The organism is Streptosporangium becharense (assembly GCF_014204985.1).
GTDB lineage: Bacteria > Actinomycetota > Actinomycetes > Streptosporangiales > Streptosporangiaceae > Streptosporangium > Streptosporangium becharense.
In genome coordinates this window covers 4,409,306-4,524,648 of the sequence record NZ_JACHMP010000001.1, presented here as the reverse complement: position 1 = coordinate 4,524,648, position 115,343 = coordinate 4,409,306, and the positions used below count along the sequence as shown (strand labels likewise).

The following is a 115,343-nucleotide window of genomic DNA, read 5'->3' as shown; positions in this document are numbered from 1 at the left end:
TCGCCTGAGTCGGATTGATCACCGTACGGAGGTCGACGACGGTGACGGCCTTGGGCGGCTTCCACTTGATCTCGTGCAATGGGTTGGTCGCGAACACCTTCTGTTCCACCGCCAGCTCCAGGAGGTGATGAAGGATCGCCCGCTTCCGCCGTACGGTGTTGGCTGCGGCCTCCTTGCCATCGAAGGTGACCGAGATGGCGTCGAGTGCGATCCGGGCGACGCGTGCCTCCTGGAGATCCGCCAGCGGAAGGGACGCCTTCTCCAGCCAACGCAGCGCCACGGTCTGCGTGCGGGTCAGCGTCCCCCGCCGGTCCTCCGGGAGCAGCACGTGGTTGCGTAGCACCTGCCGCAGCTCGTCGTCCTCCGGTCGGTCCGGAATGTCGGCAACTGAACCGCCCCGACTTCGATGGAGACCTCAGGGGTTGATTCCAATGGTCTCGCTGGGCTGGTGCTGAGCGTAGTAGAGGGCTTCGTATTCCTCCGGTGGGACGTTGCCGATGGCCGAGTGCAGGCGGGTGGTGTTGAACCACTCGACCCATTCGGCGGTGGCCAGTTCCACCTCCGCCAGGGTGCGCCAGGGGCCGCGGGGTTTGATCAGCTCGGTCTTGTACAAGCCGATCTGCGACTCCATCAGCGCGTTGTCCAGCGCGTCCCCGACCGTCCCGATGGACGCGTCGATACCTGCGCCCATCAGATGGGCGGTGAAGCGGAAACCGGTGTACTGACTTCCCGCGTCCGAATGATGGATCAGGCGCGGCCCGACGGGACGCCCGGTACGGCCGCGCCGCCACAACGCCATGTCCAGGGCGTCCAGCACCAGCCCGGCACGCTTGGAGGTGGCTGCCGACCAGCCGACGATCGCGCGGGAGTAGACGTCGATGACGAAGGCGACGTAGACGATCCCGCACCAGGCATGAACGTAGGTGAAGTCGGCGACCCAGACCATGTTCGGGCGGGGCGCGGAAAAGTCCCGCTTGAGCAGGTCTGATGCCCGTTGGTGGCCGGGATCGGCTGTGGTGGTGCGGATCTTCTTTCCGCGGCGGGCCCCTGCCAGGCCCAGGGCACGCATCCGCCGCTCCACCGTGCACCGGGCCACCTGGTGGCCCTCACGCAGCAGGTGCCGCCACACCTTCCGGGCACCGTAGACGCCGTAGTTGGCGGCGTGAACCCGCCTGATGTGCCCGTCCAGCTCGGCATCGCGAACGGTGCGGGCCGAGGGCCGCCGGCTCTTGGCGGCGTAGTAGGTGCTGGGAGAGATCAACAGGCCATGCTCGGTCAGGACGCGGCAGATCGGCTCGACACCGAACACCTTGCGGTGTTCGTCGATGAAGGTCACGAGTGCGTGTGTGGCCGGTCGAGCTCGGCCGCGAAGAAAGCCGAAGCGGCTTTGAGGATCTCGTTGGCCCGGCGCAGCTCGGCGTTCTCCCGCCGCAGCCGCTTGAGCTCGGCCGATTCATCGCTGGTGGTACCCGGTCGCTGTCCTTCGTCGATCTGGGCCTGACGGATCCACTTGCGCAGCGTTTCGGCGGTGCCGATGCCGAGTTTGGCTGCGACTGCGTTGATCGCGGCCCACTCGGTCGGGTAGTCCGGGCGGACCTGCGCGACCATCCGCACCGCGCGCTTACGCAGCTCCGCCGGATAGGGGGACTTGGCTGCCATGACTCGATCCTCTCAAGAGAACAAGTCTCCATCGAAGCCGGAGCGGTTCATAGTGATCCCTCCGAAGGCTGCCGCGCCGCTTCCGTTCCTCGGGCCTTAGCGGCCCTGCGGTACGGGTCGGCTTGCCACCGAATGTCCTCTTGATCCCGCCGTAAGTTCCCCTCGAGGCCCGAGTTCCTACAACAGGAGAGCTGTCTAGGAGGTAGTAGGTGGATCACAACACTGCAAACACCCCCAATGGGCGAAGATTTCCTATAGGGTTCCCAGTCGGATCGGCGATTCATTCAAAGATCCAGTAGAGCAAAATAGCAATTAAGGTGAATTACCAAAATGCCTGAGCCTTCATGGAGAACAGAGCGTCTTGGCATAATTGCCGCAGAGCAATCCATCATTAAAGCAGGATGCATGTGGCGAGAGACATTAATGCACGACGTGGGCATCGATGGGCAAATAGAACACTGTACACCAGAAGGACTCCCGACGGGAAGAGTCGTTGCCGTTCAGGCCAAGAGTGGCTCTTCGTATTTCAAGCAATCAGATGAAAGGGGCGTTATATTTCACCCCAAGGAACGTCATCGCAAATACTGGGAATCATTTCCGCTTCCGGTAATTCTATTTCTATATGACCCTGGAGAAGATAGGGGGATATGGACTGACGCCCGTCAGCAACTACGCTCCAATCCAGGATCTCCAATAATCGTCCCATTTTCATCGAGCTTCGATCCCGCAGCGGTGCTGCGTGCACTCGAATCAGAAGGCCCCCTTCCGATAGGCGAGTTCAACCCCGATCAGATAGTTGGGCAGCTCATAGGCTTTTCAACTAAGTCAAAGTTGTTCGACATAACATACTTCGACCTCTTGGTGCATGGGCTCACCGACATTGGGAGGTCAATCCACTTCTCCGCGGACCTTGCATACGCAATCGCCGCACATAATGACTTGATCAGAGATGAACCAATAGGAACAATCACATACACGCCCCATGAACGGGAATTCATCGACGGGTATGCAACCTTCTTGATAGCAAATGATATCGCTCGATTGGATTACGATGCGTGGCGCAGATTAAAAAGTGACGGAATTTTCGGAACCTTCATTAGTCCACTGACATCAAGAGGGTGCAAGGTGATAGAACGCATACATTTCCTAGACAAGCAGCTGGCCGCCGGGCCACCCTCTGGATATCATCAGGTTGCGATGGATCGTACTAGGCTATTTGACTACAGAGGAGCGCTTGAGCGGGCAGAGCGTGTAACAATGTTTAAAGATGAGTATTCTCATTTGCAGCACAAATAGATGTATCCCTGAGAGCAAATAAATAGATCCATCGATAGCTCAAGCGAGAACAGTTCTCACTGTCAGTGGATGGTTCTGGACGGACGTGATCCAGCTCGCAATGAAGTGCTCAGTAGCGGCCAGACCATCGCCGACTTCCGATGAAATTGCTTGCGAGGCCTGCAGAAGGTTCAACGAGCTACGCGTGGCAGCTTCACCAGCGATAACAGCAGCCGGTTCGCCTCACACGCCATGTGCGGTTTGGTCGACAGGCCGCCGCGGGAGCGTCCCAGTGCGTGACCGGCGGGCTCATGGCGGGCACCGCCGAGTCGTCCGGCTTGCTGATCACCGTGGTGGCAGGCTCCGGCTGCGTGCTGGTGGGCGCGACAGATGATGGAATCGCCCCCGACGTCCCAGCCGATCCGGCCGCTCGCATCAGCCAAGGCGTGCAAAGCGGGCAGGATCTGCTGCCAGATATCTGCGCGTTGCCAGCGCCGAAACAGGGCGTAGGCGGTTTGCCAGGAGCCGTAGCACTCGGGCACGTCCCGCCAGGGCGCCCCGACCCGGAACCGCCGGCGGATCCCGTCGATCAGTTGACGCCTGCTCCCTCGAGGCGGGCGACCTGGCCGTACGGCAGCCGGGAGCAGCGGCGCCAATCGCGCCCACTGCTCATCACTCAGGTCAAAGCGCCGCGTCACCGCGAAGGTCGCCACGAGGTGTCCGGTTTTGGTTCTTCATCGTTGAACCCAATACCGGAGACCTCAGTTGCGACCAGCGACACGCTGATAACCGACCTCGAGACAGGTCCTAGGCCATTGACTGAGGCTGTAAGGGACGCCGAGATTGCGGCAGGCAACGCGTTCATCCCTGTTCCCGTCCTCCAAGACCTGGGCAGGAGGGGGCTGCCGCTGGGAGCCAAGGAGCACTGCGATGATGAGCTCCTGTCGTTATCCCCCACCCGTCGACGAGGCGGGGTGATCTACGCTAAGTTCAGAGTATGGGCGACATGGCAAGGCGCATCTCAGCGATAGATCTCTTCTGCGGAGTGGGCGGGCTGTCGCATGGACTGATGCAGGCTGGGCTGAACGTAGTCGCCGGTTTTGATATAGATCCTCGATGCAAATACCCATTCGAGAAAAATATTGAAGCTCCGTTCATTGAGCAAGATGTCCGGACGGTCTCTAAAGAGCAGCTTGAGCTTCTATGGGAGCCAGACTCAATACGCCTCTTGGCGGGATGCGCGCCGTGCCAGCCCTTCTCGCCCTACAGGCGAGGCGTAGATACGTCTTCAGAGCCGCAGTGGTCGCTCCTTGGTGAATTTTCACGACTCGTCAAAGATTCTCGCCCTGAGCTTGTGACCATGGAAAATGTCCCTCGAATCGTGGGCTCCAAGATCTTCAGGGAGTTTTCCAGCTCTCTCGAAGAAATTGGTTACGAAGTTTCTTTTAAAAGCTGCTACGGCCCGGAATATGGCCTTCCGCAAGAGCGTCGTCGACTTGTTCTCATTGCGTCGCGAATCGGACACATCGAGGTCCCTGGAGGTAAACGCAAGCCCGAAGAGTTCACGACGGTGAGAGATGCGATTTCCGGCCTCCCGGCAGTTCATCAAGGGAGAACGCATGACCTTGATAGCATGCATAAGGCAAGATCTTTAAGCCCTCTGAACCTGAAGCGAATCAAAGCGTCCAGGCCAGGGGGGACATGGCATGATTGGCCAACAGAGCTGCTATCTCCTTGCCACACTAGGCCTTCTGGCGCCACGTTCAAGAACGTCTATGCCCGCATGGAATGGGACAAGCCGTCTCCAACTATCACGACTATGTCGTACAATTTCGGTACCGGAAGGTTCGGCCATCCGGAGCAAGATCGTGCGATTACCCTGCGGGAAGCGGCGATACTCCAAGGATTTCCAGAGAATTACCAGTTTGTCAGGCCAGGAGAACCTGTGGAGTTCAACTCTATAGGTCGAATGATCGGAAATGCTGTTCCTCCTGCGATCGCACAAGCGGTGGGGAGCGCCCTCCTCGCGGCAGTCAATCAGCAGGCCTGCTAGGGGATTGGCGGATACCGGTCGCGAGCGGTGGCTCTTCCAGGTTTGAGTGATCGTCGACGTGGCGGTCATCGAGCCGCTTGAAATCAACCTCTACAGCAATTCTGCTGCCGACCTGTCTAGGCTGATGAAAATTGCCTGGGATGCTGACACAAACAAGTTCTCGATCGAACGGCTGCAGCTCACCAGCAGCATTATTGCTGACGGCTCATAGTCGGAGCAGCCCGTTGTTAGCCCAGCACGCGAGGCCGATAGAGCTGCCTCTAAGGTAACTGCGAGACCAACATCGAGCGAGACGTCATGCTTCTGGGCCGCCCTGGGCGATGCCGAGGGTGAGCCATCGCAGCCAGCGCAAGATCGACGACTCGCGGGGGAACGGAGCCCTCCTTAAACTTCGGCCTCTGCTTGGCTCGCAAGGGGCACCGCTCATCCATGTGTGGTCCCCTATCGGTCCTTGCCTCTTAGAACTGGCGGAACGAGCGGTCACCGCACTCGATCAAGGATGAGTGTGTACGTAGACCGGTATCTGAATGTAACCTGACGTGCTGATCGCGGCGGTTCCACGCCTCACCTGCTGGCATCACGGGCATCCTGAATAAGCTCATCAACGACCATCGAATGCGCGCTGTTGCTACCCAGAGGTCGTCAAAGCTCAGGTCGCACACGTCTTAAGCGCGATCGCAGTCAACATTGAGTGTCTCATCACCAATCATGATCAATGATTCTCGCGGCCTCTAACACAGTCACACAGCGTGAACCAGGCGAATTCAGCGCTCGGCCAGGGAATTTGACCTACCGACAGCGGCCCCGACAGCTAGAATTTCACAACGCTCTCGGCTCGGTCGACAAAGGACAGCAGCATGCCGCTAGAGGTCAACAAACACGTTCAACGGATACGTCGTTACCAGCCGTTCGACGCCGACACCTCCGAGATGATCTACGAGCTGCAGGAAGACTGGACGCAGTCGCTGTTCCCTGTCGTGACGCTGGACTACCTGCTGAGCGCCATTGAGCGACCGACCATGAAAACCATCGTCCTGACCGGGGACGCCGGGCATGGCAAGACAAGCTTGTGCGCCAGCCTTCTGGCCGAGCTGCAGGCCGACACCGAGACGGTCACACCAGAGATCCGGAAGACGGTTTTCCGCGAGTTGTCCAAGGCCGGCGATGCCAGCCGCCCTATTGGTCGGACCCGTAGCGGACGCCCGCTGTACATCCTTAAGGATCTCAGCGAGCTCAGCGTGCAGGCGGGCGCTCACAAGCTCGTGGAGTTGCTCGACCCTGCGGATGGGGGTGTCGCGATCATCTGTGCAAACGAGGGCCAGCTACGCAAGTGCGCCGCCGAAGACGATAGTCTCCGCAAAGGCGGCACGGGGCGCGCCAAGATCCTGGTGACGACCCTCACGGAAGGCATCCTCCGCGGGCAGGTCAGCGACCCCGATGGCACAGTCACCGTCATCAACCTCAACTACCAGTCCGTAGCGGCCGACAGCCCCAACGGCGGGCTCATCCAGTGGGTCCTGAAGCAGTGGACGACGACGCAATGGTCGCGATGGAAGCCCTGCGAGACCTGCGATGCACGGAAAGTCTGCCCAATCCTGGCCAACCGCAACGAGCTCAGCGATCCGACCCACGGGCCCCAGCGCCGGGCCGCGATCCGGGACGTGTTCGCCGCGGCCGAGCGCACCGGGGCCGTACTCACGACCCGTCAGGCCCTGGCCGTGACCAGCTACATGCTAACCGGTGGCCTTTCCTGCGAGAACGTCCACGCCAAGTACCAGCGGTCGCACTCGAATAGGTTATGGCAGGCCCCCCACTTGTACCACCAGGCCCTCTTCGGTGACCGGCTGACCCAGCAACAGCGTCATCTGGTACCTGCCTTCTTCGCACTACGAAAACTGGACCCGGGCAAGGTCTCCCGCCGCCAGGTCGACGACCGGCTGGACCCGGAAACGGCCAGCGACTTCCCTCCCGCGGATGCCAGTAGCTACCTGCAGAAGGTCCGTACGAGTCGGGACGTCCAAAAGCAGGCCGAACAGTTGCGAAGCGTGTACACGTTCCTGCGACGAGCCGACTTCTTCAACAGCGACGACAACAAGGACCGGTTCGCCCGCATGGGGCTGCAGGCCGGCGACGACTTCGTCAGTGTCCAGGACAAGAACCGGGACCCGGCAGACACCAGGGTACGAGACCGCTTTCTCAAGGGCCTGGAGGCCGTCCAGGGCATCCACCGGGCAGGGAGCAACCCCGACTTCCTGATACTCGACCCGGCCTTTTTCACCCACCGCGGCCGCGCGGCCGTGATCTCTCGGCGAGTGCCCAGCAAGGGTGTCGAGGTTGTCGACCAGATCACCCAGTGGCAAGAGAGAGGCCGGACGGGCGTCGCCCCTGAGATGCAGAACGCCGTCGAGTGGCTCAACCGGGCCATCTACATCCGCATCCCGGCCGTCACCCCTGACCAAGACGCGGTCTCGGTGGAAGCGGACTTGTTGCGCTTTGAGTTGCTGACACGGTGGGCCGCGGGCCTGCGCAGCGAGGTCCAGCATGAGGCAGAGATCCGCGGTCTGAGTGGATCCCTGGCAGAGCTGGCCGACTCGTCGAACAAGGACGACGAGATTCAGGTATTGGCGGGCAACGCCATGAGAAAACTTATGATCGACGTCGGCGATAAGATCAGGTCGGTGCGCGCCTGATGGCCGATCGTTCCAAGGCTGAGGTTGTCCTTCGTCTCTTCGGGGTGAATCTCGAACGGCAGGGCCGCGGCTTCTACGTCCCGCTCGAGATGCTCGCGATCGCCCGTGGCGTCTACCTGGCGCATCAGGAAGACCCGGAGAAGTTCGCAGGGCTCCTGGACGGCGGAGCCGATACAGCTTATAGAAGGACCTCGCACGACCTGGTCCGGCGGATCGCGACCAGGTCCCCCATCGTCGAGGGCAACGAGGAACTAAGCAAGGCCGTCGAGCTGGACTCCCCTGAGACGATGGCAACGCTCCACGCCCTGTTCTCCTCCCTGTTGGTCGAAATCCCCGGGCGTCGTAGCCAACCCGGTTGGTTCGGCGTGCACATTTATCCGTTCGTTGGTGAGCTCATCCACTACGACGCAGTCGAACGACGAATCAAGCAAACCGATGCCTCCTCCAAGAGCAGCGACAAGAAGCGCAAGCAGGCCGGCAAGGTCGCTGCTGGCATCAATGCTCCGAGTATCGAGCGTTACCTCTTCCGCGATGGCGGGGGATGGGCCTACAAAGTCTTACGCAGCGACCCTGATGCCGACCGCAAGGAAGCGACTCGAAAGGGCCTGACCGACCTCGTACAGGACAGCGGCACTCCGCTGGGCAACCTTGCCAAGGCCCTCAGCGCGCACGACTTCGACTACGACGAAGCGCCCGTGGCGGGCCCAGACGCAGGAATCGAGCTGCGCGAGGATCTCAGCCCGTGGCCTGATCTGCTGAGGGAAGGGACCCGCAACATTGTCACTCGGATTGCGACGGTCCCCAGAGCAAAGCGCACCGAGAGCCTCATGCACTGGGTCCCCTACTGCCTGGCACGCCACCAGCTGCACCTCGCACGGACGAAGCTCGGTGTTACCGATCACGAGTCGATCCTGCTGGACTTCGGCAACGAGGCAACCCCGCTGCGCAGAGAGTCGCAGAAGAACCTCACCGGCTTCCGCAATGACATCGTGAACGCGATCAATGTCCAGGCTCAGGAAATGATCGACGAAATCGAAGCCGAAGGTGACGAGGACAGGAAGCGCCGCTACGAAAGGTTCACCAAAGAGGCCGGCAGCGCGGTCGCCTCTCCCCGAGCGTTCTTCAGTGAGACCCTCGCTGCTGTGGGAGCCCTGAATGCGACGGTCGGGCGCCGACACTTCACCATGAAGCCCCCGATGCTTGAGGGTCTGGTATCTGCCACCGTCCCGCAGGGCACGGAGATGGAGTTTGACCAGTTCTGTGCATTGCTGTACGAGAAGTACGGGCTCGTGGTGGAGAACAAGGTCGCGGCTGCGAGCCCGTTGGCTTACGAGGTCGACCCGTCGATCCTTGACCACAACGGCAAGGCGTTCCGGGAAAAGCTGGCCGCTATCGGTCTGCTCACTCAATATTCAGATGCAACCAGCATGGTTCGAGGGGAACCCCGGTGACCGACAGCAGTATCCGAGCGCTCGGTCGGTTCGTCGCCGACGAAGCGCTGCGCAAGGTCACTGATATCAGCGGAGCCCGTGCCGTCCTGCGAGTCAGTGGATTCGATCGGCCGACCGTGGCCGAGGCTCTCCGTCGCACGGCCCAGAGGCTGTTGGAATCGCCGGACCGTCAGGTTGTCGTCAAGGTCGGCACCTCGGAGCCGATCGAAGGCGTACCGGTTGATTACCTGCTGGATCCGCAGGACCAGCTGACCAAGTGGCGAAATTCGGGACAGGGTACGGCGGTGTTGCTCTTCGAATGGGGGGAGTCGCCGGACGCACAGGGGCTGGCGGCCATGAACGCCCTTGACGACGCCACGATCCTGGGGGATCACCACGACACCTCCGGCGAGCGCGGGTTCGAAAGGTTCATGGCAGAAGCGTGGCGGGAGGCCGGTGGCATCGGCACCGTTCCGGCCCTCATGGCCACCCGTTTGCCGGAGATCTGGCGTGCCGTCACCGATGAGGCGCCCCGGTCCTTGCGCCGCTGGGCGACCTTCCTGGTCGAAACCGCGCAGAAAGTCGCAGCAACTCAGGTCCATACCCCTGACGTGGTCTACTCCGAGATCTCTGCAGCCCTGCCCGCTCTTGATCTCTTTCCGGACCGAGGGCTCTTCATCAAGCCCGCTGCGCTGCCCGCCCGAATCAAGAAGAACGTCTGGGTCAGTGCCTTCAAACAGCCCACCGGCAAGGAGATCACCGAGGACGACCTGATAGATCGCATCGCCACGACTGAGTTCAGCGAGGAGTCCTTGGAGCACATCGGCATGGACGCCGATACTGCCAGAACGCGCATGCGCAGCCTGGTACTCAAGCTCAATGGTTCTACCCCGCAGGATGCTCGTCAGCTTCGCCGTGAGCAGGACCTGACCCTATGGCTTGAAGTGTTCGAGCAGAAGTCCAAGAAGATCGGCCTGGGCCAGCAGATCCGTCAGGAGATCGAGCGGAGCGCCGCAGAGCGGGTCGACGAGTACGACGCCATGATGATCGAAGACGCGCTCGACCGCGGAGACCAGGAATCCGCACAGCGCTTCCTTGACGAGGCTCCCGTCGGAGGAACCGAACCGCTAGCCGACCTGCTGTCCAAGCGATGTCGCCGCAAAGTCGAAAAACTCGCCTTCCCGGACTCTCAATTCGTCCATGACCCACTGCGTGCCCTGCTGCGCGAGCTGACCTACTTTTCCGACGAAGAGGAAGGCTCCGTCGTCGTCGGGCTTGAAGGCAACCAGGAAGCCGGACAGTGGAGCCGCTGGCTGTTCGCCTTCCTGTACGCACGCACCCTGCGAGATGTCCAGGACTCCACCGGACTTCGCCTGACTCTCGAGGTCAAGGAGTGCCTGCTGGACCTGACCAAGCCGCGCCTGCCGCAGGAAGACGAGCCGTTTGACCCGAACATCGAGTGGGCCCCGCTGCGCATCCTGGTCGAGATGGACGGTGCCGCCCAGCGACGCTTCCGCTGGGACCCCCTGGGCATCCCTGGCCAGATCGCTCTGGCGGCCCTCATCCACGGCTGGAGACCTCCCTCCGGCCATGTCAGCAATCTGACCTTTGACACCTTCCTTCAGAAGTTCAACGAGCCCAGGCACTGGCAGGTCGACGAGCCCGTGCCCGAACCCACATCACATTTCGCCAGCCAGATGGAGCGCCTCAAACAGAAGCACTTCAAGCGGATCTCCGACGGGCTCGAGGCCGAGAACATCAACGAATACGTACGCGAATGGGAAGGCATACTCCGCGCAGCTCGCACCGCCCTGGTTCCCAACAACGCCCCGAACGTAGACCTTGAGGCCGTCGTCCTGACCGATGTCGTCGGGCTGGCCGACCACCGCATGATGATGCTGGCCACCCACCCGCTGAAGCTGCGCTGGCTGGCAAAGAACTACGCGGAGGCCGCCGGCAGCATCAAGACGGCCCTGAACAAGGAGGGAGGGCTGAGTCTCAACCAGGAGAACGAGGACCTCTTCTTCGACGCCATCGATCGTATCTCCCCCCATGGGACACCTGCGATCCTCGTCGGGCCCGGCGGCACGATTGCCATTCCGATGCGGGAATCGGCCGGACATGAGGAGTACGCGCCTGTCCGCCATGGCGGCAACGAGTCCAAGGACTGGCTCTCCAGTGTCGATGAGACCGCGATCGATGAGATGGTCCGCGTCATCACCGACTACCTGACGACCTACCCTCACAAGCTCGACGGCCTACGCGTACTACTTCTGGACCGCAACGGCGACCCTGTCCTGCCCATGCGCGTGGCAAAGCAGATGCGGGCCAAGAGCCCTCGTCTGAAGGTCGATCTGGTCGTGCTGGCTCCCCAAGCAACCCATCACGAGATCATTCAGGGTTTTGACCTGCAGTTTTCCGGCGCAGAGATGTCCGAGGACAGTTTCCTGCCCGACGTCCAACTCATCCTGCAAGCATGGGAGCCCGACCAGGAAGCAGACCTGTCAGGGCTGGAAGACACCATCGACCTCGCCCTGGCTCCCGCGCTGTTCGGCACCCAGACTAGTATCAAGGAGAGCACCAAGAAGGAATCCTTGTCGGGTTCCTTCAACTCCTGGAAGCACCCGGCCTCGCACAACCTGGCTCAAACCAGCGAGAACGTCGTAAGAGCGCTGTTGCCCGAGACCGCCGACGAGACTCTTGAGTCCTGGTCGACCTTGTGCGTGCGCTACGACCGCCGTTCCCCGGTCTCTCGGGAGAGCGTCGACGGCATCGACTACTTCGAGATGCAGGTGCGGTTCGACCAGCACCAGGACTTGTTCACCACCCTGCACCGCGTGGCCCACTGGGTCGTCACTCTCGACAGCTTCATTGGACGTGAGCAGATCGATGCCCTGCGTAACCGCCCTGACGTCATCCTGGTCAAGCCCAGAGTCGGCAAGAACGAGTCCTACACCCTTATTGTCAGCTCACAGACCGGCCAGCAGTTCGTCGTCCGGCGACTGCGGCGCCGGTTGGAGCAGATCGGGGTCGTTACTCCGCAGGACTCCGAAGGCACCGCTAAGCGGATCTACGAGGTAGGCCGTAATGTGGCCCCTGGTGCCGTGCTGCGCTCCCTCGGTATCGGCACCACGGTCAACGAAGTCGTCGGCCTGGTCGCCACCCGGTTCGTCATTGACCAGCAGTTCCCCGTCCCTCGGCAGGGCACGAGCCTGGTCACCTGGATCAGCTTCGACGAGCACCACCGCTGGTTCGGCCGGGGACACAAGACTCGTGCTGATCTGGGCCGCTTCGTGCTGACCGTCCAGGATGACGGCATGGTTCGCCTGGATATCCTGGTCGCCGAGTCCAAGTTCCGCCAGACCTTTGACGTCGGCTCGGCCGAGGAACAACTCAACCGCACCACCGACCTGTGCGAGGATGCCTTTCGCTCGGACGGCGAGGTTCGCCACGACCGTCCCTTCTGGCTGGACGAGCTTGCCGCCGCGATCGCTCAGAGCAGTGGAAACGTTTTAAAGGCTGCAGACCTTCCAGCTCGCACCGTGATCGGCGACGACGGCCACCGTCAGGTCGAGGCGAAGGTCCTTGACGCCCTGCGCTCCGAGGATGTCCAGCTCGGTCAAGTTACTGGCGTTGCTGTGGCTATCTCAGCCGAGGACGATCAGCCGGCTCCCGTGGTCGGAAGCCTCGGCAAGCACACCTTGGTGAGGTTGAACAAGCACGAGCTGCTGAACCTCATCGGCGCTCTGCGCGCAAATCAGGACCCCGCCGATGCAGACCCCCTTGTTGCCTCTAGGGACCTCGGCGGGACCGTGAAGGTCTCTGGCAGCGCCGTTCAGACCACCTTGACAGACATTTCCGCCAAACTGCCTACTCCGGAAGAACCGACGGCACCTGCCGAGGTGGTCGGAACGACTGCTCCAACAAACGTGCCGAGAGTGGTAATTGCGCGCCACTCTGCCGCAGAGGCGGATCCTGTCCCTCCGAAGGCTCACCGCGGTGGGCTCCCCGAGGAGGAGCTGCGGCTTCGATACAACAAGGTCGTTGACGTCTTCGTCCGCCACAAGGTCGCGGTCAGCTCCCCGGAGTTCGGCAAGTGGCAGGAGGGGCCCGGCTTCTACATCTTCCGATTCATCCCCAATCCTGGGGTCACCGTGGACAAACTGACCAACCGGCGTGACGAGATCTTCCTGGCTCTGGCGCTGCCCTCCGGGTTCAGCATTCGCACCCGCAGCGACCGCGGCTCCGTACTCTTCGAAATCCCCAAGATCGACGACGAAAAGTACGGGGTCGACGCCAAGGCACTGTGGCAGCAGTGCCCGGTCGATCCCGAGAGCCTCATCGCCCCGCTGGGCGCCGACATCGAAGGTAACCCGGTCACCATCGACCTCTCCTCCGCGGACTCACCGCACTTGCTGGTGGCTGGCACTACTGGATCAGGAAAGTCCGTTGCCCTGGACACGATCCTCAAGGGCTTGATCCGGTATGACAAGAGTGCCCTGCGACTCCGCCTCGTTGATCCCAAGGGCACCGAGCTTGTCGACTTCGAGGACGACCCTCACCTTGATGGCATGATCGGTATGGACGCCGCCGACGCGATCGAGATTCTTGAGGAAACCGTCAAAGAGATGGACGAGCGCTACAAGGACATGAAGGCGATCCGCGCACGCAAGCTCGTCGAGTACAACGCTAAGGTCGACAAAGCAGACCGAAAGCCATGGATCGTCGTCGTCCTGGACGAGTACGCCGACCTCACCAGCGACCCTGAAGAGAAGAAGCAAATCGAAGCACTGCTCAAGCGCCTAACGCAGAAGGCCCGCGCTGCGGGCATCCACGTTATCGCAGCCACGCAGCGCCCGAGCGCGGACGTTATCTCGACGACCATCCGCTCCAACTTCCCCGCCCAACTCGCTCTGCGGGTCAAGACCGCGACCGACAGTCGCATCATTCTGGACGAGACCGGAGCTGAAGCTCTGGCCGGACATGGTGACGCCTTTCTGCACACGGCGAAGGGCACCATACGACTGCAGGTGGCCTACGACGGGAGCTAAACAGGTGATGTACCCCGGTTTTCGTGGAGTCGCTTTGATTGACTACATGCCTCCGCCCCCTTCGAGAGGTCGACATGTCGAAGAGTGCAGGCAACCGCGTCTGGAACGCGGGGCATCAGTGGCGCCTAGGACCGTGGATGAGCTATACCGTTATGGCGTGGCTACCATGCCTCTTCCCAGCTCGGCCGACGTGTCGGCACGGATGAGCAGGCAACGTCGGAGGGACACTGCCCCTGAGCTCGCCGTGCGGAAGCTGCTGCACGCCCACGGGCTGCGGTATCGAGTGGCCTGGCCAATACCTGGCATGAAACGGCGGACCATCGACATCGCCTTCACACGGACGAAGGTCGCGGTGTTCATAGACGGGTGTTTCTGGCACTCCTGTCCTGAGCACGCCACCCGTCCTGCCTCGAACGACACGTGGTGGTCAGAGAAGCTGGCCAAGAACGTCGCTCGCGACATAGCCACCAACGAGCACCTGCATCAAGCAGGGTGGCGTGTCATTCGTGTATGGGAGCACGAAGATCCATCGGAAGCGGCCACTCGCATCGTCGATGAAGTCATGCGGCACGGACAATCAGGCCGAACATGACCACGCGCATGAACCACACGTCGCTTCGCGGTGCTACAGCAGCGAGTATGACCATCCGAATGCTTATTACACAGTCGCATCGCGCAGGGACATGCGCGGGATGATCTTGTCCGCCCGACGAGCCGGACAGCTTATTCCTGCAGGTCGAACGAGGCAGACCAGCCTTACAATCCACGCTCTCCTACAGCGGGCATCGCAACTGAGGGCCGTGACGATCACGGACTTCGCATCCATCGTGTGGCGCGATCGATGAAAGCCAGGACTGTAAGAACAATGGCTCTAGACAGGCCCGTCACCTGCAGGCGTCGGGAAAGGGGAGGCTGGTGACGCCAGCATCCATCTCAGCTGAAAAACCCGAGTTTGGGTTCCGTCAGCGAGCCGACGACGAGTCCACGGTCAAGGAATCTGTTGAACTCCTCGCAAGCAGTCTCTGGCAGGAGAGCGCACGCGTGGCATGCAGCGAGGTTGCAGGAATCCGGCCCCTGACCGCCTTCGCCGGCTTCCATGCAGATTGGATCGGTCGAGCACCATTCGGCGTTCGCCAGAGCCGCCGCCCACGCGCGCTCCAAATACCCCGGCTTGCCCATCCGGACCAATCCGCCCATGGTGCCTTCGGCGTCTCCGGCAGCCGTATAGACCAGCATTCCCGCCATCGGCGCGTCGCGCTCGTCGGAGACATATAGCCGTTCCCGGAGTGAGGCGGTGCTGTAACCACACTCGAAGATCAGTTGGTTGATGAGCAGATGGGCGATGGTGTGGATCAGGAGGAAGCGCGGGGTAATCTCCTTAGGAGTGAGCAGACGATCGGCGGGAAGGCCGCGGTATCGCTCCGCGATGCGGTTTGCCCTGTCCTGGACCTCATCACGCCTCTCCCATGCACGCAGGCGCTCTTCGTCGAGTTCAAGGTAGATGCCCTCCCCGGAGACGGTGTAGGCCGGGAGCCAGTCTCGTTCGGGGGAGGGCTGGTTCTTCCAGAGCCTGCTCTTGCCTTCCTTGAGTTTGAGACCGGAAGAGACCAATCGGGTGAAGCCCCATAGGGCGCGAGTCTCGCGCAGCGATTCCACCAGCCGTACACGGGAAAAGTTATTTCTTATGGCATGCTCGTAGGGCACGGCCGCGGAGTTCACTACAAGGTTTGGATGGTCGATCTCGTTGCGGAGCATGGCGTACTCGGGACGCCGCCATTGTGTTGGGGTGAGCTCATCGAGGTCGTAAACCTCCTCCGCCATTTCGCCGCCGTATGCCTCATCAAGGGCTTGCTGGATCTGGGCGTCTGTATACGGCTTGAGTACATTGTATTCGTCGATCATGCGAACGGTCGCCACGGTCACGTCCCCGGTCTTCCGCGCGAGATTCATCGCAGTCACGAAGTTCGGGCGATTGAGGATCTCCAAGAGCGTAGGCGGTACAGTGCTCGAACTCTGCGGAAGGTAGATAGAGCTCTCTACCAGGGGAAAGTAGACATTAGATGCGCCCCGCAGGCTGCCCCGCAAGGGATGACCGCATGGCTGGGACGCTCCGCCAAGCCACGGCCGCCATCCGTCGCAGGCGTAGTCGGCGCCCTTTTCCAGTTGGCTGCTAAGGATGGTCGACGCCTCACCATCCACCTTGGTAGCCGTAGTGACTCCTTCCAGCGTGCGAACCTTGCCGCACCCTTCGCACACGACGAGTTGTCCGGATAGGGAACCGGTGCCCACGGCCTTTAGGCGGAGAACTCCACGGCAGGACGGCTGGATGCTGCGATGAACCCACTCCCGCCAGGGAAAGTTGCCGACATGTCCCTTCTCGCAGATCACCACGAAGGGAACCTGAGACATCGCGGGCCCCTTGGTAGCGGGCTTGCCGCCCGCCTGGTGCTGCTTATCCGGGCAGCGGGCTTTTCCGTGGTAAGCGAGTGGCTGCTCCTCCAATCGCTTGCAGTACGGGCAGAAGCTCCAGCTCGGGAACCGGAGGAAGGGAATCGTGAGCAGGAGGTTGGGACTATTGGGCATTCCCGGGACCCGGGGCCGGTAGTCCGGTGGCAGCCGGAAGTGGCTGACGCGCAGCCGCTTCTGCAGTCGCCATTCGTCGATCCTGAACTCGCTTACGTCAACGTCCTCGCCTTCGAACCAGTGGTCGAGCCCAGTGGTGATGACGGAAGTGCCGTCCACCATCACAGTCATCGCGCCCACTCCGAACGGGGAGATGAGCTGAGCTCGGCGAATGTTGCCGCTGGTCATGAGACCTCCCCAGAGGTGTTGAAGGCATCGGTGATCGCGGCACGGCATTCTGCGTCCACGTTGCGCATCGACGTGGGCACCGGCCAGGAAGGCTTGCCGCTGCTCTCGGCCGTGCCGGCGTACCGCATCAAACCGTTGAGGGGGTCACCCGTTACCGGGTTCGCCTCCCATTTCGCGCGGTCCCAGTCGTCCCACTCCTGGAGCGCTTGAGTGACCTCGCGTTCGACGGCGTCGAGCTCCTCGGGATCAACCAGCTCGGCCCTGGCGAGTAGGACGCCAGCTGCAACATCAGCCTCGTCATGAGGAAGAGGCCACGATGGCAGATCCACGGATCCGGTCGTCCGGACGTGCGCGACCAGTGCTCCACGGAGTGCTCGCCTCAGGACCGGACGGGCGAAGGGCGTGACGCTGGTTGGCTCCACTTGGGCGTAGAGGCGTTCATGGTAGCTGCGGAAACGTTCGTAGTGGGAGCGGTCACGCGGCTTGGCGGCACCATACAGCGTGACCACCAGACCAGGACGTTCCTGCCATCGGCGGCCGACGCGGCCGGTGACCTGGATGTACTGAGAGGTGGTCTTGGGCTGGCCGACGACGGCCATGAGAGAGAGCCGGTCGATGTCGACGCCGACTTCGATGATGTTGGATGCTAAGCAGATGTCGATGGCTTTACCGGTGGCGAAGTCGGTGGCCAGTTCGTCGATCGCACGCGGGATTTCGTCGTTCCGGCGGCGGCTCGTGAGCTCCATGGTGGTCCGGGGGAAGCGTGCCTGTTCGATTCCTTCGCGTCGCCGGATGCCGACAAGATAATCCGGGATGTCCGCTTGGATCAGAGACAAGGTGTTGCCCAGTTCCCGGAGGCTGTTGAAGAACCATAGGGAAGTCCACCAAGGATCCTTCTGCTCGTCGGGCAGGTATCCTCCGGACTGGAGGAGTGCCGCGGCTGTCCGGACCTGAACACTCTGGATCGAGCCCAGGCCTGGTGCGTGAACTCCAACATAGAGCCGACCTGGGAGCAGTTGCTTGGTCCGCTCGTCCCGCGCCCATACGGCGAAAAAGGAGTCCTCGGCGGTCAGTCCGGATGGCGGGAAGAGAGCGACCCGATCCCGGCCGTACACTGCCTTCGCCTGCTGCGCATATCGCCGAATGGTGGCGGTGGAAGCGATGATCTTTGGCTTGACTGGAACTGCCTTGCGGCGATCGGTGCAGAGGTCTTCGACTACCGCCTCGTACATACCCACCATAGAGCCGAGTGGGCCAGAAATCAGGTGAAACTCATCCTGGATGATCAGGCCAGGAGGAGAGGCGACCTGCCGCCCCGACCCGTCTCGCCCGAAGAGCGCCCGGGCCAGGGGCCGCCACGGAATCATGGCGAACTTGTCCACTGTGCCGATCACCATCGAGGGCGGCTTCTCGTAGATGTCCTCATCTACGACCAGTAGGGGCAGTCCTCGGTGGAAGGGGCATCGATTATCGGGGCATTCCAGGGCAATTCGATCAGGATTCCGGTGATAACGGTATCCGGGAATAACTGAATGCCGAATCCGTCTGCCGCGGGCCTTCATCTGCTCGGCGGTCGGCCCAAGCTTTGCCGCGCACCATGGGCAGCGCAGCAGTAAAAATTTGTTGGCTGCCTGGGCAGGCTCCTTGGCCATGTCCTTCCACGCCTCCACCGCCTTGTCGCGCCTGTTTGGTGTCGTTGCGCCACCCAACCAGATGCCGATGGTGTACGGCTCGCTGCCCAGGTCGCTACGGCCAGCGCGGAGTTGTTCCATGGCGCAGATCAAAGCTGCTGCACGGAGGAACTGCTGCGCGGTCAGAAGCCGGAGTGTGTACCTCATGATGACCTCAGTCCCGACGTCACCGGGATCTCGCAGTCTCCGCAGGAACATCGCGAAGGCAGCCACGGCCAGATAAGCCTCGGTCTTGCCTCCCCCTGTGGGGAAGAAGATCAGCTCAACGTTGTCCCGGTCATCGCTCTGGGGGAAAGCGATTGACTCGACAACGGCCAGGAAGAAGGCGATCTGGAAGGGACGCCAGTCTCCGCGTCCGGGAGGCAGTTCACCCGTAGGGGGGTCTCCCTCAACGCTGATAAACCCTTGCCCATCGAGCAAGGTCTCCCTGGGGGAGACGCTTGACCTTGCCTGCTGGTCAACCATGGCTTGGTTGGCGAGACGAAAGGCGGTGGCGATCTGCCCATCCGTGCAGATGAGCTCCCAGCCGCGGCGCATGCGAGCGAGAGCCGCCTCGCATTGGCGAAGGTGAGCCTCTGCAGCGGGCCGGTGCTGGTCAGGAACCTCCCCCCAGCGGTCTGTGATCCACTGCTCATAGCGCCGGATGATCTCTTCTACTTGGGATGCTGCCTCGTCTCGCCGCTCTGGGGCGGCGAGTACCTTCATGCCGACAGCGAGCTCAGTGCCGTTCTCGCGGCGGATCACCGGCGTGATACTCGGCGTTTCGAAAGTCGGCAGGCAAACCGCATCGACCCGAGTCGTCGATTCGCCCGGCTCGCGAGCCCAGTTCGCCGCGCAGCCATGGCCGAGCGCGAAGGTCTGGTGATGCCGGTAGAGCAGCGCGATCGATTGCTCTTCGGCGTCCAGGTCGCGGCGGCCACGCTCCTCCGGGTAGGGAAGGAACACGCCTCCGCCTTCCACTAGGGCGGAGAACTCTGCCTGAAAGAGCGATGTTTGATCGCCCCGGCCGGAAGAGCGGTTGGTGACCGTGAGCGTGATCAGGTGATTGCCGTCGATACGTCGGCTGTAGGCGCGCACTGCGATTTCCAGGCCATCGGCACCCTCCACGGCTACCTCGTCGGGATACACCATGCGGCGAACTCCCGTGGGCGCCAGGCTCTTCGCGCTGAAAACCGCCCTCACCGAGACCGGGCTTCGAACCCACCAGGGGTCCACGGCCTTACCCGCGATGTCCACTTGGAAGGGCTTGTATCGGCCGAATGATGCGGTCACGACAATTTTCGCGGCGTCGGGGAGCTGGCAGTGGACCGAGATGCCCATCGTGCTCTGCTTCCGGGTATTCGCCAGGGAGAGATCCAGATCATCGTCCAGCTCCTGCTTGATCTTGGAGATGTCCGACTGGCGCTTCTCGACGAGCTGGTCGCTGATCAGCGGTTCGAGGACCTCGTCAGAAACAGTGCCAAATTCTGGCAGTGAATCCTCCAGAGTCTCTTCCTCACCTGCCGGAGCGAGTACGGCTGTGCCGTACCGGCGAAGTGGCCTGAAATCGTGAAGGATTTCCTCGCCTGTGGCGGCATCCCGCCAGGGACCGCGAGCCTCTTCTTTCGATGCAAATGTGATGGTCTTCGAGAGATTCAGTGCCTTCCCGAGCGGCTTGGGGCCGACCAGCTCAGCCTTCAGGTCGTTGAGGACCTGCGCTCGCGAGCCGAGGAAATCCGCCATCACGCGTACCCCCTGCCGAGATTGCGCGCCATCTGGCGCATCGCCTGATCCTTGGCGAGCACGATGAGCCGATCGGAACCCCTGCTTAAGGCCACATACAGCAGAGCCTCTGCTCCGGGCCCCTCAGCCGACTCCACGTCAGTCACAATGACGGCCGGCGCGTCGAGCCCCTTGAACGCATGAATGGTCGAGTATCCGGTCTGGCCAGCTTTGGCCGAGGAGTAAGGGCTCAGCCGCTGGCGTAGAGCGGGTGAGGTGCTGATATGGGCGGCGCCTTGAGTGCGGGCGGAGAGCACGACAATCTGCTCGGGTGGGTAATGGTCCTTGTACAGGGCATCAAGTGCCCGGGCGAGCTTAGTCTCCTGCTCGGACGGCGAGCCGTACTTGTAGTACTCGACATCAATGCCGTCATCGGGACGCCGGAACTTCCGGTAGACGTTCCCCAGGCCGGTGAGCTGCGCCGCCGCCTGGCCAATGCGCGGGGTGTTGCGGCAATTGTGGTGCAGGACCGGCTGAAAGAACGATGGGCCGCGCGCAGTCAGCTCTATACGGCCGTCACCTTGGCCATAGATCGCCTGCCGCTGGAAGTCACCGAACATGAGCCATCTCCCCGCGGCCAGACCGCCCTTGACCATGAGGTCGAGCACATCCAAGTACCCTGGGACGCAGAGGTCCTGAGCCTCGTCGACGATCAGGACATCGACGGGATCGGTTCGCTCGAACAACACCTCAAGCGCAAGATCGGGCAGTTCCTCCTGCCACCAGTCAGCACCCGGATTATCTCCGGGTACCTTCACCTGGGCCAGGTCGAGCATTGCACGGTGGAGGGTCCCGGCACGCACGCCCGGGAAATTCCCAAGCTGGTCGGCCAGCCATCTGCCCAGCAGCTGGTTGAAACAGAGCACTCGCGCCGACTGCCCCTGGAGGCTGGCTCGCCGGGCAGCTTCGAGCGCCAGGAAGGTCTTACCTGTGCCGGCTGCGCCGGCGAACAGCACCCGGGGCTCGGACTCGATGAGGTCAAGGGCATCGTACTGTTCTTGCAAAAACGTCAGGCGATCGTCATCTCGCAGGCGCCGTACGTCGGCCGGTGATATTGCCAGTTCGAAGCGCGGGCGGAGTTTCGTGGCCAGTTCCTCGCACTGAGCTTCCGTAGGCTCGTTTCGCGCGGCGTCAAAGCTGGGCCGGGTGGCCGACAGATGACGACGTGCCTGGACCAGGACGGAAGTCAGCGACCTGGAGACGGGATGGCGGATCAAATCACCGCGATCAAGGAGTTGCCAATGGTGCCATTCGGGCGAGGACGGTACGGCTGTCGCATTCGCGTCTGTGAACCAGACCGCTGACCAGAACGGAATGTGCGTGAGATCGCGCCTGCTCCTCCCGAGGAAGGCCCTCAGGCTATGCATGGCCTCGGCAGCTTGCGTGAAAGGGCTACGACTAGTCGGTTGCTGAGCTCCTAGATGCCACGTGCCCGAGCTGTCGCGGCTGACGGTGCGATGAGACTTGACCTCCATGCACAGAACTCCCAGGCGGGGAACGATGATGACGAAATCCGCCTCGCCTTCCACCTGTCTGCGGTGCTGGGCGATGTGCAGCGAATGCAGCACGATCCAGCCGTCTGTCCCAGGATCGCTCCGGAGCCGCTCGAAAAGGCGCCGCTCACCGGGCGGCGCGCCTCGATCAATCACCGGGGGGATCATTCGAGCCATTCCACTCCTCGTATCGCGAAAGGTCTGCGGCAATCGCGGAGGGCGACCGCAGTCGGTTCCTCTCGAAGTGCCAGGACCTGGTAAGCGGTCATTGGGGCGGCACCGGGAACGTCATCCAAATGGAGTTCGATCACGCCACCAGCTTCTAGCTGATGCAGATCGCAGCTGTTGGCCTTGCTTTCCAATGCTTCCATGAGGCGGTGTCCGGCCGTGACAACGGCTCGGCGCAGCACCTGACCTGCCTCGATGTAGGTGGTTACATCCCCGATCCCGAGCATGCGCAACAGGACCTTGAAGTCCTCGACCTTTCGCGGTTGGATGAGCTCCTCATGGGCCCAGTGCGAGATGTTGTGAACCTCGACACCGAGTGCGGCGAGCCGCCGAGTGATCGCCGTCGGCCCTTGATCGTCAAGTAGCCGCCGAAGCCGGCACTTCCAATCCTCTTGCAGGTGCCTGACCTCAGCGCCCTTGGTATTTCCGAGCAGCCCATAGGCCACTTCCCGAGTAGTCGCGGCTTCACTGACCCCCGCACGGAGGATGAGAATCGTGCCTTGAGTTACAGAGGACATGGGCAGGGAAGTCACGCGCTCACCCGGGGGCGCGGCGGGGTCCAGGCCACGGATGCGTTCCCCCTCAACTGGGAGCCAGATCGCATGCTTCCCGCCGAGTACGGCAAGGCGGGCAAGCACCTTCTCGGTATCCTTGGCCAGAGTCCGGGGGGCGGAAGCCAGAACGCTTTCCCAGTCGGGAGCGATCTGGAGCTCGGCGGCTGGAGTGCCGCTCCACGGTTGCCAGCTCACCGCTGGGCGCATGGGCTCCTGGATCCGTGTTGTTAGCGTTATCGTGGCGAATTGGCCGAAAAGCCCTGGGATCTTCTCCTCGTCGCGAACCCAGTGATGGTGTACAAGCTGGACCGCCATGGCTCGGGGTGTCGTGAGTAGCTGAAGAGGGAAGACGAAACTCGGCCCACAGACGACGGCGAGATGGAGTGGTTCGTGGCGGGCATATTCGGCAGGCACGAAGACGGAAGGTGCTTGACCGTGCCGAGATCGCAGCCAGTCCGCGAGCGCGAGGGCAGTGCGACGATTCCTTGCAATCAAACAGGCGCTGGTAGGATCCACCTCCTCCAACGTGCTCATCACTGCGGATCCGAATGGTTCATTGCCTCCGGACTCGTACGCTTCCGCTGTCATCCGCAAGGAGTCGAGTAATGGCAGAAGGTGGACGGGAGCACCAATGCGAAGGGCTTCAGCTGAGCATACGAGTTCTCTGAGCAGCGGAGCGGTGGTGGACGCCGCGCTGGAGAAGGGCACAGGGTCGTAGAGCCCTCGCCATCGAGCGGCGTTGGCGAGACGTGATAAGGATTCCCAGGCTGGCGAGTCGGGTTCGTCCTGGAGTGCCTTGAGCAGGGATCGGACTTCCCGGGAAAACCGGTGCGCCGCAGCGTCATCCACATGAACGCGCTGCGGGGCTGCCTCGGCGCTGCGGTAATAGCTGTCGGCGAGGGCGATGCCATTCACAGTGCCCTCCTGAATGCCAGAACCTCGCAGCCCGCTGGTGCGTTCCAACCAAGTTCATGGTCGCGGACAGGTGTTGCGTAGGCACGCTCCTGCATCAAGGTGGCCACCGCCGCGTCCACGCCCGGCTCGGTTCGCTCCAGGATGGCGATGACTACAGGGGCCGGGCATTCGGGGAGCCACCGGCTCGTGGCATAGGCCCCGTCGAGGATCACTAAGTGCGGTGAAGTGGGGAACGCCTCCCAGGCGGGTGTCTCCGCCCGGGAGGACATGACCGAACTGCGCCAACCCACAGGGGCCGTGAGTTCGATCGGCCGGACGATCGAACTCATAGGGCCGAACCGAAGACCGTTCGGCGTCGAAATTTGCTCGGCCAGGTCGCCGTAGATGCGCTCAGGCGACCCCACAAGCAAGAGACCCCAATCCCACGACGAGAGGAACTCCTCTGGGTCTGCGCTGGGCAGCAGAGACTTCACGAAGGTGGTCTCCGTGTCGGAATAGGTTGTTGCGCCGACTGTTAACACCCCAGGTGGAGGCGTCCTAACCTCCTTCACCAACCGGGTCTGGAACGCTCCCGTCTTGGGGGTATTCAAATAGAGGCGGTCCGGTAGGCCGGTGAGGTAGTCCCCAACGATGACTCGTTTCGGAGTCCTCACCCAGATCCGCGTTCCAGGCGTGACATCACTGAGGGAGATTGACCAGTCGGCTGTCAGAGGCTTGCGGTTACGCTGGGTGTAGCGCTGGCAGACGTACCCGAGGGCGATGGCTGCTGCGCTCTGGAGCCGCGTTGTGACTGAGACGGCTACAACAGTTTGCCGCTGAGCAGATTCGAGCGACCCCTTGGCTGTCGTGATCCCCAGGCGGAGCCACGCCGTGAACCAATCGGGGATTGCGCGGGATTGGCCGGCGACCGAGTGCATGAACACTGACCGCTTGCTCTCCTGAGGGGTTGTTTGAGTCGCCACCACATCCCCCTTCGCACCGTGACAGAGGGTTGTGCATCCAGCAACTTCTTTACCTTGCCTGAGCATACTTAACAGCAGGGATGGCCACCGATGCCAGAGGAGAGCATATTGTTATGAAACCGTTTTCGACTATCTGTACGTTCCATTCGGGCAACTGAGACAAAAGTAGTCCCAATCTAGGGATGCTTAGGAGGGCCGACCCGATCGGTCTAGCGTGGCTTGCTTGCTGATATGGACAGCAGAGTGATTGCTGAGCGCGCAGCAGAGCGGAGTCGGTGCCGGTTGAGCTTGCTAACATAGTGCTAACACAACACCCGACAACCACGGACGGCTGTGGAACCCCGACGTCGGACATCGCTTCTGAACAGGCGTTCGTGTCACCCTTGGACAGCGCCGACCGTGCTACGGATCAGGGGTTGGGGCATCGACATCAAGCTCGGGCAGTGCAGTAGCTACTGCGGAATCAGCTTGACCGTGCCGCCTGCCGCCTGCGCGGTGAACCACCAGCGGGCTCCGTTGGCGACAAGTAGCAGCTGGATCGGGTGGTGGGTGGTCAGCCGGACCAGTTCGCGCTACTTGGGGGTACGGCCCTTATGTGAGGGCAGGTGGGTTGGGTCGACGGCGAGCAATTGCAGCGAACGCAGCAGGGCGGTTAGCCCGTCACTGGGCCCTGCCCCCGAGGTGTGGACACCTTGAATACCGGATGATGGAAATCCGGAGACAAGGAGTTCCACGTGGCGATGAAGTCGTACCCGCCGGAGTTCAAGGCGGACGCCGTCGCGTTGTACCTGTCTGATCCGGCGCGGACGTACGCGTCGGTGGCCCGGGACTTGGGGATCAACCGCGAGACGCTGCGCCTGTGGGTCAAGGAGGCCCGCGCGAACGGCACGGCCGGGGCGAAGAAGGCGGGCCCGGTCAAGCGGCTAGCGCGGGGCCCGCTATCGTCCGACGACGTGCTGGAAGAGGAGAACAAGCAGCTCAAGGCCCGGATCCGGGAGCTGGAGCTGGAGCTGGAGCGCGACATCCTGCGCCGGGCGGCGAAATATTTCGCCGGAGAGACGAACTGGTGAGCCGCTTCGAGTTCGTTGACGACCATCGGGACGCCTTCGGCGTGAAGCGGCTGTGCCGGATCTTGAAGGTGTCCCGCTCGGGGTTCTACCGGTGGCGCAAGGCCGCTCCAGCCCGGGCGGAGCGGGCCGCGGCCGATGCCGCGCTGGCGGAGGAGATCAAGCAGATCCACGATGCGTTCGACGGCACCTACGGCAGTCCACGCGTCACCGCTGAGCTGCGGGCCCGGGGGCGCAGGGTCAACCACAAGCGGGTCGCACGAGTGATGCGCCGTTCCGGCATCGTCGGGCTGCACCTGCGCAAGAAGGTGCGCACCACGGTGCCCGAGCCATCGCATCACAAGGTGCCCGACTTGATCCAGCGGGACTTCACCGCACCGGCCCCGAACCGGCGCTACGTCGGCGACATCACGTACCTGCCCGTCGGCGATGGCCGGTTCCTCTATCTGGCGACCGTGCTGGATCTGGGCTCACGCCGATTGGCGGGCTGGTCGATCGCCGACCACATGCGCACCAAGCTGGTGACCGACGCGCTGCGGGCCGCCGCCGCGATCCGGGGCAGCCTGGACGGCGCGATCTTCCACTCCGATCATGGAGCCCAGTACACCTCGGCCGAGTTCGCCAAGGTCTGTGCCGAACTCGGCGTACACCAATCCATGGGAGCCGTCGGCACCAGCGCCGACAACGCCGCCGCGGAGGCGTTCAACGCCAGCCTCAAACGCGAGACGCTGCAGGGCGCCAAGCGCTGGCCCTCGGCACGTGAGGCCCGCCTGGCCGTCTTCAAGTGGATCACCCGCTACAACACCCGAAGAAGACATTCCGCCCTCGGCTACCTCAGCCCGAATGACTACGAGCAGCAGACCGTCGATAGGGTGCTGCTCGCCGCATAACGATCGGTGTCCACACTTCGGGGTGAGCCCCCAAGGCCGGGTAGTTAGAGCCTGGAGCTGCGGCGCAAGAGCGTCTCACAGAGTGAACGGGGCGTGAACGAAGGAGCGGAGCTCCGGTAGAAGGGCTTTCGGCCAAGATCGCTCTTCGTGAGGAGACTCCGCTGTCCGCACAGTCTGCCATCACCCGTCGTGTCACGGTAGCCGAGGGCGTGTTCGCGCCCGGGCACCTCGGGGAGCTGACCGCGCTGATGCCGTTCGAGCTGGTCGACGCGGTGTTGGACGAGACCCGAACCGTGCAGCGCCGCCTGCGGGACCTGCCCTCACGGGTCGGCGTCTACTTCCTGCTGGCGATGTGCCTGTTCCCGGAGATCGGCTACCGGCTGGTCTGGCAGAAGCTGACGACGGGCCTGGCCGGGCTGGTGGTGGTGACACCGACCGCCAAAGCTCTGCGTGACCTGCGTCGGCGGGTCGGCAGCGTGTCGATGCGCCGATTGTTCGAGGTCGTGTCCGGGCCGTTGGCCGGGCGTCGAACACCAGGTGCGAGGTTCGGCGCCTATCGCCCGGTCTCCTTCGATGGCTGCAGCTCGCTGAAGGCCCCCGACACCGCCCGTAACCAGGCATGGCTAGGCTCGGTCGGGCACGGCGGTTACCCCCTGCTGGAGCTGATGACGCTGGTGGAGACCGGCACCCGCGCCGTGATCGGCGCGGTCTTCGGCCCGACCAGCGAGGGCGAGACGAGCTATGCCCGGCGGCTGTTGCACCTACTGACCCCGGACATGCTGGTGTTGTGGGACAAGGGCTTCGACAGCAACGACTTCCTGGCCGAGGTGAGGGCCACCGGCGCGCAGGTCCTGGGCCGGCTGCGCGGTAACCGGCGCACTCCCATCCTGCGCCGGCTTGGCGACGGCTCCTATCTGTCGGTGATCGGCGCTGTCCAGATGCGCATCATCGAGGCGCGCATCACCGTGACCTGCGCGGACGGAACCGTCTTTGTCGGCTCCTACCGGCTGGCCAGCAGCCTGGTCGACGCCGACCGCTACCCGGCCGCGGCCCTGGTCGACCTCTACCACCAGCGGTGGGAACACGAATCGGCCTACTACGCTCTCCGTCACACGATCATGAACGGCCGCGTCCTGCGCTCCGGCGACCGCCCTGGCCTGGAACAGGAGATGTGGGCCCTGCTCACGCTCTACCAACTGCTGCGCACGGTGATGGTGGACGCGGCCGAGTCCCGCCCCGGCACCGACCCCGACCGCTGCTCCTTCACCATCGCCTTCCAGACCGCCCGCGACCAAGTCCTCCAGGCCACCGGTGTGATCACCGACGGGACGGACCTGGTCGGCGCCATCGGCCACGCCACCTTGACCGCCCTGCTCCCACCGCGCCGCCCGCGCGTGAGCACCCGCAAGGTCAAGTCACCCATGTCCCGCTACAAAGAACGCCGCCCCGACGGCAGACCCGATCGCAGCCGCGCCGTCACCAGCCTCGATATCACCCTCCTCGATCCCCCGCCCACACTCCCCACCGCCTCCCGCGACGACCGGCACACCACCCCGAACAAGCGCCGCCACCACCGCGTCCTGACACTGATCCACGAACATCCCGACCGGCTCTGGCACCCCCGCGACATCGCCCTCCACCTCGGCGACATCACCCTGAACACGATGTACCGGCAGCTGTCTCGCTGGGCCGAACGCGGCCTCATCCGCAAGATCGGCCACGGCATCTACACCGCGACCACGGCTTCCCCCGGCCCCTTGCCAGCAGGCCAGAAACCCTAACTACCCGGCCTTGGGTGAGCCCCCAACACCCTTCGAGCCAGGTGTTGCGACGAGATCTAGAACCTAAGCCGCGGGTGGGGCCAGCTCAGACCGTCCTAACCAGCGCCACCGGCGCTCAGGTGCTCGGCCGGCTGCGCAACAACCGGCGCACCCCCATACTGGCCATGCTCACCGACGGCTCCTACCTGTCGGTGATCGGCGCCTTGCAGATCCGCGTCATCGAGGCCCAGGTGACCGTGATCTGCGTCGACGGCACCACCTTCACCGGTACCTACCGCCTGGCCACCACCTTGACCGACGCCCGCCGCTACCCGGCCGCCGCCCTGGTCAGGCTCTACCACCAGCGATGGGAACACGAGTCGGCCTACTACGCACTGCGCCACACGATCATGCAAGGACGGATCCTGCGCTCAGGCGACCCCGCCGGCCTGGAGCAGGAGATGTCGTCGGTGCTCACGCTCTATCAACTGCTGCGCACCGTGATGGTCGATGCCGCCGAGTCCCGGCCCGGCACCGACCCCGACCGCTGCAGCTTCTCCCTCGCCCTGCACGCCGCCCGCGACCTGGTGATTCAGCCGAGGGATGCCCCCGGCACCATCACCGGCCTGGTCGCAACCATCGGACACCGCATCCTGGCCGCGCTGCTACCACCCCGCCGTCCACGGGTCAGCACCCGCAAGGTCAAATCACCCATCTCGCGTTACAACGAACGACTGGACGACGGCAGACCCGACCGCAGCCGCATCATCACCGACCTCGACATCACCCTCCTGCCGCCACCACCCACACTGCCTGCCGCGTCCCGAGACGAGCGACCCATGACCGCGGCCGACCGCCGCAGACAACATCAAGTCCTGGCCCTCCTCCACCAAAACCCCCACCGCCCGTGGAAGGCCCGCGACATCGCCCACCACCTCGGTGATGTCACCCTGAACACGATGTATCGGCAGCTATCGCGCTGGGCCGTCAGCCAACTCATCCGCAAGATCAGACCAGGTGTCTACACCGCCGAGCCGATCTCCGCGGCGCTCTTGCCATCAGCTCAAAGAGCTTAACTACCTGGCCTTGGGGCAACTCCAGTCGCAGGGGCCTTTCGTGACACAGTGTCACAAACATGCGAAGGCCGCGTCAAGCTGATCGCGACACTCTGTCATTTAACCGCTTCGCCGCTGCCCCCGCCAGGGCGAGCAGCCCTCCGAACACCGGCAGCCAGCCCAGGCGCTCCGGCAGCCAGGAGAGGTGGGCAGGCGGGGTGAGCAGTCCCGGGACGGCGCCGAAGCGGAGTGCGGCCAGGGCGGTCACGGCAACCACTGTCAGGTGCCAGAGGAAGATCGTCATAGTGAACAGGTTGAGCAGCGCCACCGCGGCCCAGAGCCGGGGCCGACGCATCAGCCGCCCCAGCGGCCCGTGCGCCAGCAGCGCCAGCCCCACCTGGGCGAGCCCGAAGGCGACGGCGGCGAGCGTAGGCGGGCTGAGGTTCGAGACCCCCGCCCCCGGCACGCCCACCATGCTCGCGGGATAGCCGAACCCGGCCACCAGGACCGCCGCCCCGGCCGCCCCTCCGGCCAGCAGCGCCACCGCCGTCCGCCGGGAGGCGAGCCCGCCGACCGCCCAGCCCACCCCCAGCATGTACGGCACCAGCCACCCGGCCGCGAGGTTCACCCACCCCAGCCAGGCCGGCCCGCCCAGGCCGAACCTGACCGCGTCCACCGCGAGCACCACCGCGGCCGCCGAGGCGGCGGTGACGCCCGGCCGCAGTTTCAGCAGCAGGGGAGTGGCGGCGGTGAGCGCCGCGAAGACCGCCAGGAACCAGATCGGCCCGAGCGCCGGGAGCGCCAGCGCCCTGACCGTCGCGTACGGCGCGCCGTGCAGCGCCAGCCCCGCCGCGATCCCCGCCCAGACCAGCAGGAGCGGGCCCACCGGCCGCAGTAGCCGCCCCATCCTGGCCCGCACCCACGCCGGACCCGCCGCCGCCCGCGCCGGACCGTCCGTTCTCGCCCGCGCCGGACCCGCCGTCTCCGCCCGCGCCCGATCATCCGCAGTCCGCAGGCTCCGTGCCGCGGCGTACCCGCCCACGAAGAAGAACACCGCCAGCGTCTGCAGCACCCACGACAGCGGCGCGAGCTCCGGCATGAACGCGAGCGGGCTGGAGACGGCGACCGTCCCCCGGGGCCCGAGCACCCACGCCGTGACGAGCCAGTGCCCCAGCACCACCCCGGCGATCGCCAGCGCCCGCAGCGCGTCCACCCCCCGGTCCCGCCCCGGCGGCGTCATCGCCTCGACTCGCGCCGCCGTACGGCGCTCGGTCGGGTCACGCATGGGACACCTCGGCGGTCCGCCCGAGGGCGATCAGGGTGAGGTTGCGCAGGGACTCGCCGCCGGGGGCGAGGTAGTCGCTGTGCCCGGCGGCGCCGGCCGCGAACACCCGGGAACCGTAGCCGGGCTCGGCGGGATCGCGGCCGAAGCCCAGCGGGCCGATCTTGATCTTGGGGATGCCGCGAGCCCAGTCCTCCGTGCCGCTGCCCGCCCAGAGCGGGACCCCGCCCAGCTCGGCCGCCGAGGAGACGCCGAGCCCGGGGCTGCCGAACACGGCTAGGTTGTCCGCCCGGATCCCCGGCGCGGCCTTGGCGCACACCACCGACCCGTAGCTGTGGCACAGCAGGCTGACCCGCTTGCCGCGGAGCGTCTCGTTCACGTAGCGCCGCAGCGCCGGGGCGCCCTTCTCCGCAGCCCAGCCGGTGGCGGACCCCAGGCTGACGGTCGCCGGGCTGTCGTACCCGAGCCATGCGACCACGGCCAGCCGGGCTGCCGGATCCAGTTCCCGCGCCTGGGCGAGCACCGCCCGTGCCCCGCCTCCGGGGGTGCTGTACGGCTTGGCCCGCCCGCCGTCGAAGGTGGCGGACGTGGTGTCGGCGCCGGGGACGATGACGGCCACGTGCTCCGTCGTACTGAGATCGCCGTAGACCCGGATGATCCGGTCACCCTGCGGTGAGGGGACGACCAGGTAGGTGAGCGCCGCGGCGGTGGCGACGGCGAGCAAGGAGCGGAGCACGGGGGCCTCCTGTCCGGTTCGGGGGAACGAGACAGGACGCTACGAATCAAGATCGGTAACTCGCGTCACACCGCGGTGCTCACCTTCACGTCACCCCCCGGAGGGAGGGAGGCGGCGCCATCCCGGGGAGCGGGGCGTGGGACGGTCCCCTGGGGACCTCACTCGCCGGGGCGGACCAGCCCGGACTCGTAGGCGTACACGATCGCCTGGGCCCGGTCGCGCAGGTTCAGCTTGGCCAGGATCCGGCCGATGTGGGTCTTGACCGTCTGCTCCGAGAGTACGAGCTCCTCGGCGATCTCCTGGTTGGAGCGGCCCTTGGCGATGAGGACGAGCACCTCGGTCTCGCGTTCGGTGATGCCGTCCAGGCGAACGCGCGGGCGCTGCGGCCCGACGCGGGCGAACTCCGCGATGAGCCGCCTGGTCACCGAGGGCGCCAGCAGCGCCTCCCCGGCGGCGACCACCCGTACGGCCTCGGCCAGCTGCTGCGCGGAGGCGTCCTTGAGCAGGAACCCGCTGGCCCCGGCCCGCAGCGCCTCGTAGACGTAGTCGTCGAGATCGAACGTGGTCAGGATCAGGATCTTCGGCGGGCGCCCGTCGTCCTCGCCGGAACCGGTCCGCTCCCCGCGTTCTCCGGACTCCTCGCGCGGGCCGGGGGAGAGGATCTCCCGGGTCGCGGCCAGCCCGTCCATGACCGGCATGCGCACGTCCATCAGGACCACGTCCGGCCGCAGCTCGGCGATGCGCTCGATCGCCTCCCGCCCGTTCACCGCCTCACCCACGACCTCGATGTCGGGCTGGGCGTCCAGGAACACGGTGAAGCCGGTTCTGACCATGCCCTGGTCGTCGGCGATGAGCACCCTGATCGTCATGCGTCCTCCGTGATCGCCTGGATCGTCATGCTTCCTCAGCGATCGGAAGTATCGCGGTGACCGCGAAGCCCTTTCCCGCCGGCCCCGCCCACACGCTCCCGCCGAGCATGGCGGCCCGTTCCCGCATCCCGATCAGGCCGTGTCCCGTGTGCTTCTCGCGCCCCGCCTTCGCCGCCTCCGCGGCGGCGCGGTCCCCGCCGTCGTCCGCCACGTGGATGTTCAGCTCGTCGCCGGATCGGGAGATCTTCACCGTGACGGCCGAGCCGGGCGCGTGTCGCATGGCGTTGCTGAGCGACTCCTGCACGATCCGGTAGGCGGACAGACTCACCGCGGTGGGCAGTTCGAGCAGGTCGCCGCCCAGCTTGAGCTCCACGGCGAGCCCGGCGGAGCGCGCGGTGGCGGCGAGTTCGTCCAGGCGGCCCAGGCTCGGCTGCGGCGCGGTGTCCGTACGCCCGTCCCCGTCGCGCAGCACGCCCAGCACGCGGCGCATCTCGGTCATGGCGGCCAGCGAGAGCGCGCGGATCTCGCCGAGCCCCTCTTCCAGCAGCCGCGCGTCCCCCCGCGCCTTCAGCGGTACGGCCTCCGCCTGGATGGCGATCACCGACATGTGGTGCGCCACCACGTCGTGCAGCTCCCGGGCGATCCTGGCCCGCTCCTCCAGCACGGCCTGCCCGGCCAGCGCCTGCTCGCTGCGCCGTTCCTCCTCGGCCAGCCGCCCGGCGGCCGTCCTCCTGGCCTGGACGTTGTAGCCGAACAGGACGGTGACGGTCACCATGGCGATGCCGATGAACGTCACGCCGGGCAGGTTGGGGCCGGATTGGATGCCGAGGATCCACAGAGCGGCAGCCGAGATCATCCACACGCCGATGATGACGTGCCGCTCGCAGCGGACCGCGACCGCGTAGACCACCAGCAGGTACATGATCACGGCGTCGGCGGAGAAGGCCGCCTCCAGGTCCTGGCCGCGGGTGACGATCCCCCAGGGAATCAGCACCACCGCGAGCCGCCAGGCCGTCAGCGGCCAGCGGTCGCGCAGCGCCAGCGGCAGCGAGGAGGTCACGGCGATGAACGCGATCTCTCCCTCGTCCAGAGGCGTCGCCATATACAGCGACTCGTCCCTCATGAGCGCCTGCACGACACGGAACAGGATGAAAGCCAGCACGAGATCGGCGACGACGACCAGGTCGATCGTGCGGAACGGCAGCAGACTCAGAAACCCCGGCACGCGGGGGGCCAGCCGCCGGGGGCGGGGGTGCGGCGGACCGGCCCTGCCGGTCCACACGGCCGCGGTGAGCGCGCGGCCCAGCCGGGCGACGGGCCGCTGAGCGGGGGGAGAAGCCATCCGGCCAGCCTAGGGAGACCGCCGATCATCCGGATCACACCGTGGAGGGATCTCCCGCCTCACCCCGGTGAGCCGGATCACGCTAGTTGGAACCGGCGGACCTTCCGCACCCGTTCGGAGGCCGAGCGGGCGGTGTTCGCCTCCATCGAGGGGTTCTACAACCCCCGGCGCCGGCATTCGGCCAACGGTCAACTCAGCCCAGCCGAATACGAGCGCCGACAGGCCCTCAAGAACGTCCATCAAGACAGCTATGCTGCTGCGTAGTCGCAAGCCCTGATGTGTCTACCGAACCGGGGCAACTCCAACTCCCACCAGAGAGAACATTGGGGTTAGCATCCACCATGTCAGCTGATCTTCGATCTGTACTTGCTGAACAGGTCATGCCGCTGATGATCCTCCTGTCCGAGGAACGCCTTGAATTCGCCGAGCTGGTACGCAACGTCACCATTGGACCGCTGAACCGATATCAGCTCGAAGTCATGGCGGAGGTGGTTCAGGTGCCGCTCCACCTCTGGCTGCTCCAGTGGCTCGTTCGTAGCAGCTAGGCGTTCGACGATCTGCTCAACCGTCAGCGGCCGACTACTGCCAAGCAGAACCCTGTAGACGGGGTCCAGCACAACGTCGGTCTCCTCTACCAGAACCCGCCGCTCGCCTTCCTTCCGCAGAGCTCTTCTAATCGCTACCCCGAGCTCCTTCGCAACCGGCGGTGGGAAGGCATTGCCGATTTGCCGGTACTGAGAGGTCTTCTTGCCGAGGAACTCCCACTTAGCGAAGTCCTCGCCGTACCAGCCCTGGATGCGCGCGACCATGTCCACGGTGAGCATCGGATGCGGGGCTCCCTTCACCCGCGGGTTCTTCAGTCCAGGCGGTTCGTCTGCTACCCCCTTGGCGTCAACCCCCATCGCCTCCCAGGCGGCCTTGGCCCGCGAAGGGCCGAGGTCAGCGCCGCCGTGCTTCTTGGAGCCACCAACAATGGTCGGGGCTATCTTGTTCGCCTGCTGAACCCACTCCTCCAGCTTGTCTTCAGACCAATCACCCTTGGCCATTAGGTCCCTGAGCAGTTCCCCAACCGGGAGCGGCCGTTCCGGGTGCTTCTTAGGCCACTCGAAGTATTCCGCGTACTCAGGCATAAGCGCGACCAGCACAAACCGGGGCCGGAGCTGAGAAACCCCGTAGTCATCCGCGTGCAGCAGCCTCCACTCGGCTATGTAGCCGTACTCGCTCAGCCGGTCAAGTACGCGCTGCCGATACGCCGTGAACCGGCTGCCGCTCAGGCCCTTGACGTTCTCAAGCAGGAGCGCCTTCGGCTTGATCCGGCCACACAGCTCCACGGCCCAGGCGAACAAGTCCCTCTCGTCGGTGGCCCCCAGTTGCTTGCCCGCGATGCTGAAAGGGGGACAGGGCACGCCTCCAGCAAGCAGATCGACGCCGCGGTATTCGTCTGGATCCCAAACCTTAGAGTCAGCAACGTCACCGATCTTGACGGTGTCGGCGGCCTCCTTCTCGTCGTATCCGAGCACTTCGACGAGGTTGTGGCGGAGCGTCTCGGCAGCTTGCCTGTCGAGCTCGACGGCAAGCACATGCCGGAAGCCTGCGCGTTCCAACCCGAGTGACTGGCCTCCAGCCCCGGCACAGATCTCGACGACCTCAAGCACATCCTCGCGCTCTGCAGCCAACGTTTCTGATCCAGCGGACCTAGCGGCGAGCTCGTGCTCCGTTCCTGCTTCCTCCGGTTCGAGGGGCTGCTCGCCGACCTCAGCCTGGATCTCAATGACGTGAAGCTGGTTTTCAGTCACTAGGACCCCTTTCGTAGTCCGGATGAGGCCATGGGCCAGTAGGCAGCTGTATCTTCGCGGAGACGACTGTCAGCTGTACGCCCAATAGGACGAGTGTGGGAGAGAGTAAGAGAGTCCAAGCCAGGAAGCAGGCCCACGAGCGGGGGATTTATCCGGCGCCGCTCAACGAGGGCCGATCGCGCAACATGCAGGCCAACAGGCGCTCTGGCACCAAGCCCGAGGTGGTCCTGCGTAGTGCGCTGCACCGCATGGGCTTCCGCTACCGGAAGGATCTTCGGCTGGACCTGGGCGAGGTGAAGGTCCGTCCGGACATCGTCTTCACCGCCAAAAAGGTCGCTGTCTTCGTCGACGGCTGCTTCTGGCACGTCTGTCCCGAGCACGGTCGGCAACCCACCACGAACGAGTGGTACTGGACGCCGAAGCTCCGCCGGAACATGGAACGCGATCAGCGCGTCAACAGTGCTCTTGAAGCTGCTGGCTGGCAGGTGATCCGGCTCTGGGAGCATGAAGCGCTGGCCACGGCCATTGAGGCAGTAGTTGCGGCAGTGCGCCCAAGTCCCGAACATGCGAGCGAGACTAGCGTGACTGGCTGACACTTCTGCAACCGAGAGAGCGTTCAGCGGCGGGCCATAGGTAAAGAAATACTAGATCACTGCGCTCGCCGCCGTTTCTGGCCGCGAGCACATCCGATGGTCAGGCATGCCTACACAGGCTCAGCTGGGGCGTGCCGGTGAGACCGTAGCTCGCGACGGCTGCTATGCGCTCTTGCCTCCCAAACTGGGAGTTACCCCAGGCTGGGGACGCCAGCCGGACGACCTAACGTCCCTGTTGGGGGTGTCGGGGGACCGGTCTACTCATCTTCCAGAGCAGACTTCTTTGTCTCTGGGAGAGTAGGCGCAGCCTCTATTGGATCATCGGAGTCCGCGACTACCCATTCCTTCCCATCGAGGGAGATATAAGGGCGAGCGCCGTGGTGAGGGCCGCGCTGCGCTAGCCGTACGCTGATCGACTCTCCAGCACCAGGAACGGGTACGGCGAGCTGGCGGGCTAGGACTCGATGACTGTCGTACTGACCGAAGATCACAATGCCTTCGGGCCGAAGACTGGAGCGAGCACCACCGTTGCCACGTACTCGCTTCATGTAATCCTCTTGCTGGGCGACGGTGGCGACGGCTGTTCGGCTTATCAGCCGGCCCTGCGCTCTCCGGAAGAGCTCGTCCACCCGCTTGCTCCCATGCCGAGTGCACTTGTGGCCGGGAAGACCGCAGTCGAAGATTGCGGCGACATCTTCTGGCGGCAGCCGGAGCAGGACATTCTCGGGCAGCGGAAAGTCTCGAAAGAGCCACCGAACGGTGCGCTTGCCTTCCTTGCTCAGACGTCGCTTGAGATCGCGGTTTCCCTTAGGGGATGTCAGCAAGTCTGGGACGGCCCGGACCAGACCAGCAGACCATAAGCCCTTTTTGTCGTTCGCCCACAGGCCCAAGAGCACGTGTCTCACCGCTTCTGGGGGGATCATCCAGTCTCCAAGATCCTGTGAGTACTTGCAGTCCACCTCGATGCCCTCAATTGAGTAATCGAGCACTGCGCCGTCTGAGAAGCCGAACTCACGCTGGAGGTTGATCTCGACCAGAGTCCCGCAATGGGTCTTCTCGGTCTTGAGGAGCTGTTCCCATCGGAAACGGCCAGTGTGCTGGCCATCGAGGAGCATGTCGAACGTTCGCCGGATAGCCTTTGCTGTCCGGGAGCCCGTAGGGTCGAGCCCCATTAGATTAGCGAAGACTCTTTCCATCTCGGAGTCGTGTGCAGCGATTTCGATAAGCATGGGCTGAACATAGCCATCGGGACCGACAATCACTTCGGGCTCTCTCCATCCGGTTCCAATGCAAGCCCCAATCGCTGGCGGAGCTCGGCTCGGTGTACTGCGGGCAGTTGCCGATAGCGAGCCCAGACCTGCTCGGTCTCGGAGGGGGACCTGCGTTCAGCCGCCATCCAGTTCAGAAGCTTCTGCTTCTCCTTCTTCGGCAGTTCCTTAATCCGGTCCCAGACCTGCTCTGGTGAAAGCTGGACTCCCGTAAGGTGCTGTGCAGTTTCGTTACATCGAGCACACTCGGTCACCAGGTCCTCCAAAGTGGCCGTAGAACCATGCTTATGCGGGTTCACGTGGCCCATGGTGAGCCGCGCCGTACTGGTGGGGTCGTCTGGGTATGGCTCGCCCGCGCTGATACCGCATCGAAGACAGCAGTGAAGGTCGCGCTCCATGACTTGACGCCGGACCTTCCCGCTAATGGAGCGCAGGCCGACCGAACGCTGACCAGGTTCCCAGATGGGAGTGCCGATCTTCTCTAGGTACAGCTCATCTGGGCTCAAGCTCGCCATGTCTCTGTATGTCTTGATCACCCATCCAGCCGGGCGCAGGTCTCTCATCCGGCGGTCGACTTGCTCAACGTCGGGGATCGCCTTGCGGAGCTGCTGCTTGTTGAAGCGCTGACCTTCACCGATCTCCCCATGCAGCCACAGCGCGACACGAATCCGCGCGCCGAGCTTGGGGTTGCGCCAATCCGCCCACATCGTGTCCATCGAGACCTCCCCAGGGTTCCGCCAAGAGGAGGTTAGAGGTCGCGGCAGGATTCGGCAACTATCGGCAGATTCCGGCAAAGATCACACTAATCTAGAAATGTCGGTAGCACCCCGTATCTTCCCGAGCAGAACGGTCCGGTTACCGCAAGCTTGCGCACAGTTCGGATGGCTAGGATGACTCTCCGTACGACTGCTCACGACGTCCTCGACCTGTTCAACGTAACTCCGCAGACCAGACAGGCTCTTGCTGATTGGCGGGCGACTCCAGCAAAGATGTACACGGTCGTGCCCTTCGTCGAGGCGCACGAGACTTCGTTTGTCTACCAGCTCGGGCCTGGGGACGTGGAGCATGTGTGCCGCACAACGGATCACGCGCTTGGTGAGGTGAAGCGCGCGAACGCCGAGAGAGTTCGAGCCATCGTCGACTGGCATCCAGACTTTGCGTTCATGCACGTCCTCCACTACACCGTGGAAGCGACGCGCGAGCTGCCGACCTGGCAGCGCTTCAACGAGTTCGCCCACGATGACCCACAGGCCAACAGCATGCTGTGGAGGCCTGCCCAAGAAGAGGTGCAGCGGGTCACCTCTTCGTTCGGCATCAGTAGGACCATCGTCAGGGACGCGATGCGATGGCGCGTTGGTAACGCCTACTACTCCTTCCTCCGCGAGGTATACGTGGTAACGCATCTCCGGGCGGCTGGGCTGGACGTCCGCGTGCACCCCCTCGCTGATGCGCTATTCCGCGTGGACTTCTGGTGTGGGCGTACGGCGTGCAGCCTCCTTGTCCAGAACAGCAAGTTCCATAAGGACGACCAAGGGAGAAAGCGCCAGACCTCCGAACTGCTCTCAGGTGCTACGCCACCGTTTCAGTTTCACAAGATCCAGCTGGAGAAGGCATCGAAGTTCGGCGTAGTCCATCTGCCGAGCGCGGAGCAGGTCAAAATCGCCGCGCAGCAGCTCCGTGCTACGGCCTTATAGCGGACAGAGGAGCTGGCGGCACAGGTACCGCGGAGACAGCGGTGGCCGTTCCCACACCAGGTCAACTCCAACCACGATCCCCGACCAGGACGCTGCGCCGGTTGCGGACCTGCTCGAGCGCGACTTCACACCCGGTGAGATCGACCAGCAGTGGTGTGGGGATATCACTTATCTGCCGGTCAATGACTCGTGGCTGTATCTCGCGACCGTGATCCATACCGGGTCACGGCGCCTGATCAGCTGGTCGATCGCCGATCACCTGCGGACCGAGCTGGTCAGCGACGCGCTGACGGCCGCGATCAGGAGCCGGCGGCCGGAGTAATCGTCAAGACCTGTGGATCAAGATTTTCTAGGCTGCTGTAGATGAGAGCTGCTCGTCAGGCCGTTCGGTACCTGTCAAACCTGTTGAGACATCAAGCCACGTTCGGTGTCTGTGCTGAGGCCTCGGCTTCGTCGTCTTCGAGGTCTGTCGACGGCTTGTTGATCCATACCCGGGCGGGCAGCGGCGGCGGGCTCGGCCGCCGACCGCGGAACCGCTCGGGATAGGCCAGGAACGCCGCGTTCAGCGTGGCGGCCCGCCGGGCCTGGATCTCGACCGCCGAGCCGTCACGCACCGAGGCGGGGGTGTGCATCCCGATCCCGGAATGGCGGTGCTCAGTGTTGTAGTACCGGAAGAACTGGCCGCAGAAGACGTTCGCGTCCTCGATGGACCCGAACTCGCCCGGAAACGCCGGACAGTACTTGAGCGTCTTGAACTGCGCTTCGGAATACGGGTTGTCGTTGGACACGCGCGGCCGGGAATGGGACTGGTCGATCCCCAGCAGCGCCGGCAGCCCGGAGACGGTGGTCGACGTCATCACCGTGCCGCGGTCGGCGTGGATCGCCTCCGGCGCGATCCCGTCGTTGGCGGCGATGGCGTGCTCGATGAACTCCTTGGCCAAGATCCCGGTCTCGGTCGGCCGGATCTCCCACCGGACGACTTTCCGGGAGAAGATGTCCAGGATGACGTACAGCAGATAGTGCACCCCGCGCGGGGCCTTTCAGTTTCGTGATGTCCCATGACCACACCTGGTGGGGGCCGTCGGCGGTCAGCTCGGGTTTCTTACGCGCGGGGTGGACGGCCTGGGCGCGGCGCTCGCCGGCCGTGCCACGCTCCCGCGGCAGCCGGTACATGGTGGCCTGCGAGCACAGGTAGACGCCCTCGTCCAGCAGCGTCGCCCACACCTGGCCCGGCGACTTGTCGGCGAAGCGGGGCGAGTCCAGCGCCGCCAGCACCTGGGCCCGCTCGTGCTCGGTCAGCTCGGTCGGGTGATGGAACGGGCGGCGCGGCCCCAGCCAGGGCGGGGCGGGGTTGCGGTGCCGGTGCAGCGTGGCCCGGGATTTCCCGAGAATCGCACACGCGCGCACTGTGCCGACGGCTTCTTCCATCTCGGGGAAGTGCTCGTCGAGGAGCCGGGTCACTTCTTCTCGGAGTCCGCGCTGCTTGAGATGTCCTGCAGCAGCGCGAACGCTTTTCCCGCGATGTCCAGGGCGGTCCGGGTCTTGCCGAGCTCGCCGACGAGTTTGTCGTTGGCGGCCTTGAGTTTCTTGTTCTCGGCGCGCAGCCGGGCCAGTTCCTCGGCCTCGGCGCTTTTCACCGGCTTTCCCGTCGAGGCGGCCAGGGTGCCGGTCTCGGCCTGCTTGCGCCAGTGCTCGATGTGGGAGTGGTACAGCCGTTCCCTGCGCAGCAGGGCGCCGCGCTCGGCGCTGCCTTCGGGCAGGGCGTCGAAGGCCGCCGGGATCCGCGCCTTGCAGGCCTTGGTGAAGGTGCGCCGCTTGGGCTGCTCCGGCTGCTGGGAGGTCACACGACCATCCTGCCCGGTCATCGCGGTCTGGTCGGCGAGGGTCATCGTCACTGTCTTGATCGTCCTGTCTCGCCCTGCTTCACATCAGAAGGACTCCTGCGTCCCATGTCTCACGGCAGTCTGACAGAGAGGGGTCTGACCCCGCTGCGAACAGCAGCGGGGTCAGACTGTTGTTATGCAAGGCAAGTGGCTGGAGAGCCGGTCGGATCGAGTGCGCAGGCCACCTGCCGACAGCCGTCCCCTCCCCGGAGGTGGCACGTCCGTATGCCCGGTCGAGCAGTGCCAGACGCTTATCCCGGTCGCGACATCCGCCACCGTGGCGTCTTCGTCTGACGGGCTGCCTGGCACGCCGCCGCAGATTCCAGCCGCGGCGGTGCTGCCGTAACCCCTGTATGAGGCCCCCGATGTCGAGGCCGTCCAGCGCTGTGACGTGATCTGCGGCGGAAGGCCGCCTGCGGGCCGGACTCATCACAACGCGTTCGATCCGTCACTGCTGACCTATTCCAGCGCTTTCCAGCGCCGCCCGCCTGCCCGATGCGACCGAGGGGATTTTCGAGGCGGTACGCGAGGGCGGTGCACGAGGGCATCGCCGCCACCGGGTGGCGGTCGGCCGCCGGCCCAGCCGGGGTCTGCCCCACCTGCCGTCGTACGTTACCCGGACACGTTCAAGGCACCGAGGGGGCCGACGTGCAGGAAGCCGACGACTCGGTCGAGGACGAGGCGCTCGTCGGCCTCGGTCAACGGGTCGTGGCCCGCCCCGGGGACCTCCAGATAGATCAGGTCGGTGCCGTCGCGGTGGCCGCTCTCGCGGAGCCGGTCGCGTAGCCGCCGGGAGTGGGTGACCGGGATGGTCGGGTCCTGGTCGCCGTGGATGATGAGGATCGGCAGCCGCATTCGGCCGGCCAGCCGCAGCAGGTCGCGGGGGCCGAGCTCGTCGTGGATCTCCTCGTGCCCGCCGAGCCGGTCGAGCAGGTTGCGTACCGTGGGCGGCCCGTCCTCGTACAGGAGCCGCCCGGACAGGAATGGTGCGACGACCGCGGCGCGGGACCACAGGCCGGTCTGTGCGGCGGCGGCCAGCAGCGCCAGGTGAGCGCCGTAGCTGGGGCCGTACAGCACCGGGCGTTCGCGGCCGGGCCCGCGTGCGGTGAGCAGGGCACGTCCCAGATGGAGGACGTCGGCCAGGTCGGGGCCACCCCAGGCGCCGCGGATGGCGTCGCGGTGCGCGGCGCCGTAGCCGATGCTGCCGCGCTGGTTGGGTGCGACCACGGCGGTTCCGGCTGCGGCCAGCCGCCGGAACAGCGGATTGAAGCCGAGCTGCCAAGCGGCCTCGGGGCCGCCGTGCAGCGCGAGCACGACCCGGTCACTGGTGGCGGGGTCGCCGTACACGATCGCCTCGACGGCTCCCGCCGGCCCGTCGTAGTTCTGAACGCGGACCGGCTCCCGACGGCGCCCGCGAGGTGGCGGGGACGGCAGGAGGGGCGGTGAGGACAGCGGGGACGGCGAGGCATGTGGCGCGAGCGATGGGACGTGCGGCGGGGACGGCGAGGCATGCGACGCGGACGATGAGACGTGCGGCGGGGACAGGGAGGCATGCGACGCGGACGGCGGGGGCACGGTGATCAGGGTGGGCGGCCGGTCGGGTGTGCTGTGGATCAGGTGCAGGCCGGTGGCACTCCAGTAGGCCCGCTGGTACAGGATCCCGGGCGGCAGGTCGATCTCCTGGCCGGTGTCCTCCACCAGGTCGTGCAGGAGCAGGTGGGAGCGGGCACCGCGGGTGACCGCCAGCGCCAGGTGCCGTCCGGTGGGGTCCAGGGCCAGCGGGGTGACGTTGCCCTCGATCGCGTTCAGCCGGTTGGGGAAGACGGTAGGTCGCTCGTCGTCGCGGTGGCGTACGCCGAGCCGGTGGACGCCGTCGCGGTTCGCGGCGGTGAGCAGCACCCCGGTGCGGGGCGCCGCCAGCAGCAGACGTTCGTCGCCGGCCAGCCCGCCGAGGGGGGTCAGGGTGCCGCGTGAGAGGTCCAGGACCACGGTGCCCGTCTCGGCTCGGCCGCCGCCCCGGGTGGAAGCCTGATCGGCGGTCCGGGCAAAGGGCCGGTTGGAGGAGGGATTAGACCGGTCATAGGGGTTAAACCGGTTGGAGCGGTTGAAGCGGTGGAACTTCAGAGCGAGGTGGTCGCCGGTGGCGTCCAGCCAGATCCCGCCGCTGAACTGGCCGAACAGCTCAGTGACCGGTTCGAGGGGTTCGTCGCGTCCGGACAGCCGCCAGACCGTGGTGATCCGGCTGGGCCCGGTTTCGAAAGCCAGGGCGGCTGTTCCGGCTGTCGGAGCGGCGATGAGCCTGAAGCCCGAGCTGCGGATGACGGCCAGCGGGTATTCCTCGGCCACATCGCCGCGGTCCGGAGAAGAACCATCGCCGCCCGGGGGGACACCATCGCCCTGCGAGAAAACACCGCCCGGGGAGAAACCGACACCCGGCGAGAAAGCGCCGCCTGGGGAGAAAACGCCGCCTGGGGAGAAAACGGCGTCCCCGTACGGGGAGAAACCGTCGCCGTCGTTGCGGGAAGCGCCGTCGTTGCGGGAAGCGCCGTCGTTGCGGGAAGCGCCGTCGTTTCGAGAGACGCCGTCGTTTCGAGAGACGCCGTCGTTTCGAGAGACGCCGTCGTTTCGAGAGACGCCGTCGTTGCGGGAAGCGCCGTCGTTTTGAGAGGGGACGACCAGGATGAGGTGGAGTGCACCGTCGCCGGTCGGGCGGCACAGCAGTATGTGGCCGTCGTCGGTGGCGACCGGCACGGTCTCCGGAGTCACACCCTCGTAGCCGTGCAGCGTCCGGGGCAGCGGGGTCTCGCCGGTGAGGTCCCACACCTCCGGGACCAGTCGGCGGTTCCCGTGGTCCGCCAGGCAGGCGGCATACCGCCCGCGGCCGGAGAAGCAGAAGTTGACCCGCCGGACGTCCGTGAAGGGCTCCCTCCCGGAGGCATTGATGATCGAGCCGGTGACGCCCTCCGGCAGATGACGATCCCTGTCCGGACGTCCGTCCTCGTTCGTGTCCCACACGGCCAAGCCCTTCAAACCCCCACCGCCTTCGCCTGACATCCCGCAGCTGACTGAGATGAACGCAGGTCAGCCGCCTTCGGCGCTTCTCCCTCTTCACGGAGACCGTCGACGTCGGAATCGGCTGCCGGCCACTCGACCGGAAGCCGTGAGCGCACCGGAACGAGGCCGGCTGCCACGTCGTCCCCGGATCGACCTGGTCCGATCACTCGGGCCGGTCGCCGGCTCCGTATGCCGTGAATGACTCTTCCCGGTTCCGGGTGACATCCCAGAGAGCGTTTTCCATAGGAAAGAAAGCAGGGAGAAAGTGTTCCCAGCCTCCGTTGCCCCACATTTCCGATGGGATCGCCTTCCGGACCGATCGATACCTCTTCACAGGAAGAACCCGCCCGGACTCTCGATTCACCGAGAGACATCTGAACGGCTTCGACCTGTGTACAGGGTCACCGATACTGCTTGGGAGTGGCTAGGACCCGCCTCTTGGGAATGGCTTGGAGATGAGTATGGATCCTTGGAGGCGAGGCCGGGTTTCAGCGGCATTCCATAGGTCGATTCACAGTGAGAACATAGTTGCGGGATAGTCGTGGAACCGTTCCACGGCTGGGAGGCGTCGTCCCATGGCCGGGGCGAAATCCTCCCACGATCGAGGTGAAGTCGTCCCACGGCCAGGGCGAAGTCCTTCTACGACCGGGGTGAAGTCGTTCCACGACCGGGATGGAGTCGTTCTACGGCCGGGTGTGGGCATGCGGGTTCGCCGGGGGCTCCACCACCCGGAGTCGCCTGCCGTTCGAGATCGTCTGCGGTCCGAGGTCACCCGCTGTTCGAGATGCCCGCTGCCCACCGCCCCGACCGGTCCTTCGGTAAGCCACCGGCCGCTCGGGAAGCGATCAACCCGCCGGGAAGCGATCAACCCTCCGAGAAACGATCAGCCCTCAAGAAACGGCCTACGTTCAAGAAACGGCCGACGCCCAGGAAACCGGCCGACGCTCAGGAAACGATCGGCCCCCGGGAAACGGCCGGCACCTCGGTGAGAACCAGCCCCTCGGGAAACGATCCTCCCTCGGAAGACCGCCCCTCGAAACACGCCCCCCTCAGAACACGACCCCCGGGAAGACGCCCTCTCAGAACACTCCCCCTCAGAAGACACCCCTCACAACACGACCCCGTCCCCGCCCCTCAGGAGAAAGACAGCCGCCCGCTCAGGGGAGCGCCGGGGCGGCGACCGAGGAGCGGACGATGAGGCGTGAGTGCAGCGTGTGCATCTCGCGGCGGGGTTCGGCGCCGTCCAGGATGTCGAGCAGCACCTCAGCGGCCTTCGCGCCGAGCTGGTGCACGGGTTGTTCGATCATGGTCAGCGGCGGTTCCATGACCGCGGCCCAGGCGCTGTCGTCGAAGCCGATCAGTGCGACGTCGCGCGGGTAGGAGAGCCCGGCGGCGCGCAGGGCCCGCAGGGCGCCCGTCACCGCCTCGGTCTCGGTGCAGAACACCGCGGTGATCCGGTCGGGGAGGGCGAGCATGCGGGCGACCTCCTGGGTCGCCCGTCCCTCGGTCTTGCGTCCGACCATCACCAGCTGGGGGTCGAAGGGGATGCGCGCGTCGTCGAGCGCGTCGAGGTAGCCGCGCAGTCGTTCCCCGTCGGTCCACAGGTTGCGGGACGCCTCGGCGAGGAGTTCGCGCCGGGTCGCGGGTGCCTCGGCTGCGGGCGGCCCCCATATGAATCCGATGCGGCGGTGACCGGCGGAGATGAGCATCTCGACGGCTGCCCGCGCCGCGTCGCGGTTGTCGATGACGACCGAGTCGAGGTCGAGCGAGGCGACCGCGCGGTCGACGAGGACGACGGGGATGCCGCGGTCCATCGCGGCCCTGATGTGCGCGACCTCGCTGCGGCGGACCGCGGCGGAGGCGATGATGACGCCGTCGACGCGCTTGTCGATGAGCACGTTCGTCGCGGCGATCTCCTGGCTGAGGTCCTCGTACGTGCTCAGCACGATCGTGTCGAAGCCCCGTGCCCGGGAGGTGTCGGAGATCCCGCGCATCACCCCGGCGAAGAAGGGGTTGCCGATGTCGGCGACGATCACGCCGAGGGTGTGGCTCACGCCCGTGGACATGCTGCGCGCGAGCGCGTTGGCGCGGTAGCCGAGTTTCTCGGCCGCCGCGAGCACCCGTTCCCGGAGCTCGGGGCTGACGTACCCATACCCGCCGAGCGTGCGGGCCGCGGTCGCGCGGCCGACGCCGGCCTCGGCGGCCACCTCGGAGATCGTCGGCGGTCCCGTCGCCTGACCCCGGTCAGCAGCTGGCATGGGACGTGTTCCTCATTTCTGGCTTTCGGCGGCTGGCGACATGCTAGCCATCACCGCTTGCCCGGTGGGCTTGCCGTAGCCGAATGCGCCTTCGACGAAGCACTGCTCGTAGGCGGCGTCCGCGCCGTCGCGCAGCGCACGTTCGATCATGTCATGCCCCGGTGCGGCGGTGGTCGACCAGCCGGCGCGCAGCAGGGAGACCTCGAATCCGGCAAGGAAGGCGTCGCCGCAGCCCATCGTGTCGACGATCTGTCCCGGGTCGGCCACGCGGCGCGCCGGCGCGCTGACGGTGACGCGGCCGTCGTGGGCGATGGCCCCGTCCATGCCGCGGGTGCCGAGTGCGAGGCGGGCGCCGCGTCGTACGACGTCGGCCAGGAGATCGCGGGTGCCGGCCTCGTCGAGGTGGGAGCAGGACAGCAGCACCAGGTCGACGTGCGGGCAGACGCGGTCGAGGTAGTCGGGGGTGCGGTAGTCGTCCTCGCTCGACAGGTCGAAGCTGACCAGCGTGCCGCGTCCGGCGAGCTTCGGCAGTTCGCTCTCGCTGCCGGAGTACACGCTTGAGTGCACGAGGTCGAAGGAGGTCACGTAGTCGAGCAGGTCGTCGTCGAGCACCAGCGGTTCCCGCACCGTGACGCCGCCGCCGTTCCAGCCGAGGAAGATCCGGTCGCCGTCGTCGACGCGCAGGGTGGAGATTCCGCTCTCGCCGGCCCGTACGACACAGCGGTCGACGGCGAGCCCCTGGGCCGCGATCGCCTCGGCCAGGAAGCGTCCGAGGTCGTCGTCGCCGAAGACTCCCAGGTAGCCGGCTTCGAGGCCGAGCCGGTGGGCGTACACGGCGACGTTCACGCTGTTGCCGCCCGGGTAGTCGACGCCGCGGTCGACGAACCGGTCGACGATGTTGTCGCCGAAGCCGAGGACTCTCATAAGGGTTCTCCTGTGCGCGGGCCGCGGTGTGCGGCCCGGGAGGGAACGCGTACGCCGGCGGCGACCGGGGTACGCGGGCGGTGGGTTGTGGCGGGTGCGAGGGGGTGCCGGGGAGGGCCGCCGGGGGCCGCACGCGGGGTGCCCCCGCCCGGGTGGTCGTCCGGGCGGGGGCGGGTGCTCAGTAGTCCATGACGCGGTAGTAGCGGCGCAGGTCGAGTGAGTGGTCGCGGACCCGCTCCAGGTGCTTGCTGACGCGGCCCATGACGGTGTCGAGGACGAGCGGCGCGAGCAGGCCGCGGAACTCCGGGCTGATCCCGTCGAGCGGGTAGTCGCGGGTGTCGAAGACGGTGACGTCCTTGGAGATGCGCTTGGCGAAGGACTCGACGCGGTCGGTGAGAGCGCGGGTCTCGTCCTCACCCTGGAAGATGATGACGCTCGTGTTCTCCTCGAGCAGTTCCAGGGAGCCGTGGAAGAACTCGGCGCTGTGCACCCGGGTGGTGCGCAGCCACTGCATCTCCTCGAGGATGCACATGGAGTACAGGTAGGTGAAGCCCCACAGGTTCCCGCCGCCGACGAGGAAGTGGTAGTCGGTGTCCTTGTGCGCCTCGGCGAAGTCGGAGGCGGCGGAGTCGGCCTGCTTGGCCACCTCCAGGAGGACCTGCGGGATGTTCGCGAGCTCGTCGGCGAGCTTCTCGTAGCCGTCGAACTCGCCGCGGCGCGAGAGCAGCCGGCCGATGAAGAGCAGCATCTGCTGGTCGAAGGGCCAGGCCTTCGGCTCGGAGATGAGGGCGATGTCGACGTTCTGCGCGATGGGCGACTCGGGGTAGCCGGTGAAGCCGATCGTGTAGACGCCCTTGGCCTTGCAGTACTCGATGGCGCGGAGGCTGTCGTCGGTGGTGCCCGAGACCGAGGTGAAGATCGCGACCGAGCGCTCACCGAGGGAGGCGTCACCCGAGACGATGAGTTCGGCGGCGATGACGGAGCGTACGCTGAGGGTGGAGCTACGCCGGGCGAGGTGCTCGTACGGCCACATCTGGGCGTAGGTTCCGCCGGCGCCGACAAGGAAGAGGTTGTCGAACCCCTCGTCCACCAGACGGTCGACCAGTTCCTCGATCTGGGGGCGAAGCGCCACCGTGCTCGCGAGCTGCGAGAGGAATTCGGGCTCGTTGAAGCCGAGCATCATCGTGTCCTTTCGGGAGTGCGTGGGGTCGGCGTCGCTCCGTGGCTTATGGCGACTGATACCGGTATCACGCTGGAGTCACGCTGGCACAGTAGGCGGTCAGCGTCAACCGCGCAAGCACCCTCGATGATGAACTACTGTCTGACCAGGCATTACATGTCACGTAACAGCATCAAACATCATCGCAAAAAAAGATCTTGTTTCTAGACCTGGTACCGGTATCAGAACGTCTGTACAGTCAGCCCACACCAAACGGTTCGTGACGGAGACACCACACGGCGGATCCGAGGTGCCACGGCACCGGCGGTCCCCTCTCCCCCCGAGAGAAAGGAAGGCCATGCGCCCTCGCGCACTGACGACGTTCGCGGCACTCGTCGGGACCTCTGTCCTCACCCTCAGCGCCTGCGGTGGAGGGGGAGGCGGAGGCGGGACGGCCGGCGCCCCCGCGGCCGACGTCGCCGCCGCCCCGGAGTTCTCCGGCACCCTGAGCATCCTCACCAAGTTCGCCGGTGACCCCCTGGAGCCCTACTTCAAGGACCTCGCCGCGGCGTACCAGAAGCAGCATCCCGAGGTGAAGATCGAGCTCATCCAGGAGACCGACCAGAGCATCAAGGACAAGACCAAGACGCTCACCGCCTCGGACGCCCTGCCCGACATCTTCTTCACCTGGACCGGCAACTGGGCCGAGAACTTCGTGCGCGGTGGCCGTGCGGCCGACCTCAGCAAGGTGATCGGCCCCGACACCGAGTGGGGCAAGACCTTCAGCAAGGCGTCGCTGTCCGCCTTCGCCTTCGGCGGCAAGTACTACGGCATCCCGCTGTACAACAACGGCAAGTTCATGGGCTACAACACGACCGCCTTCGAGAAGGCCGGTGTCAAGGTGCCCACCAGCTTCGAGGAGCTCATCAGCAGTTGCACGCCGCTGCGCAAGGCCGGCTACGAGCCCATCGCCTTCGGCAACAAGGACGGCTGGCCCGCCCTGCACTACATGCAGCAGCTCTTCGCCTACTCCGTGCCGAGCGACGTCTTCCGCGCCGACTTCAACCCCGAGACGGCCAAGCTCGACCACCCCGGCTACGTCAACGCGCTCAAGCAGTTCAAGACCCTCGTCACCGAGTGCACCGACACCCGCGACGGCACCAACGGCGTGCTCTACACCTCGGCGCAGGAGGCGTTCTCCAACGGCAAGGCCGCGATGTACTACCAGGAGGTCCTGGAGTTCGACTCGGTGACCGGTGAGAAGAAGCTCCCGGTCGAGGAGTTCGGCATCTTCCCGCTGCCGGTGCCCCAGGGCGCCGCGGGCAACCCGAAGACGATCGAGGGCGCCCCCGAGGGCTACTTCGTCAACGCCAAGTCGCCGCGCGCGGCGCTCGCCGTCGACTTCATGAAGTTCGTCACGAACGCCGAGAACGCCAAGACGCTCTCCTCTCCCCCGTACGGCCAGCCCAGCACGGTCATCGGCGCCGTCACGGAGGAGACGTCCAGCAAGCCCGTGTTCAAGGGCATCGAGGCCGTCAACCAGGCTCCTGAGCTGGTCAGCTGGCTCGACATGGTGACGGTGCCCGAGGTGTCCGACGCCTGGCTCGCCGGCGGTGAGGGGCTCATCAGCGGTGGCATGACTCCGGAGAAGGTCCTCGAAAGCGTGCGCGAGGCATCGAACTCCGCCAAGTAGCCCCCATCCGAAAGGAGAGCGTGCCGGTGCGCGCCGTCTTTCAAAGGGCACTCGGGCTCGCGTGGGTCATCCCCGCCCTCGCGCTGGTCGGGGTGTTCGTCTACCTGCCGCTCGTGCAGAACTTCGGGTTCAGCGCGCTCGAGTGGGACATCTACAGCGGCGAGCAGGAGTTCGTCGGACTGAAGAACTACACCAAGCTGCTCGACGACCCGATCTTCTGGACGTCGTTCGGCAACAACCTGCTGTACGCGGTCATCTCGATCGTGTTCCAGGTGTTCGGCGCGCTCCTGCTCGCCGCGCTCATCGAGAGCATCAGCAGCGATCGGTGGCGGCGCAACCTCCGGGCGATCTACTTCCTCCCCTCGGCGATCTCGCTGACCGTCGCGGGCCTGCTCTTCTACTTCATCTACGAACCCAACCTGGGCCCGCTGAACCACGCGCTCAAGGCGGTGGGGCTCGGGGAGTTCACCCAGGCGTGGCTGGGCCAGGAGAGCACCGCGATGTCGGCGATCATCGCGATGAGCCAGTGGCAGGGCTTCGGGTACTCCACCCTGCTGTTCGCCGTCGCGATCCAGCGCATCCCGTCGGAGATCTACGGTGCCGCCGCCCTCGACGGCACCGGGCCGATCCGCCGCTTCTTCCACGTGACGCTCCCGCTGGTGCGTGAGATGACCGGGTTGATGATGATGGTCACCATCTCCGGCGCGTTCCAGGTGTTCAACGAGGTCATGGTGATGACCAGCGGCGGCCCCAACAACTCGACCCAGGTGCTGGGGACGTGGCTGTACCGCAGCGGTTTCGTGCGCAACAACTTCGGTTACGCCGCCGCGATCGCCACCGTGCTCTTCGTGATCACGCTCGGCATCGCGCTGGCGCAGATGTGGGTCACCCGCAGGAGAAGGGTGGAATGGTGAAACGCCTGAACTTCATGGGCGTGATCGCACGCGTGTTCATGTGGTCCTTCCTCCTCGGCCTCGCGGTGATCGTGCTCTACCCGCTGCTGTGGATGGCGCTCAACGGTTTCAAGACCAACGCCGAGCTCTTCGGCAACCCCTTCGCCCTCCCCGTCGACTGGAGCTTCGAGAACTACCAGAAGGCGTGGAACCGCGGGGTGAGCGACTACCTCACCACCAGCGTGCTCGTCACGGTGACCTCGACGATCGCCACCGTGTTCATCAGCGCTTGGGCCGCGTACGGCCTCACCCGAGTGGAGATCCCGTTCGGCAAGACGGTCACCGCGCTGATCCTCGGCGGGCTCATGCTCACCCCGACCGTGGCGCTCGTCCCCCTGGTGAAGATGTTCCAGGCGATGGGCCTGTACAACACCTTCTGGGCGTTGCTCATCCTCTACACCGCGTTCCGGGTGCCCTTCACCACCTTCCTCATCCGCGCCTACATGGTCGACCTCCCGCACGAGGTCGACGAGGCCGCCAAGATGGACGGCGCCAGCCGCTGGACGACCTTCTGGCGGATCATCCTGCCCATGTGCAAGCCGATCATCACCTCGACGGTCATGCTGCAGATCCTCTTCGCCTGGAACGAGTACCTCTTCGCGATGGTCTTCACCAGCGGCAGCGGAGTGCAGACCCTCCCGGTGGGCCTGACGAGCCTGATGAGCAAGCACGGCACCGACTACCCCGTCGTCTTCGCCGGCATGGTCATCGCCGCCATCCCGGTGGTACTGCTGTTCATCTTCGGCCAGCGCTACATCGTCAAGGGGCTCGCCGACGGGGTGGGCAAGTGACCGTGGCGCACCGCCTACGACAGGAGGCCCGATGACGACAGGAGGCCTGATGCCCCTCTCCGACCGGCAGATCACCGGCGCGAACTTCGCCTACCAGCATCTGCCGTTCGAGCGGTTCCTCGACGACGCCGCCGACCTCGGCCGCGAGCGGGTGGAGCTGTGGGGCATCGCGCCGCAGTTCCACCTCCCGCAGCTGAGCGACGCCGAGGCCCGCGCGGTCCGCCGCCGTGTCGAGTCACGCGGCCTCACGGTGCACTGCCTCACCCCCGAGCAGGTGATGTACCCGGTCAACGTGGCCTCCCCCGACACCCGGCTGCGCGCGGCGAGCATCGCCCTCTTCCGCCGCGCGGCCGAACTGTGCGCGGAGCTCGGGGCGGAGCTGCTGCTGCTCACTCCGGGCCGCGGCTTCGAGGACGAGCCGGTGGAGGCCGGGTGGCGCCGCTCGGCCGACGCGCTCGGCGAGATCGCCGCCTACGCAGGCGCTCTCGGGGTGACGTGCGTGGTCGAGCCGTTGCAGCGACTGGAGTCGAACCTCGTCAACGACTCCCGCACGCTCGCCAGGATGCTCGACGAGATCGGCGCGCCGAACCTGGGTGCCGTGCTCGACACCGTGGGCATGGCCGTGGCCGGGGAGAGCGTCGACGACTACTTCGACGCGCTCGGCGACCGCGTCCGCCACGTGCACCTGATCGACGGCCGGCCCGCCGGACACCTGGCCTGGGGTGACGGCGAGTTGCCGCTGGCGGACTACCTGGCCGCCCTGGACCGCCGCGGCTACCAGGGGTGCATGACCTTCGAGCTCTTCGGTGACGGGAGCTACGCCCTCGACCCCCGGCCGGTGGTGGAGCGCTGCCTGGCCGCCGTCCGGGACGCGCTCCCGACCACCGGACGGTCCTGAGCCGGACGGTCCCGAGCCGGACGCTCCGGCCGCCGGACGGTCCTGAGCCGGATGCCCCGGCCCGAAGTCCCCTCGAACTCGAAGAGGACCCGGGCCGGAGGGTCACAGCCCGGCCCGGCGGGCCTCCTGCTCGTCGAACTTCCGGGTGTCGCGGGGCTCGACGTAGGGTTCCACGTCCTCGGGATGCCCCTTCTCGATGGCGCGTTCGCGGGCCAGCTCGGCGTCGAACTCCACCCCGAGCAGCACGGCGACGTTGGAGATCCACAGCCAGACGAGGAAGACGATGACGCCGGCGAGGGCCGCGTAGGTCTTGCTGTAGGAACTGAAGTTGGCGACGTAGAACCCGAACGCGGCCGAGGCCAGGATCCAGAGCACCACGGCGAGAGCGCTGCCCGGGGTGAGCCAGCGGAACCCGGGATGCTCGACGTTGGGCGAAGCCCAGTAGAGCAGGGCGAGCACGAGCATCACGGCGACCACCAGGACCGGCCACTTGACGATGCCCCAGACGGTCACCGCGGTCTGGCCGACGCCGAGGAGCCGCCCGGCCTGCTCGGCGAGGCCGCCGGTGAAGACGACCGCGACCGCTCCGGCCGCGGTCAGGATCACCAGGACGGTCGTGATGGCCAGACGCAGCGGCAGGGTCTTCCAGATGGGCCTGCCCTCGGGCATCTCGTACATGACGTTGGCGGCCCGGATGAAGGCCCCCACGTATCCCGAGGCCGACCAGAGCGCGACGGCGATGCTCATGACGGCGGCCAGGCCGGCCGCGCGCTGGCTGCTCTGCAACGTCTGGAGCACGGTCTCGACGGTCTGCCTGGCGGGCCCGGGGGCCAGTGCTCCCAGGTTGTCGACGAGCGGCTGGGTGGCCGATCTGCCGAACAGCCCGAGCAGCGAGACCACGGCCAGCAGCGCCGGAAAGATCGACAGCACCGCGTAGTAGGTGAGAGCTGCGGCCCAGTCGGTGAGGTTGTCCTGCTGGAACTCCTTGACGGTGCGTTTGAGCACACCCCACCACGACCGCTTGGGCAGTTCGGCCGGGCTCTCCGGTTCGGTCCCGTCCGCCGGTCCGCCCCGGGAACGGTCCACTCGCGGCGGGCGGCCGGGGTCGGCGGCGTGGTCTGCGGGACGTTCGACGTCGTGACGTGACATGGGAACACCGTCTTCGTTCTGGGGGCCGCCGCCCCGCCGGACGGGGCGGGGCGGCGGGGCACGGCCTGCTGTGAGAGGTCACACGCGCCGGGCACGTACGGGTCGAGCCCGGCCGGGGGGCGAAAGGACCGCGTGCGGATCGGGCCCGACCGGAGTGCGAAAGGACCGTATGCGGACCGGGCCCGACCGGAGCACGAAAGGACCATATGCGGACCGGGCCCGACCGGAGCACGAAAGGACCGCGTGCGGACCGGACCGGCCGGACCGTGCGAGAAAGCGCTCCCGCCGGGCCCGGCCGGTCCGGGCCCGGCGGGAGCGACCGGCACGGCCCTCCCTGGCCCGCGGTCGCCTCCGCGCTAGCGGCCGGGGTTGGTGGAACGGGTCTGGTCGGCCACGCGCTGGGCCTGGTCGCGGGCCTCGTTCCCGGTGACCTGTGCGGCCTCGGTCGCGGTCTCCTTGACCTGCTGGGCGGCCTGCTGGGTCGCCTCCTTGGCCTCCTGCCCCAGCTCCTGGGCCGTCTCCCGCACCGCTTCCTTGACCGGCTGGATCACGCCCTCGGCCTGCTCCATGAGCTGGCCGGCGGCGCGCTCCTCCGCCTCGGTCCTCGGGATGAGGGTCGCGGCCAGGAGCCCGGCGCCGAACGCGATCACGCCGGCCGCCAGCGGGTTGCCCTGTGTGCTCCGCATCGCCTGCTCCGGTGCCCGCTGGACGGCCTCGGCGGCCTGCTGGGCGCCGTGCTTGACGGTGCCCGCGGTGTCGACCGCGACGTCGCGGACCGTACCCGCGGTGTCCGCGGCGACGTCACGGACGGTGCCCGCGGTGTCGGCGGCGACGTGGCGGACGGTACCCGCGGCGTACGACGCCTGCTGGCCCACTCGGTGTGCGGCGTACGACGGGGTTCCCATCACCCGTTCGCGAACCGAGCGCACCGCGTTGCGCATCCTGTTGGTCCGGCGCTGCACGATCCTCCTCGGGCTCGTCCGGTCGGCGAGTCGTTCCACGTCCGCGGCCAGCTCGGCCCGGGTGGCGTTGATCTCAGCCCTTATTTCGTCAGGTCCCGCGCCCATCGCGCATCCTCCTTCAGGGTTTCGACGGTCCGTTCCGGCTTGGGCGTCACCTCGCGCCACTTGGCGCGTCCGGAGCTGTAGAGCACCGCTCCGACCACCGCCCAGACGGCGGCGACGATGAGCGCCGCCCAGGCCAGGTCCATGACGTTGCCCAGGCCGAACATGACGGCCAGCGTCACCAGCAGGGCGACCATGTACCCGGCGAATCCCGCTCCGCCGAACAGCCCGGCCGCCTTGCCGGCCTTCCCGGCCTCCTCGCGCATCTCCGCCTTCGCCAGTTCGAGTTCCTGGCGCATCAGCCTGGAGAGGTCCTCCCCGATCTCGCCGACGAGCTGTCCCAGTGACGGCTCCTGGTGATCGGCGCTCGGGTAGCTCATCGGAAGTCACCGCCCGGGTCCCGCGGCGTCGCGGGCCTGGTCGGGTCGGCGTACGGCGACTGGGGCGGGTACGTCTCCTGTGCCGGGTACGTCCCGGACGGCGTGCGGTACGGGTCGGTCGGGGTGCCGTAGGGCTCGGCGGGCGGCGTGCCGTACGGGTCCGTCCCGTAGGCGCCGGTTCCGTACTGGCCGGTCGCGTACGGGTCCGCCGTGGGCGTCCCGTACGGGGCGGCCTGCGGCGGAACGCCGGGGACGGCCCCGTACCGCTCCGTGCCCGTGGTGCCGGAACCGCCGGACGCGGCACCCCCGGAGGCCTTGGCGAGCCTGCCGACGAGGAAGCCCGCCGCGACGGCACCGGCCAGGAACGCTCCAGGGCGGCGGCGCGCGAAGTTCTGGACCTCCTCCACCACGCCGGCGAGGCCGTGGTGCTCCAGGTAGTCGGCGGCGCGGCGTCCGCTGTCGGCGACCTGCTGCACCACCCCGGACACCGGGGAGTCGGGCTTGGCGCCTTCGCCCATCGAGGCCAGTTCGTCGGCCCACTGACGGATGCCCTGGGCGGCGCGGCGGCTCTGCTGCTGCGTCTGCTCGGTGACGCGGTCGCGAAGCTGGCCGACCACCTGACGGGCCTGCTCCTTGGCCTCACCGGCCACGGCCTGCGTCTGCCCCTTGGCGGTCTGCGCCACCTCTCCGGCGGCGGATTTTGCCTGCTGGGCGGCGCTCTGAGGCTGCCCGCCCTGCCCGGGGCGCTCCCCCACCCCGTTCGAAAACTCAGTCATCGATGCCTCCAGAGGTCGTGCATCTTCGGTTGGGGCGCCGCTACCCCGGGTGTACGGCTCCACTCCCCAAAGTGTCGAAAAGCCGACAAAAAGATCTACCTTCCGCGACCTTTTTGCCGCTCTGAGCTGGGGCTCGGCGCCACCGGTAAATTTTCAATGTCCGGGCACCCGGACGAGACGACGGCCTCCGATCACGGAAGACCAGGTCAGGCGGCATCACCCCAGGTGAACCGCCATTTCCCGCCGCCGGTTCGCGGTCACCGCGGGAAGGCCCGGGAATACGGGATTTCCATGGTGTGCCGCCCCGTCGACGTTCCTGCCGAAAACGCTTCCCGACCTGGGGGGCGGCCCTTTACCGCGCTGTTCTCCGGCGCCTTCCCGCGTTTTCGCTCCGGGTTTCGATCGACAGGCGCGGGTAGCAACGCCCAGGACGGAGAAGAGTCGGAGGAGGACCCATGAGCGACCGCCAGACCGTGCCCGAGCTGATGGACGACACCGACGTCGTCGATCTGCTGCTGCGGCAGCACGCGCTGATCAGGGATCTGTTCGACGAGGTCGAGGAGGCGCCTGCGGCGGATCGCGGGGAGGCGTTCCAGCGGCTGGTGCGGATGCTGGCCGTCCACGAGACGGCGGAGGAGGAGATCGTGCACCCCTACGCCCGCCGCAAGCTGGACGGCGGCGACTCGGTGGTGGACGACCGCCTGGCCGAGGAGAACGAGGCCAAGCAGCTCCTGATGCAGATGGACAAGGCCGGCCCCGGCGCCCCTCAGTTCATGACGAACCTGGCGATGCTGCGGGCGGCCGTGCTCGCGCACGCGAGGTCGGAGGAGCGCTACGAGTTCACCCAGCTGCGTGCCCAGACCAGCGAGGCCGAACGGCGTGCCATGGCGGCCGGGGTGAAGGCGGCCGAGGCCATGGCGCCCACCCACCCGCATCCGGGGACGGAGTCGGCGACGAAGAACCTGCTACTGGGCACCCCGATCGCCATCATGGACCGAGCCCGCGACGTGATCCGGCAGGCCATGGGCAAGGAACACGGCTGAGGGAACACCGGGCGGCGCGGGGCCGCGCTCCGGCGGAGTGCGGCCCCGCGCCGCCCGGTGTTCATGCCGGTCCGGTGTTCGTGCCGGTCCAGTGTTCGCGGCGGCCCGGCGTTCGGCGGTCCGGCGTTCGCGGCGGCCCGGCGTTCATGCCGGTCCGGTGCTCATGCCGACCCCGCGTTCATGCCGGCCCGGCTCCTCCGTCCGTACGAGGCCCCACCGGGACCTCGAAGATCAGCTCCAGGCCGTCTTCCTCGTCCCACTGCTCACCGACTTCGACGAAGCCGAAACCGGCGATCGTGGCCAGGGACGCCGCGTTGCCGGGACTGATCGACGCCCGCACGGTCCTCACCGCGGGCTCGGCCCCGGCCCGGCGCAGCATCTCGGCCAGGATGGCCCGGCCGTACCCCCTGCGACGGAACTCGGGGGCGACCCAGTAGCCGACCTCCACCATGCCCGCCCCGTCGGGCGGCCCGTGGAATCCGGCGTAACCGATGACGACGCCTTCGCACCCGGTGACCGCCTGCGGCGCGATCCACCGTTCGTGACCGGGGTCGTCGGCCATCTGGCCGGACCGGAGCCGCCAGAGCCACTGTGACTCGTCGTCCAGGAAGTACTCGGGCAGGGCGACCCCGGCCACCTCGCCGGCCGTGCGCAGGTCATCGTCGAGCAGGGCGGCCAGGGCGGTGCCGGGCAGCGCGGCGAAGCTCACGCGCTTCGGGCCGTCGGCAGGCCGCGTCCCACGGCCGGTTTCGTCGGTCATCCTGCGGATGGTCGCAGAGTGCCCGGTGGGCGTCCAACGGATTTCCCGCCGCGCTTCCCTCGTCCCGTCGTCGCCAGCCTCCGCCGGTCGGGAGTGCGGGAAGGGCGGGGAAACGCGGGAAGCGCGGGAAACAGTGCCGGGTTTCCGGAAACGGTGGGGCCGCTCCGCACTTCCCAAGCGGGTGACCTCCCGGTGCCCCGGGTGGCGTTTCCCCTCCACCACCCAGGGCACTTGTCAGAAATGTCAGACAAAGAGGGTATTTCGGTCACGGTGACGACCTGTGAGGACGGGCCGCTCCTGCTGCGGGGGCCCTTCACCCTGCTCGCCCAGGACGGTCAGGCCATCGACCCCGGCCGGGCGACCGTGGCGCTGTGCCGCTGCGGCCGGTCCTCCACCAAGCCGTTCTGCGACGGGTCTCACAAGGCCACGGGCTTCCGGGCACCGGGTGGGCCCGAGCGCTCCGCCTGACGGCTCCCCGCCCCGGCCCGGACGGAGGCCGCGCACCGGGTGTGCCGCCGTCCGCAGCCGCCGTCCCGCGTACGGGACCCCGCCGCGGACGAACCGGGCGGCCAGGGCGAGCCAGCTGCAGACGGCCCGCTCCAGGATCCACACCGGAGCGAACAGCGAGACCGTCCAGGGGAACACCCGGCGTCCCCCCGCCCGGCGACGGCCGACCTCGGCCAGGCCGACCGCGAGCCCCGCGCCGGCCAGCACGACCCGGTGGCGCCGACGCAGGAGCGCGGCGGCCAGGGAGGGCAGCACCGCGAGGAAGGCGGCCATCCGCACGGGTTGCGCCAGGTCGTCGTACGCCTGGCGGACCCGCTGGGACCAGAACCTGCCGGGTTCGGGCGGCAGGCGGCGGACGTACAGGTCGAGCGGGCGGCGTTCGCGTCCGCCGTGGGCACGCACCGTGCGGATGAGCTCCAGGTTCTCGAACAGCACGTCGCCGTCGTAACCGCCCATCTCCCGAAAGGTCGAGTTCCGCACTCCGAACGTGCCCGGGTAGTCGGCCCCCAGGCTCCGGTTGAGGAGGGTCCGGGCGGAGTCCCAGCGGGCGTGCCAGGGCAGCGGATCGAAGTAGTTCTGTGGCCGGACGAGATCGGCCCCGTCCAGCAGCGCCGCGACCGCGGCCAGCTCCGCCTCACCGTAGCGGACGTCGTCGTCGGCGATGATCACTCGTTCGGCGCGGGCCAGGCGCATACCGGTGATCACTCCGGACACCTTGCCGTTGGCGAAAGGCAGGCCCGGGTCGGGACGCACATGGTGGAGGAACCCACCCCACGTCCGCGCATGCCGGTCGAAGATCTCCGGTGGCGAGCCGTCGACCACGATGATCCGCGCATTCCGGGAGAGCCGGAGGAGGTAGGCGGTCAGCTCCTCCAGGCCGGTGTCGTCGTCCCAGCGCAACGGCAGCACGTAATCGAGGTCCATCATGGTCTCACCGCCCGTCGAGGGGTCCGTCGTCGCTTCCTCACCGGCCGGGCCGCCGCGGCGTCGCCCCGGCCGGGGTTCGCCGTCATCGGCCGGGGCCCGACGTCACTTCACCGCCGCCGTGCTCCCGCAGCGACGTGGCACCCCGCCGCCAGCACGCCAGGACGTGCGTGGCGAAGAGCCGGTCGAGCGCCAGCGCGCAGGCCGCCCCGTACAGGACGTCGCCCGCCAGCTCCGGGTGCGCCGCCGCGAACCCGCCGCACATGTCGTGGGCGGCGATCTGCTCGTGGACGGCATCGGCCTGCACGTGCTCGTCGTAGAAGCTGCACGCCGCCTCGTCCCCGCCCAGCCGTCGCAGGCCCCGGCCGTAACGGCGGTTGGGCAGCGAGGAGGTCATCTCGAACGCCGCGAGGTGGCCCAGCAGCGCTCCCCGGTGGCGCCGGTGGAGCCCGAACAGCGACATGGTGTTCGAGATGGCCAGGGTGACCGCGGGAACCCGGTCGAGGTAGGCGCCGTAGGAGTCGTCCAGACCCAGCCGGCGCATGGTGACCCGGAAGAGCTCCGCGTGCATCCGCTCGGCGCGTCCGCCGCCGTACTCGTCCGTCTGGATCTCCACCAGGGCCGCCTTGGCCTGACCGCGCAGCCGGGGGATCGCCCAGGTGTGCGGGTCGGCCTCCTTGAGGTGGTAGATCGACCGGTGCACGACGAACTCGCGGAACTGCTCCAGATCCGCCTCCCGTTGCAGGTAGGCCGAGAGGGCGGGCCCGTCGTCCGCGGCCACCAGCTCGGTCAGCGCGCGGCGCATCCACGCGGCCGGCCCGGCGGACGGAACCGGGACGGCGGACGACTTCGGCGCGGTGGACGGCTTCGGCCCGGCGGACGGGACCGGCGCGACGGGCGGCTTCGGCGCGGTGGACCGCGGTACGGCGGACAGCTCCGGCCCGGCGGACGGACGCGGTACGGCCCGCGCGAGCCCCTCCTCGAACCGCGCCTCCAGGATGCCGCGCGTCTCCAGCAGGGACGGGTTCCACTCCCACCGCTCGTCGACCCCGTCGAACCCCTGATAGTGCAGCTCGTAGCAGGCGAACAGCGCGAGCTGGAGATCCTCGTCGAGGAGGGGGGCGGGATCTGCGGCGGGTGGGACGTCCACCGCGGCGGCACCGTTCACCGGACGGGCGGGGCCGGGGAGCGGGGGCGGGTCGAACCGGTGCGGCGGACGCGCCAGCCGGTCGAAGAGCCAGGCGGTGATCGGTCCCCTGGCCCGCGGCAGCGGCCTCCCGGCCCCGGCGAGCGCAGACCCGGTGGACGGCGGCGTGACGGCTGCGGGCCCGGCGGACGGGGACGCGGTGGATGCAGACCCGGCGGACGGCGGTGTGACGATTGCGGGCTCGGTGGGCGAAAGGCCGGTGGACGACGGTCCGACATGGCCGCCGGCCGTGCCGCCGCGGACACCCGCGCCGCCTCTCGTCGCGGAACGGGTGCTCCGGATGCCCGTGTGACCGTCGGTCACGCCGCCCCGGGTATCGGCACCGCCCCGTCCTTGAGTGAAAGCCTGTGACGTGCGCGCCATGCCCACCCCCCGTTCCGTGACCGGCAGAGGTGCGATGCCCGTGACATTCCTCTCGAAACACCACCAAAGTCACTTAAAGCGTCCGGGGGGACCGGTGAGGCTCCGCACGGAGACCGTCACCGGCCGGAGGACGGGGCCCGACGGCTGCCGGACGGGTCCTGGTTACGGCCGGACGGGGCCGGGTCCCGCCCGTACCGGTGCAGGGCGAAAGCCAGGGCCGCCATCGTGAGGCCGAACCCGATCCCGCCCGTGTAGCTGCCGTGCGAGTGCAGTGGCACCCGCCACGACAGGACCACTCCGATGAGGGCGGCCAGCACCTGCGACAGCGCGATCAGCACGCCGGTCCAGGCGGGCAGCACGCCGGCGTGGACCGTGACGGCGCCGAACACCACCAGGCCCAGGAGGAACAGCCCCGGGCCGCCGGGGAAGGCGACCGCCTCCATCGAAGCGTTCCCGAGGACCGCACCCAGGGTGCCGACGACGCTGACCACCATGCCGACCATTATGGTGACCAGCCCGACGACGGCGACCCTTCCGGTCCGGTGCCGTTGCAGGCGGTGGATGCCGACCAGGAGGACGGCGTACATCGTCCAGGGCACCAGGATGAGGGCGTCCCGGTAGTTCTGCGGCGGCGGGCCGGCGAACGACTCGGCGGCGAGCGCGGCCCAGCCCACGGCTCCGATGACCGCGGTGACGACGAGGGAGGTGACCGCCTGCCCCGCCGGGGCCCCGCCGCCCGACGCACCGCCGTCCAGCCCTCCGCCGTCCAGCGCACCACCGCCCGACCCACCACCGCCCGACCCACCACCGTCCAGCGCACCACCGCCCAGCCCCCCGCCACCCGGCGCACCATCGGGCCGAGTCCGGCGGGTCCGCTGCCCGCCCGAGGTCCGGTGCGTGCGAGCCGGGGTCCCGCCCGCCCCCTCCGGGGCTTCACCATCCCCGGACGGGATTCTCTCCGTCATGTCCGGTCTCCTCTCATGCCGGTGTCCGTCGTCCCAGGGTCGGGCCGGGGATGGGCGGGCCGCATGAGGCACCCGTCCCCTCACGATCGGGACTTTCCGTCCCATGACGCCGGGACCGGGAGGTGGCACCATTCGATCCATGCACCCGGATAGACCGGATGGAACCGCCTGGCCGGCATGGTCGGGGCCCGTGGTGGCGACCGCGCTGCTCGTGCTCGTCGCCGGTTCGCTCGCCGTCGAACCGCGTCTCCAGGAACTGGGGGTCGCCGGCTTCGTGGAGCGTTTCGACGCGTTCCGCGCCGTGGGAACCCTCGCCTTCGGTCTGCCGGGCACGCTGGTCGTGACGGAACGGCCCGGGACACGGGTCGGCTGGATGATGTTGGGCATCGGCACCGTCCAGGGTGTCTCGCTGGCGTTCGGCGCGTACGGGTTGCTCGGCGTCAACGACCCCGCCCTCGGCCTTCCGCTGGCCGACGAGCTGATGTGGCTGTCGAACTGGATGTGGGCACCCGCCTACATGACGGTGCCGACGCTGTTGCTGCTGTTGTTCCCCGACGGCACCCTGCCCTCGCGACGGTGGCGGCCGGCGGCGGCGCTGGCGGCGGCGGCGATCGGTTCCGCCACCGTGGGGTGGGCGTCGCTGCCGGTGGCGCAGGTGGACGTGGCGGGGTTGTTCCCGCCCGGGTACGTCGGCGTGGTGCCGGTGCTGTCGTGGCTGGCGGCACCCGCGATGGCGGCGGGACTGGTCTGCGGGTTCGGGGCCGCCGTCGCCGCGGTCGCCTCCCTGGTCCACCGCCAACGCGGGGCCTCCGGCGTGGTGCGCAGGCAGTCGCAGTGGGTGCTGGCGGCCGGGCTGGTCACCGTGGTCATGCTGGGTGTGGCGATCGCGGACCTCCCCGGGGGCCGGATCCTGATCACGCTGGCTCCGGTGCCGCTGCCGGCGGCGGTCACCGTGGCCGTGGTCTTCCACCGCCTCTGGGACATCGACGCCCTGCTGGCCCGCACCCTCACCCTGACCGCGCTGACGGCGACCCTGTTCGCCGCCTACGCGGGCGGCGTGCTGGCGCTCGGGCGGCTGTTCGACGCGCCGGGCGGTGCGCCGCCGGCCGGGGTGGCGCTGGCGGCGGTGCTCGTGCAGCCGGCGTACGCGCGCATCCAGGCGCGGGTCAACCAGCTGGTGTTCGGCGACCGTGACGACCCGGTGGCCGCGCTCCGCCGCCTGGGCGACCGCCTCTCCGGGGCGGACGTGCCCGGGGAATCGCTCGGGCACGTCGCCGAGTCGGTGGGCCGCGCGCTCCGGGTGCGGCACGTGGCGGTCGAGGAGGGCGGCGGCGTGGTCGCGGAGTGGGGCCGGCCCGGGGGTCCCGCCGAGCGCGTCCCGCTCCACCACCGGGGCAGGTTGGTCGGCGCCCTGGTCGTGAGCGAGCCGCTGCGCCGCCGCGACCGGGCGGTCCTCGCCGAGCTGGCCCCCCACATCGCGGTGACCGTGCACGCGCACCGCCTCGCCGCCGACCTGGAGCAGTCGCACCAGCGTCTGCTCGCCGCCCGCGAGGAGGAGCGGAACCGGTTGCTGCACGAGCTGCACGACGGTGTGGGCCCGACGCTGGCGGCGCTGGCCTTCCAGGCCGACCGTGCCCGCCGCATGGTCACCGGGCACTCCCCGCAGGCGGAGGATCTGCTGGGAGAGCTGGCGGCCCGGATCAGGAAGACGGTCGTCGACGTGCGGGCCATCGTGTACGACCTGCGTCCGCCGCCGCTGGACGACCTGGGGCTGGCCGGTGCGCTGGCGGAGCTGGGACGCGGGTTCGCCGGTGACCTCGTCGTGGAGGTGGACGCGGCGGCCGACCTACCGCGGATGCCCGCCGTGGTGGAGCTGGCCGCGTACCGGATCGCGTCGGAGGCCCTGGCCAACGCGGCGCGGCACTCGGAGGCGTCGTACTGCGCGATCCGGCTGCGCGCAGACGGCGATCTGGAGCTGCGGGTGGACGACGACGGGGTGGGCGTGCCCGGCGGGACCTCCGGGCACGGCGGGCACGCCCGGGGTGTGGGGCTGCGTTCCATGCACCGCAGGGCCGTCGAGCTGGGTGGAACGTTCGACCTGGTCAGCGGGGAGGGTGGCGGAACGAGCGTGCTCGTGCGGCTGCCGTTGCGCGAGGCGGCCCGGTGACCCGGGTCGTGGTGGTGGAGGACCACCCGATGTTCGCCGAAGGTCTCATCGGCCTGCTCCAGGACCTGGACGGGGTCGAGGTCGTGGGGCACGCGACGACCGGGGAGGAGGCGATCGAACTGGTGGAGTCGGCGGCCCCCGACGTGGTCCTGATGGACCTGCACCTGCCGGGTCTCTCCGGCATCGAGGCGACCAGGGTCATCGGGGAACGCCGGCCCGGTGTGGCCGTGCTGGCGCTGACGATGCTGTCCGACGACGCGACGATCTTCGAGGTGATCCGGGCCGGAGCGCGCGGCTACCTGCTCAAGGAGGCCACCTCCGAGGAGATCTCCCGGTCTCTGGCCGCGGTCGCCGCGGGGCAGGTCGTCTTCGGCGGTGCCGCGGGCGGGCGGGTCCTGGCCGCGCTGTCGAACACCGCCGTCGAACCCCGGCCGCTTCCCGAGCTCACCGACCGGGAGACGGAGGTCCTCTCCCTGATCGCGGCCGGGCTGACCAACCACGCCGTCGCCGAGCGGCTTTTCCTGAGCGAGAAGACGGTGCGCAACCACGTGTCGAACATCTTCGCCAAGCTCGGCGTCGGCGACCGCGCCGCCGCCGTCGCCCGTGCCCGTGACGCCGGCCTCGGCGTCCGCCGCGGCCGATAGCGGGACGGCCGGGAACGGCAACGACCGGCAGCGAGACGGCGGACAACGCCACGACCGGCAGCGAGCCGGCCGCGAATACCGGCGAAGGGACGGCGGGGGACGTCGGCGGAGGGCCGACAGGCAGCGTCGGGAACGCCGTAGCCGGTGACGGGATGGCCGAGTCGTCCCCACAGGAGGTTCAAGCCCGTCCCAGCGGACCGGTCGCCACACCAAGTCCTCATCAAGATCATCATCATCGGGCATCGCGTTGTCCAGCGTTGGGTACGGCTGCCGCTAACGGGGGCGGACGACCGATTGCTGAGGTCACGTACCGGCCCCGGGGGATCTCGGGGGGGCACAGTGCATACACCGGTGGTTCGCTGGATGGCGGGTGCCGCCGCGGTCGGGATGGCGCTCGGGGCGGCGGCGTGCGGAACCGCCGAACAGGCGGGCGGGCCCGCGTCACCCGCCGCCACGGGCGGCGCGACCGGGAACGTCGCCGAGGGATTCAAGATCGGCCTACTGCTGCCCGAGGCGAAGACGGCCCGTTACGAGAAGTTCGACCGCCCCTACATCGAGCAGAACGTCTCCAAGTTCTGCCCCAACTGCGAGGTCGTCTACAACAACGCCAACCAGGATCCCAACCAGCAGCAACAGCAGGTCGACTCGATGCTCACCAACAACGTCAAGGTGATCATCCTGGACGCGGTGGACGCCAAGGCGATCGCCTCGTCGGTCTCCAAGGCCAAGCAGCAGGGGGTGAAGGTCATCGCCTACGACCGTCTGGCCGGTGGCCCGATCGACGCCTACACCTCCTTCGACAACATCCAGGTCGGCAAAATGCAGGGCGAGGCGCTGCTGAACGCGATCAGGGCGGGAGGCGACCCCAAGCGCGGGCCGATCGTGATGATCAACGGTTCGCCGACCGACCCGAACGCGGGCGACTTCAAGAAGGGCGCCCACTCGGTCCTCGACGGTCAGGTGACCATCGGCAAGGAGTACGACACCCCCGACTGGAGCCCGGACCAGGCCAACACCGAGGCGACCGGCGCGTTCACCGCGCTCGGCGCGGACAAGGTCATCGGGGTCTACGCGGCCAACGACGGCATGGCGGGCGGCATCGCCCGCGCCATGCAGAACGCGGGCGTCAAGAAGGGCACGCCGCTGACCGGCCAGGACGCCGAACTGGCGGCCATCCAGCGCATCCTGCTCGGCACCCAGACGATGACCATCTACAAGCCGATCAAGCCGGAGGCGGAGAACGCCGCCAGGATGGCCGTCGACATCGGCCTGGGCAAGCAGATCAGCGGCACCGGCACGGTGGACAACGGGTCGTCGTCCTCGATCCCCGCGCAGATCATCCAGCCGATCGTCGTCACCAAGGACAACATCAAGGACACCGTGGTCAAGGACGGCTTCTGGACGGTCGAGGAGATCTGCACGCCGGAGGTCCGCTCTGCCTGCCAGAGCGCCGGGATCTCCTAGCGGGACACGGGCGGGACACGAACGGGGACACAGGCGGCGACACGGTCTGGGAGGCGATTGCCGTGGCCGGAGCGATACTCGAACTGGAGGGCATTTCCAAGCGTTTCGGGGCCGTGCAGGCACTGACGGACGTCGACCTGGAGGTCCGCGAGTGCGAGGTGGTCGCCCTGGTGGGCGACAACGGCGCCGGGAAGTCGACGCTCATCAAAGTGATCGCGGGCGTGGGCCCGGCCGACTCCGGCCAGATCCGCTGGGCGGGCAGACCGGTCTCGATCCCGAGCCCCGGCGCCGCGCAGGCGCTCGGCATCGCGACCGTCTACCAGGACCTGGCGCTCTGCGACAACCTGGACGTGGTGGGCAACCTGTTCCTCGGCCGGGAGATGCGGCACTTCGGCGTCCTGGACGAGGTCGGGATGGAGAAACGCTCCCGCGACCTGCTCCACACGCTGTCGATCAAGATTCCCAGCGTCCGCATCCCGGTGGCGTCGCTCTCCGGAGGCCAGCGCCAGACCGTGGCGATCTCCCGGTCGCTGCTCGGCGAACCGCAGGTCGTGATCCTCGACGAGCCGACCGCCGCGCTGGGCGTCGAACAGACCGCGCAGGTCCTCGACCTGGTGGAGCGGCTCCGCTCCCAGGGACACGCGGTGATCCTCATCACCCACAACATGGTCGACGTGAAGGCGGTCGCCGACCGCGTCGCCGTACTGCGCCTGGGCCGCAACAACGGGGTCTTCGACGCCAGGAAGACGTCCCAGGAAGAGATCATCGCCGCGATCACCGGGGCGACCGACAACGCGGTGACCCGGCGGCACGCCCGCGGTGAGCAGGTACCGGAGGCCGTCGATGAGTGAGAACCACCGCATTCCACCGCGCCGCTCCCAGGGGGCACACCGGGCCCCCCGGGGCTCGGGAGGCCCCGCCGGATCGACGGGGACGGTGAGTCCGCTGGAGCCGTCGGCCCCGGCGGGACCGGCCGCGCAGGCGCAGGTCGACCCCCGGCTCCTCGTCCGGGAACAGGGGTTCGCCGGTTACCTCGGTGAGTTCAAGCGCCGGGTCAGGGGCGGCGAGCTCGGCTCACTGCCCGTGGTCGTCGGCCTGGTCATCATCTGGATCATCTTCCAGAGCCTGAACAGCCAGTTCCTGTCGCCGCAGAACCTGTCCAACCTGAGCATCGACATCGTGGCGACCGGCCTGATCTCGGTCGGCATCGTCTTCGTGCTGCTGCTCGGTGAGATCGACCTGGCCGCGGGAGCGGTCAGCGGGGCCTGCGCCGCGCTGCTGGCCGTGCTGTACGTCAACAACGGCTGGAACCCGATCATGGCCATCGCGGCGGCCGTGGTCGCCGGTGCCGTGCTGGGCCTGCTCCACGGCTCGTTCTTCGCGCTGATCGGCGTGCCGTCGTTCGTGGTCACCCTGGCCGGCCTGCTGGCCTGGACCGGCCTGCAACTGCTGGTCCTGGGCCCGAACGGCACGATCAACCTGCCGGACGCCGGCCTGGTCTCCCGGCTCACCAGCACCTACTTCAGCCAGGTCATCGCCGCCTACGGGCTCGCCGCCCTCGCGACGGCGGGTTTCTTCATCGTCTCGTACGTGGGCAACAGCCGCCGCCGGGCGGCGGGCATCCCGACCCGGACGATGGGGGACCTGCTGTTCCGCACGGCGGTGCTGGCGATCGTCGCCTTCGGGGCGGCGTTCATCCTCAACAAGTACAAGGGACTTCCGCTGGCGCTGCTGATCTTCCTCGTGGTGGTCGTCGCCGCCGACTTCGTGCAGCGCCGCACCCGTTACGGACGCAGCATCTTCGCCGTCGGCGGCAACATCGAGGCGGCCCGCCGGGCGGGCGTCAACGTCGCCCTGATCCGGATCACGGTGTTCATGATCTCCGGCGCGATGGCGGCCGTGGGCGGGGTCTTCGCCGCCTCCCGCATCGCGTCGGCCAGCCAGGCGACCGGGCAGAGCAACGTGCTGCTGATGGCGATCGCCGCGGCCGTCATCGGCGGCACGAGTCTGTTCGGCGGCCGTGGCACCGCCTTCTCGGCGCTGCTGGGCATGCTGGTCATCCAGTCCATCGCCTCCGGGATGGCGCTGGAGGGCGTGAGCAACTCGGTGCAGTTCATGGTCACGGGCGCGGTGCTGCTGGCCGCGGTGGTCATCGACTCGGTCTCCCGGCGCAGCCAGAAGGCATCCGGACGAGCCTGACCCTCCGGGGCCGCCCCCGCCGCCGGGTTCGACATCCCGCCGCCGGGTTCGGCATCCGATGTCCCGTCGCCAGGTCCGGTGCCCCCGCCACCGGATCAGGCACCCCCGCGTGCCGGTCCGGTGCCCGTCGCCGGTCCGGTGCCCGTCGCCGGGTCCGGTGCGCGGATGACAGACGCCGTAAGAACTCCTAAGCTCGACAACGCAGTTGTCGGGATAGCGGACCGGAAGGGTGCCCATGACCACCGCTCCCCCGGGCTTCGAGTTGCCGCTCCGGCTCTTCCTCGGCTTCCGGGTGATCGTCGACGGGTTGCACGCGGAGCTCGCCCGCCAGGGCCATCCGGACCTGCGGCCGATGCACGGCTTCGTGCTCCAGGCGATCGGCCCCGAGGGCACGACCGCGGTGGAGCTGGGCAGGCGCCTGGGGGTCTCCAAGCAGGCGGCGGGCAAGACCGTCGACACCCTGGAACAGCTCGGCTACGTCGAGCGCGGCTCCGACCCCCGCGACGCGCGCCGCAAGATCGTGCGCCTCACCGAGCGGGGCGCCGACAGCCTGGCACGGTCGGCGCGCATCTTCGACGAGCTGCGGGCGGGCTGGGCGGAGACCCTCGGTGAGGAGCGCCTGCGAGCCCTGGAAGCCGACCTGCGCGCGGTGACCCCGGTCGACCTCTTCCGCCTCGACGTCCCCGGCTGGTTCGGCGGCTACTGACCGCCTCCCCACGGGTCGGACGGGACGACCTGCGTGACGAGGACGCAACTGTCGTCGGTCTCGCTGCCGGGCAGCATCGCGTCCATCACCGCCCGCAGCCGGTCTTCGGGGGCCGCCGAGCTCAGCACCCGGGCCAGGGTCCCGCTCAGCAGGTCCAGGCCCTCGTACAGGTCGCGGCCGCGTTTCTCGATCAGGCCGTCGGTGAACATCACCAGCACGTCGTCGGGCCGCAACCGCAGAGTTGCGTAGGTGTAGGAGGCGTCGGGGAAGACACCGAGCAGGACCCCCGGATGCAGCAGGCGCTCCACGTGCGCGCCTCTGGCCAGCAGCATCGGGGGATGGCCCGCGTGGGTCCAGCGGAGCAGCCGCTCGGCGGGGCTGTAACGGGCCACCAGCGCGGTCGCCAGCACGTCGGGCCGCAGCTTGCAGAGCAGGCGGTTCAACGCGGTGAGGATCCGCCCCGGGTCGTGCCGGGCGAAGGCCAGGCCGGTGATGGCGTGCCGCAGCTTCGCCATGGCGGAGGCCGCGGCCAGCCCGTGTCCGGCCACGTCACCTACGGCGAGCAGCACGTCGCCGTCGTCCAGTTCGATCGCCTGGTACCAGTCGCCGCCCAGGAACGCCTCCGTCTCGGCGGGCGCGTACCGGGTGGCCACCCGCAGCCCGGGCAGGTCCCGGGGCCCGTCCTCGACCGGCATGATGATGTTCTGCAGGCGTACCGAGAGCCGGTTCTCCTCCTGGAGTCTGCGGTTGACACCGGCGAGCTCGTCGGCGGCCCGGCGCCAGAGCGTGACGTCGTGCATGATCCCGTGGATCTCCAGGAGCCTGCCGGTCGCATCGCGGACGGCCTGCGCCGACACGCGGATGTGCCGGGTGCCGTCGCCGATCCGGACCCGGGCCTCGAACTCCTGCGGCTCGCCGCTCCCGGCCAGCCCGGCCATCGCCCGCTCGACCGCCGGGAGGTCCTCGGGATCGACGAGCGCGTAGTACTCCTCCAGGGTGAGCGGCCCGTCGGCCGGGTCTCGCTCGTGGATGGCGTACAGCTGCGGCGACCAGACGATCTCACCGGTCGCCAGGTTCCAGTGCCCCCAGCCCAGGTTGCCGAGCCGCTCGGTGCGTTCCAGCCGGGTGAACAGCCGGAGCTCCTCGTCGTGGCGGGTCCAGGTGTTGACCAGACCACCGGCGAGGCGGGTGATCCGCACGGTGTACGTCGAGCGGTGCGGCACCCCGTCGGCGGTCTCGACGTACTCGAACCGCTCGACGTGCTCGGGCTCACCCGTCTCCATGACCCGCAGCCACGCCTCCGACAGCGCGGTGCCGCGCAGCGACGGGTAGTGCCCCAGGCTCTGCACGCCCATGAGCTCTCCGCCCCTGCGTCCGTGTACGTCGACGGCCTCCGCGTTCACGGCGCGGACGGCGAAGTCGATGATGCTGCCTGTCTCGTCCCGGATCGGCACCGTCCAGCACGCCGGGCCCGGTATCGCGTCGAGCAACTCCCGCACGTCGGGTGCCGCGTCACCCGCCGCAGACCCCGCGACGGTCCTCTCGCGGCCCGTTCGGTGCTCATCGGGGAGCGGCGTGACCAAGGCGGCTGCCTCCAAGGGGTCCGGCCGGCCGGAGGGGGCGGGCCATGTCGTCGCGCGGCGCCGCGGTCGTGCCCCGCCCGCGCCACGGCCCTCGCGGACGAGGGCCCTGACCAGGGCCGGCGCACGGGCGTGGTGCCCGCGATGGGGGAACGGGAGCGGACATCCTATGAGATGTCGAAGTACACGCGGACGGTGGTTCCGTTCGTACCCGTGTGGATCCGGACGAGATCGGCCAGCAGGTTGGTCACCAGCAGCCCCCGTGAGCCCCCTTGCCGGGGGCCGACCGGTCTGCGGCCCGCGAGGGGGTCGGTGATGTGACCGGCGTCGCTGACGTCGAGGGCCACCCGCCGGCCGTCCGCCCAGATCCGCAGGACTCCGGAGCCCCCGCCGTAGTCGAGGCTGTTGGCGGCCAACTCGCTGGCGATCAGCCGCAGGTCCTCCAGGCGGTTCCCGCCGAGGCCCGCCTCGGCCGCGTGCCGCGCGACGAAGTCGCGCACCCGGTGCAGGTCGCCGCCGCCGAAGGCGAGCGTGACGGCGTCCGGGGGGTCGGGCAGCGGGCGGTTGCACTCCCGGATGACGCGTTCAGGCGCGTAGGCGGCGCTGGCGTGCGTCCCCGAGGCGTCCACCAGGACGGGATGGGTCGTCTTCGCCTGCTCGACGACCTCGGCGGACAGCGCGTCGACGTCGTACGGGCACAGGATGGTGGCGTCGCGTCCGGCGAAGGCGAGGTTGATCAGCGCCTCGTGGTGCAGGCACGCCGTGTACTCGCTCTCGGACCGCTCCGCCCAGACCGGCTCGCCGACGATGCGGACCCGCCGGCCGGGGTGGAGGTCGGCGAACGCGCACAGGACGGCCGGCAGGATGCGTCCCGGGTTGCGGCCGGCCTCCTCCATGTCGATGAACCGCACCTCGCCGCCCAGGTCACCCAGTTCGTCCTGGATCGGCGTCAGGTTCCGGCCGGGCACGGCCACCGCGACCGGCTCGCCCGCCGCCAGGCCCTCGCGAATGAAAGGTACGACACCGTCGAGATACTGTCGGATCCCCCGGTAGAACAGTGCCGGGTGAACGAACGGCTCCGTGGCGGCGGTCATGCTGTCTCCACTTCGATCGGAGAGGGATCCGAACCGATCAGAGTGAGCACGGATCTCAGGCAGTAGGGCGAGCGGTGCAGGAACACCCGGTCGCCCGGCGGCAGGTTCTGGGCGGCCCGTGTCAGCAGCCATGTTCCCCGTACGTCGATGAACGTCAGCTCCGACAGGTCGAGGTGCAGGTCACCGCCTCCGGTGACCAGCCCGTCCAGCGCGCGCTCCCACATACCCCTGGTGGTGCGGTCGATCTCACCGCTCACCTTGAGGCCGGCGGGCGTCACGAGCGGAACGATCCACAGGCCGCCCGCGCCGCACCCCGGCGGAGGCGCACCGGTGACGGAGGAGTCGGAGGAGGATTCGCAGGACCCCGTCTCCGGCGTGTTCGACACTGTGACCGCCCCGAGGTCGACGATGGACCTCTTCAACGTACCCGTTGTCATCTTCTGATCACACCAGGGGTGTCGCGCGGGACGACCTCAAGCCGCCCCGCGACGACCGGAACCGAACACCCGCAGCAGCACCCGGACGACCGGAGCCGAACCCCTGCTCTCCTCTCCGGGTGCCCCGTCAGGCCCCCAGGTCCAGGGCGGCGTTCTCCAGCCGGTCGGCCAGCGTGTCCAGTTGTTCCTCGGTCACCGACTCACCGGTGAAACGGGTCAGGTCACGGCGGTGCGCGATGATCAGCCGCCGGTGCTGCTCGTCGAGTTGCCCCGCCGGCAGCACCACGCAGTCACCGCGGACGAAGACCAGGACGGCGTCGGAGTCCGGTGACTGCAGAAGCCTCCGGACGCATTCACGGTCGATGAGCGCCATCGCATCCCCCTTCACCCGGTGCTCGCCCCCGGCGGAGCCCTCGGTGCCCGGCCCCCCGGCCGGACCCCCGTGCCCGCCCCGGGCGGAGCTTCCCGTATCCGTGTGGCGGCCGCGAGCCTGCGCGGACACCCGTGCCCGCCCCGGGCGGAACACCGTGTGCCCGGCTCCCGGCCGGCCCGGGACCCGGCCACGACGGGTCACCGCGGCCATACCCGGCAGTCCGCCCCGCTAACAACGTCCGGCGACGTCCCGGACGTCCTCAGGAGGGGTTGTCGGCGGTGAAGCGCACCCCGGAGAACCGCCGGCGCCACGCGGTGACCTCGGGTGCGACGGTTTCCGGGTCGACGTCCTCGTCCAGAGCGCGGGCGACGAACGCGGCCAGGGCAGGCATGTCCGCCTCGGTCATGCCGAGCCTGACGATCTCCGGTGTGCCGACGCGCAGGCCGTTCACGTCGCCGTCGACCGGTTCCACCGGCAGGCCGATGCCGCAGGCGAGCAGGTTCGCCGCACGCAGCCGCCGCGCGGCCCGCTGGCCGCCGCCGTAGCGGTGGGCGAGGACCGCGAACTGGTGGGACTCGGTGCACCCGCGCTCGGCGGCGAAGACCGGGACGCCGAGGTCGACCAGTTCGGCGGCGAGCCGCCGCGCGGTGGCGACCATCGTCCGCGCGTAGTCCCGTCCGGCGACCTGCCAGTCGAGCAGGGTCATGGCGAGCGCCGCGATCCGGCCGGCGTCGGAGTTGGCGGTCAGCCCCGGGTAGGCGATCGCGTCCAGGCGCTCGGCCAGTCCGGCGTCCCCGGTGACGACGAGCCCGCCCGCGGGGCCGCCCAGGCTCTTGTAGGTGCTCATGGTGACCAGGTGCGCACCGTCGTCCAGGGGCCGCGGCCAGGCCCGCCCGGCGATCATGCCGCACAGGTGGGCGGCGTCGAAGAGCACCCGGGCGCCGACCGAATCGGCGATCTCCCGGATCGGCGCGACGGGGTGCGGGAACAGGTTGAGGCTGCCGCCCACGGTGATCAGCTTCGGCCGTACCTCGGCGGCCAGTTCCCGCAGGGCGTCGACGTCGACGGTGTAGCCGTCCGCCCGGACCGGCGCGGGGACGACCTTCAGCCCGTACAGCCCGGCCGCTCCCGGCGCGTGGTGGGTGACGTGCCCGCCTATGCTCGCCGGCGGGGCGATGATCGTGTCACCGGGCTCGCAGACCGCCATGAACGCATACAGGTTGGCCAGTGCCCCGGACCCGACGCGCACCTCGGCGTAGGCCGCCCCGAAGACCTCCGCGGCCAGCTCGGCGGCGACGATCTCGATCTGCTCGATCGCCTCCAGCCCCGTCTCGTACTTCTCACCCGCGTACCCGAGCGAGGGACGCGACCCCAGTCCGGCCGAGAGCAGCGCCTCCGCACGGGGGTTCATGATGTTCGTCGCCGGGTTGAGGTTGATCGACTCGACGTCGTGGATGCGACGGTTGTCGGCGGCCAGTCGTTCGAGCTCGTCCTGCATCGAGGCCGCGGACCGGCCGGCCATGACCTTCAGGACGGACTGGACGCGTTCTTCTGTGACGGCGGGCACCCAGGGCCGGGGTGCGAGGGCACGGGACATCAGCTGATCTCCTGGTCGACAGGCAGACCTCTGTCGGAATTGTCAGACTGTCTGCCAGATGAAGGTAAATCGGGGCTGGTCATTCGCGCATCGGGTGAACGACGGGGCTTCGGAATCGCTTTTCCTACGTCTGTAGGAACCCGGATGTCCGGTGGTGACGGGTGCGTGCATAAGCGAGTGAAAGTCACCCGTTCCCCTCTCTAGAGTGACCCGCATGATTGCGACCTCCCCCGCGGAGTTGCCGTGCTGAGCCGGTTGCTCCGCACCCACTTGCGTCCCTACACACCGGCGCTGGCCGCCGTCGTGGTGTTGCAGCTGGTGGGCACCCTGGCCCTGCTGTACCTGCCCAGCCTGAACGCCGACATCATCGACCGGGGCGTCGCCACCGGCGACACCGGCTACATCCTGACCGCCGGAGGCTGGATGCTGGCCGTCTCCCTGGTCCAGATCGCCTCCGCCATCGCGGCGGTCCGCTACGGGGCCCGCGCGGCGGCCGGGTTCGGACGCGACGTGCGGGCCGCCGTCTTCCACCGGGTGGGCGGGTTCTCCACCCGCGAGGTCTCCCGGTTCGGGGCACCGTCGTTGATCACCCGCAGCACCAACGACGTGCAGCAGGTCCAGATGCTCGTGGTCACGGCCTGCACGATGCTGGTCTCCGCGCCGATCACGGCCGTCGGCGGCGTCGTCATGGCACTGCGGCAGGACGTCGGCCTGTCCTGGCTCATGCTGGTCTGCGTCCCGGCCCTGCTGGTGTCGATCGGCCTGATCACCTCCCGCATGGTCCCTCTGTTCCGCGAGATGCAGACCCGCATCGACGCGGTCAACCAGGTGCTGCGCGAGCAGCTCACCGGCATCCGCGTGGTCCGCGCCTTCGTCCGGGAACGCGAGGAGACCCGCCGGTTCGCCGCGGCCAACGACTCCCTCACCGTGACCACGCTGCGCGTCGGACGGCTGTCCGCGCTCATCTTCCCCGCGGTGATGTTGATCCTCAACGTCTCCAGCGTCGCCGTGCTCTGGTTCGGCGCCGGACGGGTGGACGGCGGCGAGATGCAGATCGGTGCCCTCACCGCGTTCCTCATGTATCTGATGCAGATCCTGACCTCGATGATGATGGCCACCTTCATCGCGATGATGATCCCGCGGGCCGCGGTCTGCGCCGAGCGCATCGGTGAGGTGCTGGAGACCGAGTCGTCGGTGACCCCGCCCCGCGACCCCGTACGGGAGGTGAGCACCCGCGCCGAGCTGGAACTGCGCGACGTCGGGTTCCGCTACCCGGGTGCGGCGGAACCGGTGCTGTCCGGTGTCTCCTTCCGCGTCACCGCGGGCCGGACCCTCGCCGTCGTCGGCAGCACCGGGTCGGGCAAGACGACGCTGCTCTCCCTGGTGCCCCGGCTGTTCGACGCCACCTCCGGCACGGTCTCGGTCGACGGCGTCGACGTCCGCGACCTCGACCCCGAGCTGCTGTGGAGCCGCATCGGCCTGGTGCCGCAGAAGCCGTACCTGTTCAGCGGCACCGTCGCGAGCAACCTGCGGTACGGCAACCCCGAGGCGGGCGACGAGGAGCTGTGGGAGGCCCTGGAGATCGCCCAGGCCCGTGACTTCGTCGAGGCGATGCCCGGCGGCCTCGACGCCCCCGTCGCCCAGGGCGGCACGAACGTCTCCGGCGGGCAGCGGCAGCGGCTCTGCATCGCCCGGGCACTGGTCGCCAGGCCCGAGATCTACCTGTTCGACGACGCGTTCTCGGCCCTCGACACGGCCACCGACGCCCGGCTGCGCGCCGCGTTGCGTCCGTACACCGCCGACGCCGCCGTGGTCATCGTCGGCCAGCGGGTCTCCACGATCGCCGACGCCGACCAGATCGTCGTCCTCGACGACGGGGTGGTCGTCGGCAGCGGAACCCACGACGAGCTGCTGGGTTCCTGCCCGACGTACGTGGAGATCGTCGAGTCCCAGCGATCCGTGGAGAGTGCGGCATGACCGACCGGCCCGTGGGACGCGAGGCGACCCGTGGAGAGCACGACATGACCGACCGGCCCGTGGGGAGTGCCGTATGAGCGACCGGCCCGCGACCACCACGCAACCGCGTCCGCCCGCGGGAGGCGGCGGCTTCGGGCGGGGCCCCTTCCCCGCGGCCGGGATGCCCGTGGAGAAGTCGATGACGTTCGGGCCGTCCGCGCGGCGGCTGGTGCGGCGGCTGAGACCGGAACGGCCGAGGATCGTCGCCGTGGTCGGGCTCGCGGTGACCAGCGTGGTCTTCTCCGTGGTCGGGCCGAAGGTCCTCGGCCACGCGACCGACCTGATCTTCGCCGGGGTGATCGGCCGACGGCTGCCCGCCGGGACGACCCAGGAGCAGGCGATCCAGGCCGCCCGTGCGGCGGGCGACGGCGACTTCGCCGCCATGCTCGCGCGGATGGACGTAGTCCCCGGCCGGGGCGTCGACCTGGCGGCGCTGGCCACGGTCCTGGCCTGGGCCCTGGGACTCTACCTCGCCGCCTCGCTGTTCGCCTGGTTGCAGGGACACCTGCTCAACGACGTGGTGCAACGCACCGTGTTCCGGCTGCGGTCGGATGTCGAGGACAAGCTGCACCGGCTCCCGCTGCGGTTCTTCGACGGCCAGCCGCGCGGCGAGTTGCTCAGCCGGGTCACCAACGACATCGACAACGTGTCCCAGACCCTGCAACAGACGATGAGCCAGCTGCTCACCTCGTTGCTGACCGTGATCGGCGTGCTCGGCATGATGTTCGCGATCTCGCCGCTGCTCGCGCTGATCGCCCTGGTGACGATCCCGCTGTCGATGGTCGTCACCGGGCAGGTCGCGAAACGCTCGCAGAAGCTGTTCGTCGCCCAGTGGGCCCACACCGGCAGCCTCAACGCCCACATCGAGGAGGCGTTCACCGGGCACGAGCTGGTGAAGGTGTTCGGCCGCCGGCCGGAGGTCGAGGAGGTGTTCCGGGCCAGGAACGAGGACCTGTTCACGGCGGGCTTCGGCGCCCAGTTCGTCTCCGGGCTCATCATGCCGCTGATGATGTTCATCGGGAACCTCAACTACGTCGCCATCGCCGTCGTCGGCGGCCTGCGCGTCGCCGGCGGCTCGATGAGCCTGGGCGACGTGCAGGCGTTCATCCAGTACTCGCGGCAGTTCACCCAGCCCCTCACCCAGGTCGCCTCGATGGCCAACCTGCTCCAGTCGGGAGTGGCCTCGGCCGAGCGGGTCTTCGAGCTGCTGGACGCCGAGGAGCAGCGGCCGGACCCCGCCGACCCGGCGCCGCCCGCCACCCGGCGCGGCCGGGTCGAGTTCGAGCGGGTCTCCTTCCGCTACGCCCCGGAGCAGCCCCTCATCGAGGACCTGTCGCTGGTGGCCGACCCCGGGCACACGATCGCGATCGTCGGCCCGACCGGCGCGGGCAAGACCACCCTGGTCAACCTGATCATGCGTTTCTACGAGCTGGACGCCGGCCGGATCACCCTCGACGGCGTCGACATCACCACGATGCGCCGCGACGACCTGCGCTCACGCATCGGCATGGTGCTCCAGGACACCTGGCTGTTCGGCGGCACCATCCGGGAGAACATCGCCTACGGCAACCCGGAGGCCACCGAGGAGGAGATCCAGGCCGCCGCGCGGGCCGCGTTCGCCGACCGGTTCATCCGCACCCTGCCCGACGGCTACGACACCGTGATGGACGACGAGGGGAGCAACGTCAGCGCCGGCGAGAAGCAGCTGCTGACCATCGCCCGCGCGTTCATCGCCGACCCGTCCCTGCTGATCCTCGACGAGGCCACCAGCTCCGTCGACACCCGCACCGAGGTCCTGGTGCAGCACGCGATGGCCGCACTCCGCTCCGACCGCACCAGCTTCGTCATCGCCCACCGGCTGTCCACCATCCGCGACGCGGATCTCATCCTGGTCATGGAGGCGGGACGCATCGTCGAACAGGGCACCCACGAGCAGCTGCTCGCCGCCGGAGGCGCCTACCACGCGCTGTACTCGGCCCAGTTCCGCGGCGCGGTCACGGAGGAGGAGGAACCGGTCGCGTAGGAGGCAGGAGACGGCGGGTCGCCGGCCGGCAGGACCGGCGGCCCGACCGGTGGGGACGGCCGGAGACGGTCGGCGGGGACGAGCCGGAGACGGTCGGCGGGGACGAGCCGGAGACGGTCGGCGGGGACGGCCGGCCACAGCAGACCACAGCAGGCCGGCACTGTGAGACCAGAAGAGACCGTGCACCCACTCGGGCGGCGATCCAGCAATACTTAGGACTTGACCTAAGTATCGGCCGCTGCCATAGTCAGGTGTGTGCCTAACGAACAGGTGCGGCTCGACCAGATCTTCCAGGCGCTGGCCGACCCGACGCGACGCAAGGTGATCGAGCGGCTCGTGTCGGGGTCGGCCAGCACCTCGGAGCTGGCCAAGCCGTTCGACATGGCGCTCCCGTCGTTCACCCAGCACCTGGCGGTGCTGGAGCGCGCCGGGCTGGTGACCTCCACCAAGAAAGGACGGGTGCGGACCTACCGGCTCGCCCCCCTCGGCCTCCAGGCCGCCGACGGCTGGCTGGCCGAGCAACGCCGCCTCTGGGAGAGGCGCCTCGACCAACTCGACCACTTCCTGACCACCCTGAAGGAGTCCGAATGAGCTTCACCCCGCACACCCTCGACCCGAACCTGGACCTTGAGCTCACCCGGGAAGTCGACGTGGCGCCCGAGCTGGTCTGGAAGGCGTGGACCACGCCGGACCTCCTCACGCAGTGGTTCGCGCCCAAGCCCTACGAGACGCCGCACTGCGAGATCGACCTGCGTCCCGGCGGCATCTTCCGCACCGTGATGCGCTCTCCCGAGGGCCAGGAGTTCGACGGGGCCGGCTGCTACCTCGAGGTGATCCCGAACGAGCGGCTGGTGTGGACCAGCGCTCTGGCGCCCGGTTACCGCCCGCAGGCCGGCGAAATGGCCTTCACCGCGATCATCGAGCTCCAGCCGACCGGCTCCGGCGGCACCCGCTACCGGGCCATCGCCATGCACCGGACACCGGAGGACAACAAGCAGCACGCGGACATGGGCTTCGTCGAGGGCTGGGGGGCGGCGCTCGACCAGCTCGTCACCCTCGTCAAGGCACTCTGACGACTCCGGGTGGGTGACTCTCCATCACCGCCCTCTACGTGGAGAGCCCCACGGGCGACCTCACCACTCTCACCACGGTCGCCCCGGGGCCTGTCCAGGGTTCACATCATGAGGTTGCGGACACCCCGGCGCGGCGGGGCCTGGCCCTGGTAGGAGACTGGGCACGGCGCCCGGTGACTCGCCGGTGACGACCGGGCCCTGACCGGCCCCCGTCCACCGCCGAACGAGCAGGATCGCAGACGGGCGGCGGAAGGAGCCCGGCGGAGACGCGGGCGGACCGGCGTACGGCGTGAGGCAGCATGGAGAGGTGAACGAGGGTACGAGCACGCTGGCGAAGCTGCTGTCCGAAGGCGACGTCGTGATACTGAGCGGGGCCGGGATATCGACGGAGTCGGGCATCCCCGACTACCGGGGGCCGAGCGGCAGCCGCAAGCGGCACGCCCCGATGACCTACCAGACGTTCGTCGGCGACCCGGCGGCCCGACGACGCTACTGGGCCCGCAGTTACGTCGGATGGCGGGCGATGGCGCGGGCGACGCCGAACAGCGGCCACCACGCGGTCGCGCGGCTCCAGCGGCACGGCCTGGTGACCGGCATCGTGACACAGAACGTCGACGGCCTGCACCAGGCGGGCGGTGCCGACCGGGTCATCGAACTGCACGGCAGCCTGTACGACGTGGTCTGCCTCGGCTGCGGTGACATCACCTCGCGGGAGGAGCTGGACCACCGCCTCACCCTGGCGAACCCCGGGTTCGTCGCCCGCGCCACCGCGATCAACCCGGACGGTGACGTCGACCTCCGTGACGAGGAGGTCGACCGGTTCCAGATGGTCGGCTGCCGGGCGTGCGAGACGGGGACGCTCAAGCCCGACGTCGTCTTCTTCGGCGAGACCGTCCCGGCGGAGCGGGTGAGCCGGTGCTTCTCCCTCGTGGAGAGCGCGCGCCTGCTGCTGGTCCTCGGCTCGTCCCTGACGGTCATGTCCGGCCGCCGGTTCGTGCTGCGCGCCGCCAAGCTCGGCATCCCCGTGGTGATCGTCAACCAGGGCCCCACCCGCGGCGACGGCTACGCCATGCTCACCCTCGACGCCCCGCTGGGCACGGTCCTCCCGGAACTCGCCCGCCTCACCGGTGCGGAGACCGTCACCGGCGGCTGACCTGCCGCAGCGCGTGCGGCCATCACCGACGATCATGCCGGCCGTCGCGCCGGTACGCCCGGCCCGGACCTCGTCGCGTCAGACCGCCCCGGAGCATCTCCGGGGGGGGCGGCCGACTCGACGAAGGGCGGTCATCCTCACCCGGCCACCGGACTACCCTCCGCCGCTGCCGTAGGGGCGAGTGATGATCTCCAGGAGGTGGCCGTCGGGGTCGTGGAAGTAGGTGCCGCGACCGCCGTCGTTATGGTTGATCTGCCCCGGATGGCGGAGGTCCGGGCCGGAGTAGTAGGTGATCCCGGCCTGCCGGATCCGGTGGAAGATCGCGTCGAAGTCCTCCTCGGAGACCAGGAACGCGTAGTGCTGCGAGGTGATCTCGTCCTGGTCGCTGGTCATGAAGTCGAGGGTGACGCCGTTGGCGGTCGTGACGGGCAGGAACGGCCCGAAGGGCGCTCCGACTTCCAGCCCCAGAATGCCGGCGGTGAACTCGGCGGAGGCCCGCCTGTCGCGGGCCATGACGATGGTGTGGTTCAACTCGACTGACACGGTGGAACGCCTCCACGGATGTCGCATGGGGACCTTGTGCGCCGCGCTCGGGCGGCTGCAGCATTCGGTGTCAGTCAATGATCATATGCCGCGTCCGCCATGGCTGTCACGGCGGCCCGCGCGGCAGACGAGGATCGGGGACTCTTTCCGATCATGCCGCCGGCCGTGCTTCGCCCGGGCCCGGCGGCGGGCCCGGGCGACCCGGAGTGGAAGTGCGCCGGACGACCCGGGGCGGGAGTGCGCCGGACGACCCGAGTGGGAGTACCCCGGACGACCCGGGGCGGGAGTACCGTGCGTGCCTCCCCTTCCGGCCGGCGCGGCTGAGGAGAACGTGATACAGCTTTGCGCCAGGTCCGGCGATCACCCGGCCTCTCCCCCCTTCTTCCGCATGCGGTGGACGCGTGGGACCGCGATGGACATGATGTCCACATGGTGGACATCCACCGTTCCCGGTCTCCGGCGCGCGCCTGGAAAACCTGGCGCGGTGTGGTCGCGAAGCACACTTCGACCTCGACAGCCAGCGGGGATTTAGGAGATCTTTCCGGTTTTATCCGGTTCCTAAGTGACCGGATGGCCGCCCGAGCCTCCAGAGCCGGGCCTACGATCCGGTAAGGATTCTTTCCAGATCAATATTCCATTCCCTCGGGGACCCTGACAGCACCCTTGAACGACGGTCAGCGGTGTCGCATACCCCTCCTGGGAAATCTTTTCACGCCTTCCAGGAAACGGCCCTATTGGTGTAACTCGTTCTATACACCTCACCCCTCCCTTACGGTCACCCCCTTCGCCCCAGAGTGACCACCACACACCCACTCCTTCCATGTCAGACATGGTTTGGCCTCATACCTACAACGACCAGAAGAACGCGCGGATCAATACTCTATGTCCGATTAATGGTCATATATCGGGTGTCAAGTGGAGCACAAGATCGAATACAGGCGTCCCGACGATGGTATGTGAGAATGTTTTACGAATCACAGGTGTATGCGTTGCCAAAGTCATCCGTGGGACCTAATGTGAGCCCTCACAGTTCGCCTTCTAGTGCGAAAGGGGTAATTAAGACAAGTGAAAAATCAAACAACACTGGCCGAGGACGAGCCTCCCCCGGCTCCGGCGGAGGCGCCGGCCGGGCGACCCCGGGTGCCGACGAAGAGACAGGGCAGGCTGGGCACGGCCCTCGCGGCCTTCACCGCCGGCGCGAGCCTGGTGGGTGCGGTCCACGGCGCGTATGTGGCCATCAGGGACGACCTCGCCCGATCTCGGATCACCATGAAGAACCCCGACCCCGACGGCCCGCGCGTCTGGGGCCCCTGCCAGGTTGTGGAAGGCACGGGCAGCGTGGGCGAGGGTCGCTCGCTCCTGGTGGGCGTCCTCCCGCTGAGTGTCTTCAGAGCCCAGTGGCGCTTCACCATCGTGCCGGTCGTCGGAGGACGGTGGGACCTCGTCGTCCCTCTGGACCCCGGCAACACCAAGGCCAAGGACCAGCGCTTCCGGGTGGTCATCCTGGACACCGAAGCGGAGACGGCCCGGTATGCCGCCACGTCGGGGGCTGGGGATGAAAACAGCTGGACCAACCCCCAGCTCCCGCCGCGTAACTCGGTGTTCAGCCAGTTCGAGGTGTGGCGAGGGTCCGGTACGGACTCCTGCTGAGCCTCCGGTCCCGGGCGGGCAAGGTTGGCGCCCCCCGTCCGGGACTGCGGAACGTCTGCGAGCATAAGCCCAAAGGAAAATGATTAAAAGGCGTCATTGCCATCGGAGCATGAATGTGACGCACAAGAGTCTCTTGGCGCGGCTTCCTTGCGAGACGGGTGGCGAGGCCGGGCCGCAGCCGAGGACGGGACTTCAGGTCGACATGAAGTCGTCGACACGACGTCAAGGCGACGACGGTCGATGACGGCCACGGACTCGAAGCCGCCTGCGGTTCCGGAACGCAGAACCCGGCGACGAACCCCGAAGGCCGACATTTTGCCCGAATCAGCCGCGAACATGGGACCGGTATGGCGTCCGGTCAGGGAACCGCCGCGAAGAACAGGGTGCCGAGCGACGTCCGGCATGATCGGCTTTCCGGGCGCCTCGGCGCGAAGCCGGGCTTCCCGGGTCCGAGACCCCCCGGGAAGCCTGCCAACGGACGTGGCGGCGTGAGCTGGGACGGCGGCGGCGCCACGTTCCATCAACACGGTCGCGACCGGCCACCCTCCGACGGAACCTGCGGAACCCGCGGAACCTCCGGCAGACGGCTCATGCCGGTGGCGACCACCGCCAAGCCCCCCGAATCTCCCCGGAAACCTCACCCTTGGGTAAACCCATCCCGGCTTCACGTGAAACCCTGTCCCGGTCTCCTCCCCCCGACACAGGACAGAACAAGCAATGAGTGATCAAGATGCGCCAGGCGGGAGCGGGGTCCTCGACCTGCTGGAGCGGATCGGTTCCGTGGTGCTCCCGGTGGGCATCGCCCTGTACGCCCTGCTCTACCTCGGCATCCAGCAGGTCTACGGGGTCTTCAACGTCAGCCCCGAGCAGGCGGGCATCGACCAGGCAACCATGTTCGGCCGGCTCGTCGGCTGCCTGGTCCTGCTCGTCCTGGGCGGCGCGCTGGTCATCGGCGCGCTGGTGGCGGCCGGCTGGCTGGCCGACAAGGTCACCGGCGGGCGGCTGGCCAGACTAACGCGGGCCGTCCGGGAACGGGCGTGGGCCGCGGCCGTCCTCGGTGCGGTGTGGTGCGGCGCGACGTACTGGGGTTTCCTCGGTTACCTGGGCCTGGCCGAGGGCGTGGAACTCCTGTCGATCGTGCTGGTGGCGACCGGGATCGGCGTCGTCGCCTTCCTGGTGCCGTTCCGGCTGCTCCGCCGCCGATCCGGGGGCCGGGCCGGGATGAAGATCATGATTGCCGCGTTCACCGGTATCGGGCTGGGCTTCGCGCTCATCGGGCAGATGGAGTCGGACGCCGTCCGCCTGGCCACCACCGGACGGGGCAGCATCGTGCTGAGCCTGGTCGGTTTCCAGGAGCAGTGGGTGGTCGCCGCCACTCCCGGCAAGGGGGTTCCCCTGCGCGGGGGCGTGTCCCTACTGTTGCTGGGCGAGCATGACGGCACGTACTCCTTCTACGACTGCGCCAGGCAGGAGACCTTCCGCCGCCCGACGGGTGCGACGGCGCTTCACCAGGTCGTGCTGGAGCCCGACCGTGAGGAGGGCTTCACCTGCGACGACCTCGTCCCCGAGCCCGCCGCCTCCCCCGCTCAGTGACCGCGCGTCTCCCCACCCCGTGCCCTCTGCCGGTGTCCGCCACGAAGGCCGCAGGCCCCGGGCCGCGAGCCGTTCTCCCCGGGAACCGGGAGAAGCTCGTCAGCCGTTCCCCGCGGACGTCAGGAGGAACTCGTTGTGGTCCCGAGCGACGCCACCCCCCTCCTCCGCGATCAGCAGGGCCGCCCGCTCCCCGAGGAGCAGGGAGTCAGGGGTGTACGTGCTCTCCTCGTCGAAGCAGACGGTGTAGGTGACGTTCCGGCCTCCGGACGGCGGCCAGCGGCCGACGTTCACCCAGATCAGGCTCGCCTCGCTCTTGAACACGCCGCTCTCGTCCTCCTCGTCCCTCTCGTGGAGCCGCAGACCGGGAACCGTGTCGGCCAGAAGCTCGACGAGGCGCTCCGGGGGTATCGCGCATGAGCCGGTCACCTCGGCGAGGATTTCGTCAGGGCCGAACCTGGGTTCCGTCGCCCATCCGCCCAGGTGCCGAGCCAGCCCCCTGACCACGTTCAGGGTCGTGAGGGGCGACCCGCCGCTGTCGCGCCAAGGTCGCTCCGCGACGTAGGCGGTCCGCCAGCCTTCCGGCAGGCCCGCCCGCGCCAGCAGTTCGGGGGTGACGTCGAACGGGCCGCGCAACCGGGACTTTCCGGCGAATCGGATCTCCTTGCCGTCCGCCTGCGCCTCGGGGCTGTGCAGCCGCAGGGTCCGCAGCAGCAGGGCGGGGTCGGGTTCGTACCCCAGCAACAGCACCGGCTTCTGGGTCAGACGCCACATCATCCGGAGATCGAAGACACCCATGCATGAACCTTCTGTGATCCCGACGTGGACCGTCAGGATCACAGAGCGTTCTTGTCACCCACTTGGATCTCACCGGGACGCCCGGGGCGAGGGCTTCCCGGCCGCGCTCCGATCAGGCAGTGATCATGAAGGCCAGCGCCAGCAGTACGACGACGGGGATCAGCCACACCACGGCCTCGATCGCGAACTCCTTGTACACGGCGCGTCTCTCCTCTTGAGTGCTGTCTGATGGGTCAGGACGACGATGCGCAGCATATGCGCACCTGTGCGTCTGTGGGAACGGGGGGCACGGATCACCGCGTGGGCCGGTCCGACGGCCCTCCCCCGGCCCGTCCCGCTCACCGCGCTCCCGGTCTTCCCCGGTCCGTCCCGGCCCGTCCCGCTCACCGCGCTCCCGGTCTTCCCCGGTCCGTCCCGGCCCGTACGGGTCAGCTGCTCTTGGCCGAGGTCTCCTCCGGGGCCGCCTCGGGCACGGAGGCCCGGAACCAGCGGGTGCCGTACGGTTCGAGGGAGAACCGCACCCTGCCGTCGTCGGGCAGGTCGAGGGTGCCGTCCACCAGCAGGTCGACCAGCAGGTCGCAGTGGCCCAGGCCGTCCAACGTCAGCTCCACGTCGACCTGGCGGTCGGCGAAGTTGTGGACGGTGACCACGGTGCCGCCCTCGGCGTCGGCGCGCAGGGCCAGCACCGCGTCGTCCCCGGCGTCCAGGACGTCGTAGTCGCCCCAGGCCAGCTCGGGCGACTCCCGGTAACGCTCGATCAGCAGGGTGACCCACTTCAGCAGCGAGTCGGGGTCACGACGCTGGTCCTCGACGTTGACCTCGCGGGGGCCGAACCTCCCGGACGGCGGCAGGACCCGGGTCTTCGGGTCGGGTGAGAAGCCGCCGCCGGACGACCACTGCATCGGGATGCGCACCGCCATCCGGCCCTCGGCCTCCAGGTTCTCGCCGAGGCCGATCTCCTCTCCGTAGAAGAGCACCGGTGTGCCCGGCAGGGAGAACAGCACACTGTAGGCGAGCTTGAGCCGGCGCTGATCGCCGTCGAGCATCGGCGGCAGGCGGCGGCGGAGGCCCCGGTCGTACAGCTGCATCTCCTTGTCCGGGCCGAAGGCGTCGAAGACCTCCTGACGCTCGGCGTCGGTGAGCTTGTCCAGGGTCAGCTCGTCGTGGTTGCGCATGAACATCGCCCACTGGGCGTCGTCCGGCGGTTCGGGCCGCTCGCGTAGGGTGTCGGCGAGGGAGCGGGCGTTCTGCCGGGCCATCGACAGGTGGAAGCGCTGCATGGCGACGAAGTCGAAGCACAGGGTGACCTCGTCGCCGTTGCCGTCGCCGAAGTACCTCATCAGTTCCGGGTAGGGCAGGTTGACCTCGCCCAGCAGGATCGAGGTGCCGTCGCGGCGGTTCATGAAGGCGCGCAGGTCGGCGAGGAACTCGTGCGGGTCGCCGCCGATCCCCTCGATGAGGAACGGCACCGCGTCCACCCGGAATCCGGACAGTCCGAGCTCCATCCAGAAGCCCAGGATGCGCGCGATCTCGTCGCGGACCTCGGGGTTGGCCGTGTTCAGGTCGGGCTGGAAGCGGTAGAAGCTGTGGTAGTAGTACTGGCCGGTCTTCTCGTCCAGTTCCCAGAGGCTGTCCTCCTTGTCGGGGAAGACGATCGCCTTGGGGTCGTCGGGCTCCGGTTCGTCCTTCCAGACGTACCAGTCGCGCTTGGGCGAGTCGCGGCTGGAGCGCGACTCCTTGAACCAGGGGTGCTCGTCGGAGGTGTGGTTGACCACGAGGTCCGCGATCACCCGCATGCCCCGGTCCCTGGCGGTGCGCATGAACTCCACGAAATCCCCGAGGGTGCCCAGGCGCGGGTCCACGGAGTAGAAGTCGCTGATGTCGTAGCCGTCGTCGCGGCTCGGGCTGGGGAAGAACGGCATCAGCCAGATGCAGGTCACCCCGAGCCGGTCCAGATGGTCGATCTGCTGGGTGAGGCCACGGAAATCACCGATGCCGTCGCCGTTGCCGTCCTTGTAGGTCTCGACGTCCAGGCAGTAGACGACCGCGTTCTTCCACCACAGGTCCGCCGTGTAGGTCAGTCGCATGCGTCCGCTCTACCCTCGCTTGGCACCTTTAAGGGTACGCAACCGGCATGGACGCGCTTCGATACCGGGACCACGGGAAGCCGCGAAGAGCACGGCGCATGCGTGCTCCGGCGGCTCCCGGGGGTTACGGTGGGCGGGACGGGAAGGGGGGATCATGCGACGGCTGAGGCGCGGTGCCCCCTTCGGCTGGCTGCTCGCCCTGCTGCTCCCGCTTCTCGTCTCCGGCGGCCTGGGCGGGACCGCCGCCGGGGCCCTGCTGAACCACCCCGCCGTCGCCAAAGCGGGCGGCGAGCACCAGCCGTCGTCCCGCCAGGTCGCGGCCGGCGGGCAGCGGTACGTCTTCACCGCGGGCGTCACCGGTGTCGGCACCGGCGCCGGTGGTGGTGGTCATCCGTACGCGGCTCCGCCGCCGACCGCCTGGCGACCGTCGCCCGCGCCGGGTCCCGGCTCGCGCCTCACCGGTGACGACGACTCCCGCTCTCTCGCGGCCCTGCTCGTCAGGCCCGGCCGCGCCCCACCCTCCACAGGCGGCTGAGACACCCCCGGACCGGTTCCGGGGTGCTTCGCCGTACCCGGATTCCGTATCCGTCGCGCTCGGGGACACACCGTCCCGGAGCGCACGCCCCCTTTTTCCGTATCTGATCTTCCAAGCCTGTGGAGGCTTCCATGTCGCGTGCCCCGGTGGTACGCGCGCTGGCGGCGCTGGCCGTCATCGCCACCTCACTGTTCATCGCCCTGACAATGTCGCCGCGCCTCGGTCTCGACCTGCGCGGCGGCACCCAGCTCGTCCTGGAGACCAAGGACTCCCCGACCGTCAAGGCCGACGCCGCGGCCACCGACCGTGCCCTGGAGGTGCTCCGCCGCCGGGCCGACGGCCTGGGGGTGGCGGACGCACCGCTGGCCCGCTCCGGCGAGCGGCGCATCATCGTGGAACTGCCCGGTGTGCAGGACCCGACCAAGGCCGCCGAGGTCATCGGCAAGACCGCGCAGCTCACCTTCCACCCCGTCATCGGCATCCCCCAGCCGGGGGCGAAGCCCGCTGAGGGCGAGCGGATCGTCAAGGACGAGGACGGCGCCCCATTGCAGGTGGGACCGGCCGCGCTGACCGGCGACGCGGTCAGCGACGCCGACCCCGGCATCGACACCCAGCAGGGCAGCGGCTGGTTCGTCACCGTCGACTTCCGCTCCCAGGGCAGCGAGGCCTGGACGAAACTGACCGGTGAGGCCGCCTGCAACCAGCCGGGCGACCCCAGGCGGCGGGTCGCGATCCTCCTCGACCAGGAGGTCATCGTCTCACCCCAGGTGAACGTGGACGTGGTCTGCCAGGTGGGCCTGCCCGGCAACTCCACCCAGATCACCGGCACCTTCACCGCGGAGGAGGCCCGGGACCTGGCGCTGCTGATCAAGGGCGGTTCGCTGCCGGTTCCCGTCGAGATCGTCGAGCAGCGGACCGTCGGCCCGACGCTCGGCGCCGCCGCGATCGAGGCCAGTGCGAAGGCCGCGGTCATCGGCATCGTGCTCACCGCGCTGTTCATCATCGTGGCCTACCGGCTGGTGGGCTTCGTCGCCGCCGTCGCCCTGGCCTGCTACGCGCTCATCTCCTACGCGGCGCTGGTGGGGCTCGGTGCGACGCTCACCCTGCCGGGCCTGGCGGGCTTCGTCCTGGCGATCGGCATGGCGGTCGACGCCAACGTGCTGGTCTTCGAGCGGGCACGTGAGGAGTACGCGGCGGAGCCGAACCTGCGGAGCTCGCTGGAGAAGGGCTTCCGCAACGCGTGGAGCGCGGTGGCCGACTCCAACATCACCACGCTGCTCGCCGCCGGGCTGCTGTTCTTCCTGGCCTCGGGGCCGGTACGCGGTTTCGGCGTCACCCTGACCATCGGCGTGCTCGCCTCGCTGATCACCGCGATGGTCATCACCCGGGTGCTGGCCCAGTGGGCGGTGGGCCGCCGGGCCGTGGCGTCCCGCCCCTCGGTGACCGGCCTGTCCGGCATCGGGCGTGTCAGGGCGTGGCTCAACGCCCACGGGCCCGACCTGATGCGGCACCGCGGGCTCTATCTCGTGGTCGCCTGCCTGCTGGTCGCCGTGTCCGTGGGCGGGATACTGGTGCGCGGCATCAACTTCGGGGTGGAGTTCACCGGGGGCAGACTGGTGGAGTACTCCACGACCACCCCGATGACCGCGGACGCCGCCCGCGACCTGGTCGGCCGGGCCGGGTTCCCGAACGCCGTGGTGCAGTCGTCAGGGCAGGACATCTCCATACGTACCGGTCAGATCAGCCCGGCTGAGGTGCTCCGGATCGAGACGGCGCTGGAGAGCCGGGGCGGTCAGGTCACCAAGGAGCGCGACGAGCTGATCGGGCCGAGCCTCGGGGACGAGCTGCGCCGCAACGCGCTGATCGCGCTGGGTGTCGCGCTCGCCGCCCAGCTCGCCTACCTCGCCCTCCGGTTCCGCTGGACGTTCGGCATGGCGGCCGTGCTGGCCCTGGCCGTCGACGCGGCGATCGTGGTCGGCGCGTTCGCGTGGTTCGGCAAGCCGGTGGACGGGGTGTTCCTGGCGGCGATGCTCACCGTGATCGGTTACTCCGTCAACGACAAGGTCGTGGTCTTCGACCGGGTCCGCGAACTGTGGGGAGCCCAGCGCACGGCGTCGTTCGCCGAGGTCGTCAACACCGCGATCCTGCAGACCGTGCCCCGCACGGTGAACACCGGCCTGGGAGCGCTGTTCATCCTGGCCGCGCTGGCGGTGCTCGGCGGCGACTCGCTGACCGACTTCGCGGTGGCGCTGCTGATCGGCGTCATCGTGGGTACGCTCTCGTCGGCCCTGGTCGCCGGCCCGCTGGCGATCGTGTTCGAGAAGCGGAACTCCGCGCCGCCGCCGCAGCCCAAGGGGAAGCGTCCGGTGCGGGTCCGCGAAGGATCGGGCGCCGTCGTCTGAGCCGCTGTCCGGTGAGCCGCTGTCCGGACGGAGGAACTCCGGGCCCCCGTGGGATCGCGCACCGGGCCCCGCTAATGTGCTCGGTGTCTGATTCCCCTGCTGTCAGAAGGCGGATGCAATCGTGACGGACGACTACGCGACGACGTTCAGAATCGTTGATGTCGACGGCGACGGCCTGATCTCGGTCGTCGAGCTCAGCCGGCTCATGGAGGTCCTCGGCCAGCCGCTCAGCCCCGAGGCGGCCGCGGCGGCCGTCGCGAGCATCGACCGGGACGGCGACGGTCTCATCTCCCAGGAGGAGTTCGCCGGTTACCTCGCCCGCGGGCGGACCATCGGGTGACCGGCTCCGGGAACGCCGGTGCGGAAGCTCCGGCGTTCCCGGAACGGGACCCTCCACAGACCCTCCCGTCCCGGAACGGGACCCCGCACAGACGTTCCCGGAACGGGACCCCGCACGAGTCCTCCCGCCGGGCGCCTCACGCGTCGCGGCCGGGGAGGGGACGAGTGTTCCCGATCGTCCCGACCGGCGGCCGACGAAGACCATGAGGCGCGCTCCGGTGGAAGGGACCGCGGTCGGCCGGGGCCGCGCGGCGGGTCGCTAGGCGGGTACGGACGCCGGGGACCAGAGGCCGTCGATCTCGCGTTCCGCCGCCGCGAGACTCTCGGCGGCCAGCGGGATCAGCGCGGACATCGCCGGTTCCACCTCGGCGAGTGTCAGATCGGCCGTGATGAAGCGCGGCTTCAGACCCGTCATCGCCAGACCGTGCGGAAGCCACGGTCCGGCGTGATCCCACCCCTCCCTGGGCGTGCCCGCGCCGTAGCCGCCGCCCCGGCTGGCGAGCACGACGAACTCACGACCGCCGAGGAAGCCTTCCCGCGTTCCGGGGTCGTACGAGAGGCCGGGCGCGATGAGGTGGTCGACCCAGGACTTGACACTGCTGGGCGCGCCGAAGTTGTAGAGCGGGAAGCCCAGCAGGATCGTGTCGGCCCGCTTGACCTCGTCGACCACCTGTTCGGTCAGCGCCCACGACGCGGCCTGGGCGGGGGTGTGCCGCTGGGGCGGCACACCCCGCGCCAGGACGCCGAGGTGGTCGAGGTGCGGCAGGGGATCGCCGCCCAGGTCGCGGTAGGTGACGGTGCCGCCGGGGTGCGCGGCACGCCAGGCGGCTGCGGCGCGGGCGGTGAGCCTGCGGCTGATGGAGCGGTCGCCCTGAATGCTCGAATCGATGTGCAGCAGATGGGCCATGTCGTTAGCTCTCCCCATATCGTTTGTGTAGCACAAATAATTAGCACCACATCGATAGATGTATCAACTCGGTAGACTGCGGACATGGCCACTCCGCCCGTCGCCGACCGACCGGCGCACCGCTCGGGTGCGCTGCTCGACCACCTCGCGCGCCGCATGCGCCTGCGCGCCGAGTCGGTGCTGGCACCACTGGGCCTGCGGCCACGCCACCTCGTCACCCTCACGGTGCTGCGGGATCACGGCGGCTGCACCCAGCAGGCGCTCGCCACCACACTGACCATGGACGGGACGAACATCGTCGGACTGCTCAACGAACTTGAAGCCGAGCGGCTGATCGAGCGGCGGCGCTCACCGGAGGATCGCCGCCGACACGTCGTCGAGCTCACCGACGCCGGCGCCGACCGGCTCGCGCAGGCCGAGCTCGCCCTCACGGCAGTGGAGGACGAGGTGCTCGGTGCCCTCGACGACGACCAGCGCGAGACGCTCTACGCCCTGCTCCAGCTGGCGAGCGGCGGCAACGCGGTGAGCTGCACCGAGACCACCGGCACCACCTGCTGACACCGACCGCCCCCCGCCGACGATCCGGACGAGCCGGACAGGGCCTCCGGCCGCCCACCGGACGGCCTCCCACACCCACCCCGGCGGGGTGTTGACTCACACTTGACCGGCCAATAACTTACAGTAGCCATTCGCATTCCCACCGTAGTGAAAGGTCGAGGTGAGGCATGAACCCCGAAGCTCTGGAGCGGGTCAGGCTCCGGTTCGCCATGCTCGACGAGAACTCCAACGGCTACCTGGAGGCCGACGACTTCGAGCGGCTGGCTCACCGGATGGTGCGGGCGGTGGCCGAGCCCCCCGACTCGGAGAAGGCGCTGGCGGTCGTCGAGGGGCACCGGCGTTACTGGCAGGGCCTCGTCGGTGAGTTCGACGCCGACGGCGACCGGCGGATCAGCCTGGAGGAGTATCTCGCCCGCGTCAGCGGCCCCGACCACTACGAGGGCGTCATCCGCGAGTACGCCGAGTCCCTCGCCGACCTGGCCGACGTCGACGACGACGGATTCATCGAGCGGTCCGACTTCGTCTCCTGCATGAGGGCCGCCGGGTTCGAGGCCGACGGTGTCGACGCCGCCTTCGACGCGCTCGACCCCACCGGCGCCGGGAGGATCACCACGGACGCGTGGGTGAACGCCATCAGGGATTACTACGCCAGCGACAGAACCGACATCCCCGCACAGCATCTGCTCGACGCCGCCGACATCGGCTAGCGAAGCCGGTTCCTTCCCAAGGACCGGTCCCCTCAAGGGCCAGGTTCTCCAAGGGCCGGCGTCTCCAGAGGCCGGCGTCTCCAAGGGCCGGCGTCTCCAGAGACCGGGCTCGCCCTTTCCCGGGGAACCGTGCTTCCCCACTTCCCGGGGAACCGTGCTTCCCCCGACCGGAAAGTCATCCCCACGGCGCCCGGACGCACCTGCACCGGGGCACCTCATCGGCCGGGAACGGTCTTCCCCGGCCGTTTACCGGCCGTTTTCTTCGGGCCGTTCGCTCCGGAAGGTGAAGGATGCCCCGTGGCCCGGCACACGACGTCGCCTCAATCTCCGTGCCCGTGTCCCCTCCCGGGGTGCCTTCATGGGAGGGGATGCTGGGCGACGGCCCCGACAACCTGCAAGAACGCACACGGGGAGAGACAGCATGAGTGCTGAGACGACCGGGGCATCCTCCGTGACGACCGTCGTACACGACGGCCCGCGCGCCGTCGCCTCCGTCAAGACAGGCAGTGTCAAGACAGGCACCGTCGAAACAGGCACCGTCAAGACAGGCACCGTCAAGACAGGCACCGTCGAAACAGACGTCACCGGCCCGGCCCGGCCGACGCTCCCACGACCGGCGGAAACCCGCCGGCGGGCGCCCGGTCGGCCGGATCCGGTCCGCGAGCGCGTCACGCCCCGTCCCCTCGGGTGGTCGTGACCATGAGGGGGACCTCCATGGGCCACGCCGGAGAACGGCCACGCGGCTCCCGGGGCGCCCGGCACCCGGTGACCGTCATGACAGAGGTGATCACCGATGTCCTCGCCGGCCTGGGCTACCGCGCCGTAGCGGGGCCCGAGGTCGAAACCGAGTGGTTCAGCTTCGACGCCCTCAACATGGACGAGCGTCACGCCGCCCGGGCGCCCGACCGCACCTTCCACGTCGCGGACCCCGCCGCCCCCGGCCGGCGGTCGGGGCTGGTGCTGCGTGCGTGCACCGCACCGGCGCAGGTCAGGGCGATGCTCGGCGGGGCTCCTCCGCTCCGCGTGGTCTGCACCGGCCGTGTCTTCCGCCCCGGCCCGGCCGACGCCACCCACAGCCCGGTGTTCAACCAGGTCGGGGGGCTCGCCGTGGACGAGGGTCTCACCATGGCCGACCTGACGAGAACCCTCGACCTCTTCGCCGCCGCCGTGTTCGGCGAGGGTACGCCGACCAGGCTCCGCCCGCACCGGTCCGCCCGCACCGACCCGTCGGCCGGGGTTGACGTCGCCTGCGTGGTCTGCGGCGTTTCCGGCCGCACCGCGGGAGACGCGACCGGGAACGGCACGCCGGATGACGCACGGGGAACCCTGCCCGCAAACCCCAGGGAAAGCGCACCGGGAAGCCGCCGGAAAGGCATACCGGGGAGCCTGCCCGCAAACCCCACGGAAGGCGCACCCGGGGGTGCCCCGGTCACCCCGTGCGGCACCTGCGGCGGCGGAGGATGGATCGGATGGGGCGGTTGCGGCATGGTCCATCCCCAGGTGCTGGCCGCCTGCGGCATCGATCCGCACCGCTATGGCGCGTTCACCTTCGGCATGGGCGTCGAACGCACTCTGATGCTCCGGCACGGCCTGAAGGACATGCGCGACGTCGTCGGCGGCGACATCCGCTTCGCCCTCGCGCTGGACGAGTTCCCGCCCCGCTCCGTCCGGTCGCCCGCCCGTGCCGCCGTCACCGCCGTGGGCGGCCGCGACGACGTGAGTGCCCTGTTGCGGCAGGCGGTGCCGAACGCGCGGGCGGTGCCCGAGGCGGAGACGATCCCGGGGCCGCGCACCTTTCCCGAAGCCGACCGGCCGCGGAGCCTGCGGACGCGGGTCGGGCACGCGCTGGCCGAGGCCGGGTACGTCGAGACGCCGGGGCCCCCCTTCGTCGGCGACGCCGCGTGGGACGCCCTCGGGCTGCCCCCCGGAGACCCGCGCCGCACCGCGTTGCGGCTCGTCAACCCGCTCGACCCGCGTCAGCCGGCGTTGCGCACCACGTTGCTGCCCGCGTTGCTGTCCGCTCTGGCGCTCAACCTCCGGCGTGGCAGCCGCGACCCGGCCCTTTTCGAGCAGGGGACGGTCTTCCTCCCCCTGCCGGGAGCCGGGGCGCCGCCGTCACCGCCCGCCGGGCGGCGCCCCACCGACGACCAGCTCGACGCGCTGGAGGCGGCTCTCCCGGCTCAGCCGCACCACCTCGCCGTCGTCCTGACCGGGGAGTCGGCGTGGGCGGACGCGGCCGACGCCGCCCGTACGGCCGCGCACGTCATGGGGGCCCACCTGACCGCACGCCCCGCCGAGTACGTCCCGTGGCTGCCGGGACGCTGTGTCGAACTCCTCATCGGGGAGACCGTGCTGGGCCACGCGGGCGAGCTGCACCCGAACGCGGCCCGGACGCTGGGCCTGCCCGCGGAGACCGGCACCATGGAGATCGACCTCACCGTGATGGAACGCCTCACCGGCCGGGAGCCCCTGTGACGTCCGGAGATCCCGCGCCGTCCGCCTCGGCGGACCGGAGCGCGGCGACCCGGGAGCCGCCCTGGTCCCGTACGTGCGGGGCCCGCGAGCATGGGGACGACGTCGGGCCGCACGCCGTGCCGGGTCCCGCACCACGCGCGGGGCCCGGGAAGAGCAGGAGATCCGGTCAGGTGACGGTGAGGTAGATCTGCCCGAACGCCTCGGAGAGCTTCTTGAGGTCGGTGGCCAGGTCCGCCTCGGGGCTGGCCGGGTCGTAGACGGCGGCCAGGCGACGCTGGATCGGGTTCAGCTTCTTCACCTCGTCCCACGCGGTCAACCGGTTCACCGCACCCTGGGTGCCCTGGACCCGGGTCCAGACGTTCACCTGCTGAGCGGCTCCGTCCTTGACGGGCACCGAGAGGCGAATCGCGACCTGGTCGGCGGAGACCTGCCCGACGAGGCCGGTCTCCTCGGCGGCCACCTGGGTCAGGACGTCCCACGACCGGGCACGCACCTGAATCCACTGGTTGCGGTGGGCCTGCTCGGCGTTGATCTTCCAGGTGTCGTAGCCGCCGTACAGCAGGCCGGTGTCCAGGGAGAGCTGGTCGACGCGGCCCGCGATCAGCGGGGACTCGACCTGCTCGGGGTTGAGAAGCGGATGGCGCTTACGCATCTCGGCCTTGCAGGCGTCGTCCGCGCCGCAGGCCAGCTCGGGCACGACCGTGTGGACGCCGAGGCGCTTGCCGGGGGCGGCCTGACGGAGCGCGTCGGAGGCGGCGGCGACGAACGCCTTGATCTCGTCGTTCGTGGCGAACGTCTTGTTGTAACCCAGCTGGGAGGTGAACCGGATGCCCGCCACCTCGGGACGCGAGGCCAGGGCACCGATGCGCTTGACGGCGGCGGCGAACGCCTCGGGGCCCGCCTTCCAGTCGTCGGCCAGCTCGGTGTCGATCCAGATCCGGAACTGGGCGGCCTTCGCCGCGGTGATCGCCTGGCCCGCGGGGGTCTGGGCTGCCGCCGCCGCGGCGGCGTCCTGCGTGGGGGTGGGGGTGGTGGCGGGAGGGAGACCGGAGCTGTTCTCGGCGACTCTTTCGCTGCTGCCGCCCGCGTCGTGCCCGTCCACCGAGCACTGCTGGCCCGCCTCGCACTGAGGCGCTCCGTCGTCACCGGCGCCTTCGGGCAGCGGGGAGTTCTCGTCGCCCTCGACGCTGTCCTCGGGTTTCGGGCAGGAGGCTCCCGCGGCCGAACAGTCGATGAACTTGCCGTCAACCGGGCCGGCACCCTTGAGGTTGGCCCCGTCGTCGGCGCCCCAGAAGAGGGCGACACCGAGCGCCTCATCCGGCTTGGCCAGCCAGTGGCACACGACGTAGGCCGGGGTGTCGGGCCCCAGGAGCTCGTTGCAGCTTTCGGGGTCGGCCTGCGAGTACGCGGCTCCGGGCGTCGCGACGCCGATGAGCGCGAGCGCGGCACCGACGGCGAGAACCCGGCGCAGAGTCGATCGCATGTCCTGAACTCCCCGGTACAACCGTTTGAAAATGATCTAACCGCACTTTACCCAGATCAGTGGCACCTCGACAGTCCTTGTCAGGGAATCATCAACTTCCCGAGATGTTCCATTCACCTCCCGCGGCATCTGGCGCATCTCGAAAAGGCCATGACGTCACCGGCTTCACCGCATCTCAAAGCGTGTCGCGCCTCGTCCCAGGCCCGTGACGGGTGCCCTGTCGCACTGCCCTGTCTCGTCGCCCGTTCTCGTCGCCCCGTCGCACTGCCCCGTCTCGTCGCCCGCTCTCGTCGCCCTGGTTCACCGGGTCGCGTCCGGTGGCGGGGCACCGGCGATAATCGGGGAATGGTGCCATCCTCGCGGGCGTCCTGATGGCGGCCGAGTCCTCGCAGACCCTGGAGCGCGGCCTGCGGCTGTTGCGCCTGCTCACAGAAGGCCATCGGGGCCGTACCCCCACCGAGCTGGCAGCGGAGCTGGGGCTGAGTCGTCCGGCGGTCTACCGGCTGCTCAACACGTTGCAGAGCGAGGGGTTCGTCCGCCGCGACGGCGACGGCCGGGTCCACCTGGGCTTCGGTGTCCTCGTGCTGGCCCGTGCGGTGCAGCCGCTGCTCCGCGCGGGTGCGCTGCCCACCCTGCGCAGGCTCGCCGAGGAGGTGGGGGCGACGGCGCATCTCACCGTGGCCGAGGGCGACGACGGCCTGGCGGTGGCGGTGGTCGAGCCGTCGTGGACGAACATGCACGTCGCCTACCGCGAAGGGTCCCGGCATCCGTTGACCAGGGGGGCGGCGGGGCTGGCCATCCTCGCCCTCCGAGAGGGCCGCACCGGTTACCTGGTCAGCGAGGGCCAGCTTCAGGAGGGTGCCCGGGGCGTCGCGGCGCCGGTGCCGGGCCTGCCGTGGCTGGAGGCATCAGTGGGCGTGGTCGCCTTCGGCCAGCTGGACCCCGGCACCGTCGGGCCTCGGGTCGCGGACGCCGCGGCGGAGCTGGCCGGCTCCCTGACCTGAACCAACAGCCCTCCGCCCCCAGCCCTCGACTCCCCAGCCTGAGCCATCGGTTCCCCGCCCCCAGCCCTCGACTCCTCGCCTGAGCCACCGGTTCCCCCCAAACCATTCCTCTTGGGTGGAAAAAACCCGAAATAGTGGTGAAAGATGCCCGAAAGCTCGGGGGAACCCGGCAAGATGGCATCACAAAGATCTTCACGCTTCCGGCGCCAGAGAAAGAGCACCCCGTGCCCGACGAGACCACCCCACACGCCTCCGGCCGGCAGCCGACCGCACTCGACAGCAGCGTGGCGCACTCGGCCCGGATCTGGAACTACTGGCTGGGCGGCAAGGACAACTACGCCGTGGACCGTACGGTCGGTGACCAGTTCCGCGAGATCTTCCCCGACATCGTCGACGTCGCGCGTTCCTCCCGCGCGTTCCTCTCCCGCGCCGTCCGCTACATGGCCGGCGAGGCGGGCATCCGCCAGTTCCTCGACATCGGCACCGGCCTGCCCACCGTCGACAACACCCACCAGGTCGCGCAGCGCGTCGCCCCGGACGCCCGCATCGTCTACGTCGACAACGACCCCATGGTGCTGGCGCACGCCCGAGCCCTGCTGACCGGCACCGCCGAAGGCGCCACCGAGTACATCGACTCCGACCTGCGCGACCCCGAGAAGATCATCGAGGCCGCCCGGGGCACGTTGGACTTCGACCGGCCGGTCGGGCTCATGCTGATGAACATCCTGGGTCACATCGCCGACATCGAGGAGGGGCGGTCGATCGTGCGCAGGCTGCTGGCGGCGCTGCCCTCCGGCAGCTACCTGGCGGTCGCCGACGGCACCAACGTCATTCGCGCCGAGGCGTTCGAGAAGGCGATCGCCATCTGGAACCAGGCCGGTTCGGTCTCGTACACTCTCCGCCACCCCGAGCAGATCGCAAGTTACTTCGAGGGCCTGGAGCTGGTGGAACCTGGCGTGGTCTCGTGCCCGCTCTGGCGTCCGGACGCCTCGCAGATCGGCAACAGCCGTGAGGTGGACGAGTTCTGCGCCGTCGGCCGCAAGCCCTGACATGCGGATCCGGCCCGGCGAGCCGGAAGTGACCGGGAACGGGCCGGAAGCGGCCGGAACGAGCCGGGGGCGACCCGAGACCCGGGAACGAGCCGGGGGCGACTGCGGAGCACCGCATGCGGGAGCCCTCGGCGGCTTCCCACTCGCCGCACCGCCCCGCCAATTGTCGGCCGACGTTTTCCAGGGATTGTTTCGGTAAAGCAGTGAAGCGCCTGCACCACATCCCTCTCGGACCGGAAACCGTTTGACGGCAATTCATTTCCAACTCGGCAGTAAAGAATTAAAACGGCAAGAAATAGTATCGACGATGAGTTTCCCCCTGTTCGGCGTCTTACGCTGGCAGCACGCGGCGACCTGACCCGCGGAAGGGACGGGGTCCATGAGGCTCATCGTCGATCTCAACCGGTGCCAGGGCTACGCCCAGTGCGCGTACCTGGCACCGGACGTGTTCACCATGCACGAAGAGGAAGCCCTGCTGTACGCCTCGCAGGTGGGCCAGGAGCAACACGAGCCCGTCATGCGGGCCGCGGCGGCCTGCCCGGTCCAGGCCATCCTCCTCGACCGGCTCGACGAGCGGATCCCGGAGAAGGCGGGCCCGCGTGGCGGTTGACGGATCCTCGGCGGAGTTCCGGCGCCACGGCCGCGCCGTCGTCGTCGGCGCGTCCCTGGCAGGGTTGCGGGCGGCCGAGACACTGCGCGAGCGGGGCTTCGCGGGCTCGCTGACCGTGATCGGCGACGAGCCGTACGAGCCCTACGACCGGCCACCGCTGTCGAAGCAGGTCCTGCTCGGCCGGGTGCCCGCGGACGGCACCGCCCTGCCCCGGCGTCGCGCGCTCGACGCCCACTGGCGACTCGGCGTCGCCGCCACCGGCCTGGATCTGGCCGGTAAGCGGGTGCGCCTGGCCGACGGCGAGGAGGTCGGGTTCGACCGCCTGCTGATCGCGACCGGCACCCGGGCCCGGCCGTGGATCAGGGAGGAAGAGGCTGGGCTGGACGGGGTCTTCGTCCTGCGGACCGTCGACGATGCCGCCCGTCTCGCCCGGCGGCTGGACGCCGGCCCCCGCCGGGTGCTCGTCGTCGGAGCCGGGTTCACCGGATCCGAGGTGGCGTCGGCCTGCCGCGAACGCGGGTTGGAGGTCACGGTCGCCGAACGCGGCCCGGCCCCGCTGGTGGGGGCACTCGGCGGCGTCGTCGGCGAGGTGGCGGCGGAACTGCACCGCCGGCACGGCGTCGACCTGCGCTGCTGCATCACGGTGACCGCGCTGGGGGGTGACGCGGCGGGACGCCTGCGCCGTGCCCATCTGTCCGACGGCACCGCGCTGGACGTGGACGTGGCCGTGATCGCACTCGGCGCGCTGCGCAACACCGAGTGGCTCGCCGGCTCCGGCCTCGCGGCGGGTCCCCGGGGGATCGCCTGCGACGCCGGGTGCCGGGCCTTCGACATCCACGGCATCGTCACCGACGACATCTTCGTCGCCGGTGACGTCGCCCGCTCCCCGCACCCGCTCTTCGGCTACCAGTTCCTCTCTCTGGAGCACTGGGGCAACGCGGTGGCCCAGGCCGAGGTCGCGGCGCACAACATGACCAGCGCCGGACCCGACCGCCGCCCGCATCTGTGGGTGCCGACCTTCTGGTCCGCCCAGTTCGGCGTCAACATCAAGTCGGTCGGCGTCCCGACCATGGGCACCGAACTGGCCGTCACCCAGGGGTCGCTCACCGAGCGCCGCTTCGTCGCGGCCTACGGATGCCAGGGACGCGTCATCGCCGCGGTCGCCTTCGACCAGGCCAGGTGGCTCGACTTCTACCAGCGGCTCATCGAGTCGGCGGCGCCCTTCCCGCCGGACTTCCCCACCGTCGACCGCCGGCCCGGAGGGCTTCGGACGGTCCCGGCCGACTTCCCGGACCCCGCGCTGCCCAGCCACGGTCCCACGGTCACCCTGAGCGGCTACTCGCCCAGCGAACAGCGGATCACGTTCACCCCCGCCCGCGCCTGACGGCGGCCCCGCCGCCCTGACCGGCCACGTTCGACGACACCGCCCTCCCGGGCCCGGAACCCGGGGTCCTCACGCGGAGGTATCCGATGACTTCGGGCACGCTGCTCCAGCAGATCCTCGACCACGCCAACCGCCCCGATCCCTATCCCCTCTACGCCGCGCTGCGTGAGACCCCGGTGTCACGGCAGGACGGCGTCTACGTGGTCAGCACCTACTGGGAGATCCTCGGCCTGCTCCACGACCCGCGACTCAGCTCCGACACGCGCAACCGCACCCCGGGGGCGGGTGGGCCGCTCACCGCCGACGAGGAGGAGGACCCGAACCTGCCGGTCAGCTTCCTGCGGCTCGACCCACCCGAGCACGACCGGCTGCGCCGGTTGACGACCCGGGCGTTCGGGCCGCCGGTCTGCCCGCGGCGGGTGCACGACATGCGCGGAGAACTCTCCCGGATGGTCGCCGGCCTGATCGACGGCTTCGAGGGCCGCGACGAGGTCGACATCGTCGAGGACCTCGCCTACCCCTTCCCGGTGATGGTGATCTGCAAGCTCCTCGGCGTGCCGCACCAGGACGAACCCCGCTTCCACGCCTGGTCCGAGGCGATCGTCTCCGGCCTCGACCCCTCGGGAGGGCCGGGCACCTCCGAGGATTCCGGCCGTCCGGCCGGTCCCGCCACCTCCGATGGCCCCGCCACCTCCCGTGGTCCCGTCACCGTCGACGGCCCCGCCGCCTCCGATGGCCCCGCCGAGCGGCGGCGCGGTGCCCAGCAGGCGCGCAGGGAGCTGGGCATGTACCTCGCCGAACTGATCGAGGAGCACCGCCGCACACCCGGTGACGACGTGCTCTCCGCGCTGGTCACCGACCGCGGGCCCGAGGGGCGGCTGTCACCGGTGGATCTGGTCGTCACCGCCGTCCTGCTGCTCATCGCCGGACACGAGACCACGGTCAACCTCATCGCCAACGGGACGCTCACCCTGCTGCGCAACCCCGGCACGCTCAGGAGGCTCCGCGACGACCCCCGCCTGGCCATCCCGCTCGTGGAGGAACTGCTGCGCTTCGAGCCGCCAGTGCAACTGCTGCCGCAACGCACCGCGCTCGCCGACCTCGACGTCGCCGGGACCACGATCCCCAAGGGGGCACCCGTCTGGCTCATGCTGGCGTCCGGCAACCGTGACCCCCGTCGTTTCACCGACCCCGACCGGTTCGACCCCGACCGCCGGGACAACCGGCACCTCGGTTTCGGCAGCGGCGTCCACTACTGTTTCGGAGCCCCGCTGGCCCGGCTGGAGGCGCAGCTCGCGCTGGCCGGCATCGCCCGCCGGCTCACCGGCCCCCGCCTGGTCACGGACCCGCCCCCGTACCGGCGCAACCCGGTGCTGCGCGGCCCCCGTCACCTCCGGGTCGCCTTCGACGGGCTCGCCCCGTGACGACGGCACGGTCCCATACCGGCGGACCCTGCACCCGTCAGGGAATCGGTTCGAGGAACTCCAGGCGGTTGCCGTGCGGATCCTCGCTGTGGAAACGGCGCATGCCCGGGAAGTCGTCGTCGAAGACCACCGGGTAGCCCGCCTCACCCAGACGCCGCATACCGGCGGCCGGCACCCCGCGAGATGTTTGACATCCCCTGTTCTCATGACGGAAGGTTGTACGTATAAAGGACATCCTCGTCCGATAATCGGACACACTGGGAGGGCGGATGCCGTACTACCGCGTCGTAGGTGAGATCCCGCGCAAGCGGCACGTGCAGTTCCGGCGGCCCGACGGCGGCCTGTACGCCGAAGAGCTGATGGGCGAGGAGGGTTTCTCCAGCGACTCGTCGCTGCTCTACCACCATCACCTTCCCACCGCGATCATCAAGGCCGAGGCCGTCGAGCCCACCGAGGCCGGGCGGCTGGTCCCCAACCTGCCGCTCTCCCCCCGCCACCTGCGCACCCAGGACCTGCCCGACGGCGGTGACCTGGTCACCGGCCGAGGGTTGCTCGCGGGCAACGGCGACGTCCGCATGTCGTACGCCGCGACCGACGCGCCAAGCGGGCTGTACCGCAACTCCATGGGCGACGAGTGCGTCTACATCGCCACCGGCCGGGTCCGGTTCGAGTCGACGTACGGAGTGATCGAAGCCGGGGCGGGTGACTACGTCGTGGTCCCCACCGGGACCATCCACCGGTGGGTGCCGCTGGAGCGCGTCACCGCCTTCGTCATCGAGGCGGCCGGTCACATCCGGCCGCCCAAGCGCTACCTGTCGAAGTACGGCCAGTTCCTGGAGCACGCGCCTTACTGCGAGCGGGACCTGCGCACCCCGCAGGAGCCGCTGCTCGTCGAGGGCGAGGAGGTCCCGGTACTGGTCCGCACCCGCGGCGGGCTGACCCGGCTGGTCTACCGCAACCACCCCTTCGACGTGGTCGGCTGGGACGGCTGCCTGTACCCGTACGCGTTCAACATCAACGACTTCGAGCCGATCGTGAAGGGCATCCACGCCCCGCCGCCGGTCCACCAGACCTTCGAGGGCCCGAACTTCGTCATCTGCTCCTTCTGTCCCCGGCCGCTCGACTTCCATCCGGAGGCCGTGCCGATCCCGTACAACCACCACAACGTCGACTCCGACGAGCTGATGTTCTACGCGGGCGGCGACTACACCGCGCGGCGGGGTTCGGGCATCGACGTCGGCTCGATCTCGCTGCACCCCGCCGGGTTCACCCACGGCCCCCAGCCGGGTGCGGTGGAGGCCGTCCTGGACGCGGTCCGGCAGGGGCACACGCGGACGAGCGAGCTGGCGGTCATGGTCGACACCTTCCGCCCGCTCGACCTCGGCCCCGCCGGGCTGTCGGTGGAGGACCCCGCCTACGCCTGGACGTGGGCCCGATGACGGACCCGCACCGGGACACCGGCGGGGACACGGGCGGGGACACGGACAGGAACGTGGACACGAGCGCAGGACGGGCATGAGCACGGGCATGAACATGGACGCGGACGGGGACACGGGTGTGAGCACCGGAACGGACATGGCCGGGGAAGCGGGCACGGGTCCGGTCGCGGAGGCGCTCTTCCGGGGACTGGTGGACGACGCGGGACTGTTCCCGCCGACCGCGCTGCCCATGGCGGAGGCACTGGCGCGGCACCGCGGCGACCTGGCCGCCGGGGAACCGGTGCTCACCCATCGGTTCCTCTGCCCGGCCGGGCGCCTGGCGGAGCTCCACGAGCGGCTGACGTTCCCGATCCGGCTCGGCCTGATCCTCGACACCCCGCAGGTCCCACCGCTGGACGGTCTCGCGGTCGAACTGGTGGAGACACGGCGGGCTCCCGGTGAGACGCCCGCCGAGGTGTCCGCCCGGCTGGCCGACGGGCTGCCCGACGGGGCACGGCTGTTCGTGGAGGTGCCGCCGGGGGAGGTGGCGTCCCTGTCCCCCGGCGCCGCGGGGTCCGGCCTGAAGTTCCGCTGCGGCGGGCTGACCGCGGACGCCTTCCCCTCCGCGGAGGACCTGGGCTCCGCCATCTCGTACTGCGCCGGGCACGGTGTCCCGTTCAAGGCGACCGCGGGGCTGCACAACGCGGTCCGCCACTTCGACCCGTCGCTGGGCGTCGACCGCCACGGCTTCCTCAACCTGGTCCTCGCGGTCTGCGCGGCCGTCGAGGGGCGTGACCCCGTCCCGGTCCTCAAGCTGACCGACGTCGGCGAACTGGTCCGGCTGGCGCACGCCGTGCCGGACGACACCGCCGGACGCGCCAGGGAACTGCTGGTCTCGTATGGTTCGTGCAGCACGAGCACCCCGGTCGAGGACCTGCTGGCCCTCGGCCTGATCGGACAATCGACCGGAACGGAGAACGTGTGATGGCCTGGGGCCTGGACAACCTGCCCTACGGGGTCTTCTCCCGGCGCGAGGGCGAGACGCCCCGCGTCGGCGTGCGGTACGGCGACCACGTGGTCGACCTCACCGGGGCCCTGCACGACGAGGTGTTCGCCACCGGGTCGCTCAACGCCTTCCTGTCCAGGGGGCCGGCCGCGTGGCGGGACACCCGGGCCCTGCTGCGCAACAAGCTGAGCACCGACCCGGCGGCGGTCGAGCCGCATCTCATCCCGCTCGACCAGGTCAGACTGCACCTGCCGATCGAGGTGGGTGACTACGTCGACTTCTACTGCTCGCTGGAGCACGCCTCCAACCTGGGACGCATGTTCCGGCCCGACGAGGAGCCGCTCAAGCCCAACTGGCGGCACCTGCCGGTCGGCTACCACGGCCGGGCCGGGACCGTCGTCGTGTCCGGCACCCCGGTCACCCGGCCGTCCGGCCAGCGCGGCGCCGGGGTGTTCGGCCCCTCGGCCAAGCTGGACATCGAGGCGGAACTGGGCTTCGTCGTCGGCACGCCGACCGCGCTGGGCGAGCGGGCCGGCCGGTTCGAGGACCACGTGTTCGGCGTGACCCTGGTCAACGACTGGAGCGCCCGCGACATCCAGGCCTGGGAGTACGTCCCGCTGGGCCCGTTCCTCGGCAAGTCGTTCGCGACCTCGGTGTCACCGTGGATCACCCCGCTCGACGCCCTGTCGGCGGCGCGTGTCGAAGGCCGCCGACAGGATCCGGAACCGCTCGGCTACCTGCGCCGGGAGGAGCCGTGGGGGCTCGACATCCGTATGGAGGTCGCGGTGAACGGTGAGGTCGTCTCGCGGCCCCCGTACCGGGACATGTACTGGACGCCCGACCAGATGCTCGCCCACATGACCGTCAACGGCGCCCGGCTCCGCACCGGCGACCTCTACGCCAGCGGCACCGTCTCCGGCGCGGAGCCGGGCGAGCGGGGATCGCTGATCGAACTGACCTGGAACGGTGGTGAGCCGCTCAAGCTGTCCGACGGCTCGACCCGGGCCTTCCTGGAGGACGGTGACGTCGTCACGATCACCGCGACCGCTCCCGGTCCGGACGGAGGTGTGATCAGTCTGGGCGAGGTGACGGGGCGGATCGAACCCGCGAGGTGAGGCGCGGCGGCGGACGCGCGCCGCCGCCTTCCGGCTCTCTTTCGGTCCGCGCGAAGGAAATCCGGTAAAGGGAGAACCTTTTCCGTGTAGAAAATGACCTACTAAAGTGGAGAATCGCGGGCTTGCGGCAAACGACATACTAAAAGGGGAACCTCCCGAACGCTCGATCCGTTCTCTACTGAGGAGGGCTGGAGCATGGACGACTGGGTCATCTGGTTGATCGTGGCGGTGACCCTGGGGGTCGCCGAAATCTTCACCCTGACCACGGTGCTCGGCCTGTTCGGAGGGGCCGCCCTCTTCGCCGCCCTGGCCGCGGTCATCGGCCTTCCGGTCCCGCTCCAGATGATCGTCTTCACCGGCGCGCTGGTCGCGGGACTGCTCGTGGTCCGGCCCGTCGCCAAGCGCCATCTGCGGCAACCGCCCCCGGACCGGCGTTTCGGAATCCAGGCTCTCGTCGGCAAGTCCGCCTACGTCCTCCGTGAGGTGACCGGCCGGGACGGCCGGGTGCGAATCGGCGGGGAGGAATGGTCCGCCAGGGCGTACGACGAGACATTGGTGATACCCGCCGGGGCGGTCGTCGACGTCATCGAGATCGAGGGTGCGACCGCCCTCGTGTACCCCCGGGAGTGACCGCCATGGATCCTCTGCTCGTCGTGGGATTCCTCATCGCCCTGTTCGCCGTGTTCACCGTGCTGCGTTCGGTGCGCATCGTCCCCCAGGCGCGGGCCCGCAACGTGGAACGGCTCGGCCGCTACCACACCACGCTGAAGCCCGGCCTGAACTTCGTGATCCCGTACATCGACCGGGTCTACCCGATGATCGACCTGCGCGAGCAGGTGGTCTCCTTCCGCCCCCAGCCGGTGATCACCGAGGACAACCTGGTCGTCGAGATCGACACCGTGCTGTACTTCCAGGTCACCGACCCCCGCGCGGCGGCGTACGAGATCGCCAACTACATCCAGGCGGTGGAGCAGCTCACCGTCACCACGCTGCGCAACGTCGTCGGCTCGCTGGACCTGGAGATGACGCTGACCTCGCGTGACACCATCAACAGCCAGCTGCGCGGGGTGCTGGACGAGGCGACCGGCAAGTGGGGCATCCGGGTCAACCGGGTGGAGATCAAGGCGATCGACCCGCCCAAGACCATCAAGGAGGCGATGGAGAAGCAGATGCGCGCCGAGCGGGACAAGCGCGCCGCGATCCTCAACGCCGAAGGTCAGCGGCAGTCGCAGATCCTCACCGCCGAGGGTGACAAGCAGAGCGCGATCCTGCGCGCCGAGGGTGAGCGGAGCGCCGCGATCCTCAAGGCGGAGGGTCAGTCGCGGGCCATCGACGAGGTCTTCCAGGCGGTCCACCGCAACGACCCCGACCCCAAGTTGCTGGCCTACCAGTATCTGCAGGTCCTGCCCGAGCTGGCCAAGGGCGACGGCAACACGTTCTGGGTGATCCCCAGCGAGGTCACCTCCGCCCTCCAGGGTGTCTCCAAGGCGTTCACCGAGTCCCTGCCCAGGTCGTCGGCCGCGCGCGAGGACTCCCGGTCCGGTGAGGCCGCGGCCGGGGAGGCGGCCGACCGCAGGGCCGCCGAGCGGGCCGCCGCCGCGGCGGTCGCCGAGGCCGCGGAGACCGACACCGGCCCCCGCCAGATCGCCGCCCCGGCACCCGTCCTCGCCCCCGCGGACGGCCTGGCCGACCTGCGGGAGGAGCAGCGGCCGAAGCAGGAACACCGCGACGTCACCTTCTGAACCTTCCGAACCTTCCGAACCTTCCGAACCTTCCGAACGCGACCGGGCCCGGTCAGGCGTCCCCCGGACCGGGGAACGCCTTCCGGCGTGCGGCGGCCCGCGGGCCCGGAGCGTGAAGCAAGTCTGTGGGCGGGTTTAAGAAAACCGCGATGGACACCCCCGAGCTTCGCCGGGCACAGTGCGTAGGGTCGGAGCTGAGGGGGGATCTGCGATGAAAGCGCTGGTCAAGGAGAAGGCCGAGCCGGGCCTGTGGTTGGCGGACGTGCCGGAGCCGGTCCTCGGCCCCGGCGAGGTGCTGATCAGGGTGCTCCGCACCGGGATCTGCGGAACCGACCTGCACATCCGTAACTTCGACGCCTGGGCACGGCAGACCCTGCGGGTCCCGCTCGTCATCGGGCACGAGTTCTGCGGCGAGGTCGTCGAGGTGGCGCCGGGGGTGGAGGACATCACGCCCGGCGACCTGGTCAGCGGGGAGGGGCACCTGGTCTGTGGCAAGTGCCGCAACTGCATGGCCGGCCGCCGGCACCTGTGCCGCGACACGGTCGGGCTGGGGGTCAACCGCGACGGCGCCTTCGCCGAGTACCTGACACTCCCGGCCTCCAACGTCTGGGTCCACCGGGTGCCGGTGGAGCTCGACGTCGCGGCGATCTTCGACCCGTTCGGCAACGCCGTGCACACCGCGCTGACCTTCCCGATGGTCGGCGAGGACGTGCTGATCACCGGCGCCGGGCCGATCGGGCTGATGGCCGCCGCCATGGCCACGCACGTGGGCGCCCGCAACGTGGTCGTCACCGACGTCAGCCCCGAGCGGCTGGAGCTGGCCCGCAAGCTCGGTGTCGCCCTGGCGCTGAACGTCGCCGAGACGCCCGTCTCCGAGGGCATGCGGCTGCTGGGCATGCGCGAGGGCTTCGACGTGGGCCTGGAGATGTCGGGGAACCCTCGGGCGCTCCGCGAGATGATCGCCAACATGGCGCACGGGGGGAAGATCGCCATGCTGGGGTTGCCCGCCGAGGAGTTCGCCGTCGACTTCGCGACGATCGTGACTTCCATGATCACCGTCAAGGGCATCTACGGCCGGGAGATGTACGAGACGTGGTACGCCATGTCCGTACTGCTGGAGAAGGGCCTCGACCTCTCCCCTGTGATCACCGACCGCTTCTCCTACCGCGACTTCGACGCGGCCTTCGACACCGCCGCGAGCGGCAAGACCGGCAAGATCATCCTGGATTGGACCGCCTGATGTTCGACAACGTCCGCGACGACCTGCGCGCCACCCTCGACGAGATCGCCGCCGCCGGGCTGCTCAAGCCCGAGCGGGTCCTCACCACCCCGCAACGGGCCGGTGTCCGCGTCGCCGACGGCGGTGAGGTGCTCAACTTCTGCGCCAACAACTACCTGGGCCTCGCCGACCACCCCGAGGTGGTCGCCGCCGCCAAGGAGGCGCTGGACCGCTGGGGGTTCGGCATGGCGTCCGTCCGCTTCATCTGCGGCACCCAGCAGGTGCACAAGGAGCTGGAGGCGCGGCTGTCGGACTTCCTCGGCCAGGAGGACACCGTCCTGTACAGCTCCTGCTTCGACGCCAACGGCGGCGTGTTCGAGACGCTGCTCGACGAGCGCGACGCGGTCATCTCCGACGCGCTCAACCATGCCAGTGTCATCGACGGCATCCGCCTGTCCAAGGCGCGCCGCCTGCGCTACGCCAACCGTGACCTGGCCGAACTGGAGGCGCGGCTGAAGGAGGCCGCCGACGCCCGGCGCAAGCTGATCGTCACCGACGGCGTCTTCTCCATGGACGGCTACGTGGCGCCGCTGAGCGAGATCTGCGACCTCGCCGAGCGGTACGGGGCCATGGTCATGGTGGACGACTCACATGCCGTCGGATTCGTCGGCGAGCACGGCGGAGGCACCCCCGAGCTGCACGGCGTGCGCGACCGCGTCGACATCCTCACCGGCACCCTCGGAAAGGCGCTCGGCGGCGCCAGCGGCGGCTACGTCGCGGCGCGCAAGGAGATCTGCGAACTGCTGCGCCAGCGCTCCCGGCCCTACCTGTTCTCCAACTCGCTCGCGCCGGTGATCGCCGCCGCGTCGCTGCGGGTCCTCGACCTGATCAGCGGCTCCGGTGAGGCCCGTGAGCGGCTGCGCGCCAACACCGAGCGGTTCCGGACCAGGATGACCGAGGCCGGGTTCGACCTCCTGCCCGGTGACCACCCCATCGTCCCGGTGATGATCGGCGACGCCGCCGAGGCAGCGGCGATGGCCGAACGCCTGCTGGAGCAGGGGATCTACGTGATCGGCTTCTCCTACCCGGTCGTCCCGCACGGTCAGGCCCGCATCCGCGTCCAGCTGTCGGCGGCCCACTCGACCGAGGACGTCGACCGGGCGGTGGACGCCTTCGCCGCCGCGCGGGGGTGACGCCGCGGGGCTCCCGGCCGGGGATGGTCTTGAGACGCCCGGCCGGAGGCGGCCCACCGCCGGAGCACCGGGCCGCCTCCGCGACAATGGCATGGTGATCGACACCCGGCGGCTGCGGACCCTGCGGGCGGTGGCCGACCACGGGACGGTCACCGCCGCCGCCGCGGCGCTGCACCTGACCCCCTCCGCGGTCTCCCAGCAGCTCATCGCCCTGGAGCACGAGGTGGGCCACCGGCTGCTGGAGCGTGACGGCCGGGGCGTGCGGCTGACCGCGGTCGGCCGCATCCTGCTCGGCCACGCCAACGAGGTGCTCGCCCAGCTGGAACGGGCCGGGGCCGACATCGCCGCCTACACGGCGGGCACCGCGGGCGAGGTGAAGGCGGCCTCCTTCGCCACCGCCATCGGCCTGGTCGTGGCGCCCGCGATGGCGACGCTCGCCGGGAAGGAACCGGGGATCCGGGTCCGGGTCCGGGACGCCGAGGGCGACCAGAGTCTCACCATGGTCCTCGACGGCGTGGTGGACGTGGCCGTCGCCGTGGAGTACCGCGGGGCCCCCGCCGAGGACGACCGGCGTCTGACCCGCTTCCCGCTCTACGCCGAGCCGTTCGACGTGGTGCTCCCCCTCGACCATCCGCTCTCCGGGGACGAGGTGGCGGTCGCGGACCTGTGCGGGGAGAGGTGGATCGGCCCCTACCCGGGCAATCCCTGCCACGACGTCATCACCCTGGCCTGTGAGCACGCGGGATTCGCCCCGGATTTCGCGCATTCCTCCGACGACTTCAGCGCGGTGGTCGCGCTGGCCGCGGCGGGAGCGGGGGTGGCCATGGTTCCCCGCCTGGCGTTGCGGGGCACCGACCTGTCCGGTGTGGTGGTCCGCCCGGTTCCCGGTCCCGAACGCCGCGTCTTCGCCGCGGTACGGCGCGGCGCGGAACGGCACCCCCTCCTCGTCCCGCTGCTGGACACGCTCCAGGACACCGCCGCCGCGCTGCGCCGGGTGACCGGCGCGACCTTCCACGGCCCATGGCCGGAGCGCTGAGCGGAGCACCGGAGCGCCGCGCGGAGAAGCCGCGGAGGTTCACCGGATTCGTCCGAGGCCGGACGCCGACCTGGGAGAAGCCGGACGCCGACCCGGGAGTGTCCGGCCACGGGGATATGGGAAAGGCCGGCTACCGGGACGGTGCCCGGCGGTCGCTCCCGTGCCGTGCGGCAGCCTCGACCGGTGATGCCGGTGCCCCCTCCTCGCCGAAGGTGATCACGATGTACCTGCCGTTGGCGTAGCTGACCACGGGCCGCCGGAGCGTCTCGCCCACCCGGCGGGCGACCGCCTGGAACAGCTCCACCATCTCCGGCGTGTCGGCGTTCACCCTGAACCGTCCGCTGTCGAGGAGGTGCTGGGCGACGAGAGCGGAGAAGTTCGCCTCGGCCCGTCCCCTCTCATCCGCGTCGAGAGGAGTGCGCCGGAACGCGGGCTGCTCGCCGAGGGGGTGGGGCATCACAGATCTCCTTGTGATCGACGGCCTCCCAGCATGCCACCTACCCCCGCCTTCCGCGCCGGAACCACGACCGGGCGGCCGGTGACCACGCGGGAGTCGCCGGCCACGACCGACGGGAGACCACGGCCGGTGGTCCCGGCGGACCGACATGACCCGGCGAAGGCCGGGAACGGCACTAGCCGAGCGGCCCGGCCGGGGAGAGCAGCCGGACGCCCAGCTGGGTGTAGGACTCCAGCTGGTCGTAGTAGACGGCGTGGCTGGAGATGAGGTCACCCTCCAGGGTGAGGATCAGACAGCACCGCACGTTGACGCGACGGCCGGTGCCCTCCAACGTCTCACCCCCCGAGATCAGGTAGGGCCCGGTGTGGGTGCCGGTGACCACGCCCTGGAGCACCACGACGTCGCCCGCCTCGACCTTCTCCAGGATGTCCAGGCGCAGGTCGGGGAAGCCCTGCCAGGCGTGCTCGTAGTACGAGGCGATCTGCTCCGGGTCCTCCACCTGGAGCTCCGGACCGACCCCGACCGCCCGGGGCGTGTAGCATCGCACGACCGCGTCCAGGTCATGGGCGTTGATCGCGTCCACCAGACGGTCCGCGACGTCAGACCCCACGAGACCCCCCTCCCGCGCTTGACGTCAGGTTACCCAGAATCCCGCAATATACGGATCAACGGCTGCTAATCGTAGGACCGTCCACATATGACGTCCCGCCCCCGCGGGCCGCGCCGCCCGGAGCGCGGGATCTTCCGGCCCGCACTACCACCCTCTGGGCGGCTGGCAGTATTCCCGCAGGCGGATCGGGTTCCTAGGGTGATCAGCATGAACGATTCCCACCGCCGCGACCCCTATCGTCCCGATCCCGGCCGGCGGCTCGCCTCGCCTGTCTCGTCCACCTCGTCTGTCTCGGTTGTCCCGCCTGTCTCGGCGAGGCGTGGCGGTGACATTGCGCCTCGTGCCCTGCTGTGGTTCACCCTCATCATGAGTGCCACGATCAACGTCATCGGCAACAACACCGACGGCGGGAACAGACTGCTGGGCACGGGCGCCGGAATCGTCGCCGTCGCCTGCGTCGCCGTGCTCACCGCCCACCATTTCCTGAGGCGGCGGCAGTGAGCGTCGTCCCCCTCCGCGGCCGGGAACGGGGTGTCCACGCCCCCGACGTGGACACCCCGCCTCTTTCCCCGGTGCGTCTTGAGGCGTCCCGCCGTCACGAGGGTCACCGGTGGATCACCTCGTGATCCGCCGGAGCCCGAAGGACAGCGGGCTCAGTTGCCGGGACCGGTCTTGCCGGGGGACCCGGTGACGTTGGTGACCAGGAGGGTCACCCCCGCCTCGCCGCCGCAGTCGACGAAGACGGGGCCGACGCCGTTGCCGATCTTCTCGGAGAGGGTCGCCTTCGCCACGAAGCCCTTCGGGTCGTCCTTGACGATCTTGACGTTCTCCAGGAGCGTCACGTTGCCGAATCCGCCGACCACGTTCTTGAGCCCCTTGCCGCCGCCGCAGTGCCCGGTGATCGTCACCTCCTCGCCCCGCTTGGCGGTGGGGTTGGGGCTGACGCGGACGACCGCCCGGGCACCCTTCGGCGGCTTCGGCGCGGCCACCCCGGCGGTCTCACCCGCCGGGGCGGCCGTCTCGGCGGCGGACGCGCCGGTGGCGCCCAGGCCGAGCAGACCGGCCGTCAGGCCCACGCCGAGGGCCGTCGCGGCCATCTTCCTGTTCATGGTGTTCCCCTTACGAGATCGTGTGGTCGGGCAGCTGTGCCGATCCCTTGCTTTCGGGATCACCCGGTGAGTAGCCGCCGGGACCGCCGCGGGTTCTCATCCGTTCGGACTGTGACATGGATCACATTCAGCCGTGATCCGACGGTGTCCACGATGTCCACGGCGGCCACCACCACATCTCGCCTACCGGGAGGGAACGGTCCGCCCGTCCCGTGTCAGCCGGTGAAGAACTCGCGCAGCACGGGGGCGAGGGCTTCGGGGTCGGCGTTGTGCGTCTGCCCCTCCAGGGAACGGTGCCGTCCGCCAGGCATGGCCTCCGCGACCTGGCGGGCCATGTCGCCCAGCCACTCGGGGCTCTGCCCGCCGGACAGGACGAGCGTGGGCGTCGCCACGGCGGCCACCCGCTCGCGGGAGAACACGCCGTCCCTGCCGTCGCGGCCCATGACGGCGGAGTCGTAGGCCAGCGTGTGCGCCAGGGCCTCCATCCCCTGCCACATCGGCGCGTTCCGCATCTTGCCGATCTCCTCCTCCGCAGTGCCCGCCTCCCCGAGGAGCAGCGCGACCGCGTCGCCGCGCCGGCCCGCCGACAGCAGCTCGCCGAGCTCCGTCACGTACTCCCGGGCCGCCTTGCGTGCGCTCTCCTCGTCGGCGTAGAAGGGCGGTTCGTAGAGCGCCAGCCTGGTGATCGCGAGACCTTCGGCGGCCGCCTCCAGGGCGAGGACCGCACCGGAGGACAGGCCGACCACGCACGCCTCCCCACCGGCCGCGGCGATGACGGCCTGGAGGTCCTCGATCTCCCGCTCGACGGCGTACGGCGCCGTGTCGTCGCTCTCGCCCCGGCCGCGGCGGTCGTAGTTGAGCACCGAGAAGTGCCGCGCCAGGTGGGCGGCTAACGGGGTGCTCGCCGAGCGGTCACTCAACGCCCCGCCCACCAGGACGACCGGGCGTCCTTCTCCCGACCGCTCGACCGCGATGGCCGTGCCGTCGCCCGAGAGCACGTTCTCCGTGAAAGTCTCCGTGGACATCGTTCACCTTTCGTCGTGGGAACACGCGTGCGGGTTGGGAACACGCGTGCGGTCTCGGGAAAACCCCTGGGAAATCCTCAGGGGAACACCGTTGGGGACAACCGATGACGGTAGGGCAGGGCCGCTTCCCCGGCACCGTGGCACGCCGATCCGGGGCGGCGACCTCACCGGCCACTACGGCCGGCCCTCGTCCCGGGCGACCGTGACCGCCTCGGTGAAGCCGCGGTACCGGGACAACTCCGCGGCGACCGGGTCCAGCACGAACTCCCGGGTGACCCGATCGACGCCCGTCCGGAGCGCTCTGGCCGCCCTGCGGGCACGGCGCCGCGCGCCGAGCAGGGCGGTGACGCGCGAGAGCAACGCGATCACCAGGCCGAGCAGGACGCCGCCGGCCAGCAGCACCGTCGGCCAGGGTGCCTCGCCCACGGTCGGCAGGTACGGCTGCGGGAGCCGCAGGTAGTCGACGACGAGCAGGCCGAGCAGCCAGAACGCCCCGGCGAGCGTCACCGCGAACGCCAGCCACTGCGCCGCCCCGGCCAGCCGCCACCACCGGGGCCGCCCGGACTCCCCGAGCGACGTGGTCGCCACGGCCCGGTCCAGGCCGTCCTCCAGTTCGTCCCCGCGCGACCGGGCCGCCCGCCGCACGGCCGCCGCCCACGGCGCGGGCAGCTCCGCCGAGGCCGCCTCGGCGGCCTCCCGGATCGCGGTGTCCATCTGGGAACGCTGGACGACGGTCGCGACGGGAAGCGACGTCCGCCCGGTGATCTCTCCGGCGGAGGAGTCCGCCGAGAGCCCGAGACGCAGGCGGCGCAACGGGTCGGGCCGGAGCCTGCGGACCCACCGGGTGGGCGGCCAGCCGGTCGCGGCGATCGAGCGGTGCACGTGTGCCCTGGCCACGGCCCGCACCACCGCCGGAACCCCCGCGGCCTCGGCGAGGGCGTCCCCCAGCGGACGCACCAGCCCGTCCACCGGTGCGGGAAGCGGACGATCACCGGCGGGCCCGGACGCGTCCACCGCCGTGGACCGGGCCACGCCGGTGCCGGGGACGGTGGTGGCGGACGCGTCGAGGAGGGTCTCCGCGGCGGTGCCGACGTCGGCGGCGAGTCGTGCCGCCCAGGAGCGCCGGTCGGCGACCCGGGAAGTCAGCAGGGAGCGCAGCTCGGGAACGCCCTGCCCGGTACGGGCCGAGACCGCCACCACGGGCACCCCGGCCAGGCCGTCCTCGTCGAGCAGCCGCCGCAGGTCCGCCTGGCACCGCTCCGCGGCGGCCGGGGAGAGCCGGTCGACCTGGTTGAGGACGACGACCATGACGTCCCGGTGCCGGGCCAGCGGACGCAGGTAGCGGTCGTGGACGGCCGCGTCGGCGTACTTCTGCGGATCGAGCACCCACACCAGCAGGTCCACCAGCTCGACGAGCCGGTCCACCTCCAGCCGGTGTGACGGCTCGATCGAGTCGTGGTCGGGCAGGTCGAGCAGGATCAGCCCGGCCGCCTCACCGTCCGGCGCCCGCGTCTCCACGGGTCCGGGAGAACCGGGCCAGGTGGGAGAACCGGGGCGGCCGGGAGAACCGGGGTGGTCAGGAGAACTCGGCCGATCGGCGGAACCAAGGGGGGCGGCGGAACCGGGGCGGTCGGCCGAACCGAGCACCTCGTGGCGGCGGGGGATC

95 protein-coding genes and 1 pseudogene (2 of these 96 running past the window's edge) are annotated in these 115,343 nt (G+C 68.6%); 52 read left to right on the top strand and 44 right to left on the bottom strand.

The annotated features are described in order from the left end of the window. On the bottom strand, positions 1-343 hold the beginning of the coding sequence (locus F4562_RS20000; RefSeq protein WP_311734301.1) for a tyrosine-type recombinase/integrase. The gene continues 632 nt to the left of window position 1, outside the view; only the first 343 of its 975 coding nucleotides appear in the window; the start codon lies at positions 341-343; the stop codon falls past the left edge of the window. Between the two features lie 72 nt (positions 344-415). Further along, positions 416-1,659 (bottom strand): IS3 family transposase gene (locus tag F4562_RS19995; RefSeq protein ID WP_246473313.1). Its coding sequence is split into 2 segments (ribosomal slippage): positions 416-1,377 and positions 1,377-1,659, totalling 1,245 coding nucleotides; the frame shifts between segments, so codons are not numbered across the junction. Positions 1,660-1,989: 330 nt separating this feature from the next. Here F4562_RS19995 and F4562_RS19990 point away from each other — a divergent pair. Continuing rightward, positions 1,990-2,955 (top strand): DUF4365 domain-containing protein, encoded by a 966-nt coding sequence (locus F4562_RS19990; RefSeq protein ID WP_184548910.1) that lies wholly within the window; start codon positions 1,990-1,992, stop codon positions 2,953-2,955. Between the two features lie 170 nt (positions 2,956-3,125). Here the strand turns inward: F4562_RS19990 and F4562_RS36690 are convergent, their stop codons facing one another. Beyond that, positions 3,126-3,632, bottom strand: a complete 507-nt coding sequence (locus tag F4562_RS36690) for an IS5 family transposase (protein WP_376770955.1) — start codon at positions 3,630-3,632, stop codon at positions 3,126-3,128. Between the two features lie 308 nt (positions 3,633-3,940). On the opposite strand from F4562_RS36690, the gene F4562_RS19980 reads away from it, so the two are divergent. The 6 genes from F4562_RS19980 to F4562_RS36405 all read left to right on the top strand — a co-directional run bounded on the left by F4562_RS19980 (position 3,941) and on the right by F4562_RS36405 (position 14,750). Continuing rightward, positions 3,941-4,987, top strand: coding sequence for a DNA cytosine methyltransferase (locus tag F4562_RS19980; RefSeq protein WP_221207985.1), 1,047 nt, complete (start codon positions 3,941-3,943; stop codon positions 4,985-4,987). A gap of 46 nt (positions 4,988-5,033) precedes the next feature. Beyond that, positions 5,034-5,198 carry a hypothetical protein gene (locus tag F4562_RS19975; RefSeq protein ID WP_184548916.1) on the top strand — a complete coding sequence of 55 codons (165 nt, stop codon included), beginning with the start codon at positions 5,034-5,036 and terminating at the stop codon, positions 5,196-5,198. A 646-nt stretch (positions 5,199-5,844) separates the two neighbouring features. Continuing rightward, entirely contained in the window at positions 5,845-7,677 is a 1,833-nt protein-coding gene (locus tag F4562_RS19970; RefSeq protein ID WP_184548918.1) for a hypothetical protein, read from the top strand. Further along, entirely contained in the window at positions 7,677-9,128 is a 1,452-nt protein-coding gene (locus F4562_RS19965) for a hypothetical protein (protein ID WP_184548919.1), read from the top strand. Before F4562_RS19970 ends, F4562_RS19965 begins: the two co-directional genes overlap by 1 nt. Beyond that, on the top strand, positions 9,125-14,158 hold the full coding sequence (locus F4562_RS36410; RefSeq protein ID WP_184548921.1) for an FtsK/SpoIIIE domain-containing protein: 5,034 nt from the start codon (positions 9,125-9,127) through the stop codon (positions 14,156-14,158). The genes F4562_RS19965 and F4562_RS36410 overlap by 4 nt, the downstream gene beginning before the upstream one ends. Next, entirely contained in the window at positions 14,091-14,750 is a 660-nt protein-coding gene (locus F4562_RS36405) for a very short patch repair endonuclease (protein ID WP_312872148.1), read from the top strand. Before F4562_RS36410 ends, F4562_RS36405 begins: the two co-directional genes overlap by 68 nt. Before the next feature lie 341 nt (positions 14,751-15,091). On the opposite strand, the gene drmB is transcribed toward F4562_RS36405, so the two are convergent. From drmB to F4562_RS19930, 5 genes are read right to left on the bottom strand one after another with little or no spacing between them, the layout of a single operon-like run. Beyond that, entirely contained in the window at positions 15,092-16,969 is a 1,878-nt protein-coding gene (gene drmB, locus F4562_RS19950) for a DrmB family protein (protein WP_184548923.1), read from the bottom strand. Next, a complete protein-coding gene (locus F4562_RS19945) occupies positions 16,966-20,382 on the bottom strand; it encodes a helicase-related protein (RefSeq protein ID WP_184548925.1) in 3,417 nt (1,138 codons plus the stop codon). Before F4562_RS19945 ends, drmB begins: the two co-directional genes overlap by 4 nt. Further along, positions 20,382-22,091 carry a nuclease-related domain-containing DEAD/DEAH box helicase gene (locus tag F4562_RS19940; protein ID WP_221207986.1) on the bottom strand — a complete coding sequence of 570 codons (1,710 nt, stop codon included), beginning with the start codon at positions 22,089-22,091 and terminating at the stop codon, positions 20,382-20,384. The genes F4562_RS19945 and F4562_RS19940 overlap by 1 nt, the downstream gene beginning before the upstream one ends. Then, the gene (locus F4562_RS19935; protein ID WP_184548927.1) at positions 22,079-23,611 is read right to left on the bottom strand and encodes a DISARM anti-phage system protein DrmE domain-containing protein; all 1,533 of its coding nucleotides are present in this window, start codon (positions 23,609-23,611) and stop codon (positions 22,079-22,081) included. The genes F4562_RS19940 and F4562_RS19935 overlap by 13 nt, the downstream gene beginning before the upstream one ends. Beyond that, complete coding sequence (locus F4562_RS19930) at positions 23,608-24,534, bottom strand: hypothetical protein (RefSeq protein WP_184548929.1); 927 nt, start codon at positions 24,532-24,534, stop codon at positions 23,608-23,610. The genes F4562_RS19935 and F4562_RS19930 overlap by 4 nt, the downstream gene beginning before the upstream one ends. A 773-nt stretch (positions 24,535-25,307) precedes the next feature. Between F4562_RS19930 and F4562_RS19925 the strand changes: the two genes are divergently transcribed. From F4562_RS19925 to F4562_RS19915, 3 genes are all read left to right on the top strand, one after another. Next, a protein-coding gene (locus F4562_RS19925) for an IS3 family transposase (protein ID WP_375782492.1) occupies positions 25,308-26,530 on the top strand; the annotation gives its coding sequence in 2 pieces (ribosomal slippage) (positions 25,308-25,623 and positions 25,623-26,530; 1,224 coding nt in all). Positions 26,531-26,739: 209 nt separating this feature from the next. After that, positions 26,740-28,311 (top strand): IS4 family transposase, encoded by a 1,572-nt coding sequence (locus tag F4562_RS19920; RefSeq protein WP_221522787.1) that lies wholly within the window; start codon positions 26,740-26,742, stop codon positions 28,309-28,311. Positions 28,312-28,385: 74 nt separating this feature from the next. Continuing rightward, positions 28,386-29,366, top strand: coding sequence for a hypothetical protein (locus F4562_RS19915; RefSeq protein WP_184547119.1), 981 nt, complete (start codon positions 28,386-28,388; stop codon positions 29,364-29,366). A gap of 73 nt (positions 29,367-29,439) precedes the next feature. On the opposite strand, the gene F4562_RS19910 is transcribed toward F4562_RS19915, so the two are convergent. The 5 genes from F4562_RS19910 to F4562_RS19890 form a co-directional block, all read right to left on the bottom strand. Then, complete coding sequence (locus tag F4562_RS19910; RefSeq protein WP_184547120.1) at positions 29,440-30,630, bottom strand: acyltransferase family protein; 1,191 nt, start codon at positions 30,628-30,630, stop codon at positions 29,440-29,442. Beyond that, a complete protein-coding gene (locus F4562_RS19905; RefSeq protein ID WP_184547122.1) occupies positions 30,623-31,363 on the bottom strand; it encodes an alpha/beta hydrolase in 741 nt (246 codons plus the stop codon). Before F4562_RS19905 ends, F4562_RS19910 begins: the two co-directional genes overlap by 8 nt. A 158-nt stretch (positions 31,364-31,521) precedes the next feature. After that, entirely contained in the window at positions 31,522-32,232 is a 711-nt protein-coding gene (locus F4562_RS19900) for a response regulator (RefSeq protein ID WP_184547124.1), read from the bottom strand. A 25-nt stretch (positions 32,233-32,257) separates the two neighbouring features. Next, the gene (locus tag F4562_RS19895) at positions 32,258-33,574 is read right to left on the bottom strand and encodes a sensor histidine kinase (RefSeq protein ID WP_184547126.1); all 1,317 of its coding nucleotides are present in this window, start codon (positions 33,572-33,574) and stop codon (positions 32,258-32,260) included. Between the two features lie 344 nt (positions 33,575-33,918). Continuing rightward, on the bottom strand, positions 33,919-35,370 hold the full coding sequence (locus F4562_RS19890; RefSeq protein WP_311734249.1) for a DNA cytosine methyltransferase: 1,452 nt from the start codon (positions 35,368-35,370) through the stop codon (positions 33,919-33,921). Positions 35,371-35,465: 95 nt separating this feature from the next. Here F4562_RS19890 and F4562_RS19885 point away from each other — a divergent pair, with 95 nt between their 5' ends. Then, positions 35,466-35,963 (top strand): very short patch repair endonuclease, encoded by a 498-nt coding sequence (locus tag F4562_RS19885; RefSeq protein WP_311734250.1) that lies wholly within the window; start codon positions 35,466-35,468, stop codon positions 35,961-35,963. Between the two features lie 257 nt (positions 35,964-36,220). Here F4562_RS19885 and F4562_RS19880 read toward each other — a convergent pair whose 3' ends face one another. Next, a complete protein-coding gene (locus F4562_RS19880; RefSeq protein WP_184547130.1) occupies positions 36,221-37,192 on the bottom strand; it encodes a NaeI family type II restriction endonuclease in 972 nt (323 codons plus the stop codon). Between the two features lie 29 nt (positions 37,193-37,221). Continuing rightward, a complete protein-coding gene (locus tag F4562_RS19875; protein ID WP_184547132.1) occupies positions 37,222-37,947 on the bottom strand; it encodes an HNH endonuclease in 726 nt (241 codons plus the stop codon). A gap of 174 nt (positions 37,948-38,121) precedes the next feature. Here F4562_RS19875 and F4562_RS19870 point away from each other — a divergent pair, with 174 nt between their 5' ends. Both F4562_RS19870 and F4562_RS35070 read left to right on the top strand, forming a co-directional pair. Continuing rightward, the gene (locus tag F4562_RS19870) at positions 38,122-38,925 is read left to right on the top strand and encodes a hypothetical protein (protein WP_184547134.1); all 804 of its coding nucleotides are present in this window, start codon (positions 38,122-38,124) and stop codon (positions 38,923-38,925) included. A 70-nt stretch (positions 38,926-38,995) separates the two neighbouring features. Further along, a pseudogene (locus F4562_RS35070) lies at positions 38,996-39,235 on the top strand (DDE-type integrase/transposase/recombinase); the annotation flags it as partial. Positions 39,236-39,338: 103 nt separating this feature from the next. Here the strand turns inward: F4562_RS35070 and F4562_RS35065 are convergent. From F4562_RS35065 to F4562_RS19835, 6 genes are all read right to left on the bottom strand, one after another. Then, positions 39,339-39,950: an integrase core domain-containing protein gene (locus tag F4562_RS35065; protein ID WP_311734251.1), complete on the bottom strand. Its 612-nt coding sequence runs from the start codon at positions 39,948-39,950 to the stop codon at positions 39,339-39,341. Positions 39,951-40,382: 432 nt separating this feature from the next. Then, the gene (locus tag F4562_RS19855) at positions 40,383-40,820 is read right to left on the bottom strand and encodes a hypothetical protein (RefSeq protein ID WP_184547138.1); all 438 of its coding nucleotides are present in this window, start codon (positions 40,818-40,820) and stop codon (positions 40,383-40,385) included. Positions 40,821-41,420: 600 nt separating this feature from the next. After that, on the bottom strand, positions 41,421-43,838 hold the full coding sequence (locus F4562_RS19850; protein ID WP_184547140.1) for an alpha/beta hydrolase family protein: 2,418 nt from the start codon (positions 43,836-43,838) through the stop codon (positions 41,421-41,423). A gap of 1,181 nt (positions 43,839-45,019) precedes the next feature. After that, positions 45,020-46,120 (bottom strand): LacI family DNA-binding transcriptional regulator, encoded by a 1,101-nt coding sequence (locus tag F4562_RS19845; protein ID WP_184547142.1) that lies wholly within the window; start codon positions 46,118-46,120, stop codon positions 45,020-45,022. A gap of 12 nt (positions 46,121-46,132) precedes the next feature. After that, positions 46,133-47,044 (bottom strand): PfkB family carbohydrate kinase, encoded by a 912-nt coding sequence (locus F4562_RS19840; RefSeq protein WP_184547144.1) that lies wholly within the window; start codon positions 47,042-47,044, stop codon positions 46,133-46,135. Positions 47,045-47,222: 178 nt separating this feature from the next. Beyond that, entirely contained in the window at positions 47,223-48,224 is a 1,002-nt protein-coding gene (locus F4562_RS19835; protein ID WP_184547146.1) for an SIS domain-containing protein, read from the bottom strand. A gap of 337 nt (positions 48,225-48,561) precedes the next feature. Between F4562_RS19835 and F4562_RS19830 the strand changes: the two genes are divergently transcribed. From F4562_RS19830 to F4562_RS19815, 4 genes are read left to right on the top strand one after another with little or no spacing between them, the layout of a single operon-like run. Beyond that, positions 48,562-49,896: an ABC transporter substrate-binding protein gene (locus F4562_RS19830; protein ID WP_184547148.1), complete on the top strand. Its 1,335-nt coding sequence runs from the start codon at positions 48,562-48,564 to the stop codon at positions 49,894-49,896. Positions 49,897-49,922: 26 nt separating this feature from the next. Then, the gene (locus F4562_RS19825) at positions 49,923-50,810 is read left to right on the top strand and encodes a carbohydrate ABC transporter permease (protein ID WP_311734252.1); all 888 of its coding nucleotides are present in this window, start codon (positions 49,923-49,925) and stop codon (positions 50,808-50,810) included. Further along, a complete protein-coding gene (locus F4562_RS19820; protein ID WP_184547150.1) occupies positions 50,804-51,640 on the top strand; it encodes a carbohydrate ABC transporter permease in 837 nt (278 codons plus the stop codon). The genes F4562_RS19825 and F4562_RS19820 overlap by 7 nt, the downstream gene beginning before the upstream one ends. Before the next feature lie 31 nt (positions 51,641-51,671). Continuing rightward, entirely contained in the window at positions 51,672-52,538 is an 867-nt protein-coding gene (locus tag F4562_RS19815; protein ID WP_221207797.1) for a sugar phosphate isomerase/epimerase family protein, read from the top strand. Positions 52,539-52,640: 102 nt separating this feature from the next. On the opposite strand, the gene F4562_RS19810 is transcribed toward F4562_RS19815, so the two are convergent. From F4562_RS19810 to F4562_RS19795, 4 genes are all read right to left on the bottom strand, one after another. Continuing rightward, positions 52,641-53,687, bottom strand: coding sequence for a YihY/virulence factor BrkB family protein (locus F4562_RS19810; protein ID WP_184547152.1), 1,047 nt, complete (start codon positions 53,685-53,687; stop codon positions 52,641-52,643). Between the two features lie 356 nt (positions 53,688-54,043). Continuing rightward, positions 54,044-54,754, bottom strand: coding sequence for a DUF3618 domain-containing protein (locus F4562_RS35910; RefSeq protein ID WP_184547154.1), 711 nt, complete (start codon positions 54,752-54,754; stop codon positions 54,044-54,046). Then, positions 54,730-55,131 carry a phage holin family protein gene (locus tag F4562_RS19800; protein ID WP_184547156.1) on the bottom strand — a complete coding sequence of 134 codons (402 nt, stop codon included), beginning with the start codon at positions 55,129-55,131 and terminating at the stop codon, positions 54,730-54,732. Before F4562_RS19800 ends, F4562_RS35910 begins: the two co-directional genes overlap by 25 nt. Further along, a complete protein-coding gene (locus F4562_RS19795) occupies positions 55,128-55,907 on the bottom strand; it encodes a hypothetical protein (protein WP_184547158.1) in 780 nt (259 codons plus the stop codon). Before F4562_RS19795 ends, F4562_RS19800 begins: the two co-directional genes overlap by 4 nt. A gap of 455 nt (positions 55,908-56,362) precedes the next feature. Between F4562_RS19795 and F4562_RS19790 the strand changes: the two genes are divergently transcribed. Next, positions 56,363-56,950 carry a hemerythrin domain-containing protein gene (locus F4562_RS19790; RefSeq protein ID WP_184547160.1) on the top strand — a complete coding sequence of 196 codons (588 nt, stop codon included), beginning with the start codon at positions 56,363-56,365 and terminating at the stop codon, positions 56,948-56,950. 178 nt (positions 56,951-57,128) lie between these two features. Here the strand turns inward: F4562_RS19790 and F4562_RS19785 are convergent, their stop codons facing one another. After that, on the bottom strand, positions 57,129-57,710 hold the full coding sequence (locus tag F4562_RS19785) for a GNAT family N-acetyltransferase (RefSeq protein WP_184547162.1): 582 nt from the start codon (positions 57,708-57,710) through the stop codon (positions 57,129-57,131). A gap of 240 nt (positions 57,711-57,950) precedes the next feature. Between F4562_RS19785 and F4562_RS36680 the strand changes: the two genes are divergently transcribed. Continuing rightward, entirely contained in the window at positions 57,951-58,178 is a 228-nt protein-coding gene (locus F4562_RS36680) for a CDGSH iron-sulfur domain-containing protein (RefSeq protein ID WP_184547164.1), read from the top strand. Between the two features lie 1,048 nt (positions 58,179-59,226). Here F4562_RS36680 and F4562_RS19770 read toward each other — a convergent pair. After that, positions 59,227-60,651: an iron-containing redox enzyme family protein gene (locus tag F4562_RS19770; protein ID WP_376770940.1), complete on the bottom strand. Its 1,425-nt coding sequence runs from the start codon at positions 60,649-60,651 to the stop codon at positions 59,227-59,229. Positions 60,652-60,827: 176 nt separating this feature from the next. Next, entirely contained in the window at positions 60,828-61,676 is an 849-nt protein-coding gene (locus F4562_RS19760) for a hypothetical protein (RefSeq protein WP_184547166.1), read from the bottom strand. A gap of 139 nt (positions 61,677-61,815) precedes the next feature. Between F4562_RS19760 and F4562_RS19755 the strand changes: the two genes are divergently transcribed. The 6 genes from F4562_RS19755 (at position 61,816) to F4562_RS19730 (ending at position 68,856) form a co-directional block, all read left to right on the top strand. Then, positions 61,816-63,843 (top strand): GAF domain-containing sensor histidine kinase, encoded by a 2,028-nt coding sequence (locus F4562_RS19755; protein WP_184547168.1) that lies wholly within the window; start codon positions 61,816-61,818, stop codon positions 63,841-63,843. Next, on the top strand, positions 63,840-64,487 hold the full coding sequence (locus F4562_RS19750; protein ID WP_184547170.1) for a response regulator: 648 nt from the start codon (positions 63,840-63,842) through the stop codon (positions 64,485-64,487). The genes F4562_RS19755 and F4562_RS19750 overlap by 4 nt, the downstream gene beginning before the upstream one ends. Positions 64,488-64,850: 363 nt before the next feature. Then, on the top strand, positions 64,851-65,951 hold the full coding sequence (locus F4562_RS19745) for a sugar ABC transporter substrate-binding protein (RefSeq protein WP_184547366.1): 1,101 nt from the start codon (positions 64,851-64,853) through the stop codon (positions 65,949-65,951). Positions 65,952-66,013: 62 nt separating this feature from the next. Next, positions 66,014-66,802, top strand: coding sequence for an ATP-binding cassette domain-containing protein (locus F4562_RS19740; RefSeq protein ID WP_311734255.1), 789 nt, complete (start codon positions 66,014-66,016; stop codon positions 66,800-66,802). Further along, the gene (locus F4562_RS19735; protein WP_184547172.1) at positions 66,795-68,150 is read left to right on the top strand and encodes a sugar ABC transporter permease; all 1,356 of its coding nucleotides are present in this window, start codon (positions 66,795-66,797) and stop codon (positions 68,148-68,150) included. The genes F4562_RS19740 and F4562_RS19735 overlap by 8 nt, the downstream gene beginning before the upstream one ends. Before the next feature lie 235 nt (positions 68,151-68,385). Further along, positions 68,386-68,856: a MarR family winged helix-turn-helix transcriptional regulator gene (locus F4562_RS19730; protein WP_184547174.1), complete on the top strand. Its 471-nt coding sequence runs from the start codon at positions 68,386-68,388 to the stop codon at positions 68,854-68,856. Here F4562_RS19730 and F4562_RS19725 read toward each other — a convergent pair. The 5 genes from F4562_RS19725 to glyA all read right to left on the bottom strand — a co-directional run bounded on the left by F4562_RS19725 (position 68,850) and on the right by glyA (position 73,937). Next, positions 68,850-70,439: a PP2C family protein-serine/threonine phosphatase gene (locus tag F4562_RS19725; RefSeq protein ID WP_184854782.1), complete on the bottom strand. Its 1,590-nt coding sequence runs from the start codon at positions 70,437-70,439 to the stop codon at positions 68,850-68,852. The two genes, F4562_RS19730 and F4562_RS19725, sit on opposite strands and share 7 nt — an antisense overlap. 164 nt (positions 70,440-70,603) lie before the next feature. Continuing rightward, on the bottom strand, positions 70,604-71,530 hold the full coding sequence (locus F4562_RS19720) for an anti-sigma factor RsbA family regulatory protein (RefSeq protein ID WP_184547178.1): 927 nt from the start codon (positions 71,528-71,530) through the stop codon (positions 70,604-70,606). Continuing rightward, complete coding sequence (locus F4562_RS19715) at positions 71,527-71,967, bottom strand: STAS domain-containing protein (RefSeq protein ID WP_184547180.1); 441 nt, start codon at positions 71,965-71,967, stop codon at positions 71,527-71,529. The genes F4562_RS19720 and F4562_RS19715 overlap by 4 nt, the downstream gene beginning before the upstream one ends. 127 nt (positions 71,968-72,094) lie before the next feature. After that, entirely contained in the window at positions 72,095-72,340 is a 246-nt protein-coding gene (locus tag F4562_RS19710; protein WP_184547182.1) for a hypothetical protein, read from the bottom strand. Positions 72,341-72,599: 259 nt separating this feature from the next. Further along, positions 72,600-73,937, bottom strand: a complete 1,338-nt coding sequence (gene glyA / locus F4562_RS19705) for a serine hydroxymethyltransferase (RefSeq protein WP_184547184.1) — start codon at positions 73,935-73,937, stop codon at positions 72,600-72,602. 243 nt (positions 73,938-74,180) lie between these two features. Here glyA and F4562_RS19700 point away from each other — a divergent pair, with 243 nt between their 5' ends. The 5 genes from F4562_RS19700 (at position 74,181) to F4562_RS19680 (ending at position 80,202) form a co-directional block, all read left to right on the top strand. Further along, positions 74,181-75,914, top strand: coding sequence for an ABC transporter ATP-binding protein (locus F4562_RS19700; RefSeq protein WP_184547186.1), 1,734 nt, complete (start codon positions 74,181-74,183; stop codon positions 75,912-75,914). Between the two features lie 73 nt (positions 75,915-75,987). Continuing rightward, positions 75,988-77,976: an ABC transporter ATP-binding protein gene (locus tag F4562_RS19695; protein WP_184547187.1), complete on the top strand. Its 1,989-nt coding sequence runs from the start codon at positions 75,988-75,990 to the stop codon at positions 77,974-77,976. Between the two features lie 255 nt (positions 77,977-78,231). Then, positions 78,232-78,567, top strand: a complete 336-nt coding sequence (locus tag F4562_RS19690; RefSeq protein WP_184547189.1) for an ArsR/SmtB family transcription factor — start codon at positions 78,232-78,234, stop codon at positions 78,565-78,567. After that, complete coding sequence (locus F4562_RS19685) at positions 78,564-79,049, top strand: SRPBCC family protein (protein WP_184547191.1); 486 nt, start codon at positions 78,564-78,566, stop codon at positions 79,047-79,049. Before F4562_RS19690 ends, F4562_RS19685 begins: the two co-directional genes overlap by 4 nt. Positions 79,050-79,356: 307 nt before the next feature. Then, complete coding sequence (locus F4562_RS19680; protein WP_184547192.1) at positions 79,357-80,202, top strand: NAD-dependent protein deacetylase; 846 nt, start codon at positions 79,357-79,359, stop codon at positions 80,200-80,202. 153 nt (positions 80,203-80,355) lie between these two features. On the opposite strand, the gene F4562_RS19675 is transcribed toward F4562_RS19680, so the two are convergent. Then, entirely contained in the window at positions 80,356-80,745 is a 390-nt protein-coding gene (locus tag F4562_RS19675; protein WP_184547194.1) for a VOC family protein, read from the bottom strand. A gap of 1,140 nt (positions 80,746-81,885) precedes the next feature. Here F4562_RS19675 and F4562_RS19670 point away from each other — a divergent pair. Together F4562_RS19670 and F4562_RS19665 are read left to right on the top strand one after the other, a co-directional pair. Continuing rightward, positions 81,886-82,395 (top strand): hypothetical protein, encoded by a 510-nt coding sequence (locus F4562_RS19670; protein ID WP_184547196.1) that lies wholly within the window; start codon positions 81,886-81,888, stop codon positions 82,393-82,395. 717 nt (positions 82,396-83,112) lie between these two features. Beyond that, a complete protein-coding gene (locus tag F4562_RS19665; protein WP_184547198.1) occupies positions 83,113-83,988 on the top strand; it encodes a hypothetical protein in 876 nt (291 codons plus the stop codon). A gap of 99 nt (positions 83,989-84,087) precedes the next feature. Here F4562_RS19665 and F4562_RS19660 read toward each other — a convergent pair whose 3' ends face one another. Beyond that, positions 84,088-84,783: a hypothetical protein gene (locus F4562_RS19660; protein ID WP_184547215.1), complete on the bottom strand. Its 696-nt coding sequence runs from the start codon at positions 84,781-84,783 to the stop codon at positions 84,088-84,090. Between the two features lie 428 nt (positions 84,784-85,211). Then, on the bottom strand, positions 85,212-86,870 hold the full coding sequence (locus tag F4562_RS19655) for an alpha-amylase family protein (protein ID WP_184547217.1): 1,659 nt from the start codon (positions 86,868-86,870) through the stop codon (positions 85,212-85,214). Between the two features lie 154 nt (positions 86,871-87,024). Here F4562_RS19655 and F4562_RS19650 point away from each other — a divergent pair, with 154 nt between their 5' ends. The 3 genes from F4562_RS19650 to F4562_RS19640 all read left to right on the top strand — a co-directional run bounded on the left by F4562_RS19650 (position 87,025) and on the right by F4562_RS19640 (position 90,147). Beyond that, positions 87,025-87,405: a hypothetical protein gene (locus F4562_RS19650; protein ID WP_184547219.1), complete on the top strand. Its 381-nt coding sequence runs from the start codon at positions 87,025-87,027 to the stop codon at positions 87,403-87,405. 131 nt (positions 87,406-87,536) lie between these two features. Next, positions 87,537-89,807: a protein translocase subunit SecD gene (gene secD, locus F4562_RS19645; RefSeq protein ID WP_184547221.1), complete on the top strand. Its 2,271-nt coding sequence runs from the start codon at positions 87,537-87,539 to the stop codon at positions 89,805-89,807. A gap of 121 nt (positions 89,808-89,928) precedes the next feature. Further along, entirely contained in the window at positions 89,929-90,147 is a 219-nt protein-coding gene (locus F4562_RS19640; RefSeq protein ID WP_311734257.1) for an EF-hand domain-containing protein, read from the top strand. A 258-nt stretch (positions 90,148-90,405) separates the two neighbouring features. Here F4562_RS19640 and F4562_RS19635 read toward each other — a convergent pair whose 3' ends face one another. Continuing rightward, a complete protein-coding gene (locus tag F4562_RS19635) occupies positions 90,406-91,053 on the bottom strand; it encodes an FMN-dependent NADH-azoreductase (RefSeq protein WP_184547223.1) in 648 nt (215 codons plus the stop codon). 84 nt (positions 91,054-91,137) lie between these two features. Between F4562_RS19635 and F4562_RS19630 the strand changes: the two genes are divergently transcribed. The 3 genes from F4562_RS19630 to F4562_RS19620 all read left to right on the top strand — a co-directional run bounded on the left by F4562_RS19630 (position 91,138) and on the right by F4562_RS19620 (position 94,793). Continuing rightward, positions 91,138-91,611 carry a MarR family winged helix-turn-helix transcriptional regulator gene (locus tag F4562_RS19630; RefSeq protein WP_184547224.1) on the top strand — a complete coding sequence of 158 codons (474 nt, stop codon included), beginning with the start codon at positions 91,138-91,140 and terminating at the stop codon, positions 91,609-91,611. A gap of 167 nt (positions 91,612-91,778) precedes the next feature. After that, the gene (locus F4562_RS19625) at positions 91,779-92,318 is read left to right on the top strand and encodes an EF-hand domain-containing protein (protein ID WP_184547225.1); all 540 of its coding nucleotides are present in this window, start codon (positions 91,779-91,781) and stop codon (positions 92,316-92,318) included. Between the two features lie 699 nt (positions 92,319-93,017). Beyond that, positions 93,018-94,793 carry a tRNA ligase subunit PheS family protein gene (locus F4562_RS19620; RefSeq protein WP_312872145.1) on the top strand — a complete coding sequence of 592 codons (1,776 nt, stop codon included), beginning with the start codon at positions 93,018-93,020 and terminating at the stop codon, positions 94,791-94,793. Positions 94,794-94,959: 166 nt separating this feature from the next. Here F4562_RS19620 and F4562_RS19615 read toward each other — a convergent pair whose 3' ends face one another. Next, positions 94,960-96,276 (bottom strand): hypothetical protein, encoded by a 1,317-nt coding sequence (locus F4562_RS19615; RefSeq protein ID WP_184547228.1) that lies wholly within the window; start codon positions 96,274-96,276, stop codon positions 94,960-94,962. 371 nt (positions 96,277-96,647) lie between these two features. Here F4562_RS19615 and F4562_RS19610 point away from each other — a divergent pair, with 371 nt between their 5' ends. The 5 genes from F4562_RS19610 to F4562_RS19590 all read left to right on the top strand — a co-directional run bounded on the left by F4562_RS19610 (position 96,648) and on the right by F4562_RS19590 (position 101,747). After that, positions 96,648-97,280, top strand: coding sequence for an IclR family transcriptional regulator (locus tag F4562_RS19610; RefSeq protein WP_184547229.1), 633 nt, complete (start codon positions 96,648-96,650; stop codon positions 97,278-97,280). Between the two features lie 224 nt (positions 97,281-97,504). After that, positions 97,505-98,329, top strand: a complete 825-nt coding sequence (locus F4562_RS19605; protein ID WP_184547230.1) for an SAM-dependent methyltransferase — start codon at positions 97,505-97,507, stop codon at positions 98,327-98,329. Between the two features lie 379 nt (positions 98,330-98,708). Continuing rightward, a complete protein-coding gene (locus F4562_RS19600) occupies positions 98,709-98,939 on the top strand; it encodes a ferredoxin (RefSeq protein ID WP_184547231.1) in 231 nt (76 codons plus the stop codon). Continuing rightward, positions 98,929-100,323 carry an NAD(P)/FAD-dependent oxidoreductase gene (locus tag F4562_RS36400; RefSeq protein WP_184547235.1) on the top strand — a complete coding sequence of 465 codons (1,395 nt, stop codon included), beginning with the start codon at positions 98,929-98,931 and terminating at the stop codon, positions 100,321-100,323. Before F4562_RS19600 ends, F4562_RS36400 begins: the two co-directional genes overlap by 11 nt. Before the next feature lie 86 nt (positions 100,324-100,409). After that, positions 100,410-101,747, top strand: coding sequence for a cytochrome P450 (locus F4562_RS19590; RefSeq protein WP_184547236.1), 1,338 nt, complete (start codon positions 100,410-100,412; stop codon positions 101,745-101,747). Between the two features lie 37 nt (positions 101,748-101,784). Here F4562_RS19590 and F4562_RS35895 read toward each other — a convergent pair whose 3' ends face one another. Continuing rightward, a complete protein-coding gene (locus tag F4562_RS35895) occupies positions 101,785-101,907 on the bottom strand; it encodes a hypothetical protein (RefSeq protein WP_260316336.1) in 123 nt (40 codons plus the stop codon). 109 nt (positions 101,908-102,016) lie between these two features. Here F4562_RS35895 and F4562_RS19580 point away from each other — a divergent pair, with 109 nt between their 5' ends. The 8 genes from F4562_RS19580 (at position 102,017) to F4562_RS19545 (ending at position 110,476) form a co-directional block, all read left to right on the top strand. Next, positions 102,017-103,186 carry a homogentisate 1,2-dioxygenase gene (locus F4562_RS19580; protein ID WP_184547238.1) on the top strand — a complete coding sequence of 390 codons (1,170 nt, stop codon included), beginning with the start codon at positions 102,017-102,019 and terminating at the stop codon, positions 103,184-103,186. A gap of 76 nt (positions 103,187-103,262) precedes the next feature. Beyond that, positions 103,263-104,150, top strand: coding sequence for a hypothetical protein (locus F4562_RS19575; RefSeq protein ID WP_246473487.1), 888 nt, complete (start codon positions 103,263-103,265; stop codon positions 104,148-104,150). After that, positions 104,150-105,286, top strand: coding sequence for a fumarylacetoacetase (gene fahA / locus F4562_RS19570; protein WP_184547240.1), 1,137 nt, complete (start codon positions 104,150-104,152; stop codon positions 105,284-105,286). Before F4562_RS19575 ends, fahA begins: the two co-directional genes overlap by 1 nt. 195 nt (positions 105,287-105,481) lie before the next feature. Further along, positions 105,482-105,916, top strand: a complete 435-nt coding sequence (locus F4562_RS19565) for an NfeD family protein (protein ID WP_184547242.1) — start codon at positions 105,482-105,484, stop codon at positions 105,914-105,916. Between the two features lie 5 nt (positions 105,917-105,921). Then, a complete protein-coding gene (locus F4562_RS19560; protein ID WP_184547244.1) occupies positions 105,922-107,028 on the top strand; it encodes an SPFH domain-containing protein in 1,107 nt (368 codons plus the stop codon). 211 nt (positions 107,029-107,239) lie between these two features. Next, a complete protein-coding gene (gene tdh, locus F4562_RS19555; protein ID WP_184547246.1) occupies positions 107,240-108,268 on the top strand; it encodes an L-threonine 3-dehydrogenase in 1,029 nt (342 codons plus the stop codon). Further along, the gene (locus F4562_RS19550; RefSeq protein WP_184547374.1) at positions 108,268-109,440 is read left to right on the top strand and encodes a glycine C-acetyltransferase; all 1,173 of its coding nucleotides are present in this window, start codon (positions 108,268-108,270) and stop codon (positions 109,438-109,440) included. The genes tdh and F4562_RS19550 overlap by 1 nt, the downstream gene beginning before the upstream one ends. A 91-nt stretch (positions 109,441-109,531) precedes the next feature. Then, positions 109,532-110,476, top strand: a complete 945-nt coding sequence (locus F4562_RS19545) for a LysR family transcriptional regulator (RefSeq protein ID WP_221207800.1) — start codon at positions 109,532-109,534, stop codon at positions 110,474-110,476. A gap of 130 nt (positions 110,477-110,606) precedes the next feature. Here F4562_RS19545 and F4562_RS19540 read toward each other — a convergent pair whose 3' ends face one another. Continuing rightward, positions 110,607-110,933: a hypothetical protein gene (locus F4562_RS19540; protein WP_184547248.1), complete on the bottom strand. Its 327-nt coding sequence runs from the start codon at positions 110,931-110,933 to the stop codon at positions 110,607-110,609. A 175-nt stretch (positions 110,934-111,108) separates the two neighbouring features. Further along, complete coding sequence (locus F4562_RS19535) at positions 111,109-111,543, bottom strand: ester cyclase (protein ID WP_184547250.1); 435 nt, start codon at positions 111,541-111,543, stop codon at positions 111,109-111,111. A 366-nt stretch (positions 111,544-111,909) separates the two neighbouring features. On the opposite strand from F4562_RS19535, the gene F4562_RS35890 reads away from it, so the two are divergent. Next, a complete protein-coding gene (locus F4562_RS35890) occupies positions 111,910-112,044 on the top strand; it encodes a hypothetical protein (RefSeq protein WP_260316350.1) in 135 nt (44 codons plus the stop codon). Positions 112,045-112,196: 152 nt separating this feature from the next. Here the strand turns inward: F4562_RS35890 and F4562_RS19530 are convergent, their stop codons facing one another. From F4562_RS19530 to F4562_RS19520, 3 genes are all read right to left on the bottom strand, one after another. Next, positions 112,197-112,652, bottom strand: coding sequence for a hypothetical protein (locus tag F4562_RS19530; protein WP_184547252.1), 456 nt, complete (start codon positions 112,650-112,652; stop codon positions 112,197-112,199). Positions 112,653-112,867: 215 nt separating this feature from the next. Then, positions 112,868-113,677, bottom strand: a complete 810-nt coding sequence (locus F4562_RS19525; protein ID WP_184547254.1) for an alpha/beta fold hydrolase — start codon at positions 113,675-113,677, stop codon at positions 112,868-112,870. A 174-nt stretch (positions 113,678-113,851) separates the two neighbouring features. Further along, on the bottom strand, positions 113,852-115,343 hold the 3' portion of the coding sequence (locus F4562_RS19520; protein ID WP_184547257.1) for a GTPase family protein. Its footprint extends 332 nt past the window's final position; only the last 1,492 of its 1,824 coding nucleotides appear in the window; its start codon lies beyond the right edge, outside the window; the stop codon is at positions 113,852-113,854.

Bases quoted from the DNA above. Each gene is read 5' to 3' on its own strand.
- F4562_RS19625 (WP_184547225.1), top strand. From the start codon at position 91,779: ATGAACCCCGAAGCTCTGGAGCGGGTCAGGCTCCGGTTCGCCATGCTC.
- F4562_RS19720 (WP_184547178.1), bottom strand. From the start codon at position 71,530: ATGACCGCCGCCACGGAGCCGTTCGTTCACCCGGCACTGTTCTACCGG.
- F4562_RS19660 (WP_184547215.1), bottom strand. From the start codon at position 84,783: ATGGGTGTCTTCGATCTCCGGATGATGTGGCGTCTGACCCAGAAGCCG.
- F4562_RS19970 (WP_184548918.1), top strand. From the start codon at position 5,845: ATGCCGCTAGAGGTCAACAAACACGTTCAACGGATACGTCGTTACCAG.
- F4562_RS19615 (WP_184547228.1), bottom strand. From the start codon at position 96,276: ATGCGATCGACTCTGCGCCGGGTTCTCGCCGTCGGTGCCGCGCTCGCG.
- F4562_RS19565 (WP_184547242.1), top strand. From the start codon at position 105,482: ATGGACGACTGGGTCATCTGGTTGATCGTGGCGGTGACCCTGGGGGTC.
- F4562_RS19630 (WP_184547224.1), top strand. From the start codon at position 91,138: ATGGCCACTCCGCCCGTCGCCGACCGACCGGCGCACCGCTCGGGTGCG.
- secD (WP_184547221.1), top strand. From the start codon at position 87,537: ATGTCGCGTGCCCCGGTGGTACGCGCGCTGGCGGCGCTGGCCGTCATC.
- F4562_RS19715 (WP_184547180.1), bottom strand. From the start codon at position 71,967: ATGACAACGGGTACGTTGAAGAGGTCCATCGTCGACCTCGGGGCGGTC.
- F4562_RS19655 (WP_184547217.1), bottom strand. From the start codon at position 86,870: ATGCGACTGACCTACACGGCGGACCTGTGGTGGAAGAACGCGGTCGTC.
- F4562_RS19875 (WP_184547132.1), bottom strand. From the start codon at position 37,947: ATGGACACGATGTGGGCGGATTGGCGCAACCCCAAGCTCGGCGCGCGG.
- tdh (WP_184547246.1), top strand. From the start codon at position 107,240: ATGAAAGCGCTGGTCAAGGAGAAGGCCGAGCCGGGCCTGTGGTTGGCG.
- F4562_RS19610 (WP_184547229.1), top strand. From the start codon at position 96,648: ATGGCGGCCGAGTCCTCGCAGACCCTGGAGCGCGGCCTGCGGCTGTTG.
- F4562_RS19560 (WP_184547244.1), top strand. From the start codon at position 105,922: ATGGATCCTCTGCTCGTCGTGGGATTCCTCATCGCCCTGTTCGCCGTG.
- F4562_RS19965 (WP_184548919.1), top strand. From the start codon at position 7,677: ATGGCCGATCGTTCCAAGGCTGAGGTTGTCCTTCGTCTCTTCGGGGTG.
- fahA (WP_184547240.1), top strand. From the start codon at position 104,150: ATGGCCTGGGGCCTGGACAACCTGCCCTACGGGGTCTTCTCCCGGCGC.
- F4562_RS19980 (WP_221207985.1), top strand. From the start codon at position 3,941: ATGGCAAGGCGCATCTCAGCGATAGATCTCTTCTGCGGAGTGGGCGGG.
- F4562_RS19910 (WP_184547120.1), bottom strand. From the start codon at position 30,630: ATGCGTGACCCGACCGAGCGCCGTACGGCGGCGCGAGTCGAGGCGATG.
- F4562_RS19685 (WP_184547191.1), top strand. From the start codon at position 78,564: ATGAGCTTCACCCCGCACACCCTCGACCCGAACCTGGACCTTGAGCTC.
- F4562_RS19945 (WP_184548925.1), bottom strand. From the start codon at position 20,382: ATGGCGGATTTCCTCGGCTCGCGAGCGCAGGTCCTCAACGACCTGAAG.
- F4562_RS19735 (WP_184547172.1), top strand. From the start codon at position 66,795: ATGAGTGAGAACCACCGCATTCCACCGCGCCGCTCCCAGGGGGCACAC.
- glyA (WP_184547184.1), bottom strand. From the start codon at position 73,937: ATGTCCCGTGCCCTCGCACCCCGGCCCTGGGTGCCCGCCGTCACAGAA.
- F4562_RS19895 (WP_184547126.1), bottom strand. From the start codon at position 33,574: ATGGCTTCTCCCCCCGCTCAGCGGCCCGTCGCCCGGCTGGGCCGCGCG.
- F4562_RS19575 (WP_246473487.1), top strand. From the start codon at position 103,263: ATGAGCACGGGCATGAACATGGACGCGGACGGGGACACGGGTGTGAGC.
- F4562_RS19795 (WP_184547158.1), bottom strand. From the start codon at position 55,907: ATGACTGAGTTTTCGAACGGGGTGGGGGAGCGCCCCGGGCAGGGCGGG.
- F4562_RS19590 (WP_184547236.1), top strand. From the start codon at position 100,410: ATGACTTCGGGCACGCTGCTCCAGCAGATCCTCGACCACGCCAACCGC.
- F4562_RS19550 (WP_184547374.1), top strand. From the start codon at position 108,268: ATGTTCGACAACGTCCGCGACGACCTGCGCGCCACCCTCGACGAGATC.
- F4562_RS19710 (WP_184547182.1), bottom strand. From the start codon at position 72,340: ATGGCGCTCATCGACCGTGAATGCGTCCGGAGGCTTCTGCAGTCACCG.
- F4562_RS36680 (WP_184547164.1), top strand. From the start codon at position 57,951: ATGTCAGACAAAGAGGGTATTTCGGTCACGGTGACGACCTGTGAGGAC.
- F4562_RS19900 (WP_184547124.1), bottom strand. From the start codon at position 32,232: ATGACGATCAGGGTGCTCATCGCCGACGACCAGGGCATGGTCAGAACC.
- F4562_RS19530 (WP_184547252.1), bottom strand. From the start codon at position 112,652: ATGAACAGGAAGATGGCCGCGACGGCCCTCGGCGTGGGCCTGACGGCC.
- F4562_RS19830 (WP_184547148.1), top strand. From the start codon at position 48,562: ATGCGCCCTCGCGCACTGACGACGTTCGCGGCACTCGTCGGGACCTCT.
- F4562_RS19580 (WP_184547238.1), top strand. From the start codon at position 102,017: ATGCCGTACTACCGCGTCGTAGGTGAGATCCCGCGCAAGCGGCACGTG.
- F4562_RS19540 (WP_184547248.1), bottom strand. From the start codon at position 110,933: ATGCCCCACCCCCTCGGCGAGCAGCCCGCGTTCCGGCGCACTCCTCTC.
- F4562_RS19870 (WP_184547134.1), top strand. From the start codon at position 38,122: ATGACTCTCCGTACGACTGCTCACGACGTCCTCGACCTGTTCAACGTA.
- F4562_RS19695 (WP_184547187.1), top strand. From the start codon at position 75,988: ATGAGCGACCGGCCCGCGACCACCACGCAACCGCGTCCGCCCGCGGGA.
- F4562_RS19835 (WP_184547146.1), bottom strand. From the start codon at position 48,224: ATGCTCGGCTTCAACGAGCCCGAATTCCTCTCGCAGCTCGCGAGCACG.
- F4562_RS19620 (WP_312872145.1), top strand. From the start codon at position 93,018: ATGAGGGGGACCTCCATGGGCCACGCCGGAGAACGGCCACGCGGCTCC.
- F4562_RS19650 (WP_184547219.1), top strand. From the start codon at position 87,025: ATGCGACGGCTGAGGCGCGGTGCCCCCTTCGGCTGGCTGCTCGCCCTG.
- F4562_RS19790 (WP_184547160.1), top strand. From the start codon at position 56,363: ATGAGCGACCGCCAGACCGTGCCCGAGCTGATGGACGACACCGACGTC.
- F4562_RS19545 (WP_221207800.1), top strand. From the start codon at position 109,532: ATGGTGATCGACACCCGGCGGCTGCGGACCCTGCGGGCGGTGGCCGAC.
- F4562_RS19815 (WP_221207797.1), top strand. From the start codon at position 51,672: ATGACGACAGGAGGCCTGATGCCCCTCTCCGACCGGCAGATCACCGGC.
- F4562_RS19820 (WP_184547150.1), top strand. From the start codon at position 50,804: ATGGTGAAACGCCTGAACTTCATGGGCGTGATCGCACGCGTGTTCATG.
- F4562_RS36405 (WP_312872148.1), top strand. From the start codon at position 14,091: ATGGTGACGCCTTTCTGCACACGGCGAAGGGCACCATACGACTGCAGG.
- F4562_RS19665 (WP_184547198.1), top strand. From the start codon at position 83,113: ATGAGTGATCAAGATGCGCCAGGCGGGAGCGGGGTCCTCGACCTGCTG.
- F4562_RS35910 (WP_184547154.1), bottom strand. From the start codon at position 54,754: ATGGGCGCGGGACCTGACGAAATAAGGGCTGAGATCAACGCCACCCGG.
- F4562_RS19525 (WP_184547254.1), bottom strand. From the start codon at position 113,677: ATGTCCACGGAGACTTTCACGGAGAACGTGCTCTCGGGCGACGGCACG.
- F4562_RS19800 (WP_184547156.1), bottom strand. From the start codon at position 55,131: ATGAGCTACCCGAGCGCCGATCACCAGGAGCCGTCACTGGGACAGCTC.
- F4562_RS19840 (WP_184547144.1), bottom strand. From the start codon at position 47,044: ATGAGAGTCCTCGGCTTCGGCGACAACATCGTCGACCGGTTCGTCGAC.
- drmB (WP_184548923.1), bottom strand. From the start codon at position 16,969: ATGACCAGCGGCAACATTCGCCGAGCTCAGCTCATCTCCCCGTTCGGA.
- F4562_RS19990 (WP_184548910.1), top strand. From the start codon at position 1,990: ATGCCTGAGCCTTCATGGAGAACAGAGCGTCTTGGCATAATTGCCGCA.
- F4562_RS19760 (WP_184547166.1), bottom strand. From the start codon at position 61,676: ATGACGGAGAGAATCCCGTCCGGGGATGGTGAAGCCCCGGAGGGGGCG.
- F4562_RS35895 (WP_260316336.1), bottom strand. From the start codon at position 101,907: ATGCGGCGTCTGGGTGAGGCGGGCTACCCGGTGGTCTTCGACGACGAC.
- F4562_RS19880 (WP_184547130.1), bottom strand. From the start codon at position 37,192: ATGCTTATCGAAATCGCTGCACACGACTCCGAGATGGAAAGAGTCTTC.
- F4562_RS19845 (WP_184547142.1), bottom strand. From the start codon at position 46,120: ATGCCAGCTGCTGACCGGGGTCAGGCGACGGGACCGCCGACGATCTCC.
- F4562_RS19745 (WP_184547366.1), top strand. From the start codon at position 64,851: ATGGCGGGTGCCGCCGCGGTCGGGATGGCGCTCGGGGCGGCGGCGTGC.
- F4562_RS19940 (WP_221207986.1), bottom strand. From the start codon at position 22,091: ATGGCTCGAATGATCCCCCCGGTGATTGATCGAGGCGCGCCGCCCGGT.
- F4562_RS19730 (WP_184547174.1), top strand. From the start codon at position 68,386: ATGACCACCGCTCCCCCGGGCTTCGAGTTGCCGCTCCGGCTCTTCCTC.
- F4562_RS19635 (WP_184547223.1), bottom strand. From the start codon at position 91,053: ATGGCCCATCTGCTGCACATCGATTCGAGCATTCAGGGCGACCGCTCC.
- F4562_RS19785 (WP_184547162.1), bottom strand. From the start codon at position 57,710: ATGACCGACGAAACCGGCCGTGGGACGCGGCCTGCCGACGGCCCGAAG.
- F4562_RS35890 (WP_260316350.1), top strand. From the start codon at position 111,910: ATGAGTGCCACGATCAACGTCATCGGCAACAACACCGACGGCGGGAAC.
- F4562_RS19810 (WP_184547152.1), bottom strand. From the start codon at position 53,687: ATGTCACGTCACGACGTCGAACGTCCCGCAGACCACGCCGCCGACCCC.
- F4562_RS19600 (WP_184547231.1), top strand. From the start codon at position 98,709: ATGAGGCTCATCGTCGATCTCAACCGGTGCCAGGGCTACGCCCAGTGC.
- F4562_RS19755 (WP_184547168.1), top strand. From the start codon at position 61,816: ATGCACCCGGATAGACCGGATGGAACCGCCTGGCCGGCATGGTCGGGG.